The following is a 115343-nucleotide window of genomic DNA, read 5'->3' as shown; positions in this document are numbered from 1 at the left end:
TTCCTGAAAGTGCCCACGGTGACGGCGCTTGTGCTTTCATCGATCGCGATGGCGACGTCGCCCGCGATGGTGATCCAGCTGAAAACCGAGCTGCGCGCGGAAGGCCAGGTCACGCAGCGGCTGATGACGCTCACCGCGCTGAACAGCATGTATGCCGTGATCGTCGAAAAGCTCGCGTCGGGCTGGCTGCATCAGGAGGCCTACGGCAATCTGCTCGCGACGATTCTTCAGCCGCTTTATCTGCTGATCGGTTCGCTGATCCTCGCGTACCTGGTCGCGCGGACCATCACGTTCTTTTACAAGCGTGTGAATCTTCAGGACGAGCACTCGTTCGTCGCGCTGTTCGGTCTCGTTCTGCTGGCGATCGCGGTTGCGCATGTCTTCAAGCTGTCGACGATATTGAGCCTGCTTGCCGCTGGCATCATCGTGAAGAATCTGGAAGCGCGTCCGCAGCTTTGGCCGCAGCATTTCGGCACGGCCGGCTGGCTGTTGACGGTGATTCTGTTCGTGCTCACCTTAACGACCTTCGAATGGAAAGACATCGTGATGGGCGGTATCGCCGCCGTCGGACTGATCGTCGCACGGCTGATCGCGAAGCTGGTCGGCGTGCTTGCGTTCGCCAGGCCGAGCGGTCTGAACATGAAGCAGGGCATGGCGCTCGGCCTGTCGTTGTCGCCGATGTCTGCGCTCGCCTATCTGCTCGTCGACGACACCTACCAGCTTTATCCGAATTTCGACCCGACGCTGCGCGCGATCATCATGTGCACGATCGTCGTATTGCAGCTCGTCGGGCCCTGGCTCGTGTACCGCTCGCTCGCGCTCGTCGGCGAGCGACGCGAGTGAATACTCACCAGTGCGGATGAGCGCGGCAAAATGAGGGCAGCACGAAGGGCTGCAAAAAGCGCGGCACATTGTCCGCATGCCCGGTGCGCCTCGCCGCCGAATCCGACAAGTCAATCCGGCCGGACGCGTTCGACATCGTTCGCCGTCCGGCCGACATGAATCAGGAAACGCCATGTCACTCGAAGCCTTCGTCGATTCGAAACCGTTCACGTTCGGTGTCGAACTCGAGATGCAGGTCGTCAATACGCACGACTATGATCTGACCAAAGCGGGCACGGATCTCATGCGGCTCATCAAGGACGAAAAGATTCCAGGCAACATCACGCCGGAAATCACCGAAAGCATGATCGAGCTGTCGACGGGCATCTGCACGACGCACGAGCAAGCCGTCGCCGATTTGAGAGCGATTCGCGACGTGCTCGTCGCCGCAGCCGACCGTCTGAACGTCGGCCTGTGCGGCGGCGGCACGCACGCGTTCCAGCAATGGAGCGAACGGCAGATCGTCGATTCGCCGCGCTTTCAATACCTTTCGGAACTCTACGGTTATCTTGCGAAACAGTTCACGGTGTTCGGCCAGCACGTGCACATCGGCTGTCCGGATGCGGATAGCGCGTTGTTCCTGCTGCATTCGATGTCGCGCTACATCCCGCATTTCATCGCGCTGTCGGCGTCGTCGCCGTTCGTGCAGGGCGTCGATACGGGCTTTCACTCGGCACGCCTGAATTCCGTCTTCGCGTTTCCGATGTCGGGGCGCGCGCCGTTCGTGCTCACGTGGGACAGCTTCAAGGAATACTTTTCGAAGATGGTGCATACGGGCGTCGTCAACAGCATGAAGGACTTTTACTGGGACATCCGGCCCAAGCCCGGCTTCGGCACGATCGAAGTGCGGGTGATGGACACGCCGCTCTCCGTGGATCGCGCGGCCGCCATCGCGTGCTATATCCAGACGCTCGCGCGGCATCTGCTGCTCGACAAGCCGTTGACGCCAAAGGAAGACGACTACCTCGTCTACACGTTCAACCGCTTCGAGGCCTGCCGGTTCGGCCTCGCCGGCACCTGCATCGATCCGCAGACGGGCGAACGCCGCACCATTTCCGAAGACATCATCCACACGCTCGAGCGCATCGCGCCTCACGCGGATGCGCTGGCTTCGGGCAACGCGCTCGAGGAAATCGGCGCGATCGCGCGCGGTCAGATGAACGATGCGACGTGGCTGCGCGACGTCGTCAAGCAGGAAAAGTCGCTGCATGAGGCCGTGCGGCAACAGTGCCTGCAATGGCGCGCATGAGCCGGGCCGGACGATTCGCTCCCGTATGCGCTTCCGGCGCTATCGCTGCAGGCAAACAGGCGAAGGAGCATCACGCCGACGAAACCCGCTTTTTTTGCGGGATTTTTTATTTGTCGAACGTCGGTGACGTGTGCTTCAGGTATTTCCAATGTTTACGTATACAAACGTAGTAGTAGTTAACAAGCATTGCGTTTGCCTGTGGACAACCGAATAATTTCCTGAAAACTCAATGGGCTGTGGAAACGATAACCGCGCGGATCGGTCGTGCATCGCGACCGTGAACCCGGGACAACGATCTGCCGGACATTCGTCGACGCTCCTGTTATCAAGAATCGGCGCACAAGTCGTCCCGTTCTTATCCCGGGGTTATCCACAGATTGGATGGGATAACTTAGCTGTACGATTCGCCGCTCTCGAATAGAATGTCGTTTTTGTCGTTGCCGCCTGTCTTCGAGCAGGAAAGCGAAACAGTCGCAACGGAACACGGAGCGTTAGCAGCGCCTGTGCAAGCGGCCGAAAACAGGCCTGCGTCACAGGTATTTTTGAGATAGTAGATATCGGCGAGCCGGATTGACCGGCGAATCGTCGTCCCCAACAGACTGTCGGCGTGCCGGCATCGCAGATCGGATGTCGACGCGCAACGGCATGCAGTCAACAAACGAACGAAAGACTATGAGCGAAGGCGTATACGGAGAGCAGGCAACCGGGCGGGTGACCCACAGCCTGTTGCGACTCAGCACGGCGATGCGGAGCCAGGCATGGGAGTGGGCGGAAGGCGCGGGTTTGACGCCGACTCAAGGCGAAATCCTCGTGCTGCTGATGCAGCGCAAGGGGCCGATGCGTCTCGGCGAAATCGCCCGCGAAACGGCGCTGACGGCCGCGACCACGAGCGATGCTGTGAGCACGCTGGAAAGCAAGGGCCTGGTCGAAAAGCGCCGCGCTCTCGACGACGGACGCGCACTCGCCGTGCGTCTGACGGCTCGCGGCCGCACCGCGGCCAAGCGCGCCGCGCAATGGCCCGACTTCCTCGCGAAGGCGGTCGGCACGCTGCGCGATGAAGAACAATCGACGTTCTATCGCACGCTGCTGAAGACCGTGCGCCAGCTGGAAGTGCAAGGCCATATTCCGCCGCACCGGATGTGCGTGACCTGCACGCATTTCGATGCGAGCAAGAACCCGAAGAAAACGCCGCATCGCTGCATGCTGCTCGATCTGTCGATGGCGGACACCGATCTGCGTCTGGACTGCTCGGTGCACGAGACGGCCGACGCTGCCACGCAGAAAAAGACCTGGAAGATCTTCGCGCAGCAAGCCTGAGTCGGCTAAACTGCGAAGCCGGCCGCCGATCGATCGGCGCCGGCTGAGCGCGCGTCGCCCATGCATCGGCAGGCGGCGTGTCTTTCGACGCGTCGTTCGGCGTGTTTAGTCAACCTGACGTTGGGATTTGCCGATGAATCACGAAGTTCTGGCCATCCGCCACGTGCACTTCGAGGATCTGGGCAGTCTCGAACGGGTGCTCGGCGACCGGGGCCGCCCCGTACGCTATCTCGACGTCGGCTTTGCGCGCATCGAGGCGCCGAACCCTGTGATGCCGTCGCTGATGGTCATTCTCGGTGGCCCGATCAGCGCATACGACGACGACCGTTATCCGACGCTCGGGCCGCTCGTCGCGATGATCGAAAAGCGCATCGCGGCCGGCTTGCCGACGCTCGGCATCTGTCTTGGCGCGCAACTGATCGCGCGCGTGCTCGGCTCGCGCGTCTATCCGTCGGGCAACACCGAAATCGGCTGGACGCCGCTGACGCTCACCGACGCGGGCAAGCATTCGCCGCTGCGCCATCTCGACGGAGCGCACACGTCGATGCTTCATTGGCACGGCGATACATTCGATCTTCCGCAAGGCGCGGTACACCTCGCCTCGACACCCGCCTGTCAGAACCAAGCGTTCTCATGGGGCAAACACGTGCTTGGCCTGCAATGTCATCCGGAAATCCGCACCGATCGATTCGAGCCCTGGCTGATCGGCAATGCCGGCGAGATCGCAGCGCATGGCCTCGACGTGCGCAAGCTGCGCGCCGATACGGCGATGCACGGCCCGACGCTTGAAGCCGCGGCCTGCACGATGTTCGGCGAATGGCTCGATCAGCTCGCAACGAAGTCCTGAATTTCCGATAGACCGCCGTGGATAACCGCGTTTTTACCGTCGATGCCGTGCTGACCGGCAAGATTGCGCCGCTCGGCGAGCATGGAAAGACGAGCGCAATCGGCAAGACGCCCGTCGAAGGGCGCGTATGGCTCGGTGAAACGGGACTCGAAGGCGATCAACAAGCCGAACTCAAGCATCACGGCGGCCCTGAACAGGCGCTGCATCACTATGCGTTCGATCACTATGCGGCGTGGCGCGCGCAATGGCTCGCCGGCGAGTTGGGTCTCGCACGGCTCGATGGCCCCGGCGCATTCGGCGAAAACATCAGCACGGCCGGCATGACGGAAAGGAACGTCTGCGTTGGCGACGTGTATCGGATCGGCGGCGCGATCGTGCAGGTGTCGCAGCCGCGACAGCCATGCTGGAAGCTGAACCTGCGCTTCGGCCGCACCGACATGTCGCGTGCAGTGCAGGACACGCGCCGCACCGGCTGGTACTACCGCGTGCTCGAAGCGGGTGAAGTCGGCGCAGGCGATACGATCGAACGGCTTGCGCGTCCTCATTCGGAGTGGACCGTCGATCGTCTGTTGCGCGTGCTGTACGTCGATCGCGACGATCTGCGCGCGCTCGAAAGCATGGCGAAGCTCGATACGCTCACGGCTTCGTGGCGGAAGATCGCGATCAGGCGCATCGAAAGCGGCAAGGTCGAATCGTGGACGAAACGCCTCGACACGCCCGCTGCCCAACACTGATTCATTTCATTCGCCGCGCGGTTCAGACGTGACTCCAGACGTGAGGGTAGCGAAGCAGCCGACCGTCTGCATCAAATCGGACCGGGTGCTATCCTCAATCGCTCTTGAGTTTGAACGGGCATCCCCAGGCCATGAGCGCTCTCTTCACCCCGCTCACGCTGCGTAGCGTGACGCTGCCAAACCGCATCGTCGTGTCACCCATGTGTCAGTATTCCGCCGAACGCGGCGAAGCGACGGCGTGGCACATGATTCATCTCGGTCATCTCGCGCTGTCGGGTGCGGGCATGCTGTGTATCGAAGCAACAGCCGTCGAGCCCGATGGCCGCATCACGCCCGCCGATCTCGGCCTGTGGGACGATGTGACGGAAGAAGCGCTGAAGCCCGTGCTCGCCGCGATTCGCAAGCATTCGAAGGTGCACGTCGCGATGCAGTTGTCGCACGCGGGCCGCAAGGCGTCGAGTCACGTGCCGTGGGATGGCGGGCAACTGATTCCCGTCGCCGAAGGTGGCTGGCTGCCGCACGCGCCGTCGGCGCTGCCGCACAAGGCTGGCGAAGAGCCGCCGCTTGCGCTCGACTTTCCGGGACTCAATCGCGTTCGCGAAGCGTTCGCGGCGACGGCGCGTCGTGCCGCGCGTCTCGGTATCGATGCACTGGAAGTGCACGCCGCGCACGGCTATCTGCTGCATCAGTTCCTCTCGCCGCTCGCCAACCAGCGCACCGACGAATACGGCGGCTCGCGCGAAAACCGCATGCGTTTTCCGCTCGAAATCTTCGACATCGTGCGTGCCGCGTTTCCCGCCGACAAGCCCGTCGGTGTGCGCGTATCGGCAATCGATTGGGTCGACGGGGGCATCGCGATCGAAGACACGATCGCGTTTGCGCAAGAGTTGAAGAAGCGCGGTTGCGACTGGATCGATGTATCGTCGGGTGGCGTGTCGCCGTTGCAAAAGATTCCGCTCGAGCCCGGTTATCAGGCGCCGTTCGCAAAAGCGGTGAAAGCGGCGACGGGCATGACGACGATCGCCGTCGGCCTCATCACGGACCCCGAGCACGCCGACGGCCTGATCGAAGAAGGCGACGCCGATCTCGTCGCGATGGCGCGCGCGATGCTCTACGATCCGCGCTGGCCGTGGCACGCGGCCGCGAAGCTCGGCGCAAGCGTCGATGCCCCGCCGCAATATTGGCGCTCGCAACCGCGCGATCAGAAGACGCTGTTCGGTGACATCTCGTTCGGTCAGCGCTGACATGTTTCTTTTCCCGCGCGCGGGATTTGCCGCGAACCGTTCGCCGCAATTGCGGATGGTCACGTTTGACGGTTGAACGAAGCCGCATCATCCGTGTACGATTTCGGTTGTGACGCTTCGTGCATCACATGTCGACGCGGCGCCAGCACGGCGCCGCGTTTGCTATCCGCGTCAGAAAACCAGCGTGACGGATGCGGCAGACACGGCGGCATCGCCGAACATGAGCTTGCTCACCCAACGTTCTACAAAGGATTGATTCAATGAGTTCACGCAGGATCGCTGTGCGTCAATCGGGCGTGCACGGCAAAGGCGTGTTTGCACTCGAACCGATCGCAGCCGGCGAGCGGCTGATCGAATACAAGGGCGAACGGATCTCGTGGAAGGAAGCGTTGCGGCGCCATCCTCACAATCCGGACGAGCCGAATCACACGTTCTACTTCGCGCTCGACAACGGGGACGTGATCGACGGCAAGGTGAAGGGCAATAGCGCTCGCTGGATCAACCACTCGTGCGCGCCGAACTGCGAGGCGGAAGAAATCGACGGCCACGTGTATATCGACGCATTGCGCGATATCGGCGCCGGCGAAGAGCTGTTCTACGACTACGGGCTCGTGATCGACGCGCGGCAGACGAAGAAGCTGAAGAAAGAATACGAGTGCCGCTGCGGCGCGCGCAAATGCCGGGGCACGATGCTCGCCGAGCCGGACAAGAAGAGCGAGAAGAAGTCGAAAAAGAAAAAGTGAGCGGCGCGCTGCCGTGACGAAGGCAGCGCGTTCACAATCCCGCTATCCAACAGTCGTCACGGATCGACCGGCGCATGCGCCGGTTTTTTTGTATCGCGCATGGGATCGCGCTCAACCAGCACGGCGCCCGTCGCAACGGGAAGGCGCACGATGAAGCGCGCGCCACCTTCAGGCGTGTCTTCGTAATGCACGCTGCCACGATGCAGCACCATGATGTCGTGCACGATCGCAAGGCCGAGACCCGCGCCGCCATCGACGCTCCCGTCGCTCTGCCCCTGGCCGTCGCCGCGGAAGAAGCGCTTGAAGAGATCCGGCTGCTGTTTCGGCGGCACGCCGGGGCCGTTGTCCTCGACGGTGACTTCCGCCATCGCGACGCCGTCCACCACGGTCTGCGAAACGGTCATCGTGATGCGCGCGCCGTCGAGCCGCGACGGCGGCACATACTTCAGCGCGTTGTCGAGCAGATTCGCGATCACTTCGCGCAGCAAAACGGGATTGCCGCGCGCAACCAGCGGATGATCGTTCGACGGATCGTCGAGCCGTTGAAAACCGAGATCGACATGCACGGCGAGCGCGCGCGGCACCCATTCGGCGCCCGTGTCGAAGGCGAGCGACGCGACATCGAGATTGACGAAGCGCGCAGCCTGTTCGCCAGGCTCGGCGCGCGCCAGCGACAGCAACTGGTTCGATAGACGCACCGCGCGATCGGCAGCCGCGCGCAATTCCCTGACGGCCGCGAGCGTCTGCTGCGGATCGCGTGCGACGGCCGCCTGCTCCGCATGCAGCTTGATTGCCGTGAGCGGCGTGCGCAACTGATGCGCGGCGTCTGCGATGAACTTGCGCTGCGCGTCGAGCGCGCTTTTCAGGCGGTCGAGCAGACCATTCAGCGCGCCCGTCAGTGGACGGATTTCGAGGGGAACAAAGGTTTCGTCGACGGGTTCGAGCGACGTGTGCGTCTGCCGGTTCAGCGAATCGGCGAGATCGGTGAGGGGATTGAGCTGCTGGTTCACGACGCGCCACACGATCACCCATCCCGCGAGCAGCAGAAGCAGCAGCGGCATCATGATCGCGATCAGAAACTCGGCGGCGATGCGAAAACGATGACGCACAGGCTGGCCGACTTCGATGACGACGGGATTGCCCGTCGGCTGATCGACGCGTACTTGTGCGACGCGCACAGCCGTACCCTCGTGCTGCGTTTCGAACACGTACGCGTAGTGCATGCGCCGCACGTTCGTGCCTTGCAGCGGCAGCTTCGGATCGCCCGCGATCTCGGCGTCGCCCGTGCTGATCCGGTACACCAGTTGTTCGACGGGATCGGAGAACATCGCTTGCGCGAGCGGCGGCACCGTGATCGGCGCCTCAGGGCCGGCGATCTGGATCTGCTTCGAAATGGCCGTCGCGAGATCGGCGAGCGAACGGTCGACGACGTGCTGCGTGTATTGCCACGCGAGCCAGTACGCGATGAGGCCGCTCATCAGCGCGAGCAGCGAAAGCGGAGCGGCGAGCCGGCGCAAAAGCTGGCGGCGCAGGCTATTCGCGGCGGGATAGGGCATGATCGAACCCGCGATAAAAGGCTGGCGCCGACGGACGACCGGCAGCATCAGCGCACGTTTGAACGGCGGGTTTCAGCGGCGCGCGCTCGACGGGTCGTACGAGATGCATCGCATGTGCAACGCGAGGCTCGCGCGATCCTGGCTGGCCGCTGCCGGGCTGAATGGCACAGGCGACCGCCGCGCATCAGGATGCGCTCGCGGTCGCCTGTCGGACAGCCGGGACGCCGTCAGACCAGACGGTCTGACGACAATTATGACGCCTGTCGGATTTCCTGGAGCAGATAGCCGAAGCCACGCACCGTGACGATCTCGACGCGGCAGTTCTCCAGTTTCTTGCGCACGCGGTGCACATAGACTTCGATGGCCGTATCGCCAAGGTCGCCGCCGAAATGCGTCAGGTGATCCTGTAGTTGCGCCTTGCTGACGACGCGGCCATGGCGCAGCAGCAGCATTTCGAGCACGGCGAATTCGCGCGGCGACAGTTCTAGCGGCTTGTCGTCGTTGAAGATGCGGCGATCGACGCCCGACAGACGCACGCCGCCCAGCGACACTTCGGGACGCGGCATGTCGCCGTGCGGGCCACTGCGGCGCATCACGGCGCGAATGCGTGCTTCGAGTTCGGCGGGTTCGAACGGCTTCAGCATGTAGTCGTCGGCGCCGGAGTTGAGGCCTTGCACCCTGTCGTTCAGCTCGTCGCGCGCGGTCAGCACGATCACGGGCGTATGACGGTTGCTCTGACGGAAGCGCGAGAGCAGCGTCATGCCGTCGATGCCGGGCAGGCCCAGATCGAGGATCACGAGTTCGTGGCGGTTTTGCGTGAGGGCCTGTTCGGCGAAGATGCCGTCGTGGACCATGTCGACCGTGAAGCCGGCTTGTTCGAGGCTGCTTTGGATGCCGCGTGCGATTGGGCGGTCATCTTCGATCAGAAGGAGTCGCATGGATTTCGCTCAAGTACAATGGGTTAGGCATGAGGCACGCGGTTCGCCGGGGCGCCTGCTGCACAGAATGCCGTGCGGCGTGCCGTTCGATACGGCCTTCGACAGATCAGCAAGCCATGTCCGATATTACGATCTACGAACTGGAAGCCGCGATCAATTTCTGGCGTACCCGCTCGCCTTCGAGCGGCGACGAACTCGTTCTGTGCAAGGAGGCAAGCGCGCTCTCCAAGCCGTATGCGCTGATGATTGTACAGCGTCAGACTGTGCTGAAGCAGGAAGGTTTGGACGAGAATGCCCGCGCCGCGTGGGATTCTTACGTGTCCATTAAAAATGGCCTAACGAAGTGAAGGTTTGGTCGCCTGATCACCTGCAAAAGGCTTTCACTTCGGGCTTTCATCTGTATTTTCGAGTGCGGTCCGCTTTCTTCGAATCGACCTGCTGCACATCACATCACATCCGCATTATTTCCCGCTGGCGATATCGTCGATAAAACGGGCAAGGCGAATGTCGCGCTCGGTGACGCCGTTGGCATCGTGTGTCGACAGCGTGATCTCGACGTTGCTGTAGACGTTGAACCACTCCGGATGATGGTCCATCTCCTGCGCCTTGATCGCGACGCGCGTCATGAAGCCGAATGCTTCGTTGAAGTCGGCGAACTTGAAGTGCCGCGTGATTGCGTCGCGGCCTTCGACGTTCTGCCAGCCGTTCAGTTGCGCGACCTGTGTCGCACGGTCATCGGAAGAAAGTTTCTGGATCGTCATCGTGTCACCTGTTGGGGCGTGCGCGTCGGGCGCAGCGCCCGCGTGCGGATTCGTTCTATTTTTTCACGGTTGAATGTGCGCTGCAGCGCGTCGCGTCAGACGTCGCCGTTCGTCGCCCAGCCTTCGCCCGTGCCGCGCGTGATGACGCGATCCGTCGCGCGTACTTCGCCCGCCGGAAGTGGTGTCGCGTCGACGAGTCTCGCCAGCAGCGGCGCGAAATCGGTGCGCGCGACGTCGAACAGCTGCGAGAAATCATCGATGACGAAGTAGGTCTTCTGGAACGTGTCGATCCTGTATTGCGTCTGCATCACGCGCTCGAGGTCGAACGCGATGCGATTCGGCGCGTCGCTCTGCTGGCTATGGAGCGTTTCGCCCTTGCTCGACACGATCCCCGCGCCATAGATCTTCACGCCGTTCGGACTCGCGGCATCGCGGATCAGGCCGAACTCGACCGTGTACCAGTAGAGGCGCGCGAGCAGCGGCAACGCGTTCGCATCGTGCGCGAAGAGGGCGGCGCGGCCGTACGCGTGCATGTAGTCGGCGAAAACGGGGTTGATCAGCAGCGGCACATGGCCGTACAGATCGTGAAAGCAATCGGGTTCCTGCAGATAGTCGAGCTGATCGGGGCGGCGCATCCACCAGGTGACGGGAAAGCGGCGGTTCGCCAGATGCTCGAAGAACACCTGATCCGGCACGAGGCCCGGCACGGCGACGATTCGCCAGCCGGTCGCGGGCAACAACTGCTCGTTGATTGCATCGAACGACGGCACGCTTTCCGGCGACAGATTCAGGCGCTCGACGCCTTCCAGAAACTCGTCGCAGACTCGCCCCTTGAGCAGCGCCGTCTGCCGCGTATAGAGCTGCTTCCATACCGCGTGATCGATCGCGCCGTAGCGATGCATCGGCTGGTCGATGGTGAAGTCTGCGCGGGTTTCGAGGCCGGCGTCGAATTGCGCCTTGAGTTTCGCGGTGTTCGGGACGGACATGGCTGCACCTGCTTAAGTCGCTTGAATTGGACCGCGCAAGTGTAGGGCGGGTCAGGCGCGAGAAGGGCGCAAGTTCGGCGTGATATCGGCGCTCGATGCGATAATCATGCATCGAACGACAAAAATATGCGGAGAATTAACATGGTAGAGCTCGATCACTTCGATCTTGCGCTTCTCGACGTGCTACAGCGCTTCGGGCGCGCGACGCACCAGCAACTCGGCGAACAGGTGCCGCTGTCGCCATCGCAGATCGGGCGGCGCTTGCAGCGGCTCGAGGCGATCGGCGTGGTCGACGGCTATCGCGTCGTGCTGCGGCCCGAAAAGCTCGGACTTGGCGTGACGGCATTCACGAGCCTGAAGCTGAAGCATCACGGCGATTCGATCATCGAGCAGTTCCAGCAACAGATCGACGTGTTGCCCGAGGTGCTGGAATGTCACGCCGTGGTCGGCGATGCGGATTATCTGCTGCGCATCGTGGCGCCGGATCTGAACGCGCTGTCGTCGTTCGTGATGAAAAAGCTGATGCGCGTGCCGGGCGTCGACAGCGTGCGCTCGAACATCGTGCTGACGACGTTCAAGCGCAACGGCCCGCTGCCGCTCGGTCATCTGGCGCCGGGTGCGCCCGCCGCCTGACGGGCGGGCCTTTCGGATCAGGCGGCCTTCAACGGCTCCTCATTCAGCATATCGACATACGCGACCGCGACGAGATCCGATTCCGGCACGCCGAGCTTCGCGAACATCGCGTGCGCTTCGGCCTCGCCGCCTTCTTCGTCGTCATCCTGCGCGAGCACGACTTCGAGCTCGACGAAATCGCCGAGACCATCCACCCGATCCAGATGAATCCGCGTGCGCCCGACGATATAGACGTGGCGCTCCTTCGTGACGATGCCGCGCGTCGTGAGCGCGGTGGCGAGCAGCGAGTGCATTGCCTCGGGGTTCGTCACCGGACTGCGCGTGTAGTACGACGCTTTCGGGCCGTCGCGGTCGTCGCGCTGATAGAAGATCAGCTCGGCGGGCGTGCCGTCGTCGAACTGGCGCAGCTTCAGACGGCCGCGCGGCACGTCATAGAAAAAGTCCTGCTGGCGGAAAATCAGCGGAGCGTCAGGCGAAAGGGCTGCGGCGCGCTCGCGAAGCTGCTCGAACTGCTGGGCGCGGGCTTTGATTTCGATGTTGCGTGCCATGTGAAGCTCCTGTCGGAAGGTGAGTGTGAACGGCTTCTGACGGCGGACCGCATGCCTCGATCAGCCGAGTGCCACCCGCCGATCGTCATAGGCCCGTCAGGGCCAAAAGGGATTTGAGGCCGGACTTGAAGCGCGATTTGAAGCGATTCCAGGAACAGCGGGAAAACGGCAAAGCGTCAATCTAGCAAAAAGCTCATGACGATGTAGTTAAAGGCCACGGTGCCTGAAGGGTGCTCAATGGGTGCACAAAGACGCTGAAAATGCCGCAGTGTCATGAGGTCGGCTGATATCGCGTGATGCGTCGTGTCACGTGCCTTCACTCGCTCGTGCTCTCAGGTCGACCACTGCTGTTCGATCAGCTTCAACGCGGCGGCGATCGCCGGCTCGTCCTTTTGCGCAGCGAGCGTGATGAACGTCAGTTCGGTGGGCACCGTCACGCCTTCGACGATCGTCAGCGCATGCGCATGCGCTTCGGCGAGCGCGGTCGAATCGCGCGCGAGCGTGAGCCCGACGCCCGATTTGACGAGATCGAGCATCGACGGTTCCTGGTCCACTTCGGCGACCTTGATCGGCTTGACGCCGGCCTCGGCGAAGCGGCGCGTGAGCAGCCGGTTGTGCGCGGACGCGGGCGGCGTCCAGATCCACGGCAGCGCGGCGAGCGCGCGCCAGTCGCGCGCGCCTTTCACGCGATCCTTCCAGCCGGCTGGCGCTAGCACGCGATACTGAAAGTGCGTCAGCGTGACGGCATGGAAGATCGCGGCGTCGCGCGCTTCATCGTCGGCGGGCTGGCCGATGTAATAGCCGACGTCCAGTTCGCCCGCCCGCACCTGATCACGCACCCAACCCGACATGCCGTGCCGCAACTGCGTTTCGATATGCGGCCACGTTTCGACGAGTTGCTTGAGGAAGCCGCCGAGCCGCAGAAACGCAGGGTCGAGTATCGTGCCGATGCGTAAGCGCCCGCGCACTTCCTGGCGCAGCGTGGCCGCTGCGCGTTCGACGTCGCCGGCGGCCGCGAGCGCGCGCTCCGCATGGGGCAGCAGCGCCTGTCCGTCGCGCGTGAGCGTGAGTCCATGAGACGTGCGCGTGAACAGCGCTACGCCGAGCGCAGCCTGCAGGTTCTTGATCTGCAGACTGACGGCCGGCTGAGTCAGATGCAGTTGCGCCGCGGCGCGCGTCAGATTTCCTTCCCGCGCGACCGTTGCGAATGCTCGCAGCAAGGTCAGGTCCATCCGCTGATATTAACGCGCCTTATATCGCAGTTGAGCATTACTCATTGGATTCACGGGGCGTTTGCCGATTAGGCTTGAATGATGACGTAAGGGGCCGCAAGCATTGCGCTGCAGCATCGACTATCTAAAGCACGACTTTCATGAGACCAGGAGACACCATGAGCGAGACCGATCAGACTAGGGCGCAAGCGCGCGCGCTGACGCATATGATCAACGGCCGTCCCATCGATGGCACGAGCCAGCGCTTCGGCGACGTGTTCAATCCGGCGACGGGCGACGTGACGTCGCGCGTGCCGCTCGCGAGCGTCGCCGAAGTGGACGCGGCCGTCGCCGCCGCTAAAGCCGCGTTTCCCGCATGGAGCGAAACGGCGCCGATCAAGCGTGCGCGCGTGCTCTTCAAGTTCAAGGAACTGCTCGACCGTCACCACGACGAGCTCGCCGAACTGATTACGCGCGAGCACGGCAAGGTGTTCTCCGATGCGAAGGGCGAAGTGATGCGCGGCATCGAGATCGTCGAGTTCGCGTGCGGCATTCCGAACCTGCTAAAGACCGACTTCACCGATCAGATCGGCGGTGGCATCGACAACTGGAATCTGCGTCAGCCGCTGGGCGTCGTTGCCGGCATCACGCCGTTCAATTTCCCGATGATGGTGCCGTGCTGGATGTTCCCCGTCGCGATCGCGTGCGGCAATACGTTCGTGCTGAAGCCGTCTGAACGCGATCCTTCTGCATCGAACCGCCTTGCCGAACTGCTGAAAGAAGCAGGCTTGCCGGACGGCGTATTCAACGTCGTGCATGGCGACAAGGTGGCCGTCGATGCGCTGCTTGCCCATCCCGACGTGAGCGCGCTGTCGTTTGTCGGCTCGACGCCGATTGCCGAATACATCTACACGGAAGGCACGAAACACGGCAAGCGTGTGCAGGCGCTGGGCGGCGCAAAGAATCATCTCGTCGTCATGCCGGATGCCGATCTCGATCAGGCGGTCGATGCGCTGATCGGCGCGGCCTATGGTTCGGCTGGCGAGCGGTGCATGGCGATTTCGGTGGCCGTCGCTGTCGGTCATATTGCCGATGAGCTGATCGGGAAGCTCACGCCGCGCGTGAAGTCGTTGAAGATCATGAACGGCATGGAAGCCGAAGCCGAGATGGGTCCGCTCGTCACGGCCGCGCATCGTCAGAAAGTGTCGGGTTATATCGATGCGGGTATAGAGGCAGGCGCGACACTCGTCGTCGATGGACGCGGTCATCAGGTGCTCGGTCACGAGAAGGGTTTCTTCCTCGGCGGCACGCTGTTCGACAACGTGAAGACCGACATGAAGATCTATCGCGAAGAGATCTTTGGTCCGGTGCTGTGCGTCGTGCGCGTGCCCGATTTCGCTTCCGCCGTCGAGCTGATCAACAAGAACGAGTTCGCGAACGGCGTGTCGTGCTTCACGTCGGATGGCGGCGTCGCGCGCGCGTTTTCGCGGCAGATTCAGATCGGCATGGTCGGCATCAATGTGCCGATTCCCGTGCCGATGGCGTGGCACTCGTTCGGCGGCTGGAAGAAGTCGCTGTTCGGCGATCACCATGCGTATGGCGAAGAAGGCGTGCGCTTCTATACGCGCTACAAGAGCGTGATGCAGCGCTGGCCGGACAGCATCGCGAAGGGCGCCGAGTTCACGATGCCCGTCGCGAAGTAAAGCGGCTTCAGTGCAATAGCAGAGCAAAGGCATTGTCCTCGTTCGAGGGCAATGCCACGCCGCACAGTAGAACAAGAAAGCAGCAGACACACCGAACGCCCAACCGCAATGAGACGCCATGCAACGTGGCCATGCGAAGGAGACAAGGGTGAGCACGACAGCAGAATCTCGCGCAACGAGCGCAACGAGTGCAAGAAAACTCGAAGGCGAGTTCGATTACATCATCATCGGCGCGGGCACGGCGGGCTGTGTGCTGGCCAATCGCCTGAGCGAAGATCCCGACGTCACAGTGCTGCTGCTCGAAGCAGGCGGCAAGGACGATTACCACTGGATTCATGTGCCCGTCGGCTACCTCTATTGCATCGGTAATCCGCGCACTGACTGGCTCTATAAGACGCGCGAGGAACCCGGACTCAACGGACGCGCGTTGTCGTATCCACGCGGCCGCGTATTGGGCGGCTGCTCGTCGATCAACGGCATGATCTACATGCGCGGCCAGCGCGAAGACTACGACGAATGGGCGCGTGTGACGAATGATGCGTCGTGGTCGTGGGATGCTGTGCTGCCTGTCTTCAAGCGCAGCGAAGATCATCACGGCGGTGCGAACGAATTTCACGGCGCGGGTGGTCAATGGCGCGTTGAAAAGCAGCGCCTCAAATGGAAGATCCTGGAGAAGTTCGCCGAAGCCGCGCAGGAAACGGGCATTCCCGCCACTGACGATTTCAATCGCGGTGACAACACGGGCGTCGGCTACTTCGATGTGAACCAGAAGCGCGGCATTCGCTGGAATGCGTCGAAGGCGTTTCTGCGCCCCGCGATGAAGCGGCCGAATCTCACCATCATCACGGGCGCGCACACGCAGCGCGTGGTGTTCGAAGGCAAGCGCTGCGTGGGTGTCGAATATCGCGGCGACAATGTCGAGTACTTCGCGAAGGCGCGCATCGAAGTCGTCATGAGTTCTGGCGCGGTGAACTCGCCGCAACTGCTCGAGCTGTCGGGCATCGGTGACGGCGCGCGTTTGCAGAACCTGGGCATCGAAGTCGTGAATGATCTGCGCGGCGTCGGCGAAAATCTTCAGGACCATTTGCAGTTGCGCATGTCCTACAAGGTGCACGGCGTGCGCACGTTGAACACGGCCTCGGCGCACTGGTGGGGCAAGATGATGATCGGCCTGCAATACCTGTTGATGCAGAGCGGGCCGATGTCAATGTCGCCATCGCAGCTCGGTGCGTTCGCGAAGTCCGATGTCGACGACAGATTGCTCACGCGCCCCGACCTCGAATATCACGTGCAGCCGCTTTCGCTCGACAAGTTCGGTGAGCCGCTGCATCGCTTCAATGCGTTCACGGCATCTGTGTGTCATTTGCGACCGACGTCGCGCGGCAGCATTCACATCGAGTCGCGCGATCCGCATGCGCCACCGTTGATCGCGCCGAATTATCTGTCGACGGATTACGACCGTCATGTGGCCGCCAATGCATTGCGCCTCACGCGCCGTATCGCGGCCGCGCCTGCGTTGAAGCGATACAGACCAGAAGAAATCTTGCCCGGCATCCAGTTTCAGACCGAGGAAGAATTGCAGATCGCCGCGGGCAATGTCGGCACGACCATCTTCCATCCTGTCGGCACCTGCCGCATGGGCACGGCCGATGACCCCGGTGCAGTAGTCGACAGCCGCTTGCGTGTGCTCGGTGTCGAAGGACTGCGCATCGTGGATGCATCCGTGATGCCGACCATCACATCGGGCAACACGAACTCACCGACATTGATGATCGCCGAGCGCGCGAGCGAGATGATTCGCGCCGACCGTCGCGCACGAAGAGACACTGTCACGACTGAAACGCATGCCGCGTCTACGATGTCCGTTGCATGACACGCAACGTTTAACGTTTCATTCGGCGAAGGTCGCATTAAACACTAAGTGCAAATCCCAATGATTGCGCTGCATCATTGGCGAGACAATGGCACCCATGCTGCGTGGTGCGGCATGGATGACCGTCCGCGTTGGTGCACCACGCCACGATTGGCACGGGGTGTCTTCGCCAATGAACAGTCGCGCCGAATCCTCGCGCGAAATAAAAAAGCGGTAGTGCTTCGCCTTACTTCGCATGGAAGGGAACATGATTCTCGGCGATACGATACTCGAAACGCGCGGGCTCACACGTGAGTTCAAGGGTTTTACCGCGGTCAACAGTGTGAACCTTCGCGTGAAGCGCGGTTCCATCCACGCGCTTATCGGGCCCAACGGTGCGGGCAAGACCACCTGCTTCAATCTGCTCACCAAATTTCTGGTGCCCACTGCGGGTCAGATCGTCTTTAACGGCGTCGACATCACGGGCGAGCGTCCGGCGCAAATCGCGCGCCGCGGCATCATCCGCTCATTCCAGATTTCTGCTGTATTTCCGCATCTGACGGCATTGCAGAATGTGCGCATCGGCTTGCAACGTCAGCTGGGCACGGCATTTCATTTCTGGAAGAGCGAGCGCACGTTGAGTCAACTCGATGACCGCGCAATCGATTTGCTGACGCAGGTCGGTCTGACCGATTTCGCCGATGTGCGCACCGTCGAACTGTCGTACGGCCGCAAGCGCGCGCTCGAAATCGCGACGACGCTTGCGATGGAACCTGAACTGATGCTGCTCGATGAACCGACGCAAGGCATGGGTCACGAAGACGTCGACCGCGTCACTGCGCTGATCAAAAAAGTATCGAGCGGTCGCACGATCCTGATGGTCGAACACAACATGAATGTGATTGCCGGCATCTCCGACACGATTACCGTCCTGCAACGCGGCGAGGTGCTCGCCGAAGGCACGTACGCGGAAGTCTCGAAGAATCCGCTCGTCATGCAAGCCTATATGGGCAGTGCGGACGCGGCGCTTGCCGGAGCGCATGCATGAGCACAGTGAGCGAACAGGAAAACTCGGCAGTCAGTGTGGTGAGCGGCGAACCGGCGCTGGAAATCGCCGGCTTGCAGGCGTGGTATGGCGAATCGCACATTTTGCACGGCGTCGATCTGACGGTGAGCCGCGGCGAAGTCGTCACGCTGCTCGGCCGCAACGGCGCGGGCCGCACCACGACGCTGCGCGCAATCATGGGCCTGACGGGGCGCCGCACGGGCTCGATCCGTGTCGGCGGACGCGAAACCATTTCGATGCCAACGCATCGAATTGCTCACTGCGGCGTCGGTTATTGCCCGGAAGAGCGCGGTATTTTTTCGAGCCTGTCGTGCGAAGAAAATCTGCTGCTGCCGCCACCCGTCGGCGACAAGTCGTTGATGATGTCGATCGACGAGATCTACCAGATGTTTCCCAATCTCCAGGAACGGAGGATGAGCCAGGGCACGCGTCTGTCGGGCGGCGAGCAACAGATGCTCGCTGTCGCGCGCATTCTGCGTACGGGCGCGAACCTGCTGTTGCTCGATGAAATCTCCGAGGGTCTTGCGCCTGTGATCGTGCAAGCCCTCGCCCGCATGATCGTGACGTTGAAAGCGCGCGGCTACACGATCGTCATGGTCGAACAGAACTTCCGCTTTGCGGCGCCGCTCGCCGATCGTTTCTATGTGATGGAGCATGGACGCATCGTCGAGCACTTCGAAGCCAAGGAGCTCGAAAGCAAAATGCCGGTGCTACACGATCTGCTCGGGGTGTAAGCACCTGATTGCCTCTGACAACCACAACGCAGAACGAAGGAGACAGTAATGAAAAGGAAGACACTCGCGCGACTCACGTCAATCTGTTTTGCGGCGGCAGCAAGCGTCGCATTGACGGCGGGCAGCGCGCGGGCTGCCGACGATGCAGTGAAGGTCGGCTTCATCACAGACATGTCGGGTCTTTATGCCGACATCGACGGGCAAGGCGGTCTGGAAGCGATTCGCATGGCAGTGGCGGATTTCGGCGGCAAGGTGAATGGCAAGCCGATCCAGGTCGTGTATGCGGACCACCAGAACAAGGCCGACATCGCTGCTTCGCGCGCGCGTGAATGGTTTGACCGCGATGGCGTCGATATGCTGGTCGGCGGCACGAACTCGGCGACGGGTCTGTCGATGAACCAGGTCGCGAGCGAGAAGCACAAGGTGTACATCAGCGTCGGCGCAGGCGCGGATACCCTCACGAACGAGCAGTGCACGCCGTACACGATTCACTATGCGTACGACACGACGGCGCTCGCGAAGGGCACCGGCTCGGCCGTGACGAAGCAGGGCGGCAAGACGTGGTACTTCCTGACGGCTGACTACGCGTTCGGCAAGGCGCTCGAAAAGGCGACCAGCGACGTCGTGAAGGCCAACGGCGGTCAGGTGGTCGGCGCGGTGCGTCACCCGCTGTCGGCATCGGACTTCTCATCGTTCCTGTTGCAGGCGCAATCATCCAAGGCGCAGATTCTCGGCCTCGCGAACGCGGGCGGCGATACGATCAACGCGATCAAGGCCGCGAAGGAATTCGGCATCACGAAGTCGATGAAGCTCGCCGCGCTGCTGATTTTCATCAACGATATCCACAGCCTCGGCCTCGAAACGACGCAGGGCCTCGTGCTGACGGACAGCTGGTACTGGAACAAGGACGCGACCACGCGCAAGTGGGCGCAACGCTACTTCGACAAGATGAAGAAGATGCCGTCGAGCCTGCAGGCCGCCGACTATTCGGCGACGATGACCTACCTGAAGGCGGTGCAGACGGTTGGTTCGACGGACGCCGACAAGGTGATGGCACAGCTGAAGAAGCAGAAGATCGACGACTTCTATGCAAAGGGCTACATCCGCCAGGACGGCAGCATGATCCACGACATGTACCTGATGCAGGTGAAGACTCCGGCCGAGTCGAAGGAGCCGTGGGATTACTACAAGATCGCCGCCACGATTCCGGGGGAACAGGCCTTTACGACGAAGCAGGAAACGCGCTGCGCACTGTGGAAATAAGCGGCGCCGAGGAGCGCCTGCCCGTCTCGTTCATGTAGACGAAGCAGGCGTCGATGTTTTGCGTGCTGGACGTGTCGGGCCGTATGTGCCTGACGCGTGCATGCCGCTTTCACTTTGACGACGGCTTCAATGGATATCTTTGGCATTCCGCTACCGGCGATGCTCAGCCAGCTGCTGCTCGGTCTCGTGAACGGTTCGTTCTACGCGATCCTGAGTCTGGGACTGGCCGTGATCTTCGGTCTTCTCAACGTGATCAATTTCGCGCACGGCGCGTTGTTCATGCTGGGTGCGATGCTCACGTGGATGGGCCTGTCGTATTTCAGTCTGCCGTACTGGGTGATGCTCGTCCTTGCGCCGCTGATCGTCGGGCTGTTCGGCGTGTTGATCGAACGCTCGATGCTGCGCTGGCTGTACAAGCTCGATCACCTCTACGGCCTTCTGCTCACGTTCGGTCTCACGCTGGTCGTCGAAGGCGTGTTCCGGTCGATCTACGGTTCATCGGGGCAGCCGTACGACGTGCCGTCGCTGCTTTCGGGCGCGACCAACCTCGGCTTCATGTTCCTGCCGAACTATCGCGCGTGGGTCGTGTTCGCATCGCTGGTCGTGTGTTTCGCAACATGGTTCGTGATCGAGAAGACGAGCCTCGGCGCGTACCTTCGCGCGGGCACGGAGAACCCGAAGCTCGTCGAGGCATTCGGCGTGAACGTGCCGGTGATGGTCACGCTGACGTATGGCTTCGGTGTCGCGCTGGCCGCGTTTGCGGGCGTGCTTGCCGCGCCCGTGATCCAGGTCTCGCCGCTGATGGGCCAGCCGATGATCATCACCGTGTTCGCCGTCGTCGTGATCGGCGGAATGGGCTCGATCATGGGTTCGATCCTCACGGGCCTGCTGCTCGGTGTGATCGAAGGGTTGACGCGTGTGTTCTATCCGGAAGCGTCCGCGACCGTGGTCTTCGTGATCATGGCGCTCGTGTTGCTCGTGCGTCCGGCGGGTCTCTTCGGCAAGGAAAAATGATGCAGAGAAAAGCGCTCTACAGTTTGCTGCTGATCGCGCTCATCGTTGCGCCGTTCGCCGGCGCATACCCCGTGTTCGTGATGAAGGTGCTGTGCTTTGCGCTGTTCGCGGCCGCATTCAATCTTCTGATTGGCTATACGGGCCTGCTGTCGTTCGGCCATGCGATGTTCCTGGCGACGGCCGGCTATATCACCGGTTACGCAATCCAGACGGTCGGCCTGTCGCCCGAGCTTGGCGTGATCGCGGGCACGGCGGCCGCGACGCTGCTGGGTTTGGTCGTCGGCCTGTTCGCGATTCGTCGTCAGGGCATTTACTTCGCGATGGTGACGCTCGCGCTCGCGCAGATGGTGTACTTCGTGTTCCTGCAAGCGCCGTTCACGCACGGCGAAGACGGCCTGCAAGGCGTGCCGCGCGGAAAGCTGTTCGGCGTGCTGAGCCTTTCGTCGGATCTGACGCTGTACTTCATCGTGCTCGTCGTGATGGTGCTGGCGTTTCTGCTGATCGTGCGCATCGTGCATTCGCCGTTCGGGCAGGTGCTGATCGCAATCAAGGAGAACGAGCCGCGTGCGATCTCGCTGGGCTACGACACCAATCGCTTCAAGCTGCTCGCGTTCGTTCTGTCGGCGGGTCTCGCGGGTCTTGCGGGGGCGCTGAAGGTGCTCGTGCTCGGCTTCGAAACGCTCGGCGACGCATACTGGACGATGTCAGGCCTCGTCGTGCTGATGACGCTGGTAGGCGGCATGGGCACGCTATTCGGGCCGCTGTTGGGCGCCGCGCTGATCGTCGCGCTCGAGGACCGGCTCGGCGATATCGGCGGCGCAATTGCGTCGGTGACGGGCGTCGACTGGTTTCATTCGCTCGGCGAGTCCGCGACGATCGTGATGGGCATCATCTTCATCCTCTGCGTGCTGGCGTTCAGGCGCGGCATCGTCGGCGAGATCGTTCAGCGCTTCAAACCGCTGCGGGCATGAGCGGTAGGTGAGGTTGATTCGGGATCCAGATCAATTGCATAAAGCGGCTGATCTGGGCTGAAACGAAGCGAAACCACAAGTACCCGCCCCAATTTTGTGCGGCAGTGCACCACTAGGGTAAATGCTAGTTGTCCGTGTAACGGTCCCCGTTTAATCTTCACACAGTTCTGGTGCACCGAATTTTGCAGGTGGAGAACGAGGAGACAATGAGGCACTCAGTGCCCATACAAAAGCGCTGTTGGATCTAGTCCAACAGCGCTTTTTACTTTCCCCATCCCAAATCGATCGCTTTAATAGCGCATGCGCGGCCCTCGCGCCGCATTGTAATTCCGGCGCTTTCACAGGCGTTCTCCGCAGCGTTTCTCCCAAAGATTCAAAGCCTTCAAACTGCTTGCCGCGCGTAGTATGCGTCCGCTACACTCGCCATTCGCTGACCATCGGGTCGGCATTTCAAAGTATTCGAATCAGCTCGAACATCGGGGCATAGAGGAGCGGAATGAAGTCGGCATTGCGTTGGATCGGCGCGGCACTGGTCGCGGCAGGCGTGTGCGCAACGTACAGCGGCGCGGCATGGGCGGACGTGAAAATCGGCATGACAGTGTCGGCAACGGGGCCGGCGGCCTCGCTCGGTATTCCGGAGAAGAACACCAGCGCGTTGCTGCCGAAAGAAATCGCGGGCCAGAAGATCGACTACATCGTGCTCGACGATGCAACCGATTCGACGCAGGCCGTCAAGAACGCCCGCAAGCTCACCAGTGAAGATCACGTCGACGCGCTGATCGGCTCGACCGTCGTGCCGAATTCGCTGGCGATGATCGACATCGTGAATGAAACGCAAACGCCGATGATCTCGATGGCTGCGGCCGCATCGATCGTCGAACCGATGGACGCAAAGCGCTCGTGGGTCTTCAAGACGCCGCAGAACGACATCCTGATGGCGACGGCCATTGCGCAGCACATGGCGAATCACGGCGTTAAGACGGTGGCCTTCATCGGCTTCGCGGATGCGTATGGCGAGAGCTGGTTCAAGGAATTCGGCAAGGCCGCCGACCTCGCGAAGATCAAGGTCGTCGCGAACGAACGTTTCGCGCGCAACGATGCATCGGTGACGGGCCAGGTGCTCAAGATGATGTCGCAGAACCCGGACGCCGTGCTGATCGCCGGCGCGGGCACACCGGCCGCTCTGCCGGAGAAGACGCTGCGCGAGCGCGGCTACAAGGGCAAGTACTATCAGACGCATGGCGTCGCGAACAACGATTTCCTGCGCGTATGCGGCAAGGACTGTGAAGGCACGTATCTGCCTTCGGGTCCGCTGCTCGTCGCCGATCAATTGCCCGATTCGAATCCTGTGAAAAAGGCATCGCTCGCGTACAAGCACGCTTATGAAAGCGCGAATGGCACTGGTTCGATTTCGACTTTCGGTGGCCATGCGTGGGACGCCGGTCTGCTGCTGCAACGTGCGATTCCCGTCGCGTTAAAAAAGGGCCAGCCGGGCACGCCGCAATTCCGTGAAGCACTTCGTGCCGCGCTCGAAAGCACAAAGGACATGCCGGGCTCGCACGGCATCTTCAACATGAGCGCGAGCGATCACGCGGGTCTCGATCAGCGGGCGCGCGTGATGGTGCAAATCGTCGACGGCAAATGGAAGCTTGCTTCCGATTGAGCGAGGCGAATTAACGAATTCGAATTCATTCAAAAAGACGCGGGCAGTTGACGCGTCTTTTTTATTGCACGTGAGGTGAATCGAATAGGGCAACGCAGCTTCACGCTGATCGACAGGGGAGACAACTAAAGCGGTAAAGCCTGGATTTGACGCAATTGCAACGAGCAGGGAAAACCATGCTTGGCAGGCTTATACCCGATAACTAGATTCAGTTACCCGGTTCTCGAACTAGATTACGACACGCATTTAAAGCGTTTGGAGACATGCAATGAAAACGACAAAGAAGTGGGTCCGTTCCGCGATTGCAATGGCGCTGGTTTGCGGCGCGACGGGAGCGATGGCGCAGGTGAAGATCGGCGTTACGCTATCGACGACGGGGCCGGCCGCATCGCTTGGCATCCCGGAGAAGAACACGATTGCGTTGCTGCCGAAGGAGATCGCAGGCAAGAGCGTGCAATACATCGTGCTCGACGACGCATCGGATACGAGCCGCGCAGTGCAGAACACGCGCAAGCTGATCGACGAGGACCACGTGGATGCGATCATCGGCTCGACGGTGACGCCGAATTCGCTTGCGATGCTCGACCCGATCTCCGAAGGCAAGACACCGATGATTTCGCTCGCGGCATCGGCTGCCATCATTTCGCCGATGGACGGCAAGCGCACATGGGCATTCAAGACGCCGCAAAACGATGGCTTGATGGCCGATGCAATCGCCGAGTACATGGAGAAGCGCGGTGTGAAGACGGTGGCGTTCATCGGCTTCGCGGACGCGTATGGCGAGAACTGGTACACGGTGTTCAGCCAGGCGGCGAATGCACGTCATCTGAAGCTCGTAGCTAACGAGCGCTATAACCGCACCGATGCATCGGTGACAGGGCAGGTGCTGAAGATCGTCGCATCGAATGCGGATGCCGTGCTGATCGCGGGTTCGGGCACGCCTTCGGCACTCCCGGCGAAGGCGCTGAAAGAGCGTGGCTACAAGGGCAAGATCTATCAGACGCACGGCGTCGCGAACAACGACTTCCTGCGCGTGTGCGGCAAGGACTGCGAAGGCGAATTGCTGCCCGCAGGCCCGATTCTCGTCGCGGATCAGCTGCCCGATTCGAATCCGGTGAAGAAGTCGTCGGAAGCGTACAAGAACGCCTACGAGAAGGCGTATGGCGCGGGCTCCGTCGCGACGTTCGGCGGCCATGCGTGGGACGCAGGCCAGATGCTCCAGCGCGCGATTCCCGAAGCGCTGAAGAAGGGCCAGCCGGGTACGGAAGCATTCCGTGTCGCGCTGCGCGACGCGCTCGAGAACGTCAAGGATCTGCCACTCGCACACGGCATCATGAACACGACCGCCACCGACCACAACGGTCTCGACAAGCGCGCACGCGTGATCGTCGAAATCTCCGATGGCAAGTGGAAACTTCAGAACGACTAAGAAGGCGCGCAACTCTTGCGACGCGTGGCAATGAGTCAGTAGGGCGTCTCTTAAGTCACGCGGCCATTTCTGGTCGATAACAATGGCAAGCTCTGCCGCGTCGTTTTCTCAGGCGCGGCAGTTGTTTTATGAAGTGCGGCTTTGCTTTGCGGCTGGTGGTCGTTCGGCCGGTTCTGACTGCAGTTCTCTCTGTTTCTCAGTTTCGATTTCGACGTTCCAGGACGAGGAAGTATGGATCTATCAATTGCGGCGATCCTCGCGCAGGACGGCATCACGACGGGGGCGATCTACGCATTGCTCGCGCTCGCGTTGGTGCTGGTGTTCTCCGTGACGCGCGCCATTTTCATCCCGCAAGGGGAGTTCGTTTCGTACGGTGCGCTGACGCTTGCCGCGTTGCAGACGCAGAAGTTTCCGGCGACCTGCTGGCTGCTGATGGCGATGGGGCTTGCATGTTTCGTCATCGAAGTGATCGGCATGGCTCGGCATGCGGAGCGGCGGCGTCACGCTGCACGTACGCTAGTGACGCTGGCCGGCAAGTATTTGCTGTTCCCTGTCGCTGTGTATGCGGTCACGCGCGGCGTGTTCATGCAGCCGCTGCCAATGATCGCGCAGATCGCATTGACGCTGCTGATCGTCGTGCCGATGGGGCCGTTCGTCTATCGCCTCGCATACGAGCCTGTCGCCGAAGCGACGACGCTCTTGCTGCTGATCGTGTCGGTGGCCGTGCATTTCGCGATGGTCGGCCTCGGGCTCGTGATGTTCGGCGCGGAAGGCTCCCGCACCAACGCGTTCACGGATGCGACGTTCAACATCGGCAGCATGTCGATCTCGGGGCAGAGCGTGTGGGTGGTCGGCGTGGCTGTCGTGCTGATCGGCGTGCTGTATGTGTACTTTGACCGCTCGATTTCGGGCAAGGCATTGCGCGCGACGTCGGTGAACCGGCTCGGCGCGCGGCTCGTCGGTATCGGCACGACGCAGGCCGGGCGGCTCGCGTTCACCCTTGCGGCGGGACTCGGCGTGCTGTGCGGAATTCTCGTCGCGCCGCTCACTACGATTTACTACGACTCGGGCTTCCTGATCGGTCTGAAGGGCTTTGTCGGGGCGATTATCGGCGGGCTGGTCAGTTATCCGCTGGCTGCGGCAGGTTCGATACTCGTCGGGTTGCTGGAGTCGTATTCGTCGTTCTGGGCAAGCTCGTACAAGGAAGTGATCGTGTTCACGCTGATCATTCCGGTGCTGCTCTGGCGGAGTCTCGCCAGCCCGCATGCGGAAGAAGAGGAGGAGTGACGCGATGAAACGCATCATGCAAAACAGGTTCTTCTGGCTGTTTCTGGTGGTGATGTTCGCATTGCCCGTGTTGCCGCAGCCGATCCGCGTGCCCGAGTACTGGGTGACGCTGCTCAACTACATCGGCCTTTACTCGATCGTCGCGATCGGTCTCGTGCTGCTGACGGGCATCGGCGGGATGACGAGCTTTGGGCAGGCGGCGTTCGTCGGTGTCGGCGCTTACACGACCGCGTATCTGACGACGCAATTCGGCGTCTCGCCGTGGCTTGCGCTGATCGTCGGCGTCGTTCTGACAGCTTTGATCGCGTTGCTGCTCGGGGCAGTGACGATGCGGCTGTCGGGGCATTTTCTGCCGCTCGGGACGATCGCGTGGGGCCTCGCGCTGTTCTTCCTGTTCGGCAACATGGAGATGCTCGGCAAATATGACGGGATCAACGGGATTCCGGTGCTGAACGTGCTCGGCATCAACCTCGAATCCGGCCGGCATATCTATTACCTGATCTGGATCGTCGTGCTCGGCGCGGTGGTGTCCGTTCAGAATCTGCTTAATAGCCGTCCGGGGCGGGCGATCCGTGCGCTACGCGGCGGCGGGCTGATGGCGGAGGCGATGGGCGTCAATACCGCATGGATGCGCGTCGTGATCTTCGTCTATGCGGCGGTGCTGGCGGCGGTTTCAGGCTTTCTGTACGCGCATTTGCAGCGCGCGGTGAACCCGACACCCTTCGGTCTCAACCACGGCATCGAGTTCCTGTTCATGGCGGTGGTAGGCGGCGTCGCGCACGTCTGGGGAGCGGTGCTGGGCGCGGCCATTCTGACCGTCCTGCAGGATTATCTGCAGACGCTGCTGCCCAAACTGCTCGGCGAGAACGGCAATTTCGAAATCATTGTCTTCGGCATTTTGATGGTCTTGCTGCTTCAGTACGCTCGCCGGGGCGTGTGGCCGTTCGTCGCGCGGATCTTTCCTCGCGGCCCGCACGCGCACGTACCCGATCACGCGGATGCGTTGCCGCAGCGCAGCAAGCCGGTGGCGGGCGAAGCGCTGCTCGTGGTCGAAAAGGCACGCAAGCAGTTCGGTGGTCTGGTCGCCGTGAACGACGTCAGCTTTGATGTGAAGGCGGGGCAGATCATCGGTCTGATCGGCCCGAATGGCGCGGGCAAGTCGACGACGTTCAATCTGGTCACGGGCGTGCTGCAAGCGACGAGCGGTGCGATCACGTTCCGCGGCGAACGTATCGACAAGCTGAATTCACGCGAAATCGTCAAACGTGGCATCGGACGGACGTTTCAGCACGTGAAGCTGCTGCCGGGCATGACCGTGTTGGAAAACGTCGCGATAGGTGCGCATCTGCGCGGGCATGCCGGCGTCTGGCGCAGCGTCGCCCGCCTGAACGCTGCGGAGGAAGCGCGTCTGATGGCGGAAGCCGCCCGGCAGATCCGGCGCGTCGGTCTGGAAGAGCATATGTACGACGAAGCGGGCAGTCTCGCCCTCGGCAAACAGCGGATCCTCGAAATTGCGAGGGCGCTCTGCTGCGACCCGACGCTTTTATTGCTCGATGAACCTGCGGCGGGCCTGCGTTACCAGGAAAAGCAACAACTGACGACGTTGCTGCGCAAGCTGCGCGAGGAGGGTATGAGCGTGCTGCTTGTCGAGCACGATATGGACTTCGTGATGAATCTCACTGATCGTTTGGTCGTGATGGAGTTTGGGACGCGGATCGCGGAAGGGCTTCCGCAAGATGTGCAGAACGATCCGGCTGTGCTGGAAGCCTATCTGGGCGGGGTGGAGTGATGAGGAACGAAACGACGAACCAAGCCTCGGCACAGCCGATTCTCGAAGTGAACAGCCTGTCCGTCCGCTATGGGAAGGTCGAAGCGCTGCACAACGCGAGGATTGCCGTGCGTCCCGGTCAGATCGTTACGGTAATCGGTCCGAACGGCGCGGGAAAGTCGACGCTGCTCAACGCGATCATGGGTGCGCTGCCGCAGACAGGACACGCAAAGGGCGCAATCACGTATCTTGGCGAAGACGTGAGCGCCGTACCCGTCGAGAAGCGGGTGGCGCGCGGCATGTGTCTCGTGCCGGAAAAGCGCGAGTTATTCGCGACGATGACAGTCGAGGACAATCTGGTGCTTGGCGCGTATCGTCGCAAGCGCGCAGGCGATCGAAGCTATCTGGATCAGCTTGAACCGGTGTTCGAACTTTTCCCACGCTTGAAAGAACGCCGCAAGCAGGCGGCGGGAACGCTGTCCGGCGGCGAGCGGCAGATGCTGGCTGTCGGCCGCGCGCTGATGGGTAAGCCGGACTTGTTGATGCTCGACGAGCCGAGCCTCGGTTTGGCGCCGCTGATCGTGAAGGAGATTTTCCACATTATCAGCGCGTTGCGGCAAACGGGCGTTGCGACGCTTCTGATCGAGCAAAACGCACGCGCCGCACTGCAAATTTCGGACTATGGCTACGTGCTGGAAACCGGCGAACTGGCTCTGGAAGGCGAGGCCGAGGCGCTGGCGCAAAATCCACGCGTGATCGAAACGTATCTGGGGCTTACGAAAAAGGTAGCGTAGCCAAAGGAATTTTTGGCGGTTTGGCTGTCAAACGAGCGGCGTGTTTCACGTGAAACACGCCGTTTTTTATTCCTATGCCCACCGGACGAAATTCGTGTCAAAAGCGAAACCGCTATAATTTCGCCCATATATTTTTTTCTTGAAGGCTCACGGCGGGTCCGGCGTGAGATCTGCGATGCTTTATCCCACAGAGTTTGACGTAATCGTCGTTGGCGGCGGTCATGCCGGCACGGAAGCCGCTTTGGCGTCCGCACGCATGGGCAATAAGACGCTCCTGCTGACGCACAACATCGAGACCCTCGGTCAAATGAGCTGCAATCCGTCGATCGGCGGTATTGGCAAGGGCCATTTGGTGAAAGAGGTCGACGCACTCGGCGGCGCGATGGCGGCTGCAACCGACGAAGGCGGCATTCAGTTCCGCATTCTTAACTCATCGAAAGGTCCGGCAGTCCGGGCGACTCGTGCACAGGCTGATCGCGTGCTTTATAAGGCGGCGATCCGTCGGCGGCTCGAAAATCAGCCGAATCTTTGGCTTTTCCAGCAATCGGTCGACGATCTGATGGTCGAAGGCGATCGCGTCGTGGGAGCGGTAACTCAGGTTGGCGTCCGCTTCCGCTCGCGTGCAGTGGTGTTGACGGCCGGCACCTTCCTCGATGGGAAGATTCACGTCGGACTCAATAACTATACGGGTGGACGGGCAGGCGATCCTGCCGCGGTGTCGCTGTCGGCGCGCCTGAAAGAGCTGAAACTGCCGCAAGGCCGCCTCAAGACTGGCACGCCGCCGCGCATCGACGGGCGCACGATCGATTTTTCGAAGCTTGAAGAGCAGCCCGGCGATCTCGATCCGATTCCCGTTTTCTCTTTCCTCGGGCGCGTCGAGCAGCACCCGCGCCAAGTGCCCTGCTGGGTCACGCATACGAACGCGCAGACCCACGACATCATCCGCAGCGGTTTAGACCGCTCGCCGATGTACACCGGCGTGATCGAAGGCGTCGGGCCGCGCTACTGTCCGTCGATTGAGGACAAGATTCATCGGTTTGCATCGAAGGAATCGCATCAGATCTTCCTGGAACCGGAAGGGCTGACTACCAACGAGTTCTATCCGAATGGCATCTCGACGAGCCTCCCGTTCGATGTCCAACTCGAGCTGGTTCGCTCGATGGTCGGCTTGGAGCACGCACACATTCTTCGTCCCGGCTATGCGATCGAATACGACTACTTTGATCCGCGTGGACTGAAGGCGTCGCTGGAAACGAAGGTAATCAACGGCCTGTTCTTCGCCGGCCAGATCAACGGAACGACGGGCTACGAGGAAGCGGCTGCGCAAGGGCTGCTGGCGGGCATCAACGCCGGGTTGTACGTCCAAGGCAGAGAAGCGTGGACGCCGCGCCGCGATCAGGCTTATCTGGGCGTGTTGGTCGACGATCTCGTAACGCGCGGTGTGTCCGAGCCGTATCGAATGTTCACAAGCCGTGCGGAGTACCGCTTGAGCCTGCGTGAAGACAACGCGGACATGCGCCTGACGGAGATCGGGCGCGAGTTGGGCGTCGTGGATGACGTCCGCTGGGACGCTTTCCGCCGCAAGCGCGACGCTGTTTCACGTGAAACAGAGCGTCTGCGGACAACCTGGGTCAACCCGAAGACGCTTTCGTCTGAGGAAGCGACCGCGCTGCTCGGCAAGCCGATCGATCATGAATACAGCCTCGCCGACCTGTTGCGTCGCCCGGGTGTCTCGTACGACGGCGTTTGCGGTCTGCGGGAAGGCAACTGCGGCCCGGCCGAGCCACTCGCCGACGACGAGGTGCTGCTCGCGCAGATCAAGGAACAGATCGAGATCGGCGTCAAATATCAGGGCTACATCGAGCGGCAGGCCGGTGAGATCGAGCGAAACGAAGCGCAGGAGAACACGAGACTGCCAGAGAACCTCGATTACGCCGAAGTTCGGGGGCTGTCGTTCGAAGTGCGTCAGAAGCTCATGCAGTTCCGCCCTGAAACCATTGGCCAGGCGTCGCGTATTTCGGGGGTTACGCCGGCCGCAATTTCGCTGCTGATGGTCCATCTTAAGCGTGGCCTCGGCCGCCGTTCGCAAAAACCCGCCGACGCTGGCACCGACAGCACGCCGGTGGCTCAATGACGGCGCGTCCCGATGCAGTGGCCGGCCGCGACGCGCTCGCCGGCCTGCTGGAAGAAGGTGCGCGTGAACTGGGCATCGACCTGAGCGCGGATCAGAAGAGCAAACTGCTCGATTACGTCGCGCTCCTTGGAAAGTGGAATGCCGTCTACAACCTGACGGCAATCCGCGATCCGCGGCAGATGCTGATTCAGCACATCCTTGATTCCCTCTCGATCGTCCCGCATCTCGCCAGCCTTGGGCCGTCGTCGGTACTGGATGTCGGCTCGGGTGGCGGCTTGCCCGGCATTGTGCTGGCTATCGTCTTTCCCGGTTGGTCGATCACCGTCAACGATATCGTCCAGAAGAAGTCGGCCTTCCAGTCACAGGCAAAGGCCGAGTTGGGCCTCGCGAACCTGTCGGTTGTGACGGGGCGGGTCGAAAGCCTGAGGCCCGGCGTCGAAGTTCCGGGAAAATTTGATGTGATCGTCTCGCGCGCGTTCGCAGACCTCGCGGATTTCGTTACACTGGCCCGTCACCTCGTCGCCGACAAGGGAGCCATCTGGGCGATGAAGGGCGTGCGACCCGACGGAGAAATCGAGGGTTTGCCTGAGGGCGCGCACGTCAAGCAGGTGATCCGTCTCAAAGTGCCATCGCTGGATGCCGAACGGCATCTGGTCGAAGTCGCCGTAGGCTGATGATCAATTCGAAATCTCACTAAACAGGCTGCAAAGGGACACTAAAAAGATGGCAAAAATCTTCTGCGTTGCGAACCAGAAGGGTGGAGTCGGCAAAACGACGACCGCGGTCAATCTCGCCGCGAGCCTCGCATCGCAGGGACAGCGGGTCCTGCTCATCGATCTCGATCCGCAAGGCAACGCCACCATGGGTAGCGGCGTCGACAAGGCCGCGTGCGAGAACACGGTTTATGAAGTGCTCGTCGACGGCGTGTCGGTCGCCGATGCGCGCGTGAAGTCGGAAGCCGTTTCGTACGATGTACTGCCTGCCAATCGCGAACTGGCGGGCGCCGAAGTCGAACTCGTCGGCATGGAGCATCGCGAGCACCAGCTCAGAGAGGCGCTGGCGCACGTGGTGGCGGAGTACGACTTCGTCCTGATCGATTGCCCTCCCGCGCTGTCGCTGTTGACGCTGAACGGCCTGTGCGCCGCGCACGGCGTCGTGATTCCGATGCAATGCGAATATTTTGCGCTCGAGGGCCTGTCGGATCTCGTCAATACCATCAAGCAGGTTCACGCGAACCTGAACCGTGACCTGAAGGTAATCGGCTTGTTGCGCGTGATGTTCGATCCGCGTATCACGCTGCAGCAGCAGGTATCGGAACAACTGAAAGAGCACTTTGGCGACAAGGTGTTCGACGCCGTCATTCCGCGGAACGTACGACTTGCCGAGGCGCCGAGTTACGGCTTGCCGGGCGTCGTGTTCGACCGTGCGTCGCGCGGCGCGCAGGCTTATGTGCAGTTCGGCGCGGAAATGATCGAACGGGTGCGTGCGCTATGACGCAGCGCCATCCATCCAAAGCGGATCGAGGAACCACGATGAACGCAGTAGCACGGAAGAAAGGTTTGGGCAGAGGGCTGGAGGCGTTGCTCGGCGGCAGCGCGGACTTCACGGAAGCCGTCAAGATCAACGGCGCGCCACACACATTGCCGCTCGAAAAGATGCAGGCCGGCAAGTACCAGCCGCGCACACGAATGGACGAGGGCGCGTTGCAGGAACTCGCGGCCAGCATTCGCGCGCAGGGCTTGATGCAGCCGATTCTGGTACGTCCGATCTCGCCGGAAAAATTCGAAATCATCGCGGGTGAGCGACGTTTTCGCGCCGCGCGCCTGGCCGGACTGGACGAGGTGCCTGTGCTGGTCCGCGATGTGCCCGATCAGGCTGCGGCCGCGATGGCGCTCATCGAGAACATCCAGCGCGAAGACCTGAATCCGCTGGAAGAGGCGCAAGGCATCCAGCGTCTGCTCGACGAATTTAACTTCACACACGAGCAGGCGGCCGAATCGGTGGGGCGTTCGCGTAGCGCAGTGTCGAACCTGCTGCGCCTGCTGAATCTCGCGTCGCCCGTTCAGACGATGCTGCTAGCCGGCGATCTCGACATGGGTCATGCGCGCGCATTGCTTGCCGTCGACGCCGCCACGCAGATCACGCTCGCGAATCAGGTGATTAACAAGCGGATGTCGGTGCGCGAAACCGAAAAATTGGTCACGACGACGACGAAGGCTGCACCCGCAGTCAAGGCCAAGGTGAATAACGACGGCGGCCGCGATACGCGCCGGCTCGAAGAGGAGTTGTCGGATCTGCTCGCCGCGACGGTTAAGATCAAGCTCGGCCGGCGCGGACGAGGGCAGGTGCTCGTCGACTTTGGCGACCTCGACGCACTCGAAGGCATTCTTGCCCGCTTGAGGGGCAGCGCAGCCGCTGCATAAAGACTAACCCGATGCGTGCTGCCGACCGAGCGCTGAAGCCTCGTCAAAATTTGTTTCGCGTGGTCATTCGCTATGTGGCGAAGGAGCCGGTGCTGACCGTGCTCGTCGTGGCATTGTTCGCGCTGCAGATACTCCATCCGCGTCCATTGGCGTCGCTCCCTGCGCTCGTCGACTGGCAAACGGTGATGACGCTCGCGGGGCTTCTGGTTTTGACGAAGGCGGTCGAATATTCAGGATTCCTGATGTGGCTCGCGCATCGCGTCGTTCATCGCATCCGTTCGCAGCGAGGGCTGGCGTATCTGCTGATCGCGCTCGCCGCCGCGCTGTCGACGTTGCTCACGAACGACGTCGCATTGTTCGTCGTCGTGCCGCTCGCGTTGTCGCTGAACGAGTTGACGCCGTTGCCGTTGAAGCGGCTCGTGATCTTCATTGCGATTGCGGTGAACGCCGGCTCGGTTCTCACGCCACTGGGCAATCCGCAGAATCTGTTTCTTTGGCAGACGAGCGGCGTCTCGTTCGCTGGATTTGTGCTGGCTTTGGCACCGCTGTGCGCGGCGCTGATGGTGATGCTGTATGCGCTGACGGCGATCGCGTTCAAGCATGTTGACCTGGATCTGTCGAAAGACACGGAACCGCATCCCGTCGATCGTCCGCTGCTCGGCGTTGCCGTGCTTCTGTTCGCCGCGTTTGTATTGCTCGCTGATGCGCATCGCGCTGGCATCGGACTGATCGGCGTGGGCGTTGGATTTATCTTCTGGCGGCCCCGAATCGTCATGAAGATCGACTGGCTTTTGCTGCTGATCTTCGTGTTCATGTTCATTGTCTTGAGAAGCGTCGCGGCATTGCCTTGGGTACATGCAGCCGTCGGACAAATGCATCTGACGACACCGCTGCGCGCCTATACCGCAAGCGCGGTGCTGTCGCAGTTCATCAGCAATGTCCCAGCCGCGATCATGTTGGCTGAGTTCTCGAAAGATTGGCGCGCATTGGCGTTCGGAGTCAGTGTCGGTGGCTTCGGATTTGCGATCGGTTCGTTGGCGAATCTGATTGCAATGAGGCTTTCAGGACAGCGCGGAATGTGGCTGCAATTCCACCTGTTTTCGGTCCCGTTTTGGGTCGTGGGCGGGGTGGTCGGCGGGTGGCTTCTGTTGCATTTTTGACACTTGTGCGAGCGACGAAAGTGCGCTCGCGACCTTGTGCTCGTAACACAATTCCGGCGGTATTTCCCCGTCTGTCGCGACCGCCTTACATTTGCAGTCCGACTGCATGAAAAGGGGCGTTTTCCCGCATCATGAAGCGCCATTTCATGCCGTTATTGGTCGGGCTAAAGTCTTGAATTGCCTGCAACTATCGCTTACAATCGCCCGGATTTATTTGCTAGGCAACCCCGTAAGCGGCGCGAAAGCTCGCTGGGCTGAACAGGACTTTGCGGAACACTGCGATGGCGGTCAAAGCGTCGAACCAAGCGCCGCAACAACGGCACGACGAACACCGCGAAGATCGCATCGGTTCGCAAACGTCCGGCGGTCAGAGCACAACGCATGACGACGCGTGGGATGCCGAGCAGCAAGATAACAATATCGTTCCGCTCACGCGGGCCGAGGCCGAAAAACTGTTCGGTCCGAACGTGAGTCGTCCATCGCGCGTCACACCGTTCAAGGTCGTGATTGCGCAAATGGTTTTGTCCCTGGGTGCGACGCTGTTGTGGTGGCTGTTCTACAAGCCGCCGGGCGATGCTGCGCTGTCAGCCTTCCTGGGAGGAGCGATTTGCTGGGTGCCGAGCGCATTGTTCGCGGCACGTCTTAAGAAGTTGAGTGGCGCCGAAACGGTGATGAGCTGGATGATCGGTGAAGCACTCAAGATGGGGACAACGATTGCGATGTTTATTGCCATCGCATTCTGGTATCACGATGTGCGGTGGATTCCGCTGCTCGTGACCTACCTCATTGCTCTCAAGACGTACTGGATCGCGCTGGCCTGGCGCTGAAGCAAGCAAGACACTGGCTGATGCACGGCGTCAGCAACGAGGCGCGCGGGTTCGACAAAGGCCCGCGCTGGCGTGTTCCCGCAAGACAGAATTGCGGCGGGAGCGGCCCGGAAAGATTTTCGACAATTTGGGTGCATTAACGATATGGCAGCTAGCGAAGGAACGCGCGCTCTGGATCCGTCCGAGTACATTGCGCACCACTTGCAGAATTTTTCCACCGCTCATCAGACGTCGATCTTCGATATCCACGTCTGGAATCTCGATACGCTTTTCTGGTCGATCGTATGCGGTGCCATCACTGTCCTGGTCCTGCGTCTGGCCGCGCGTAAGGCGACGTCTGGCGTTCCCGGCCGCTTCCAGTGCGCGATCGAAATGCTGGTTGAAATGGTGGAGGATCAATCGAAGTCGATGATCCACGGCAACCGCGCTTTCATCGCCCCCCTCGCGCTGACCGTGTTCGTCTGGGTCGCGCTGATGAACTCCCTCGACTTTCTTCCCGTCGACTTGCCGGGCCGCGTGATCGACCTGCTCGGTCTGTCGGGCGTCATCTCGCACCACCGCATCGTTCCGACGGCCGACCTCAACGGCACGATCGGCATTGCGCTCGGCGTGTTCGTGCTGATGATTTACTACAACTTCAAGATCAAGGGCGCCGGCGGCTTCGTGCACGAGTTGCTGTCCGCTCCGTTCGGCGCGCATCCGCTGCTGTGGATCCCGAACCTTGCACTCAACATCATCGAGTTCGTCGCGAAGACGGTTTCTCTCGGCATGCGGCTCTTCGGCAACATGTACGCGGGCGAGCTGTTGTTCCTGCTGATTGCCCTGCTTGGCAGCATCTGGAACTTCGGTGCGGACACGACGGTGCTTGGCTTCATCGGCCACGTGATCGCAGGCAGCGTATGGGCGATCTTCCACATCCTGATCGTTTTGCTGCAGGCGTTCATTTTCATGATGCTGACGCTGGTGTATATCGGCCAGGCACACGACACTCACTAACCGGCGCGTCGTAGAAAGAATCTAGCTTTAAGAATCGTAGTTTTTTAAATCCCAGTTCCAAAAAGACTTTTCACAAGGAGTGATCATGCAAGCTTTCATCGCCAACATCCAGGGTCTGACCGCCATCGGTATCGGCATCATCATCGGCCTGGGTGCAATCGGCGCCTGTATCGGTATCGGCCTGATGGGTGGCAAGTACATCGAGGCATGCGCTCGCCAGCCGGAACTGATGAACCCGCTGCAAACCAAGATGTTCCTGCTTGCTGGTCTGATCGATGCGGCGTTCCTGATTGGCGTTGGTGTGGCAATGCTGTTTGCGTTCGCGAACCCGCTGCTGTCGAAGCTGGCAGGCTGAGGTTCCTCGGAAGTGTGCGCCTGATCTATAACTGATAAGGCGCAAAGCGGAACGGGCACTAAGGCGCTGATCGAGCACTGAATCGATGAGCGCCTTGCCGTTTCCCCCTCCGATCAAGCAACGTTTAAGGAAACACCGTGAATCTCAACGCAACCCTGTTTGCGCAAATGGTCGTGTTCCTGATCCTCGCGTGGTTCACGATGAAGTTCGTGTGGCCGCCGCTGATCAACGCCCTCGACGAGCGCTCCAAAAAGATCGCCGATGGCCTGTCGGCCGCTGAAAAGGGCAAGTTGGAACTCGAAGCCGCGCACAAGCGCGTCGACCAGGAACTCGCTCAGGCTCGCAATGACGGCCAGCAACGTATCGCTGACGCCGAAAAGCGTGCAGTCGCGGTCGCCGACGAAATCAAGGCACAGGCGCAAGCTGAAGCAGCGCGCATCATCGCTCAGGCGAAAGCCGATGCGGAACAGCAGGTCGTAAAGGCGCGTGAAGCGCTGCGTGGTGAAGTCGCCGCGCTCGCCGTGAAGGGTGCCGAACAGATCCTGAAGCGCGAAGTCAACCAGGCGGCCCACGCCGACCTGCTGAATCAACTCAAAGCCGAGCTCTGATCATGGCCGAACTTGCAACCATCGCCCGTCCGTACGCAGAAGCGCTGTTTGGCGTGGCCGAAGCTGGTGACATCGCCGCCTGGTCCACGCTCGTGCAGGAGCTGGCACAGGTTGCGCGTCTGCCCGATGTGCTGTCGATTGCCTCGAGCCCGAAAATCAGCCGTGCGCAGATCAGCGATCTGCTGCTCGCCGCGCTGAAATCGCCGCTCAAGGACAATGCGCAGGCGAAGAATCTGGTCCAGATGCTGGTCGACAATCATCGTCTGCCGCTCTTGCCAGAAATCGCCACGCAGTTCGAAGAGTTGAAGAACGCCCGCGAAGGTGCGGCCGATGTGCTGATCGTCAGCGCATTCCCCCTCGAAGGTGCGCAGCTGGACGACGTCGTCGCGAGCCTCGAACGCAAATTCAAACGCAAGCTGAAGCCGACGGTTCAAGTGGACCCGTCGCTGATCGGCGGCGTTCGCGTGACGGTCGGCGACGAAGTGCTCGATACCTCGGTCCGCGCGCGGCTCGCCAGCATGCAGACGGCTCTGACCGCCTGAAGCCCTCACGTGGTTGTGGCGGCTGGCACGCAACAGAATTGACTATCAGGAGCGAATAATGCAACTCAATCCCTCTGAGATCAGCGAGCTGATCAAGAGCCGGATCCAGGGCCTTGAAGCGAGCGCAGACGTTCGCAACCAGGGCACCGTGATCTCCGTGACCGACGGTATCGTGCGTATCCACGGCCTGTCGGAAGTGATGCAGGGCGAAATGCTCGAATTCCCGGGCAACACGTTCGGTCTCGCGCTGAACCTCGAGCGCGACTCGGTCGGCGCGGTGATTCTGGGTGAATACGAACACATCTCGGAAGGCGACATCGTCAAGACGACGGGCCGCATTCTCGAAGTGCCGGTGGGTCCGGAGCTGATCGGCCGCGTGGTCGACGCACTGGGCAACCCGATCGACGGCAAGGGCCCGATCAACGCGAAGATGACCGACGCAATCGAAAAGATCGCTCCGGGCGTGATCTGGCGTAAGTCGGTGTCGCAGCCTGTGCAAACCGGTCTGAAGTCGATCGACTCGATGGTGCCGATCGGCCGTGGCCAGCGTGAGCTGATCATTGGCGACCGCCAGTGCGGCAAGACGGCTGTCGCTGTCGACTCGATCATCAACCAGAAGGGCAAGGACCTCATCTGTATCTACGTCGCGATCGGCCAGAAGGCTTCGTCGATCATGAACGTGGTTCGCAAGCTCGAAGAAACGGGCGCGATGGAATACACGATCGTCGTCGCCGCTTCGGCTTCGGAATCGGCCGCGATGCAATACCTGGCGCCGTACGCCGGTTGCACGATGGGCGAATATTTCCGCGACCGCGGCCAGGACGCACTGATCGTCTACGACGACTTGACCAAGCAGGCTTGGGCATACCGTCAGATCTCGCTGCTGCTGCGCCGTCCGCCGGGCCGTGAAGCTTACCCGGGCGACGTGTTCTATCTGCACTCGCGTCTGCTGGAGCGTGCTGCTCGCGTCTCGGAAGAGTACGTCGAGAAGTTCACGAACGGCGAAGTGAAGGGCAAGAGCGGCTCGCTGACGGCGCTGCCCGTCATCGAAACGCAAGCAGGCGACGTGACGGCATTCGTTCCGACGAACGTGATCTCGATTACCGACGGCCAGATCTTCCTGGAAACCGACCTCTTCAACGCAGGTATCCGTCCGGCTATTAACGCTGGCGTGTCGGTGTCGCGCGTCGGTGGTGCGGCTCAGACGAAGGTTGTGAAGAAGCTGTCGGGCGGTATCCGTACCGACCTCGCACAGTACCGTGAACTGGCTGCGTTCGCGCAGTTCGCATCAGACCTCGACGAAGCAACCCGCAAGCAGCTGGAGCGCGGCCGCCGCGTGACGGAACTGCTGAAGCAGCCGCAATACCAGCCGCTGCAAGTGTGGGAACTGTCGGTGTCGCTGTTCGCAGCGAACAACGGCTACCTCGACGATCTGGAAGTTTCGCAAGTGCTGCCTTTCGAAAAGGGCCTGCGCGAATTCCTGAAGTCGAAGCATGCTGACCTGGTCAAGCGCATCGAAGACAACAAGGACTTGTCGAAGGACGACGAGGGCGCGCTGCACGCGGCACTCAAGGACTTCAAGAAGTCAGGCGCTTATTGATCCGCGAGTGATCCGCAAGGCATAAACGGACCTTGAAGCAGCGCGCGGTGCATGTAAATGCGTCCGCGCTGCTTCGATCAAGGAGCAAGCAATGGCTGGAATGAAGGAAATTCGCGGCAAGATCAAGAGCGTGCAAAACACGCGCAAGATCACGAAAGCGATGGAGATGGTGGCCGCATCCAAGATGCGCCGCGCTCAGGAGCGCATGCGCTCTGCTCGCCCGTACGCCGACAAGGTCCGCGATATCGCTGCGCACATGAGCAGTGCGAGCCCGGAATATCGTCATCCGTTCATGACGACGAACGACGGTGCGAAATCGGTAGGCTTCATCCTTGTCACGACTGACAAGGGTCTGTGCGGCGGTATGAACACGAACGTGCTGCGCGCTTCGCTCCAGAAGTTCAAGGAGTTGGAAGGTCAGGGCAAGACGCTCGAAGCGACGGCAATCGGCGGCAAGGGTCTGGGTTTTCTGAACCGCCTGCGCGCAAAGGTCGTGTCGAACGTCGTGCAGCTGGGCGATACGCCGCACCTCGAAAAGCTGATCGGCGCTGTGAAGGTTCAGCTCGACATGTACTCGGAAGGCAAGCTCTCGGCCGTGTATCTCGCGTACACGCGCTTCGTCAACACGATGAAGCAGGAGCCCGTGATCGAGCAACTGCTGCCGCTGTCGGCGGAACAGTTCGAGCGCAAGGACGAGAAGGGTAGCCCGACGCCGAGTACGTCGTGGGACTACATCTACGAGCCGGACGCGCAAACCGTCGTCGACGAACTGCTGGTGCGTTATGTCGAAGCGCTGGTCTATCAGGCCGTCGCGGAAAATATGGCGTCGGAACAGTCGGCACGGATGGTCGCGATGAAGGCCGCTTCGGACAACGCGAAGACGGTCATCAACGAACTGCAGCTCTCGTACAACAAGAGCCGTCAGGCAGCGATCACGAAGGAACTGTCGGAAATCGTCGGTGGCGCCGCGGCAGTCTGACGCTGACGTCGACACGCGGGAGCGCCATCTGGCGAGTCCACCGAAACTGCGCCGTTGCGCGAGTGAAGAATTGAGTATCTAAAGGAAAAGCGATGAGTACTACTGCTTTGGTAGAAGGCAAGATCGTACAGTGCATCGGCGCGGTGATCGACGTGGAATTCCCGCGTGAACACATGCCGAAGGTTTACGACGCGCTCATTCTCGAAGGTTCGGAACTGACGCTCGAAGTCCAGCAGCAGCTGGGCGACGGCGTTGTCCGCACCATCTGTCTGGGTTCGTCGGATGGCCTGCGCCGCGGCGTCATGGTGAAGAACACCGCAAAGCCGATCAGCGTGCCCGTTGGCAAGCCGACGCTGGGCCGCATCATGGACGTGCTTGGCCGTCCGATCGACGAAGCGGGCCCGATCTCGAGCGAGACGACGCGTTCGATTCACCAGAAGGCGCCGGCGTTCGACGAACTGTCGCCGTCGACGGAACTGCTCGAAACGGGTATCAAGGTTATCGACCTGATCTGCCCGTTCGCGAAGGGCGGCAAGGTGGGCCTGTTCGGCGGTGCTGGCGTGGGCAAGACCGTCAACATGATGGAGCTCATCAACAACATCGCGAAGGAGCACGGCGGTTACTCCGTGTTCGCGGGCGTGGGCGAGCGTACCCGTGAAGGGAACGACTTCTATCACGAAATGAAGGACTCGAACGTTCTCGACAAGGTCGCGCTGGTGTACGGCCAGATGAACGAGCCGCCGGGCAACCGTCTGCGCGTTGCGCTGACGGGCCTGACGATGGCCGAGCACTTCCGTGACGAAGGTCTCGACGTGCTGTTCTTCGTCGACAACATCTACCGTTTCACGCTGGCCGGTACGGAAGTGTCGGCACTGTTGGGCCGTATGCCGTCGGCAGTGGGCTATCAGCCGACGCTGGCTGAAGAAATGGGCAAGCTGCAAGAGCGTATTACGTCGACCAAGACGGGCTCGATCACGTCGGTTCAGGCCGTGTACGTCCCTGCTGACGACTTGACGGACCCGTCGCCGGCAACGACCTTCGGCCACCTGGACGCAACCGTCGTTCTGTCGCGTGACATCGCTTCGCTGGGTATCTACCCGGCCGTGGACCCGCTCGATTCGACCTCGCGTCAGATCGACCCGCACGTGATCGGCGAAGAGCACTACAACATCACGCGTGGTGTTCAGCAGACGCTGCAGCGCTACAAGGAACTGCGCGACATTATCGCGATTCTGGGCATGGACGAACTGTCGCCGGAAGACAAGCTGTCGGTCGCGCGCGCTCGTAAGATCCAGCGTTTCCTGTCGCAGCCGTTCCACGTGGCCGAAGTGTTCACGGGCTCGCCGGGCAAGTACGTGCCGCTGAAGGAAACGATCCGTGGCTTCAAGATGATCGTCGACGGCGAGTGCGATCACCTGCCGGAGCAGGCGTTCTACATGGTCGGCACGATCGACGAAGCCTTCGAAAAGGCCAAGAAGATCCAGTAAAGGCTGGGTGTATCGAAGCGGGCGCCGGCTCGCGCGCGGTGGCCGTCGCAAGACGGCCGGCGCAAGCCAGGCGCCTCGTCCTACGCTCAACCAGCGTTGCATGGGACGAGAGTAAGCGCTGAAGCGCTAACACTCGTCGACAGGAGTCGACATAAATGGCAACCATCAAGGTAGACGTCGTCAGCGCGGAAGAGGAAATCTTCTCGGGCCAGGCGAAGTTCGTTGCGCTCCCGGGCGAAGCGGGCGAGCTCGGAATTCTGCCGGGCCACACGCCGCTCATCACGCGGATTCGTCCGGGTGCGGTGCGTATCGAAGCTGAAAACGGCGAAGAAGAGTTTGTATTCGTCGCTGGCGGTATTCTCGAAGTCCAACCGGGCGCAGTGACGGTTCTGGCCGACACGGCGATCCGCGGCAAGGATCTCGACGAGGCGAAGGCCGAGCAGGCACGCAAGCGCGCGGAAGAAGCGCTGCAGAACACCGGCTCGAACCTCGAATACGCGACTGCGCAAGCAGAACTCGCGTACGCGACAGCACAGCTGGCCGCGATCCAGCGTCTGCGCAAGCTGCGCGGGCAGCACTAAGCAGCATCGTTCGAAAGGCAGCCCTCGTGGCTGCTTTTTTTGTCTTCTACTTGACGTTTACGGAAAGGTCAGCAAAATCATACCGGCACGCCCAAGCAGTTAGAAAGTTGCGGGTAAGACTTGATGCCGGTCGCCTCATGACCGGGGCACAATCGGTCGCAAACTCATCTCAATACAGCGATTCACCTCTGGAGACATCACCATGGCAACGCAAGCTGCAGGAGAGGGCGCAATCATCGAGCCGAAGGACGGGCTGTCATACGTGCGCGGTTCGACGGACGTGCCGCTCAGCGAATCGACGGTCGGTCAGTTTCTCGTCGATACCGCCCGACGCTTCCCCGAACGTCCCGCCGTGGTGTTTCGCGAGCAGCAGATTCGCTGGAATTGGACCGAGTTTCTACAGGAAGTCGACACGTTGGCGGCGGGCTTACTGGACCTCGGCATCGAGAAGGGCGATCGCGTCGGCATCTGGTCGCCGAACCGCATCGAGTGGCTGATGACGCAGTTCGCAACGGCGCGGATCGGTGCCGTTCTCGTCAACATCAACCCGGCTTATCGTCTTGCAGAGCTGGAATATGCGCTGAACAAGGTCGGCTGCAAAGCCATTATTTCGGCCGAAAAGTTCAAGTCGTCGATGTACCTGCAGATGCTTCAGGAACTGGCGCCCGAACTGGCGACTGCTACCCCCGGAGACCTCCACGCCGCGCGCCTTCCGGACCTGCGCATCGTGATCCGCATGTGCGATGCGGAGACCCCGGGAATGCTGACATTTTCGGATCTGATCGAGCGTGGCCGAATCGCGTACGATCCCGCGAAACTCGACGCGATCGGCACAACGCTCGACGCCAACGACCCGATCAACATTCAGTTCACGAGCGGAACGACGGGAAATCCGAAGGGCGCGACGTTGACGCACCGGAACGTCGTAAACAATGCGCGCTATATCGCAATGGCAATGCGGCTGACCGAGCAGGACTCGCTGTGCATTCCGGTGCCGCTTTATCACTGCTTCGGCATGGTGCTGGCGGTGTTGGCCTGCGTGTCGGTGGGGGCCGCGATGGTCTTCCCTGGCGAGGCGTTCGAGCCAGGAGCGACGCTGGCCGCCGTCGCCGAGGAAAAATGCACGGCGCTCCATGGCGTGCCGACGATGTTTATCGCCGAACTCGACCACCCCGACTTCGCGACCTTCGATCTGTCGCGGCTGCGTACCGGCATCATGGCCGGCTCGCCGTGCCCGATCGAGACGATGAAACGTGTCGTGTCGCAAATGCACCTCGCTGAGATCACGATCGCTTATGGGATGACTGAGACGAGTCCGGTGTCATTCCAAAGCTCGACGACCGATCCGCTGGACAAACGGACTACGACGGTCGGTCGCATTCAGCCGCACCTCGAAGTGAAAGTAGTCGATGCGCTCGGCAACATCGTGCCTGTTGGCGAAACGGGAGAACTGTGTACCCGCGGCTATTCAGTGATGAAAGGCTACTGGGGCGATGAAGCGAAAACGCGCGAAAGCGTCGTCGACGGCTGGATGCACACCGGCGACCTCGCGACGATCGATGCAGAGGGATACTGCAATATCGTCGGCCGTCTGAAGGACATGCTGATTCGTGGCGGCGAGAACATCTATCCGCGAGAGATCGAGGAATTTCTTTTCAGGCACCCGAAGATTCAGAGCGCCCAGGTGTTTGGCGTGCCCGATGCGAAGTACGGCGAAGAGGTGTGCGCATGGATTGTCCTGCGCGCCGGCGAGCATCTCACGGCAGAGGAAGTGCAGGAATTCTGCCGCGGTCAGATCGCTCACTACAAGATTCCGAAATACATCCGTTTCGTCGATGAACTGCCGATGACCGTCACGGGCAAGGTCCAGAAGTTCGTGATGCGCGAGCGGATGATCAGCGAACTTCATCTGAAGGAAGACAAGACAGCCTGACGGCGCATCGCGCCATTGGGGACGAACATTCGACGCCGTGTGCAAACCACGCGGCGTTTTGCTTTTGAGGGGAGATGCCGGTTCGCACTCAGACGGACGGGCGCAAACGTTTGGCGAGATAAAAAAAAAGCGGGCCTGGAGCCCGCTAAAAACCACACGCTACGGGGTTAGCGCGAGGAGACCATAGGAGGAACCGACCACCGGCGCAATCCGCGCCGATTACGACTCCAGCAGAGATGCCCCTGGTGAGAGAGCTTCGGCGCTTACGCCGACCAGCCGTCGAGTTGTCCGAAGACACTACTCGGCCGCATCCGTGCTGAACCCGTGAAAGGCATTGTGGGCGAATTACCTGGCTCGCGCGGTAACAAAGTGTTTCAGGTTGTAACGCCCGTCAGATAAGGCGCAGCGGGATTTATTGCGATAGCAAAGCAATTTTTCCGCAATTATTACCGATATCTTTGAGTCCACTTTGCGCCGCTTTGGCTGTCGTTCGGATGTATATGTTGCATTGCGTCATCGCTGCGAGCCCGCCGATGCGCTGCGTGACATGCGAGTACGGAAGTGCGGACCCGTTTCTTCATACCGATCCGCACCGCACTTGTTTGAAACTGATGTTCGTCTGCGTCACCGCATATTGCCGCATCGCGGAATTAACCGACTGTCCGCTCGGACTTGTCGTAGCCAGCCGAACTGCAAACACTGCGCATAACGGACAGAGGCCGCCTCTCGCCTCGACAGGTAAGTACGACTACCCCGGCCGTCATAAACTCGGCGTGCTTTGGCTTACTTCAGCCACTTATCCGAAATGGCCTGATACTCGCCACTGGCACGCGCGAGATGCAGCCACTGATCGACGTATTGCTGGAACACAACGTCGCCGCGGGGCACCATCCAGGCCTTTTCCCCATACTGGAACGGCTTGTCCGGATGCACGGAACACAGCCCGGGGTTGAGCTTCTGTTGCAGGAGCGTTTCGGACGCATCCGTTACCATCACGTCGGCCTTGCCCGCGAGGATCTGCTTGAAGATCGTCACGTTATCCGGATACACGGTCAGATTCGCGTGCTGGAAGAACTGACGCGCGAAGCGCTCGTTCGTGCCGCCCGGATTGAAGATCACCCGCGTGGACTGTTGATCGATCTGCGCGACCGTCTGGTACTTGCTGACGTCGTCGCAGCGCACGATAGGCGTCTTGCCGTCTACCTGGTAAGCCTCCGTAAAGAACGCGCGCTTCTGCCGGTCCAGCGTGGTCGATACGCCGCCCACGGCCACGTCGCACTTCGCGACGAAGTCGTTCATCAGATTCGACCACGACGTCTTCACGAATTCCGCCTTTACGCCGAGCGATTTGGCGAGCGATTCGGTCATGTCGATGTCGATGCCTTCGAACTGCCCGTCCTGCTTGTAGAACGAGTACGGCTTGTAATCGCCCGTGGTGCAGGCCCGCAGCGTGCCCCGTGCCGTGATTTCGTCGAGGCGCGACGTTGAAGTTGCGGGAGCGGATGCGGCACTTTGCGCATGGGCCGCGCCGGCGCAGCACAGTGCAGCGGCGAGAAGCAGGGTGACTTTCTTCATTGAATCTCCTCTATCGTTGTTTATTGTGGATCAACGGAACGGATAATAGCCCGCGTAACTATCTGTGACCATCGGCACGAAGGCATAGGACAAACAGCAATTGCGGGGATTACGCAGGTCGCCGCCGACGCTCAACGGTTAAAATGCCGCTTTGCCTTCAGTTGCAAGCGACGTGGCCCACAATCTCCTCAACGACACCTTCCTGCGCGCGCTGCTCCGTCAGCCGACCGACTACACGCCGATCTGGTTGATGCGCCAGGCAGGGCGGTATTTGCCGGAATACAACGCGACGCGCAGCCGCGCAGGCAGTTTCCTCGGCCTCGCGAAGAATCCCGACTACGCGACGGAAGTCACGTTGCAGCCGCTCGACCGCTATCCGCTGGACGCGGCGATTCTTTTCTCCGATATCCTCACCATCCCCGACGCGATGGGCCTCGGTCTCGATTTTCAGGTCGGCGAGGGGCCGAAATTCGCACGCCCCGTGCGCACCGAGGACGACGTCGCGCGCCTCGCGGTGCCGGATATCGACAGCACGCTGCGCTACGTCACCGATGCCGTGCGTCAGATCCGCACCGCGCTCACCGACGCGCAAGGCCGTCAGCGCGTGCCGTTGATCGGCTTTTCGGGCAGTCCGTGGACACTCGCGTGCTACATGGTCGAAGGCGGTGGCTCGGACGACTTCAGAACCGTCAAGTCGATGCTCTATGCCCGCCCGGATCTGATGCACCGCATCCTGGACATCAACGCGAAGGCAGTGGCCGCCTATCTGAACGCGCAGATCGAAGCGGGCGCGCAAGCCGTGATGATCTTCGATACGTGGGGCGGCGCGCTCGCCGACGGCGTTTATCAGCGCTTCTCGCTGCACTATATTCAGCAGGCGGTGAGTCAGTTGAAGCGCGAGCACGGCGGCAACCGCGTGCCCGTGATCACGTTCACCAAAGGCGGCGGCCTGTGGCTCGAAGAAATCGCTGCGACGGGTGTCGATGCCGTTGGACTCGACTGGACGGTCAATCTGGGCAAGGCGCGAGAGCGTGTCGGTGGCAAGGTCGCGCTACAGGGCAACATCGATCCCTCCGTGCTCTTCGCCCCGCCATCGACGATTCGCATCGAGGCGCGCGCAGTCCTCGACAGTTTCGGCAACCACCCCGGTCACGTCTTCAATCTGGGACACGGCATTTCGCAGTTCACGCCGCCGGAAAACGTCGCTGAACTGGTCGACGAAGTGCATCGGCACAGCCGCGCGATTCGTGCCGCGGGTGGCAACCAGCCGGCATAAGGCCGGTTCATCGCAATGTGACCGTTTTGTTGCGACGCAGCGACGCCGGCTCTCGGCCGAAGGGGAAATTAGCGTTCCATAGACCGCCCAATGGCGCTCTCGACGTTGTCAAGACTTGACTTATGCACATTTGTCACGTTGCGCCGCAGTAGAGGGATTGATTGTCGCGCCGGGCTCGAAATAACCAGGGTTTTTTGGCCAATCCCTTGAGTGATAAGGCTTTGCGAATCTTAAGACAAATGTGCGGTATCCCACAGAGAGGCCCGCGTGGCGCGGTCTTCGGCGCATTCGGACCGAGTTCTCAACAAAGTTATCCACAGGCGGGGCGGCCGGGGCGCAATTGTCGATGCAAATTCAAAGCTTAGCGCCGAAATTGAAGTTTTACTTTAAGTATGGCCTTAGTACCTGTCAGCCTGTGAATAACATTTCCAGCGCCCGGTGGCCATGCGGATCGACGATCTGACGCGCACCTATGTCCGCGTCGCGCTCGATCACCCGCTACCGACGCTCTTCGACTACCGCTGCGACGCCGCGCTATTGCCGGCGCCGGGGATGCTCGTCAGCGTGCCGTTCGGAAAGCGCCACGTGGTGGGGCTCATCGCCGAAGTGACCGCTCACAGCGAAGTGCCGCCCGATCGTCTGAAGTCCGTGGCCGGCGTGTGCGCCGCGTGTCCCCCGCTTTCCGGACACTGGCTGCAACTCGCGCAGTTCGCCGCCGATTACTACCAGCGCGGTATCGGCGAAGTCGCGTTGCCGGCGCTGCCTCAGGCATTGCGTGACGCGGCGCGCTGGGCGCGGCTGCTGGCGCCCGAAGAGCACTACCGTTTGCTGCCCGCTGGCCGCGCCGCGTTGCCGGACGCGCTGCCCGCCCGCGCGAGCGCGCTGCGCCGTCTTGCGGCTGCGTTGGCGGCAGTGGAGTCGCTGCCTGCCGCCGATGCCCGCGCGCTGCATCCAAAGGCCATCGCGACGCTCGAAGCGTGGCAAGCCGAAGGCTGGGTCGCGCTCGACGTAATCGATTCCGCCGCACCGCTTCGTTCACAGCATCACGCTGCGCAGAACTCAACGCTGCCGACGCTCACCGACGAACAAACGGCCGCCTTCGAAGCCATCCGCGACGCGCAAGGCTTCGCGCCATTTCTGCTGCACGGCGTGACGGGTAGCGGCAAGACGGAGGTGTACTTGCGCGCGCTGGCGGCGCTGCTGGCGGCGAATCCGCAGGCACAGGCGCTCGTGCTCGTGCCGGAGATCAACCTCACGCCGCAGTTCGAAGCAGCGTTCCGCGCGCGCTTTGCGTCGATGGACGATACCGCGATCATCACCTTGCACAGCGGCCTGGCCGAAGGCGAGCGCGCCCGCAACTGGTTCGCCGCGCACACAGGGCGCGCGCGCATCGTGCTCGGCACGCGGCTCGCGGTGCTGGCATCGCTGCCGCATCTGTCGATCATCGTCGTCGACGAGGAGCACGACCCCGCGTACAAGCAGCAGGAAGGCTTGCGCTATTCGGCGCGCGATCTCGCCGTCTGGCGCGCGAAACAGCTTGGCGTGCCCGTCGTGCTGGGATCGGCGACGCCGTCGCTGGAAAGCTGGTGGCAGGTCGAGCAGGGGCGCTACAAGCGACTGACCTTATCGCGCCGCGCTGTCGCCGATGCAGCCTTGCCGAGCGTCCGGCTCATCGACCTCGAGGACGAACGGCGGCGCGGACGCGCATCCGTCGAAGGGCTATCCGGCCCGCTGATCGCGGCGCTGAAAACGCGGCTCGAACGCGGCGAGCAAAGCCTCGTGTTCCTGAACCGTCGCGGCTACGCGCCGCAGCTCGCGTGCGACGCTTGCGGCTGGGTCGCGGGCTGTCCGCGCTGCAGCGCCTACGTCGTGCTGCACAAGCCCGAACGCGCGCTGCGCTGTCACCACTGCGGCTGGGAATCGCGTATTCCTCGCTCGTGCCCGGAATGCGGGAACGTCGATATCGCGCCGCTCGGGCGCGGCACGCAGCGCGTCGAGGAAGCGCTGGCGAGCGCCGTTCCGGGCGCGCGCGTGCTGCGCATCGACGCCGACAGCACGCGTCGCAAAGGCAGCGCCCAGGCGCTTTTCTCCGATGTTCATGCCGGCGAGATCGATATCCTGGTTGGCACGCAGATGATCGCGAAAGGGCACGATTTCCGGCGCGTGTCGCTGGTCGGCGTGCTGAACGCCGACACCGCGCTCTTCTCGCACGATTTCCGCGCGAGCGAACGGCTTTTCGCGCAGCTGATGCAGGTGAGCGGCCGCGCGGGCCGCGCCGGCCTGCCGGGCGAAGTGCTCGTGCAGACGCGCTATGCGCGGCACGCGCTGTATCACGCGCTGGCTTGCCACGATTACATCGGCTTCGCCAATTCGACGCTTGCCGAGCGCCGCGACGCGCATCTGCCGCCATTCGTCTATCAGGCGATGCTGCGCGCCGAGGGCCGCACGCTGGACGCCTCGCTCACCTTCCTGCAACAGGCTGCGGGGGCGCTCGCCGACATTCCCGCCGCCGCCCGCGTGACCGTCTACGACGCCGTGCCGCTCACCATTGTCAAGGTGATGCATGTGCATCGCGCGCAACTGCTGGTCGAAAGCGCATCGCGCGCGGCGCTGCAGGCGACGTTGCGTGCATGGCAGCCTGCGCTGCGCACGATCAAGGGCGTGCTGCGCTGGAGCATCGAAGTCGATCCTCTCGACATCTAGTCGCGCACTCGCCGCACGCTTCTTGCACGCATCTGCCTGCAAATCCCTTCAAGTCATATCGATAGAGCAAAAGGTCGTTTCGTTTCGCGTTTTCGCTCGACTATATTTCGCCGGATCGGCGCATGTTTCATAACAATCGATAACGCCTTCGCGCCACAACCTCTTCTACCGGGGCAATGCAATGAGCGATACGAAACGCACCTTGCCGGCAGGCGCGCAGCCATCGCAACCCGCACGCACAGTGCGCGGCGGCGGACTCTTCTCGACGGAGGACTGGTGGGCCGTGTGGGTCGGCCTGCTGGTGATCGTCGTCGCGTGGGCGCTGTTCGCGTCGGGCAGCAGCATCAAATGGCTTGCGACGGCGCCCGCGAAATGGTCCGACGTCGGCGCGGCCGGGAAAGACTTCGCGAAGCATCTGCCGAACTATGTCGCGCTGTTCATCGTGTTTGCCGCGCTGTTCGGCGTGAGCCTCTCCGCGCTCAAGCAACGGGTCGCACACTTTTTGCCGTCGTTCGCGATTCTGTTTATCGCGTCGATCCTGATTTTTGAAGTGGGCGCGTGGGCCCATGCATCGAAGTACAACCTCGAGCCGCCGCTCGTCGCGCTCGCGTTGGGACTGCTGATTTCGAACGTATTCCGGCTCCCTGAATGGTTCTCAGCGGGATTGCGCGTCGAGTTTTACATCAAGGTGGGCATCGTGCTGCTCGGCGCGACGCTGCCGTTCACGCTGCTCGTCTGGGCGGGCCCCGTCGCCGTCGGACAGGCGACGATCGTCTCGCTCGTCACGTTCTTCGTGATTTTCTTCGCCGCCAAGGCGTTCGGATTGGACAAGCGCTTCGCCGCAGTGCTTGGCGTCGGCGGCGCGGTGTGCGGCGTATCCGCGTCGATCGCGATTGCGGGCGCAGTGCGCGCGAAGCGCGAACATGCGTCGGTAGCGATCACACTCGTGATCCTGTGGGCGATCGTGATGATCTTCGTGTTGCCGTTCGTGTCGCGCTCGCTCGGTCTATCGACGGCCGTTGCGGGCGCATGGATCGGCACCTCCGAATTTGCGGACGCTGCGGGCATCGCCGCCGCGCAAGCCTACGGCGACTTCGCGAAGCACACGGGCAGCGCGATTGCGGGCGCACCGGAGGCGTCGCTTCAGGCGTTCACGTTGATGAAGGTGGTGGGCCGCGACATCTGGATCGGCATCTGGGCCTTCCTGCTGGCGATCGTCGCGACGACGCGCTGGGAATCCGATGAAAACGGCGTTGCGACGAAAGCCGATGCGCGCGAGATCTGGGCGCGCTTTCCGAAGTTCGTGATCGGCTTCGTGATTGCGTCGGCACTCGTCACGTGGATCGCGAGCCATTACTCGCTCGCCGACTATCGCAAGGTGGTCACGCCGGAGTTCGTCGCGCCGATTACCGCGTTGCGCACATGGGCGTTTATCTTCTGCTTCTTCAGCATCGGGCTGGCGACACGCATCCGGTCGCTGGCGGCGACGGGCGTGAAGCCGTTTATCGCGTTCACCGTCGGCGTGGCTGTCAATATCGCCATCGGCTACGCGCTGTCCGCGCACGTGTTCGCACCGTATTGGAATAGCTTGGGACAGGGCTCGTGAGCGCACCCGCGGTTCTCGACGACAACATCGGCGCGCAGCCCGACGCGCGTCGGTCTTGCTGCGCGGACTGCCGGTTCCGCGCCGACGATCGGCATTCACTTGAGCAGAGCATTCCGGGCCTCGCTGTATTCAGTTCGGGATTCAGCGCGAGCGTTGCCGACAGCCGGTTGTGCGTCGTGCACGATCGGCTCGTCGCGCCTCGCGACAGTTGCTGCCGGTTCTCGCCCCGGCACTGCTGACCCATCGGGCGCGACAACGCACCGTCAGTCAAAGGCGCGCCCGCGTCGTACGTGCATCAACGCTTGAAAGACGCGCTCGGCCCTCAGACCCGAAAAGACTCCGGCTGCTTCGCATCGCGCTCGTCGTCTTTCACTTCGACGGGCTGCAATTCGTTACGCGAAGAGCCCGTGGCGCCACGGATGAACAGCACCATGCACGACGCGAACATCATCCAGATTCCCGTTACCACGATCCACTTTTCCATTCCGGCCACCCCGTTTTAGCGAGACTGCGAACCCCGTACCGTGCATCGCTGCGCATTTCATGACCGGTATAACGGCGCGATTCCGCTTTCGATAAGGGGGCGTCGAGATAAAACCCATCCAGGGAAAACACCGAGCGCAACCGCGTGCATCGGAACGGTGCACTTAGACTGCAAACCCTTGTGCAGCAAGGCTTGCCGAAGGGTGCAACCGATTCATCGAACTGGTTGCACCTTTTTATTGAGAGGGGTACGATTCGCCCAACTTTTTAGTCTTTGGCCGGCGTCCGTCCGGCAATGAAGAAGGAAACATGGCGAGCACCACCCTTGGCGTCAAGGTCGACGACCTTTTGCGTACCCGGCTGAAAGATGCCGCCGCGCGTCTCGAACGCACTCCGCACTGGCTGATCAAGCAGGCGATCTTCGCTTACCTCGAGAAGATCGAGCACGGTCAACTGCCTGCCGAACTGTCGGGCCATCACGGCGCAACCGAGCTGGCCGACGGCGCCGCCGTCGATTCCGACGAGAGCGACGCAACGCATCCGTTCCTCGAATTCGCGCAGAGCGTGCAGCCGCAATCTGTGTTGCGCGCGGCGATCACGGCGGCTTACCGTCGTCCCGAGCCGGAGTGCGTGCCGTTCCTGATCGGCCAGGCGCGTCTGCCCGCGAACATCGCGAGCGACGTGCAGGCGATGGCGAGCAAGCTCGTCGAAGCGCTGCGAGGCAAGCGTTCGGGCGGCGGCGTCGAAGGGCTGATTCACGAGTTTTCGCTGTCGAGCCAGGAAGGCGTCGCGCTGATGTGTCTCGCCGAAGCGCTGCTGCGCATTCCCGACCGCGCGACCCGTGACGCGCTGATCCGCGACAAGATCAGCAAGGGCGACTGGCGCTCGCACGTCGGCCATGCGCCGTCGCTGTTCGTGAACGCCGCGACGTGGGGCCTGATGATCACCGGCAAGCTGGTGACGACGAATAGCGAAACGGGTCTGTCGTCGGCGTTGACGCGCATGATCGGCAAGGGCGGCGAGCCGCTGATCCGCAAGGGCGTCGACATGGCGATGCGCCTGATGGGCGAGCAGTTCGTCACGGGCGAGAACATCTCCGAAGCGCTCGCGAACAGCCGCAAGTTCGAGGCGCGCGGCTTCCGCTACTCGTACGACATGCTCGGCGAAGCCGCGACGACGGAAGCCGACGCGCAGCGCTACTACGCGTCATACGAGCAGGCGATCCATGCGATCGGCAAGGCTGCGGGCGGCCGTGGCATCTACGAAGGCCCGGGCATTTCGATCAAGCTGTCGGCGCTGCATGCGCGCTACTCGCGTTCGCAGCAGGAACGCACGATGAGCGAGTTGCTGCCGCGCGTGCGCGCGCTCGCGATCCTCGCGCGCCGCTACGACATCGGCCTGAACATCGACGCGGAAGAAGCAGACCGTCTGGAGATTTCGCTCGATCTGCTCGAAGCGCTGTGCTTCGATCCCGAACTGCAAGGCTGGAACGGTATCGGCTTCGTCGTGCAGGCGTATCAGAAGCGCTGCCCGTTCGTGATCGACTACATCGTCGATCTGGCGCGCCGCAGCCGTCACCGCATCATGGTGCGCCTCGTGAAGGGCGCGTACTGGGATACGGAAATCAAGCGCGCACAAGTGGATGGACTCGAAGGCTATCCCGTGTACACGCGCAAGATCTACACGGACGTGTCGTACCTCGCGTGCGCAAAGAAGCTGCTCGGCGCACCCGATGCCGTCTATCCGCAGTTCGCGACGCACAATGCGCACACGCTGTCGGCGATCTATCACCTCGCGGGCGGCAACTACTATCCCGGCCAGTACGAGTTCCAGTGTCTGCACGGCATGGGCGAGCCGCTTTACGAAGAAGTCACGGGCCGCGACAAGCTGAACCGTCCGTGCCGTGTGTATGCACCCGTCGGCACGCACGAAACGCTGCTCGCGTATCTCGTGCGCCGTCTGCTGGAGAACGGCGCGAACACGTCGTTCGTGAACCGTATCGCTGACGAAAGCGTGCCCATCAAGGACCTCGTCGCCGATCCTATTGAAGAAGCATCGAAGATCATGCCGCTCGGCGCACCGCACGCGAAGATTCCGCTGCCGCGCAATCTGTATGGCGCCGAGCGCAGCAATTCGATGGGCCTCGACCTGTCGAACGAGCATCGTCTCGCGTCGCTGTCGTCGGCGTTGCTGGCAAGCGCGAATCATCCGTGGCGCGCTGCGCCGATGCTCGAAGACAACGAGATTGCCGTCGGCAATGCACGCGACGTGCGCAATCCGTCGGATCATCGCGACATCGTCGGCACCGTCGTCGAAGCGACGCCGGAACATGTGGGCGCCGCGCTCGCGCATGCAGTCGCCGCTGCGCCGATCTGGCAGGCGACGCCCGTCGAAGCGCGCGCCGATTGTCTCGCGCGTGCCGCCGATCTGCTCGAAGCGCAGATGCACACGCTGATGGGCCTCGTCGTGCGCGAAGCGGGCAAGTCGCTGCCGAACGCCGTCGCTGAAATCCGCGAAGCAATCGACTTCCTGCGCTACTACTCGGCGCAGATTCGCGACGAGTTCTCGAACGACACGCATCGTCCGCTCGGTCCCGTCGTGTGTATCAGCCCGTGGAACTTCCCGCTGGCGATCTTCATGGGCCAGGTGGCTGCCGCGCTCGCAGCGGGCAACACGGTGCTCGCGAAGCCCGCTGAGCAGACGCCGCTGATCGCCGCGCAAGCCGTGCGCATTCTGCGCGAAGCGGGCGTGCCCGCAGGCGCGGTGCAACTGCTGCCGGGCGATGGCGAAACGGTCGGCGCTGCGCTGGTCGCCGATGCCCGTACGCGTGCCGTGATGTTCACGGGTTCGACGGAAGTCGCACGCCTCATCAACAAGACGCTGTCGAACCGGCTCGACCCCGAAGGCAAGCCGATTCCGCTGATCGCCGAAACGGGCGGCCAGAACGCGATGATCGTCGATTCGTCGGCGCTCGCGGAACAGGTCGTCGCGGACGTGCTGCAATCGTCGTTCGATTCGGCCGGTCAACGTTGTTCGGCGCTGCGCGTTCTCTGCCTGCAGGACGACGTCGCGGACCGCACGCTCGAAATGCTGACGGGCGCGATGAAGGAACTCGCCGTCGGCAATCCGGACCGTCTGTCGATCGACGTCGGTCCCGTGATCGACGCGGAAGCGAAGCGCGGTATCGACGCGCACATCGCGGCGATGCGCGAGAAGGGCCGCAAGGTCACGCAGCTGCCGACACCGGACGCCTGCGCAGCCGGTACGTTCGTGCCGCCGACGCTGATCGAACTCGACAGCATCGACGAACTGAAGCGCGAAGTGTTCGGTCCGGTGCTGCATGTCGTGCGTTATCGCCGCAGCGCGCTCGACAAGCTGCTCGAACAGATCCGCACGACGGGTTACGGACTGACCCTCGGCATCCACACGCGTATCGACGAAACGATCGCGCATGTGATCAGCCGCGCGCACGTGGGCAACATCTACGTGAACCGCAACGTGATCGGCGCGGTCGTCGGCGTGCAGCCGTTCGGCGGCGAAGGGTTGTCGGGCACGGGGCCGAAAGCGGGCGGCGCGCTCTATCTGCAACGTCTGCTCGCGACGCGTCCGGCGGGCTTGCCGAAGTCGCTTGCGCAGACGCTGATGGTCGATGCCTCGCAAGGCGCGCTGAATGGTGCATCGAGCGGCGCATCGAATGGTGCAGCCGGCGGCGCGACAAGCGATAATCCTGCCGCTGCGCTGACGGCGCTGCGCGACTGGCTGATCGCGGAACGCGAGCCGGTGCTGGCCGCGCGCTGCGACGGCTACCTCGCGCACATCCCGGCGGGCGCGACGGCCGTGCTGTCCGGTCCGACGGGCGAGCGCAACACGTACACGCTCGGCGCGCGCGGCACGGTGCTGTGCGTTGCGTCGACGGCAAGCGGTGCACGCGTGCAGTTCGCGGCCGCACTCGCGACGGGCAACAAGGCGCTGTTCGAAGGCGCGGCGGGCGAGCAGCTGTATGCCGCGCTGCCCGCCACGCTGAAGCAGTATGCGAGCGTGAAGAAGAGCGCGGAAGCATCGTTCGATGCCGTGCTCTTCGAAGGCGACAGCGACGAACTGCTGACGCTCGTGAAGGATGTCGCGAAGCGCGCGGGGCCGATCGTTTCGGTGCAGGGCGTTGCGGCGCGCGCGCTGGAGAGCGGCGATGAGGATTACGCACTCGAACGTCTGTTGACGGAACGTTCGGTCAGCGTGAATACGGCAGCAGCAGGCGGTAATGCGAATTTGATGACGATCGGCTGAGCGAACCTCGCTTGATTGATTCAAAAAAATGGCGCGAGACGGCGACCCCGATCACCGCGCCGTCCACACCTGGTACCAAGGAGAAGATATGCAAAACACGATGAAAAAGCTGGCAGGCGCGACGCTGTTCGCGACCATGTCGCTGGCGGGGACTGCGCACGCTCAGCAAGTCGAAGACGTGAAAATCGGCTTCGCCGGCCCGATGACGGGCGCACAGGCGCACTACGGCAAGGACTTCCAGAACGGCATCACGCTCGCAGTCGAAGACATGAACGCGACGAAGCCGACGATCGGCGGCAAGCAGGTTCGCTTCGTGCTGGACACAGCCGACGACCAGGCTGACCCGCGCACGGGCACGACGGTCGCGCAGAAGCTGGTCGACGACGGCATCAAGGGCATGCTCGGCCACTTCAACTCGGGCACGACGATCCCGGCATCGCGCATCTACGCGAACGCGGGCATTCCGCAGATCGCAATGGCGACGGCTCCGGAATACACGCAGCAAGGCTTCAAGACGACGTTCCGCATGATGACCTCGGACACGCAGCAAGGCTCCGTCGCCGGCACGTTCGCTGTGAAGAACCTGGGCATGAAGAAGATTGCGATCGTCGATGACCGCACGGCATACGGCCAGGGTCTCGCCGACCAGTTCGAGAAGGCAGCGAAGGCAGCGGGCGGAACGATCGTCGATCGTGAGTTCACGAACGACAAGGCCGTCGACTTTAAGTCGATCCTGACGAAGCTGAAGTCGGTCCAGCCGGATCTGATCTACTACGGCGGCGCCGATTCGCAGGCCGCGCCGATGGTCAAGCAGATGAAGACGCTGGGCATCAAGGCTCCGCTGATGGGCGGCGAGATGGTGCACACGCCGACGTTCCTGCAAATCGCAGGCGATGCGGCTAACGGTACGGTGGCTTCACTGGCGGGTCTGCCGCTGGAAGAAATGCCGGGCGGCAAGGACTATGTCGCGAAGTACAAGAAGCGCTTCGGTGAAGACGTTCAGACGTACTCGCCGTACGCGTACGACGGCGCAATGGCGATGTTCGACGCGATGAAGAAGGCGAACTCGACCGATCCGGCCAAGTACCTGCCCATCCTCGCAAAGACGAGCATGCCTGCTGTGACGACGAAAGATCTGGCCTACGACCCGAAGGGCGATCTGAAGAACGGCGGCATCACGCTGTACAAGGTCGTCGATGGCAAGTGGACGACGCTGCAAAGCGTGGGCGGCAAGTAATTGCCGTTAGGGCGTGTGGCGCTCGGCGGTTGTTGCTGGCTGAGCGTCGCCGCCTGATCGATTGACGAAAAAAAGCCTCGCAGAGTTTTTGCTCTGCGAGGCTTTTTGTTTTTTATGCGGCATACGCCCCGTATGTCGCGTATTCCGCCGGCAGTGCGCGCTTGTGCGCGCCTGCATCACTCCCCGCGCAGCTTCCTACCCTGCGTGCGAATCTGCTCGAGCGTCGCGCCCGGCGTGCTCGCCTCCTGCGGCAGACGGATTTCGATGACGGCCGGCTTCTTCAATTCTTGCGCGCGCTTGAACGCGGGCATGAAGTCTTCCGTTCGCTCCACCGTTTCGCCGTGCGCGCCGAACGACTTCGCGAATGCGGCGAAGTCCGGGTTCGTCAGGCCCGTTCCGTGAACGCGGTTCGGATAGTGCCGCTCCTGATGCATCCGGATCGTGCCGTAGTGGCTGTTGTTCACCACGATGAAGATCACGGGCAGTTCGTACTGCATTGCCGTCGCAAGCTCGGACGACGACATCATGAAGCAGCCGTCGCCCGCGAACGCAACGACCGTTCTGTCCGGATACATCGACTTCGCTGCGATCGCAGCAGGAACGCCGTAGCCCATCGCGCCGCTCGTCGGCGCAAGCTGCGAACGGAAATGACGATACGCGAAGTGCCGGTGCAGCCAGGTCGCGTAGTTGCCCGCGCCGTTGGTCAGGATCGCGTCCTTCGGCAGATGCTCGCGCAGTTGCTGCATGATCTCGCCAAGCTGAACGTCGCCGGGAATCGCGCGCGGCTTGCGCCATTCGAGGTACGCGTCGTGTGCCTCTTTTGCCGTGCCTTCCCAGGCCAGCTTTGCCGATGGCTTGAGCGCCGCGAGCATCGATGCGATTTCCGGCATGCCGGAGACGATCGGGAGATCGGCGGCATAGACGCGGCCCAGTTCTTCCGCGCCTTGATGAACGTGGATCAGCGTCTGCTTCGTCTTCGGAATGTCGAGCAGCGTGTAGCCGCCCGTCGTCGCTTCGCCGAGGCGCGGTCCGAGTGCGAGCAGCACGTCCGCATCTTCAATTCGCTTCGCGAGTGCCGGATTGATGCCGAGGCCGACATCGCCCGCATAGTTCGCGTGCTCGTTGTCGAGCGTGTCCTGAAAGCGGAATGCGAGGCCGATGGGCAACTGCCAGTTTTCGACGAACGTTCGCAAGTCCTCGCACGCTTGCGGCGTCCAGCCACTGCCGCCCGCGATGACCATCGGCTTCTTCGCGCCTTCCAGCAGGACACGCAGACGTTCGATCTGCTGCGGCGCCGGCGCCGCGGCCACGCGCTGATAGGCGGGCGCGCCAGGCATCACAGCGCATGCTTCGCTGAGCACGTCTTCGGGCAGCGACAGCACGACGGGACCAGGCCGGCCCGATGTCGCCGTATGGAACGCGTGGCTCATGTACTCGGGAATGCGGCGCGGATCGTCGATTTGCGCGACCCACTTCGCCATCTGCCCGAACATGCGTCGATAGTCGATTTCCTGGAACGCCTCGCGATCGAGATGCTCGCGTGCGCATTGGCCGATCAGCAGGATCATCGGCGTGGAGTCCTGAAACGCCGTATGCACGCCGATCGATGCATGCGTCGCGCCGGGGCCGCGCGTGACGATCGCCACGCCGGGACGGCCCGTCAATTTGCCGACGGCTTCGGCCATGTTGGCCGCTGCCGCCTCGTGACGGCACACGACCGTCTGAATTCGCGACGTCTCGTCGTGCAGCGAATCGAGCACCGCCAGAAAACTTTCGCCGGGCACGCAAAACACGCGCTCGACGCCATGCGTCAACAGCGCGTCGACCATGAGCCGCGCGCCGGTCGTCATAGATGAAGCATCGGAAGACAGCGACATTGCGAAGACACCTCCAGTCAGAAGAGCTTCGACAGCTTACGCCGAGACCCTCGCCGATGTCATTCGTAAAAGCGGCATCAACATGCGATCAACATTCGATGATGTTCACCGCGAGCCCGCCGCGCGACGTCTCCTTGTACTTGGTCTTCATGTCGGCGCCCGTTTCGCGCATCGTCTTGATCACGGAATCGAGCGACACGTAGTGGCTGCCGTCGCCGCGCAGCGCCATGCGTGCCGCGTTCACGGCCTTCACGGAAGCCATTGCGTTGCGCTCGATGCACGGAATCTGCACCATGCCGCCGACGGGATCGCACGTGAGGCCCAGATTGTGCTCCATGCCGATTTCGGCGGCATTCTCGACTTGCAGCGGTGTGCCGCCCATCACGGCCGCGAGCGCGCCCGCCGCCATCGAGCACGCAACGCCCACTTCGCCCTGGCAGCCCACTTCCGCGCCCGAGATCGACGCGTTCAGCTTGTACAGAATGCCGATGGCGGCCGCCGTCATCAGGAAGTCGAGCACGCCTTGCTGGTTCGCGTTCGGCATGAAGCGCGTGTAGTAGTGCAGCACGGCGGGGATGATGCCCGCCGCGCCGTTGGTCGGCGCCGTGACCACGCGCCCGCCCGCTGCGTTCTCTTCGTTCACGGCGATCGCGTACAGGTTGATCCAGTCGACCATCGAAAGCGGGTCCTGCAACGCGCGCTCCGGATTGCCCGTCAGCGCGCGATACAGTTGCGGCGCACGACGCTTCACCTGGAACGGACCAGGCAAATTGCCGTTGGCGTCCGGATTGTTGATGCCGCAGCCGCGCGCGACACACGATTGCATCACGTCCCAGATTTTCAGCAGGCCCGCGCGCGTCTCTTCTTCCGTGTGCCATGCGCACTCGTTTTCCCACATCAGCTGCGCGATGCTCTTGCCCGTCGCCTTGCACATCTCGAGCAGTTCCGCGCCCGTGCGAAACGGATGCGGCAACTGATCGACTGCCGACAGCACCTTTGTGTTCGCCGCGCCCGCCGTCACGACGAAGCCGCCGCCCACTGACAGATACGTCGCTTCGCGCAGCGTCTCGCCGTTCGCATCGAAGGCGCGCAGCTTGAGGCCGTTCGGATGCTCCGGCAACGCCTGCCGGTAGAACGAAATGTGCTCCTTCTGCACGAACGGAATGTCATGCTTGCCGAGCAGCGCGAGCGTGCGCGACGTGCGGACCTGTTCGAGACGCGCGGCGATCGTATCGGGATCGACGGTATCGGGCGCATCGCCGAGCAGGCCGAGCATCACGCCGCGATCGGTGCCGTGGCCCTTGCCCGTGGCGCCGAGCGAGCCGTACAAATCCACTTTCACCGATGCCGTGTTGTCGAGCAGCCCATCGCGCTCGAGCCCTTGCGCGAACATCAGCGCTGCACGCATGGGACCGACCGTGTGCGAACTCGACGGACCGATGCCGATTTTGAAGAGATCGAAAACGCTGACTGCCATGACTGCTCCTGCTAACAAGAATTTCGTTTGTGCTGCGCTGCGTGGGTAACGCGGCAGCAGAATGTGCCGGATACGGCGACCAATGTGCGACGCGTGATCAACGCGCCGGCAAAGGCAGACACACGGCGAGCCACGCGGGCGGCGTCGGTGCCAGTTTCAGCGCGACGGGCGTATAGCGTCCGTCGAGCCGCGCGGCGAGGTGATACAGCTCGGCCGCATTCTTCGGGTCCCACTGCCCGCTGTAGCCGGGCATGCCGGCTTCGCGGCGCTTTGCATCGAACGGCACGCTCGAATGCACGAATTCGTCGTGTGTCTTCGAGCCGCTTGCATATGGCGCGAGCCAGTTCAACGCGGCGGCAAGCGTCGCGCCGTTCGGTGCGCGCTCGTTGAGCCAGTTGCGGTTGTGGCGGCGCGCCGCGAGCGCGGCCGTCACGAGCGGCTGAAGATCGTAGGTCACGTAATGCAGCGCATCGCGTTCGCCGAAATCGACGGTCGTGCCGTCGGGCGCGATGTTGTCGTTGACGTGCTCGACGTACAGACGCTGCGCCGCGTCGATCATCTTGCGGTTGTCGAGCGTGAACGCCGCCATCGCTATCAGTTTGACCCGATGACTCTGCCAGTTGTTTCGGAATGTGCCCGTCAGCGGCCGCTTTTGTGCGTCGATCTGCGCGATGTAGCCGTTGGCGAGTTTCGTGAGGAAAGCCATCGTCGCGTTGCGCGTCTTGACGGGCAGCGCGCTCGCCGTCATGTCGTACGCGAGGATCAGTCCTTCGAACGGCGTTTCGTCGATGGGATTGAACGACGGCTCATAGGTTGTCACCCATGCATACAGCAGACGGTCGACGAGCTTCAGATAGCGGTCGTCGCTGGTTGCGCGCCACGCGAGCGCGGCGTCGCGCAGCAGATCGAGGTCTTTCTCCGCGTCCTTGCTCTGATCGTAGATGTCTTCATGCGGCAGCGTGCCTTCCGTATGCAATTGACGCACCGCGTGCGCAGGCTCGGTCAGATGCGCCTGAACATTGCTTACCAGCGCCTTGACGCCCGGATCGGCGTTGGTGCGCTCGCTGGTTTGCAGCGCAGGCGCGGCACAGAGGTTCATCGCGGCGTGTGCGCTTTGCGCGCAGAACGCGGCGGCCATCATCAATAGCGCCGCAAGCGGCGAGGCGGAAATGCGTTGTTGCGGCGCACGCGTACGATGTGTCCGGAATTGCATCATTCGCACCTGTCGCACCATGCAAAACTCCTTCGTTGGGCTGAGTCGGTGTGTGATGGTAACGGTTTGACGCGCCAAGCAACAGAACAATGGACAGAACCGCGCGACACGCTTCGACGCGCCGCGCGGTTCACATTACTTCAACATATCGATGGGCTGAATGCGGCCTTATTCGTAGTCCGCCATCGGCACGCACGAGCAGAACAGATTGCGGTCGCCATACGCGTTGTCCGCACGGCCGACGGGCGGCCAGTACTTCTTCGCGACGAGCGAAGGCAGCGGATACGCCGCCGTCTCGCGTGCATAGCCATGTGCCCATTCATTCGCGACGACGACAGCCGCCGTGTGCGGCGCATGCTTCAGCGGATTGTCTTCGCGATCGCTGAGGCCTTCTTCGACAGCACGGATTTCGTTGCGAATTGCAATCATCGCCTCGATGAAGCGGTCCAGCTCTTCCTTCGACTCCGATTCGGTCGGCTCGACCATCAGCGTGCCCGGCACCGGGAAGCTCATCGTCGGCGCGTGGAAGCCGTAGTCCATCAGACGCTTCGCGACGTCGTCGACGCTGATGCCGCTCGTTTCCTTGATGGGACGCAGATCGAGAATGCACTCGTGCGCGACCAGTCCGCCCGGGCCCGAGTAGAGCACCGGGTAATGCGGCGCGAGCTTCTTCGCGACGTAGTTCGCGTTGAGGATCGCGGCTTCCGTCGCGACCGTCAGATTCTTCGCGCCCATCATCGCGATGTACATCCAGGAGATCGGCAGGATCGACGCCGAGCCATACGGCGCAGCGGAGACAGCGCCGATGCCGTTCGCGTCGCGCTCGTAGCCCGTCGACGTCTGGTTCGGCAGGAACTTCGCCAGATGCGCGCCGACCGCAACGGGACCGACACCCGGTCCGCCGCCGCCGTGCGGAATGCAGAACGTCTTGTGCAGGTTCAGGTGCGAGACGTCGCCGCCGAACTGGCCCGGCGCGGTGAGGCCGACCATCGCGTTCATGTTCGCGCCATCGACGTACACCTGGCCGCCGTGCGCATGCACGATCTCGCAGATTTCGCGGACGTTCTGCTCGAACACGCCATGCGTCGACGGATACGTGATCATGATCGCCGCGAGCTTGTCGGCGTGCTGTCCGGCCTTCTTCTTCAGGTCCTCGATATCGACGTTGCCTTGCGCATCGCACGCGACGACGACGACCTGCATGCCCGCCATATGCGCAGACGCCGGGTTCGTGCCGTGCGCCGACGCGGGAATCAGACACACGTTGCGATGACCTTCGCCGCGCGACTCGTGATAAGCGTGAATGATCAGCAGGCCCGCGTACTCGCCTTGCGAGCCGGCGTTCGGTTGCAGCGACACGGCCGCGTAGCCGGTGGCCGCGACCAGCATCTGTTCGAGCTGATCGATCATTTCGCGGTAGCCGACCGTTTGCTGGGCGGGCGCGAACGGATGGATCTGACCGAACTCGGGCCACGTGACGGGCAGCATCTCCGACGTGGCGTTGAGCTTCATCGTGCACGAGCCGAGCGGAATCATCGAGCGGTCGAGCGCGAGGTCCTTGTCCGCGAGGCTGCGCAGATAGCGCAGCATTTCCGTTTCCGAATGATGACGGTTGAACACGTGATGCGTGAGATACGCGCTTTCGCGTTCGAGCGTTGCGGGGAATGTGTTCGATTGAGCGAGCTTCGCGTCGAGTTCATCGATTTGCGGCACGTCGCTGACGAACGCCGCTTGCGCGAATGCGGCGAGCAGATCGGCAAGATCGGCGCGCGTCGTGGTTTCGTCGATCGACAGACCGACACGCGTGTCGCTCACGTGGCGCAGATTGATGCGCTTGGCCGTCGCCGCGTCGTGCAGCGCCTGCGTGCGCGCGCCCGTTTCGAACGTGAGCGTGTCGAAGAACGTCTCGTTGACGAGCGTGTAGCCGAGCTGCTTCGCGCCTTCAGCGAGCAGCGCGGCGATGCGGTTCACGCGCTGCGCGATCATCTTCAGGCCGCGCGGGCCGTGATAGACCGCGTACATGCTCGCCATGATCGCGAGCAGCGCCTGCGCGGTACACACATTCGACGTCGCCTTTTCGCGGCGGATGTGCTGTTCGCGCGTTTGCAGTGCGAGACGCAGCGCGGGATTGCCCTGCGCGTCGACGGTGACACCGACCAGACGGCCCGGCATCTGGCGCTTGAACTCGTCGCGCACGGCGAGGTACGCAGCGTGCGGGCCGCCGAAGCCGACGGGCACGCCGAAGCGCTGCGAATTGCCCACTGCAACGTCCGCGCCCCACTCGCCCGGCGGCGTGAGGATCGTCAACGCGAGCAGATCAGCGGCGGCGACAACGTGGCCGCCTGCTGCGTGGATCGCGTCGGCGAGCGCGCGATAGTCGAGCACGTCGCCGTTGACGCCCGGATATTGCAGCAGCACGCCGAACGCATTCGCGCTAGCGGCATCGGCGGCCGGGCCGACTTTCACTTCGATGTCGACCGGCTTCGCGCGCGTCTTGATGACTTCGATGGTTTGCGGCAGCACGTCGTCTGCCACGTAGAAAATGTTCGACTTCGGCTTGCCGACGCGTTGCAGCAGCGTCATCGCTTCGGCGGCGGCCGTCGCTTCATCGAGCAGCGAAGCGTTCGAGATCGCGAGACCCGTCAGGTCGACGATCATCTGCTGGAAGTTCAGCAGCGCTTCGAGACGGCCCTGCGAGATTTCCGGCTGATACGGCGTATAGGCCGTGTACCACGCCGGATTTTCGAGCACGTTGCGCAGGATGACAGTCGGCGTGTGCGCGTTGTAATAGCCCTGGCCGATGTACGAGCGGAACACCTGATTCTTGTCCGCGAGTTCGCGCAGCGCGGCGAGCGCTTCGGCTTCGCTCTTCGGCTGGGCGAAGGGGCCGAGCGGCAGCGCGTCCTGGCGGCGGATCGTCTTCGGAATCACCGCGTCCATCAACGCGGCGCGCGATGCGAAGCCGAGGGCTTCGAGCATCGACTGCTGATCGGCCGCATCGGGGCCGATATGCCGCTCAGCGAAGGCGTCGTGCACTTCGAGCGCGGCGAGCGAGAGGGGAGTGCGGTTCATCAGATGATCCGGGTGTTCGAGCTTCATTGATTGTTCCTGCCGGCGCGGCGTTCGCCAGTCGCGAACGCCGCGCCTGTCGTGGGTAGATGACTTATTCGCCGATCGATTTGCCGTATGCCGCAGCGTCCATCAGCTTGTCCTGCGATGCGCCCGCAGCCGGCTTGATCTTGAACAGCCAGTTGTCGTACGGCGCGCCGTTCACGGCATCGGGTGTATCGGCGACGTTCGGGTTCGCTTCGATGATCTCGCCCGAGACGGGCGCGTAGATATCGGAAGCCGCCTTCACCGATTCGATGACGGCGACGGTATCGCCTGCCGAGACGGTTTGGCCCAGTTGCTGCACTTCGAAGAAGACGATGTCGCCGAGCGCTTCTTGCGCGTGGTCGGTGATGCCGACCGTCAGCGTGCCGTCCGCTTCGGTGCGGACCCATTCGTGCGATTCGGTGTATTTCAGATCGGCCGGGATGCTCATCGGATGCTCCTAAAACGGTTTGATTCGGTTGACTTGATGGATGGGACGCACGCGACGCTTTAGTGTCTGTCTGGTGACTGTCTCGTGACGCTCATCGCGAGCTCGGGTATCGATCAGCTCACGAGCACTTTGCCGTTGCGCACGAATGGCAGTTTAACCACGCTGGCGGGAAGTGCCTTGTCACGTATCTGCACGTGCACGACGTCGCCCGGCTGCACGCCTGTCGGCACGCGCGCAAAGGCGATCGATTCCTGCATGGTCGGCGAGAACGTGCCGCTCGTGATTTCGCCAACGCCCTGCGGCGTGACGACCTTTTGATGCGCGCGCAGCACGCCCGCTGCCTTGCCGTTGTCCTTGTGCAGAATCAGGCCGACGAACGACGACTTCGAGCCGTCCGCTTCGAGCTTCGCGCGGCCGATGAAATCGCGCGGCGCGGACAGATCGACGGTCCATGCGAGACCGGCATCGAGCGGCGACACGTTGTCGTCCATGTCCTGGCCGTACAGATTCATGCCTGCTTCGAGGCGCAGCGTGTCGCGCGCGCCGAGGCCAGCAGGACGCACGCCTTGTGCCTGAAGCGCGTTCCACAGCGCTTCGACGTGAGTGGCGGGAACGATGATTTCGAAGCCGTCTTCGCCCGTATAGCCGGTGCGCGCGACAGTCAGCTCGCCGAACGGTGTATCGGCGACGCGCGCCGCGTTGAACGGCTTGAGGACTTCGCTGGCAGCGCGGGTGGCGGGCACCGTCGACCAGACTTTTTCGCGCGCGTTTGGACCTTGCACGGCAACGATCGCGTAGTCGCGGCGCGGCTCGATCGTGAGGCCGAAGCCTTCCGAGTCGTTGAGCTTGTTGAACCACGCGACGTCTTTCTCGGCCGTGCCGGCATTCACGACGACGCGGAAATGGTCTTCGGAAAAGTAGTAGACGATCAGATCGTCGATCACGCCGCCTTGCGGATTCAGAAGACAGGAATAGAGCGCCTTGCCGGGCGTTTGCAGCTTGCCGACGTTATTGGCCAGCGCGCGCTCGAAGAACGCGCGGACGCGCTCGCCGGTGAAATCGACGACGCACATGTGGGACACGTCGAACATGCCGGCGTCGGTGCGCACGGCGCGATGCTCTTCGATCTGCGAGCCGTAGTTTACCGGCATGTCCCAGCCGCCGAAGTCGACCATGCGGGCATTCAGCGCGCGGTGCGTGGCGTGGAGCGGGGTGTGTTTGAGTTCGGTCATCGGGGCCTCGGGCGTCGCTAACAGGAAAGGCCATGCGGCGAAACCCCTCGCGGCCTGATCCCACTGTGGGCCAACGAGCGATTACTGCATGCCCCCTCTGTCCTCGATACCTGAGAGATTGCGCCGCCGTCAGCGAGTGGCTGGCTGGCGTTGCGCGCGCCCCTTCGGTGGGCAGCTTGCGCGTGCAGCATGTGTGCATCGGCGCTACTGCCGCTCTCCAGAGTGCGAAAAACGCGCGCTCATTCGACTAAGTCGTTAGGACGAGATGACGAGCGGTTTTTTCGACGCGTTCGGTCCTTTTGCCTGAGAGTTTGCGGGTGTGCCCCTTCGGCGGCGCTGGCTGCTGTGTGCTCAAGACGACAGCAGGTGGCGCGCTCTCCCGACGCGTGCGGCGAATGTACGCGACGGTGGGAGGCTTGTCAAATAAAGGTTTCGACTCTATGTGCGACGCGCGTCGCGGGATGGCGGCGGCGCGTCGCGCATCAAAAATCGGCTGGAGAAACCGCGCTTCCAGCGGTCGATTTGCCTGAACAATGGGCGAATAAACCGCGGCCGCCGGTAAGGTGCCGCGTTTTCCGATGACCAGCTGCAGATCAGCGATTGATGCCCGCGGCCGCCGTATCGAGCTCCTGATTCAGCACGCGTTGCTCGTCGCCCGTGAGGCCGCCGCCGTGCGGGCCGGCGGCAAGCGTTCCGCGCGACGCGGAACCCTGAATGGTGCTACAGGCCCGACGAACGCCTGGGCGAAATCGTCGGGACCAAGGCAAAACGCAGGCGTAGCGTTATCCCAAGCTCACACGCCGCGCCGGAATGGCAACCGCACGCCTTCCTTGTCGCTGCGAGACGCGAGGTCGATGATCGTCATCACGTCGACGGCATCCTGCGCGCTGACCGGGAACGGCGCGCCGTCGCGAATCGAAGCCGCCAGCGCGCGATAGAACTCGACATAGACGCCGTCGCGCGTCGGCAGTTCGCGCTGCACTTCCTGTTCGCCTTCGAGCACGCGCAGCGTGCCCGCCTCGTTGCTGCCGCCGAAGCCGGCGTCGCCGGGGCGCAGGCCCGCTTTCAACTGATCTTCCTGCGTATCGAGACCGTTCTTCACGTAACTGCCGCGTGTGCCGTGGATTGTGAAGCGCGGCGCGACAATCGCCGTCAGCGCGCTCGCGTGGAGCACGACTTCATGGGTCGCGTAGCCGAGCAGCAGGTGCACGTAGTCCGGCGCGCTCGCATTGTCGCGATACGCCTTCACCGACGCATAGACCGTCTCGGGCGTGCCGAAGAGCGTCAGCGTCTGGTCGATCAGATGCGGGCCGAGGTCGAGCAGCAAACCGCCGCCGCGCGATGCCTCCTCGCGCCAACGCTGCCGGATGCCCGGACGGAAGCGATCGAAATGCGATTCGAAATGCGTGATGCGGCCCAACTCTCCGCTTGCGATCAGTTCGCGCACGGTCAGGAAATCGCCGTCCCAACGGCGGTTGTGGAACGGCGCGAACAGCAGGCCCTCGCTGCGCGCGAGATCGGCGAGCGTGCGCGCGTCGGCGGCCGTGAGCGTGACGGGCTTGTCGACGACAACGTGCTTGCCCGCTTCGAGCGCGCGGCGCGCGAGATCGAAGTGCGTGTCGTTCGGCGTCGCGATCACGACGCATTCGATGTCCGCCAGCGCGAGCAGCGCGTCGATGTCGGCGACGATGCGCGCGTTCGGATAGTCGGCGCGAGCCTTGTCGGGTTGTCCCGTGGCGATTGCGGCGACACTCGCGCGTCCGCAGTGCTCGATCACCGGCGCGTGAAAGGTGGCGCCGGCAAAACCGTAGCCCATCAAGCCAATTTTCAGCGATGAAGACATGCGTGTTCCCTGCAAAAGCGGCGCGCCGCGGGGGCCGGCGCGCAACGGCGCAATTGTGGCACGGACGCGCTTGCGCTCGCGGCGTACGGCTTCAGCGCACGCTGCGTCGCTGCTGTCGTGAAGGCATGAGCCGAGGCATTCGCGAGAGCATTCGTGTTAACATCGCGGTTCTCACGCGAACGGCAAAAAGCGCATGGAATCAAGTGCGTGGCGCAAGAGATAGATGCAAGACGGAAGCGCGGCGGATCGTTCGGCAAGCGCCATGCACCCGCCTCTGTGCACCCGCAACACGATGCGCCATTCAAGCCGTCTCGCCGCATATTCCCGCGCCGCTCGTTCGTCGGGCAGCGCCCTCAATTCATTTCTGATCCACACACGATGTCCGCAGGCCTGAATGCCGCTCAAAGCGAAGCGGTGCGCTATCTCGACGGTCCTTGCCTCGTGCTCGCGGGCGCGGGCAGCGGCAAGACGCGCGTGATCACGCAGAAGATCGCCCACCTGATCGAAAACAAAGGCTTCGAGCCGCGTCATATCGCTGCCGTGACCTTCACGAACAAGGCCGCCGCGGAAATGCGCGAGCGCGTCGGCAAGCTGCTCGAAGGCAAGACACTGACGGCGCCCGGCAAGGAAGGCCGCAAGGTGCCCGTCAACCAGCTGACGGTGTGCACGTTCCACTCGCTCGGCGTGCAGATCCTGCGCCAGGAGGCGGAGCACGTCGGCCTGAAGCCGCAGTTCTCGATCATGGATTCCGATGACTGCTTCGGCATGATCCAGGAACAGGTCGGCTCGACGGACAAGGGCTTCATCCGCAAGATCCAGACGATTATTTCGCTGTGGAAAAACGGGCTCATCATGCCGGAAGAGGCGATGGCGATTGCGTCGAACGAGGACGAGCATCAGGCGGCCATCGTCTATCGCAACTATGTCGCGACGCTGCACGCATACCAGGCCGTCGATTTCGACGATCTGATCCGCCTGCCCGCCGAGCTCTTCAAGAAGAACGAGCAGGTGCGCGACCGCTGGCAGAATAAGCTGCGCTATCTGCTGATCGACGAGTATCAGGACACCAACGCGTGCCAGTACGAACTGGTGAAGTTGCTCGCCGGCCCGCGCGCCGCGTTCACGGCCGTCGGCGACGACGATCAGGCGATCTACGGCTGGCGCGGCGCGACGCTCGAAAACCTCGCGCAGCTCGGCAAGGATTTCCCGAAGCTGCACGTGATCAAGCTGGAGCAGAACTACCGCTCGACGGTGCGCATCCTGACGGCGGCGAACAACGTGATCGCGAACAATCCGAAGCTCTTCGAGAAGAAGCTGTGGTCCGAGCACGGCATGGGCGACACGATCACCGTCACGGGGTGCAACGACGAAGAGCACGAAGCCGAGTCCGTCGTGTTCCGGCTGTCGGCGCATAAGTTCGAGCGCCGCACGCAGTTTCGCGATTACGCGATCCTGTATCGCGGCAATTTCCAGGCGCGCATCTTCGAACAGGTGCTGCGCCGCGAGCGCATTCCGTATGTGCTGTCGGGCGGCCAGTCGTTCTTCGACAAGGCCGAGATCAAGGATATTTGCGCGTATCTGCGGCTGATCGCTAACGCCGACGACGATCCCGCGTTCATTCGCGCGATCACGACGCCGCGCCGAGGCGTCGGCAACACGACGCTCGAAGCGCTGGGCGCGTTCGCGGGGCAGGCGAAGGTGTCGCTGTTCGAGGCGGTGTACATGGGCGGCATCGAGGCGCGGCTGTCGGCGCGGCAGGTCGAACCGCTGCGCGTGTTCTGCGATTTCATGCGGCGTCTGCGAGACCGCGCCGAGAAAGATGCAGCAACGTCCGTGCTCGACGACATGATGGAAGCGATCCACTACGAAGCGTACCTGTACGACGCATTCGACGAACGCCAGGCCCAGGCGAAGTGGCAGAACGTGCTGGAGTTTCTCGAGTGGCTCAAGCGGAAGGGCACGAAGCCTGAACCGGAAGCAGGTGCGGAGCAGACCGGCTATGACACCGCCGACGGGCTCTCTGACACCGGCAAGAATCTGCTCGGTCTGATTCAGACGGTCGCATTGATGTCGATGCTCGAAGGCAAGGACGAAGACCCGGATGCGGTGCGTCTGTCGACGGTGCATGCGTCGAAGGGGCTCGAGTATCCGCACGTGTTTCTGGTGGGCGTCGAGGAAGGGATCATGCCGCATCGCGGCGGCACCGAGGACGATGGCCCCATCGACGATGCGCGCATCGAGGAAGAGCGTCGGCTGATGTACGTTGCGATCACGCGCGCGCAGCGCAGCCTGCATCTGAACTGGTGCAAGAAGCGCAAGCGGGCGCGTGAAACGGTGGTGTGCGAGCCGTCGCGCTTCATCCCCGAAATGGGCCTCGACGAAGCGCCGCCGCCGACGCCGGAAGAAGCGCCGATGACGCCGAAAGACCGGCTCGCGAGTCTGAAGGCGCTGTTGCAGAAGGCGTGATGCGCGGGCCGCGCATGCCGCATGAATGAGAAATCCCCGCACGAGGCGGGGATTTTTCGTTGCGGCTGGGGCTTAAGATGCGCGCTGCTTATTTCGCCGCGCTGATCATGTAATCGACGGCGGCTTTCACGTCCGCGTCCGATGCGTTCGAGCCGCCCTTCGGCGGCATCGCGCCCTTGCCGTGCAGCGCGTAGTTGTAGATGGTGTCGATCGGGTCTTTCAGGCGCGGCGCCCAGGCTTCCTTGTCGCCGAATTTCGGCGCATTCAGCACGCCCGCCGCGTGACAGGCCTGGCAGACCTGCTGATACAGCGCCTTTCCCGCCTGCGATGCGTCCGCGCTTTGCGCGCCCGATGCGGGTGCGGCGGTTTGCGGCACATTCTTCATCGCGGCCATCGCGGCGGCGGCCTGTGCGCTGGCGGTGTCGGACGCGCCTGCTGCTGCGCCCGATGCGGCTTCGGCGCCCGAAGCGGCTGCCGCGCCGGATGCGCCCGCGGGGCCTGCGGCCGGCTGGCCCGGCACGGGCTTCGGCGGATCGGCGAATTTCGCCCCCGCGTTGTTCGCCATGTAAGCGACGGCGAGGCCGATTTCATAGTCGCTGTAGTCGTCCGGGCTCGTGCCGCCGCGCGGGGGCATCGCGCCCTTGCCGGTCAGCGCGGTGTGCCAGAGCGTGTCGAAGCCCTGAGCGATGCGCGGCGCCCAGTCGCCCGTGTTGGTGAATTTCGGCGCGCCCGCCGCGCCCGCCGCGTGACAGGCCGAGCAGACGGCCTTGTACACTTCCTCGCCCGTCTTGTAGACGCGCGGCGCGTTGGCGTCGCGAATGTCGACTTTGGCGATGGGGGCGGTGCGCGAGTCGACGACGGCGTCGGACAGACCATCGGTGCCAGCGCCTGTGCGAGTCGAGTTGTCGACGTAGTAGGCGAGCAGAACGATGATGGCGATGGGGACAGCAAAGCCGGCGATGACTGCGGCGATCAGCTGTCCGGGGGTCTTGATCGGGGCTCCGTGTGGTGCTTCGCTCATGCTTGTCTCGTCTCCCATGGGTGTTGTGAGCGGTACAGCGCGACGGCAACGACTTTGTTCTTGATAAGCCACGGACGATTATAGACGGAAGGTTTCGGCGCCGGTGCGCAGGCCGGAAGCGTGTTCAGTAGGCGTTTACGCGGACTTTTTTCGGTTCTGGCGCTTTTTTGCGACTGACTGGACATCGCCTTCGACGGCTCGGCGGACCGCACCGGTCGGGACCGCGGTGGACGGGTCGCCTGAAAACAGGTATCCTCTCGGTCTCGCTCTGGCGCCGCATGTCGCATCAACCCTGTGATTTTGCAGCGCTTTTCGCCGAGCATTTCCGCCGAATGCGCCCGTAGCTCAATGGATAGAGTACTGCCCTCCGAAGGCAGGGGTTGCTGGTTCGATCCCAGCCGGGCGCGCCATCTCCGACTTACCTCCCCGCGGTTTTGCATTCATTCTCTCGTTCCGGTTCTCTCTCTGGAAACGGCGATGTGCTTACGGCGACTTCGGGCTTTTCTGCCTCAGCGTGCTCCATTTGCATCCATCGAACCGACGGGGTGGCTCACGGCTGCAGTCACCATTTCTGTCGTCACGAAAAAAACGGGCATGATTCGGGCCTCGCCTGACCTCCAGCATTCAGACGGGCCGCGTAGCGCTCGAGAATGGCAAAGTCGACGTATGGGTCTAGCTCGACCCGCTCTTGGCCGTTGCGCAGATCGACGACGGCAATCACTTGCTGTATCGCAAACGTCGAATTCGATAACTACGGGTTTCTAAACATTAACAAGGCGTTCGTCCAGCAATATCCGCAGATGGTCGCGCGCGTGCTGAAGATTCACGAGAAGCGGCACGCGTGGGTCGCCGCGCATCCGGACAGCGCGTGCGAGTGCGCCGTATCAGCGCATGCCACGCCCACGAGGAATCTCACGCGGGCATGCGCCTCAACGCCGGCCATCACTCGCCATATTTTTCCAGATACTTTCTGTAGCCGGCATGCCACCGCGGGGTCGCGAATGCGCCCGCGCTTTCATGCACGACGCTGATCGGCCAGGTGCCCATTTTCATGTTGCGCAGTTCGGCCTGGCGGCAAAAATCCAGGTCGTAAAAATGGAAGTCGAAGCGCTCGTCGAAGCGCAGGTCGTGCGCAGCGAGTTTTTCGCTATCGGCAATCAGCAACAGGCCATCAAGTAATTTGCATTCGACACCCGAAGGACCATAGCGGGAGACTTCGCACGGAAACATCTTGCCGTGCCCCACCGCTCCGCTCAGGTATTGCGGCTGATCCCAATTGAAATGCGAGGGCTGCGATCCGTCCACATCGGGATTCGCTTTCACGAAAGCCCACGCCGCTTGCTGTGCGACGCGACGCCGGTTGCCCGCGACACCTGCAATATCGAAATGCTGCGCGGCTTCGCGAATGCGTTCCACCCAGTAGAAATCGTTGAGCAGGATATCGTCGTGTGCGAATACGAGAATCGCCGGATCTTTCTTCGCCGCATCGATCGCGACGTTATAAACAACCGGTAGTCCACGCGTATTGTTATCGAAGAGCAGCAACTCCGGGGCCTGAGGAAAGCGATACAGACTGAGCGAGAGTCCGAGCGCGGTGTGCGTCAAAAACGTTTCTCGTGGCGAACGGGTCGCACAAACAAGCCTGATGGGTTTCACTGTTGTTGTTTCCGCCTGAATCGGACTAGCGCATATCAATCCGGCGATGATGCGATACCTCATCGGCCACGGCAAGGGGTGTGGATCGGCGAAGGACTGGGCGAAAAAACGGAGAGCACCGGTGAGGCGGCGCGCAGGCCGTCGGTCAAACGAAAAAGGTGCAATAGTCCGCTTTGATTGGCGGATTGAACGCGACGGTCGCTGCCTATACTCGGGCCACCCGTCTCCATCTACTTTCCCTTCGCCATGAAACAGACTCCGGTCCATCACATTCACAACGACGAACTGCTGAAACTGATGCCGAACCACGTCCGCAGGATTGTCGAGGTGGGATGCAGCTCGGGAGCGCTGGCGAGGGAGTACCGCAAGCTCAACCCCAGCGTGCATTACATCGGAATCGAGGTGGTGCCCGAATATGCAGAACTGGCCCGCGCGCATTGCGACGAGGTGACCGTTCTGGATATCGAGTCGGTCGACGAGGCGCGCTTCAGGTCCGATCTGGCCGCGGACTGCTACGTATTTGCCGATGTGCTGGAGCATCTGCGCGATCCCTGGAATGTCCTGCGAAAGATTCATGCCGCGCTGACCGCGAACAACGGTGGCTACGTGGTGGCCTGCATCCCGAACATGCAGCACTGGAGCATTCAGGCGCGCCTGAGCTACGGCGATCTGCGTTACGCCGATATGGGACTCCTCGATCGCACGCATCTGCGCTGGTTCACGCTGCAAACGATGCTCGAGATGTTCGCGCAGACCGGCTACCGGATCGAGGACGGCGCGCGCCGCATCTTCCACGAGCCGCAGCGCGAAACGTTCCTTCCCGTCATCAAGGCGATGGCCGCGGCGGCGGGCGGCGATGGCGAGGCGGCCGTACGCGATGCGTTGCCGCTGCAATACGTGATCAAGGCAGTGCCGGCGCAGGCGTGATGTGCGGTGAGCGCTGGTGCCGGAAATCGGTCTCGCCGGGTAGCAGGTTGCGGCGCGTAAATGAGTGATCGAATGAAAGCGAACGTCTATCAGATTTTCTATTCCAGCGAGACGCGCGCGTCTCTCGATGCAGGATTCATTCCGCTCGACAACACAGGCGGGCGCCCGGACTGGTACGAATACTGGCCCATCCGCCAGTTCCTGTTGAATAACCCGTTGAACCCGAACGAGGGATACGGGTTCCTTTCGCCTAAGTTCGGCGCGAAGAGCAGGCTGTCGTCCGAAACGGTATTTCGGTTTCTGGCGGAAACGCCAGACGACGTCGATGTCGTCACGTTTCCGATGTTCTACGACGTGGGCGCGTTCTACCTCAATGTGTTCGAGCACGCCTGCCATGCGCATCCGGGTATCGCGCCGACGCTGGTTGGCGCGCTGAAGCAGATCATGCCTTCACTCGACATCAACACGCTGGTGATGACGTCGAAGGAGATCGTGTTCTGCAATTACCTGGTCGCCAAACCGGCTTTCTGGGCCGAATGGATCGGCCTGTGCGACCAGTTGTTCGCGATTGCGGAATCCGGTGTGGGCGAACTGGCTGAAGGGCTGAATGAGTCCGTGACCTACGTAAAGGACGCCGCGCCGGCAAAGGTGTTCCTGATCGAGCGGATGGCGTCGCTGCTCCTGTGCACCCAGCCACAGTGGCGGGTCAGAAACTATAACGCGCTGACCATGCCGACCTCGGCGAGCCCGATCCGACATCTCGGGGCCGAATTGCTGATGCTCGACGGCCTGAAGTTCGCGGTCCGCGAGACGGGCTTCTCTGAATATCTCGCCGTATTCCGTCAACGCCAGAGCGAGCTGTTTCAGCGGACGATGGCCGGCACGCAGTGAGCGGGCATCGGCCGCGCGCGTCGTCATAAGCCCGCGAATTGCGGTCATTTGCGGGGTTTAATCGAGAGATCGCCGTAGGTCGACTGTTGCCAGAATCGAAGTATGGCGTGCTGCGTGCACGATTTGGCAGCAGGGTTTTTTCAGTCCGGTCATTTTCCGATTAAACCCGCTGTTTCCCGCATTGTTTTTCGACGGAAACATCTATTCATGAGCGAATTCAAGTTTGCCGACCTGAGCGGCGAGACGACGGACGAGTTGTTGTCGCGCGCCGATGCACTGTGCCGTAGCGACCGGCTCGACGAAGCGGACGAGCTGTGCCGTGAAGTGCTCGCCATCGATCCGGCGCATGCCGGCGCGCTGAATCTGCGCGGCATGGTCGCGTATCGCAGCGGCGAGCATGCGCGGGCGGCGGACCTGATCATGGAGGCGATCAGTCGCGATCCCAAGCCGGACTACTACTTCGCGCTCGGCAACGTGATGGCGGCGCATCGCCGGGTGGCTGCCGCTGCCGAATGTTTCCGGCTGGTCACGCAGATGCAGCCGGAGCACGCCGACGCCTACAACAACCTCGGCATCGCGCAGCGTGGGCTGAAGCAGTATCACGATGCGGTGCAGTCGTTCTGCAAGGTGCTGGAATTGCAGCCCGGCAATGGACGCGCGTACAACAATCTCGCCAATGTGCTGCTCTCGCTGGACGAGCTGCCGGCGGCGCTGGAGGCATGGCAGATCGCCACCGAGCGGGCCCCGGCTGAGCTCGAGCCGCGCAGCAACCGGCTGACTGCGTTGAACTACGCCACGGGCACGACGCCCGAACAGTATCTGGACGAGGCGCGCAAGTTTGCACAGGTTGTGGAAGAGGCGGCCCAGCCGTTCCGGAGTTGGCTCGTCGGCATGGCGCCGCGCACCGAACGGCCGTTGCGCGTCGGGATCGTGTCGTCGGATCTGCGGTGTCATCCCGTCGGGTATTTTCTCGAGAACGTGGTCAAGAGTCTCGATCCCGCCCGCGTTGAACTGGTGGCTTACCAGACATCACGGGAGGAAGACGAATTGACCGTCCGCCTCAAGCCGCATTTCAACAGCTGGCAGTCGATCGCGGGCATCCGCGACTTCGCCGCTGCCCAGCAGATCCGCAACGACAAGATCGATGTACTAATTGATGCGTCCGGGCATACGACGCACAACCGCCTTGCGCTGTTCGCGTGGAAGCCCGCGCCCGTTCAGGTCAGCTGGCCCGGTTATTTCGCGAGCACGGGGCTCAAGGCGATTGACTACCTGCTCGGCGACCGTCACGTGCTGCCGCAGGGCGAAGAACATCACTTCGTCGAAAAGCCGTGGCGGCTGCCGGACAGCTACCTGTGCTTCACGCCGCCGGACCGCGCGCCGGCAGTCGGCCCGTTGCCCGCGCTGAAAAACGGCGTCGTCACATTCGGCTATTTCGGCCGGCTCACCAAAATGACCGATGTCGTCGTTGCGACGTGGGCGGCGATCCTGCGCCGCGTGCCGGGCTCTCGCCTGCTGCTGAAGGCCGCACAGCTCGACTTCGACGATATCCGCGAGACGACGCTCAAGCGCTTCTCGATGCATGGGATCGGCGCGGAGCAACTGCTGCTCGAAGGGTTCTCGGCGCGCGGCGATTATCTGGATGCGTACAACCGCGTCGATATCGCGCTGAGCCCGTTCCCGTACTCGTCGGGCACGACAGCGGCCGAGAGCCTGTGGATGGGCGTACCCGTGCTCGGCATGCACGGCGATCGCTTCGTCTCGCACATCGTCGAGAGCATCGTGCATGCGGCGGGACTCGGTGATACGTGGATCGCGCAATCCCGCGACGACTACATCGGGCGAGCCGTTGCGTTCGCCGCCAATCTGCAGGCAGTGGGCGATCTGCGCGCCGGGCTGCGTGCGCAGGTGCTCGCGTCGCCGCTGTGCGATGCACCGCGCTTCGCGCGCCACCTGGAGGACGCCCTGCATGCAATGTGGGATGAAAACCTCGCGCAGCGGCTGCAGACGAAAAACGAGGCGTCGTGAACATGAGCGAGGTTGAACGCATTGCCGATATTCCGGCGTCGATCGAACAGGCGCTCGGCCATCATCGCGCTGGCCGGTTCGATGCCGCACGTTCGCTGTACGAGGACGTGCTGCGGGCAGACCCGCAGCAGCCGGATGCGCTGCATTTTCTCGGACTGCTCGCGTGCCAGCTGCACAGGACCGACGTCGGCGTGAAGCTGATCGAGCAGTCGCTCGCGGTACGGCCCGACGCGATCTACTACAACAATTTCGGCAACGTGCTGGCGGATCTCGGCCGCTTCGACGAGGCGATCGTCAGCTACAAGAGTGCGCTGGGCCTGAGATTCAACTATCCGGAAGCGCATAACAATCTCGGTAATGCGCTGCGTCAGGCGAAGCAGCCGGATGCGTCGATGCGCGCCTGCGCGGAAGCCATTCGCCTGCAACCGGGATATGCGGAGGCGTACAACAACCTCGGCAACGCGCTGCATGACATGGGTGAACTCGACGAAGCGCTGGCCAGCTATTGCAAGGCGATCGAGCTGAATCCGGAATATGCGGTTGCGTACAACAACGTCGGCAACGTCTTGCGCGAGCAGGACAAGCCGGAACTGGCGATCGACCTTTTCCGCAAGGCCGTGGCGTTGCAGCCGAATCTTTGGGCCGCGCATCACAGCCTCTGTTTGCTGCTGCGCGAGCGCGGCGAGCTGGCCGACGCGCTCGCGAGCCTTCGGCAGGCGCTCAGTCCCGAGGATGTCGAGGCGCGCAACACGCTCGCCTGCGTGCTGCGCGACACGGGCGACCTGGACGGAGCGGAGAGCGAGTGCCGCGAAGTGCTCCTGATCAGTCCGGAGTTCGCAGACGCGCACTGCACATTGGCCAGCGTGCTGTGCGGTCTTGGACGCCACGAGGATGCGCTGAAGTCCTGCGGGCGGGCGATCGAACTCGATCCGGAGCATCAGCCGTCCTACCGTGGCCTGGGCCTGATCTATTACCACCTCGAGAGACAGCCGGCCGCGATTCTCAGTCTTCGTCACGCGCTCGAACTATCACCCCGGGACGATCACGCATGGCTGATGCTCGCGAATGCGCTGCGCGAGGACCGTCAGCTCGATGAAGCGCTGGAGGCGGTCAACAAGTCACTGTCGATCGGCGAGAAAAGCGCTGCGAAGTATCTGTCGCTCGGCGACATTCTGCAGGCTCGCGGGGCGATCGAAGAAGGCCTCGAGATGCACGTGAAGGCGCTGGAACTCGGATGCGATCCGATCGAGACCTATGCGCGCCTGCTGTTCACGATGCCGGGCTCGCCGCGTTATTCCGCGCTCGACATGCGCGAGCATGCCGTGCGCTATGGCCAGTTGGCGGCCGCCGGGGCTAAACCGTTCACGCACGCGCCTTCTTCGTACGACGGCAAGCGGCCGCTGCGGATCGGTTTCGTATCAGGCGACCTGCGCGGCCATCCTGTCGGCATCTTCCTCGAAAGCATCATGGGGCATCTGGACCGCACGCGTATCGATCCGATCGCGTATGTGACGTTCAACAAGAAGAACGACGCGATCACGGCGCGCCTGAAGCCGCATTTCTCCGCGTGGCATTCGATCGAGAAGCTGTCGACCCTGGAGGCTGCCGAGAAGATTCGCGACGACAACCTCGATATCCTCATCGATCTGTCCGGCCATACGGCGTTCACCGCGCTGCCGGTTTTCGCGTGGCGTCCGGCGCCGCTGCAGGTCAGCTGGCTGGGATTCTTCGCAACGACCGGCTGCGAGTTCATCGATTACTTCATCGGCGATCCGCATACGTTGCCGCAAAGCGAAGAACATCACTTCGTCGAGAAGGCGTGGCGGTTGCCCGACAGTTACCTGTGCTTCACCCCGCCCGACAATGCGCCGGATGTCGGGCCGCTGCCGATGGAACGGAACGGATTTGTCACCTTCGGGTATTTCGGCAAGCTCATCAAGGTGACGGACGATGTCGTGGCGCTGTGGGCTCGCGTGCTGCATCGGGTGCCGGACTCGAAGCTGTTCCTGAAGGCGATCGGCCTGGGCAGCGACTATCTGCAGATCAAGACGATCGAGCGTTTCGCGCGCCATGGCATCGACGCGAGCCGGCTGATTCTCGAAGGCGAGTCGTCGCGCGTCGAATATCTGGAGGCATACAATCGCCTCGATATCGCGTTGAGTCCGTTTCCGTATGGGGGCGGCACGACGACGGCCGAGGGACTATGGATGGGCGCGCCGGTGCTGGGCTTGAAGGGCGATCGCTTTCTCACGCATATCTGCGAAAGCCTGCTTCATGCGGCCGGGCTCGGCGAATGGGTGGCGGCAGACAAGGACGCGTACGTCGAGAAGGCGGTTGCGTTCGCGTCCGACCCGGACCGGCTGGCAGCGTTGCGTGCGGGGCTGCGCGAGCAGACGAGGCTATCGCCGATGTGCGATGCGCCGCGCTTTGCGAACAACCTCGTCGACGCATTCCATCGGATGTGGGAACTGCATCTGAATACTCGGTCCGCTGTCTGAAGCGTGACGCTACGTACTGCGGCCAGCCGGTTTGACCGGCTGGCCGCAGCTTTTTGCGGCGTCATGCCTGCGCTGCTGCGCGGCCGTCCGATTACTTGTTGGTCGCGAGCGCGCCGGCGCTGTCCTTGCCACCGAACAGCTGCGTCAGATAGTTCGTGTTGTTCTGCATCTGCGCCATCAGGGTGTTCAGCGCGCTGAACTGCGCGGTGTATTGCGCGGTCAGTTCGTTCGAGTAATCGGTCAGTTGCGTCGCCTGGTCCTTCAGGTTGCTCAGGTCCTGGTTCAACGCCTGCGTGCGCTGATCGATGATGCCGCTCGTCTGAATGTACGACGACATGAACGTATCCAGCTTCGCACCGATCCCGGTGCCGCTGTTGAAGATCGCGTTCACGGCTGTGGGGTTCGACGTCAGCGCGGTTTGCAGCGCGGTGCTGTCCACCGTCAGCGTGCCGTCCGGCTGGAGGTTCAGGCCGATCGACGCCAGGCTGTAGGTGGTGGTGCCGCTTTTGACACCCGCACTGATCAGCGAGGCCAGGCCGTTCGTGATGCCGTTCGTCATCGAGTCGCCGAGCAGCGGACCGGCAGTCGACGTGCTCGAATCGTACGACGAGAGCTTGCTGGCCGTCGTCACATAGTTGTTGTACGCGGTGACGAAGCTTTGGATCGCGTCGGTCGATGCCGACGTATTGGCCGATACGGTGAGCGTTTGCGTGCTATTCGCCGCTGCGCCCGAAATATCCAGCGTGACGCCGCTCAGTACATTAGTGAGAGTATTGCTGGCGCTGGTCGTCGGAATGCCGTTGACGCTGACGTTCGCGTCCACGCCGGCCGTGCTCGACTGGACGGACGCGAGTGCTGCATTGGCGCCGCCCGAATCGGAAATGGAAATCGCCGTGTTCGAGCCGGTCTGCGTCGAGGTGAGCGTGAGGTACTGATTGACGTTGCCCGACGAGTCGGTGGACGTGATGACGGCTGCGGACACGCCGGCGTTGGCTTTGTTGATCGCGCTCGCCACGTCGGTAAGCGACGCGCCGGCCTTGATCGTGACGCTGGTTGCAGCGCCCGAGCCGACCTGAATGCTGAGCGTGTCGGCGTTGAACGTGGTTCCCGTTGCGATCGGGTTCAGGCGCGCGGTGCTGGCCGTCGCCACGTTCGTGATGGCGACCGAATAGGTGCCCGCCACGGCGCCCGTGCCGGTGGTTGCCGTCACGCCCGTGCCGGTGACGGCCGCCTGCATCTGCGCGAGCGCAGTGCCGTTCAGGAAACCCGCCAGCGCGGTATCGAGAGAAGAGAGCGCCGACTTGATCTGACCGACTGCCGAAAGCTCGGTGTTGTCCGAGGTCTGCTTGTTGGTGATGATTGCGCTTTGACCAGCCGTCTTCGCCGCCACGAGAGTCTGAACGAGCGAATTGACGTCCATCGTCGAGTTGGTCGCGCCGCTGATGATCGACTGTGCCGCTGCCGCCAGTTGGGAAGACAGATCGGTTGTCGTCGTGGAAGTCGTGCTCGTCGTGGTGGTCGTCATGTTGGTAGCTCCGCTCGGCTGTGTCGGGCAGGACGGTATCGGCTGAAACACCGACAGGAAGGCGAGCCTTCCTGTCGGTGTCGATGCATTGAATCAGGCTGCGCGGTGCGATGCTGCACGCGCGCAGCTCAAGCGATTACTGCAGGAGCTTCAGGATCTGCTGCGGCAGCGAGTTCGCTTGCGACAGCACCGAGATACCAGCTTGCTGCAGCACTTGCGCCTTGCTCAGGTTCGCCGTTTCTTGCGCGAAGTCAGCGTCGGTGATCTGCGAGCGTGCGGCGCTCATGTTGGTCGATTCCGTTTGCGTGCTCGTCACCGTAGCCGACAGCGTGTTCTGCTGTGCGCCGAGCGCTGCCTGATACGTGTTGATCGCTGCGAGTGCCGCGTCGATCTGCGACAGTGCCGATTGCGCGCCTGCGCTCGTGCTGATGTCGACGCCGCTGACGCTCAGGCCCGAGCTGTCGAACACCGAAGCGCCGAAGTTGATGCCAACGGTCTGGCCCGAGAACGCACCGACCTGGAAGTTGACCGTGCCGGCGCTCGACAGGATCTGCAGGCCGTTGAACGTCGTCTGACCGGCGATGCGGTTGATTTCCTGCAGACGCGTCGAAACTTCCGCTTGCAGGTCGCTCAGTGCGTTCGAGTCGAGCGAGCCGTCGCCTGCTTCAACTGCCAGCTGGCGGATACGTTGCAGGTTGTCGATCGTCGAGCTCAGCGCGCCGTTGGCGGTCTGCACCATCGAGATCGCGTCGTTCGCGTTTGCAACGCCCTGGTTCAGCGCGTTGATCGACGCCGTTTGCGACGTAGCGATTGCATTGCCTGCGGCATCGTCAGCTGCCGTGTTGATGCGCTTGCCCGACGACAGGCGATTGATGGCTTGCGACAGCGCGCTTTGCGAACCCGACAGGTTCTGCTGCGCGGTCAGCGACATGATGTTGGTGTTGATGTTCAGCATTTTTGCGTCCTCGTATGCTAAGCGCCAGGAGATGACTGGTTTTGGCTACCGGCGTCGCGCTGCTTTTTGCGAATGGCGCCGCCTGTCCTGGTTGACGGCGGTGCAGAAAAAAACTTTAGGGAGCCATCGATGCGTATGTGTGAACAAGCGCTGGTCGAATGGCCGATCGGACCGACCGGAGAGGTGTGGCGGGCGTGAAGAGGTCGGCGCTGAGAATGAGCGTTCTGTGCTGGCTTCGTCGAGCGCGGCGGGGAAGAGGCAAGGCGAATTGAGCTGGCTGGTGAGTCGGCGACCGGTCGTTTCGCGGTTGCTGTTGCGTGGCTTTGGGTGCCATTTGCGGAGCGGATTGCGTACTGCGGATTTCGAGTGTCGGACAGCTGCCTCGGCTTCACGCGCCGCAGGGGCGCCAGACATCGGGCCGCTCCCGATGCCGGCACACCGCTTCGTCACATTGCTATTTCGCCAGTGCGTGAAGCCGGAATGACCAGATTGCCGCGCTATGGCGCAGGCTTCTGCGACAGGTGGTGGGCTCGACGGTCGCCCGACGGACGGGCGGTGGTGCGCGGAGTATTCGCGTTCCATGCGATTACGCAATTCGTCGCGCGCGATGTTGATGCCGGCTGGCTAGTTTTTGCGACGGCCGACGTTTTGTTGACGAGCGCATCCCGCACTGCGTCTCAAGGCGATCGGTCCTCGTGAACCTGCGCCTATAGCATGCCGATGGTGTGATATTGGCGGACCGACTGAATTCGTTGCCGCGCCTTCGCGTTTTCCTGCGTCAGCGTATCGAGGCCGACGCGAGCGGCTTCGCTGATTTGCTCGTCCAGAGTCTGGATTTCACGAATGAGCGCGAGCGCATGTGGAGGCTGTTCCTGCTTCAGCGACATCAGCAGGGGTGAGCGTTCCGAGACGAGCGTCTCTGCGCGCAGCCAGTCGCGCTGGCTAACTGCGGCGTGAATTTCGTGTGTCAACTGCACGACACGGGTGAGCACTTCGATCGTCATGTCGGTTCCGGTTGGAGGCTGGACTCCTTCAGCGTCGCGCTGTCGCGAAGTTTCGCCGCATTCGGGCCGCGTCGACCGCCTTCCCATGGTTGACGGCGCGACGCTGGCAAACTTTAGGCGTCGTCGTCGTAGGTGTGCTGCGCGGTCGTAGCGCCTCAACTTTGAGATAATCGGTTTGATCGCCGGCTCGATCTGCGGCGTAGACGAATGTGCAATGGACAGCCGGACGGCAGAGGTTTTTCTGCGACGCTCAAGTGGGGCAACCCGCAAGTCTGGCGCTTTTTTCTTAAAGGCGATCAATCAACGGACGTCACGGGCGCTTCAGTCGTCTGGGCGTCCGGGCGCGCCAAGTGCCTGACCACGATCAACAAACGCTGGCCGGCAGTATCATTTCCTGATATCATCGGGAGTGAATTGAGATCTTTGCTCGTTTCGTCATGGGTTGCTGGTGGCGAAACGCTAGCTAGGCGCGGCGCTGCAACGTGCGCTGCCCGCGTTTCGCGGTGAACTCCCACCTCTCTTTTCCGGCCTCCGTGGCCGCTTTGCCTCTCGTTTCAGTTGTGCTTCGCCAGAGTCTGGAACGACCGGAGGGCCGGCGCGTGAGTGGGCTAACCGCCACGCCATTAACCGTATCAAGCGTATTTAGGAATTACATGACGACGATTCTTCTGAAGGAAAACGAGCCGTTCGAAGTGGCAATCCGCCGCTTCCGCCGCGCAATCGAAAAAAATGGCCTGATCGCAGAACTGCGTGAGCGCCAGTCGTACGAAAAGCCGACGACGGCACGTAAGCGCAAGAAGGCAGCTGCAGTAAAGCGCCTGCACAAGCGCCTGCGCAGCCAGATGCTGCCGAAGAAGCTGCACTAAGCACGCTTCCGGCACGCGAAAGCACGCCAAACGGCGGTGTAGCTTCGAAAGAAGCCACACCGCCGTTTTCACTTTGGGGTCATCGTTCGAGGAATAGGACCCGGATATGGTGGTCTGCCGCGACACGCAGAAATCGCGAACGCGTTTTGTGTTGCAACGGCGCGACATGAGCGCGCACTACAACCTTCACGAGATCGGCGCCGAACGCATCACTTCGACATTTTCGTGCGCCCTTTCTTGCCGAGCGTCGCGCATCGCATACGGCAGGCGCAGTCCGTCTGATGGTCGTTGACCATGCCCACCGCCTGCATGAACGCATAACAGATGGTTGTGCCGACAAATTTGCAGCCGTAGCGTTTCAGCGCCTTGCTGAGCGCATCCGATACTTCCGTCGACGCCGGCGCGTGCTTGTATGTCGTCCACGTATTCTGAATCGGCGTGTTGTCGACGAACGACCACACGAAATCCGCGAATGAACCATGCTCCACCTGGATCTGCTGGACGGCCTTTGCATTCGTCACCGCCGACTCGATCTTGCCGCGATGTCGCACGATGCTTTCATCCAGTACAAGTGCGTCGAGCTTTTGCTGGGAGAAGCGGGCGACTTTGTCGATCTCGAAGTGAGAGAAGGCACGCCGGTATCCGTCGCGCTTGTTCAGTATCGTCGACCACGATAGTCCGGCCTGCGCGCCTTCGAGCACCAGCATTTCGAACAGATGCCGGTCATCCCGCGAGGGGACGCCCCACTCGGTGTCGTGATAGTGTGCGAGCGCTTCGCTCGTCGCCCAGTTGCATCGCTGCTCAGCCACGTTCAGGCTCCTGCATGGTTGGTTGATCGTCCGTCGATCAGGCCACGCCAGCATAGCGGAACGGAATGCGGCCGCAACCTGGCCATTCGGCTAATTGTCGCGAGCGGGCGGACCTGCCACGCTATGCCATAAGACATCACTGAGCACATCGATGAACCAAAACCTCTATCTGATCGGCGTCGACGGTGGCGGCACCGGCACGCGCGTCGTGCTGGCGAACGCCGCAGGTCACGAACTCGCGCAAGGCACGGCCGGGCCATCGGGACTCGGTCTGGGTGTCGAGCGCGCCTGGGAAGCCATCCTCGCCGCGAGCGCGCAGGCGTTCGAGCGTGCCGGCCTTGCCGCAGACTGGTCGCGCTGCGTAATTGGCTGTGGACTTGCGGGCGTCAACAACCGGGACTGGTTGGCTGCGTTTCGCGCAGAGGCGCCCGCGCTGGCCGGACTCGCAATCGAAAGCGATGCCTATACCACGCTGCTCGGCGCGCACGGTGGCGAGCCGGGCGTGATCGTCGCGCTGGGGACGGGCAGTGTGGCGGCCGGGCTCGACCGCGGCGGCGCAAGCCGCATGGTCAGCGGCTATGGCTATCCGTCCGCCGACGAAGCTAGCGGCGCGTGGCTCGGCTTGCGCGCGATCGTGCACGCGCAGCAGGCGCTCGACGGTCGCGTTCCCGCCGACGAGTTCTCGAAAGCGCTTGTCGAGCATGTCGGCGCAACTGATCGCGACGGACTCGTCGTATGGTTGTGCGACGCGAATCAGACGGCGTATGCGAGCCTTGCGCCTGTCGTCGTCGCGCATCGCGAGCACCCGTTTGCGGCGCGGCTGCTCCGGCAAGCCGGCGAGGAGATCGGCAAGATGATTGCCGCGCTTGACCCGTCGGGAGAGTTGCCTGTCGCGCTATGCGGCGGGCTCGGAAAGCCATTGAGCGAGTATGTGCCACCGCCGTTTCGCGCGCGTCTGCGCGCGCCGATTGCGGACTCGGCGCACGGTGCGCTGCAACTCGCGCAGCGCGAGGCCGCGCGAATCGGCGCCGGGTAAGCGCTTCGGCGCCGGATAAGCGCTTCGACGCCGGAGGAGCGCGTCGATCGCGAGCCGTGAACGGTGAACGGTGAACGGTGAACGGTGAACGGAAAGGCGCGCGCCCGGAGGCGATAAAATAGATGCTCTCAGACGCCGCCTGCCCGCCTTCCCATGTACAAAGTCATCGCCAGTGATCTCGATGGAACGCTACTGAACAGCAACCATCAGGTCGATCCTTTTACGATCAGCACAATGCGTGCGCTCGAATCGCAGGGCGTGCCCATCGTCATCGCGACCGGGCGCCACTATTGCGACGTCGCTGGCATTCGTGATGTGCTGGGCATCCGGCCGTATCTGATCACATCGAACGGCGCGCGCGTTCATGCGCCCGACGATGAAATGATCTTCGCCGACGACCTTCGTCCGAACGTCGTTCAGCAACTGATCAAACCGGACATCGCGGGTGAGCACGGGCGCGTGATCGTCAACCTGTTCGCCGACCGCGAATGGCTGATCGACCGCGATGCGCCGCACCTGCTGCGCTATCACCAGGACTCGGGCTTTACTTACAACGTAATCGATCTTCAGCAGCACGACGGCGCCGACATCGCGAAGGCGCTCTACATCGGCGACCCGGCCGATCTCGCCGTGGTGGCGGCCAATCTTCAGCGGGCATTCGGCGAGGCGCTGTACGTCACTTACTCGCTGCCGGATTGTCTTGAGGTGATGACAGCGAATGTGTCGAAGGGGCGCGCGTTGCAGTTCGTGCTTGACCGGCTGAGCATATCGGTGGCCAGGTGTGTCGCGTTCGGCGACAACATGAACGACATCGATATGCTCGAAACGGTCGGCCATCCGTTCATGATGAACAACGCGAATCCCGATCTGATCGCGCGCCTGCCGAACGTGCCGCGCATCGGCAATAACTTCGAAGCGGCCGTCGCGCACCATCTGCGTAAGCTCTTCGAACTCGATGACGAGCTGACTGCGTAAAACCCACAACGCATCCGATTCACACGGCGCGCGGCCCATTACGAGAACGGGACGCGCGCCATGCAAGGCGTCGAGAAATCGGCGTTGGAGTGCGCCCGAGGTCTCATCGCGAGGCGCTACCTGACGAGGGCTTCCTCACTTGCCCCGATCCCTCGATTACGGCCTCGTCGAGACCTTAGTCGTGGTACCCCCAACCACGGCCGTTCTCGTTCCAGTGGTTGCCGTGGTTGTCATTCCAACGGTTGTCGTGATCCCAGCCGCGGCCGCGGTTCCAGTCGCGGTCGTGTCGGTAGCGATAGCCGTCATAGCGATGGTCGCCCCAGTACCGGTTGCCGTAATAGACAGGTTGCGGAGCCGCGTACACCGGCGCCGGTGCGACGTACGCCGGAGCGGGCGCGCCGAGCGACAAGCCGATGCTCAGATTCGTATGCGCCTGTGCGACACCGCATGCGCCAGCGGCGAGTCCAGCTGCGACGAGCACGTGAGTGACGATGCGCTTCATGTTGCTTCTCCTGTGAATGCGGCGTGTTTGCCGTACAGGTTCAATCTACGCATCGTCGGCGGATTGGGCTGCGACAGGTTGTTACGAAGTGAAAGCGGGCAATGCGCACCGCGAAAGCTTTTCCAACGTCGGACTCGCCGATGCCGACAAGCGAGCGGCAGCGCCACGCGCCGGCCCAGTCGTGGCGGGCCAAAGCGAGCTGGATCTTCCGTCGGCCAGATTGCTCATACGGACGCAGTAAATGCGACCGTAAACCTGCCTTACATTTGAACCATCTATTAATGCGGAACGCCTGCTCGCAAACAAACAAAAACGGGGCGCTGCAGCGCCCCGTTTTCTATTAGACGGATCAACGAACTTCAGGCTGTGACCCGCGTACCTTGCGGGTCTTCGGATTGCCGGGTGTCGCCTGCAACGAGCGGATATACGATGCCCGCGATCACGGCGCCGACAATGGGCGCGACCCAGAAGAGCCACAACTGGTCGACAGCAGCGCCGCCGACGAAGAGCGCGGGACCCGTCGAGCGCGCCGGATTCACCGACGTATTGGTGACGGGAATCGAAACAAGGTGAATCAGTGTCAGGCACAAGCCGATCGCAATAGGCGCGAAGCCGGCGGGCGCGCGTTTGTCGGTGGCGCCGAGAATGATGAAAAGGAAGAATGCCGTCATCACCGTTTCGCAGACGAATGCAGCCGGCATCGCATAGTGGCCGGGCGAGCGCTCGCCATAACCGTTGGTCGCGAAACCGCTGGAGACCAGATGGAAGTCCGCGTTGCCCGAAGCGATGACCGACAGCACGTAGGCGCCGAGTACGGCGCCGATCACTTGCGCGACGACGTACGGCACGAGGTCGCGTGCCGGGAAGCGGCCGGCGACGGTCAGCCCGACGCTCACCGCCGGATTCAGATGACAACCGGAAATATGGCCAATGGCATAGGCCATTGTGAGAACAGTTAGGCCGAACGCAAGCGACACGCCGACGAAACCGATGCCGAGGCCGTGAACAGGACCTGCGAAGTTTGCGGCGAGGACGGCGCTGCCGCAGCCACCGAGAACGAGCCAAAAGGTGCCGAACAGCTCCGCCGCTAGGCGCTTGAAGAGATTCATCGTATGTAATCCTAATAAGTGCGTGGGAATTGAAGGATAGGAAGCGCGCGCTACGGCGCTTGCGAGCGGAAATTTTAAGCACCGTTGAGGAAACGGAGTGTCAAGAATTGTCATTCACGAACGCGGAATTATTTCGTGATAAAAGCCGGCTCTTTGAACGATTCAATCGGATTTAATAAATTACTCAGACGAAAACTTTTGATAGGCGTATTCATCTCCATTGCGAATTTCGTTTGCACCGGCTAATCTCCGTGCTAACCACTTTAGAAAAAAGAGGGGAGCCCAAATGTCGCAATACGCAGATCTCAAGGCGCAAATTGCTCGCTTGCAGGCAGAAGCGGACGAAGCGCGCCGTCATGAAGTCGGCAATGTGATTGCCGAAATCCGCCAGAAAATCGCGGAGTACGGACTGAGCGCCAATGACCTCGGTTTTGTAGAGGCGGCCCGCCGTGGGCGCCCGCCCAAGAAGGCGCCGCTGCCCGCCAAGTATCAGGACCCGAAGTCGGGAAGCACATGGAGCGGCCGGGGAAAGCCGCCCAAGTGGATTGCCGGCAAAAATCGCGAGCGCTTTCTGATCGGCGAGGCGTAATCAGGTCAGACGATGAAAGCCATTTGAAGGTGATCAGGCTGTATGCGCCGCATGCGGATTCCTTAATTGCGGCCAAAGGCGTTCGAGATACGAGGAAGCACTGATGGCGTTAAAGTGCATTTAAGAAAGCGTTTCCACTACTGGTCCGGTTTGATCGATCGGAATAAAAAAAGCCGCCCGAGGGGGCGGCTTTTTCTTGAAGCGATTTGAACGGAAGGCTTGAACGGTCGCGCAAACGATTGACGTGAATAATTTACGCGTCTATTACGCCTTCCGGCAGAGTTGACCGGTAACGATCAGCCCACTGCCACGCGGCGCAGCATCGGGCGGCGCGTTGCTTCGAGGAGCGCCGTGTAGCTGTCGACGTAGTTCTGCGCCATGATCTTTGAACTGAAGCGGCGCTCGAATTGCGAGCGGATTTCAGTGCGCGACAGTTCGTCGATCCGCTGCAGTGCTGCCACGGCACCCTGCACGTCCTCGCAGATGAAGCCCGTCACGCCGTGGTCGATCACTTCGGGCACCGAGCCGCGATTGAACGCGATGACAGGCGTGCCGCATGCCATCGACTCGATCATCACGAGGCCGAACGGCTCCGACCAGTCGATCGGGAACAGCAGCGCCTTCGCACCCGACAGGAACTCCGGCTTCTGCGCCTCGTTGATTTCGCCGATGAATTCGACGTGCGCCTGCGACAGCAGGGGTTCGATTTCCGACTTGAAGTATTCCTGGTCGACCTTGTCCACCTTGGCGGCGATCTTCAGCGGCAAACCGCTTTGTGCAGCGATCTTGATGGCCGTATCGACGCGCTTTTCCGGACAGATGCGGCCAAGGAACGCCAGGTATTCCGGCTTCTTGTCGCTTTGCGGCGTGAGCAGCTGGTCCGGCAGGCCGTGGTAGATAGTGTTGAGCCAGTTCGCCTGCTGTAGCGGCAGACGCTGCGAATCCGAAATCGAGACCACGGGCGCGTCCGTGAACGTGTCGAACACCGGCTGCAGTTCCGGCAGATCCAGACGGCCGTGCAGCGTCGTCACGAACGGCGTGTCCAGCGTCGAAAAGAGCGGGAACGGCAGATAGTCGAGGTGAAAGTGCAGCACGTCGAATTCGTGCGCGATCTTGCGCACACGCTCGAGCAGCAGCATGTGCGGAGCGAGCGCGTCGCGGATCGTCGGATCCAGACGCAGCGCGCGCGGCCACGCGGCTTCAAGCTTGGCGGACGTCACCGAATCGCCGCTCGCGAAGAGCGTCACATCGTGACCCAGATCGACCAGCGCTTCGGTCAGATACGACACGACGCGTTCTGTGCCGCCATAGAGTTTCGGTGGGACAGCTTCATACAACGGCGCGATTTGTGCGATTCGCATGCGTGATCTCCTTTTGCAAAACGGCTTCGCGCTGCGCTGCCCTGGCGTGTGGCAAAAAGCGGAAGCCTGTCGGACGGTTGGGCGCGGTGTGCCGCCGCCCGTCGCAGGAAACCCAATCGGGTTATCCCTAGGTCCCATTATCGGGATCGGGCGCGCCAATTCGAGCTATTTTTCAAACACTTAACGTTGTTACAGCGCGAAACATGATGCGTAATAAGTGTACGGATGCTGCTGGAATGCTCGCCGCGACTGGCATATAGACAATATCCCCCGCTCTTTGCGCCAGATGGCGCAGCATGTTGCGCCACGCTTTCGTCCGATCTTATTGTGCATTGCCGCAGCTATCGGCGCAAAATTGCTTGGTCGGGTTTCAGATATGAGCGCATAATCCGCTTCCCAATCCTTTCGCACCTACTCGCATGCAGTCGGCTTGCGCTTTCAATGCGCCTTAATGCCGTTTCAGATCCCGCATCGAAAATTTGTAGGAAAAAGACCTACAGAAATCCTGGATTTTTCCGTCAACCAATTGAGGCGGATGTCCGATTCCCGTCGGCTAGCCCTTTCGAGAAAATGCATGCTGACCATAAGCGTGCCGTTCGCTGCTTTTTTAACGCGAGCGAGCAAACGTTTTACATAGGCCTGACCAGCCAGATCGAATCGGGGGATTCATGAGCGCTCAAAGCGACATGCTCAATGAAATTAGGGAAGTGAACTTGTCGTATCTGCTGCTTGCCCAGCGCCTGCTGCGCGAAGACAAGCCAATGGGCATGTTCCGCATGGGCATCTCCGAGCAGCTTGCCGACGTGCTCTCCAATCTGTCGCTCGCGCAGACCGTCAAACTGGCCGCGTCGAACCAGTTGCTGTGCCGCTTCCGCTTCGACGATCACCAGATCCTCTCGTCGCTCGCCGACAAGGGCAAAGCGAGCGTCGTCGCCCAAGCGCATTCCGCAATCCTGATGGCTGGACAGCCTGTCGAGCAGATCGGCTGACGCCGGCCGGCGCGCGTGCGCCGCAGACACGCAGACAGACGCAATCCTACGCGCGCCGGCGACGGCGCTCTTTCACCGTTCCCGCCGGGGCGCGCCGCACCGCGCGCCGAAAAGGCGAAACGGGCAACGGACGCGGGAAGCGAGGCGGATGGCACAAAAAAGCGTGATGCTCGAAGTCAGGGAAATCACCCTGGCGATTGAACTGATCGAACTCGGCGCGCGTCTGCAGTTGCTCGAAGCGGAAACGACGCTGTCGCGCGACCGGCTCACGAGGCTGTACAAGGAAGTGAAGGGCGAGTCGCCGCCCAAGGGCATGCTGCCGTTCTCGACGGACTGGTTCACGACGTGGCAGCCGAACATTCACGCTTCGCTGTTCTACAACATCTACCGGTTCATGTCGCAGCGTGGCGGCTGCGCGACGATCCACTCGATCGTCAAAGCGTACCGGCTGTATCTCGAACACGTGCGGCTGCACCTCGACGAGCCGGTACTCAGTCTCACCCGTGCGTGGACGCTGGTGCGCTTCTTCGACTCCGGCATGCTCCAGACGACGCCCTGCACCCGCTGCCGCGGGCATTTTGTCGCCCATGCACATGACCCACATCAAGGCTTCGTATGCGGGCTGTGCGCACCGCCGTCGCGCGCCGGCAAGACCCGCAAAGCCGCTGACGCCCACGGCGGCGGAACGCAAGCGGCCGTCGGCAAGCTGTCCGCCGCGGCCGCGGAAGCGCTGCCGGGCGGCGCGGAGGCGTCCGCGTGAGCGTGCGCCACACGGCCGATCTGCACGTGCGGCGGCTCTTTGCATGCGCGTGCGCGTCCTCTGGTTAACACCGCCCCGCTCCAGAATCCAATCCGCCAAAGTTTTCCAATCGTTTGCCGTAAACCTGAATAACGACGGTCTCCGTCGACTTTCGTGAGGGCTCGGCAGTGCTGATTTTCGTGGGAACACTCGTTACGCTGTTGTCCGTCTTCGGCGGGTATGCGCTGGAGGGCGGCCACCTGGGCGCGCTCATGCAGCCCGTCGAAGTGCTGATGATCGCTGGAGCGGGTCTCGGCGCGTTCATCCTCGGCAATGGGATGAAGACGATCAAGGCTACGTTGCGCGTGATTCCGACGCTGTTCAAGGGCGCCAAGTACAACAAGGACGTCTACATGGAGCTGATGGCGCTCCTCTACGTCCTGCTTGCGAAGGCGCGCAAGGAGGGCACGCTCACGCTCGAAGCGGATATCGACGATCCGCAGAAGAGTCCGATTTTCACGCAGTACCCGAAGATCCTGGCGGACCATCACATCGTCGAATTCCTGACGGACTATCTGCGCCTGATGGTCGGCGGCAACATGAACGCTTTCGAGATCGAAAGCCTGATGGACGAAGAGATCGAAACGCATCACGCCGAGGGCGAAGGACCCGCGCACGCGCTGATGAAGGTCGGCGACGCGATGCCCGCATTCGGTATCGTCGCGGCCGTGATGGGCGTCGTGCACACGATGGCCTCCGCCGACAAGCCGCCCGCCGTGCTCGGCGAAATGATCGCGCAGGCGCTGGTCGGCACGTTCCTCGGCATTCTGCTTTCGTATGGCCTCATCAGTCCGCTCGCGAGCGTCGCGGAGCAGCGCGTCAAGGAGTCGACCAAGATGTTCCAGTGCATCAAGGTCACGATCCTCGCGAGCCTGAACGGCTACGCGCCTGCCATCGCCGTCGAATTCGGCCGCAAGGTGCTGTTCTCGACCGAACGCCCGTCGTTCGCCGAGCTGGAAGAGCACGTGCGCCGCGTGAAGGCGAAGTAACGGCGGACACAGGCGAGGAATCGGGCAATGAGCAAGGACAAGGACCGCGCAATCGTCGTCAAGCGCGCCGCGCCGAAGAAGGACGGCCATCACGGCGGCGCGTGGAAGCTCGCGTACGCGGACTTCATGACGGCGATGATGGCCTTCTTCCTGCTGATGTGGCTGCTGAGTTCGGCATCGTCGGCGCAGTTGAAGGGCATCGCCGACTACTTCAATCAGCCGCTGAAGCTCACGCTGTGGGGCGGCGACCGCAGCGCCGTCGATTCGAGCATGATGAAGGCGAGCGGCCGCGACATCTCGACCGACCGGGACGGCATCACGCGTCAGAGCGAAGGCTCGACGAACCGCGCCGAGCACACGGCGATGCGCGCCGACGACCAGGCGATGCAGCAGTTGCAGGGCGCCGTCGAGCGCCACGAACAGGTGCGTCTGCACGACCTGCAGGTGAAGCTGATGGCCGCGATCGAAGCGAACCCCGTGCTGCGTCAGTTCAAGCAGCAGATTCGCATCGACTCGACGCTGCAAGGCTTGCGCATCGAAATCGTCGATACGCAGAAGCGCCCGATGTTCGCGACCGCGCAGGCCGTCGTCCAGCCGTACATGCGCGACATTCTGCGGGCGATCGGCAACACGCTGAACGACGTGCCGAACCGCATCGTCGTGCAGGGCCACACCGACGCCGTGCCGTACGCGGGCGGCGACAAGGGCTATAGCAACTGGGAGCTGTCCGCGGACCGTGCGAACGCATCGCGCCGCGAGCTGATCGCGGGCGGCATGGACGAGACCAAGGTGTTGCGCGTGCTGGGCCTCGCGTCGACACAAAACCTGAACAAGGCCGACCCGCTCGATCCGGAGAACCGGCGCATCAGCATCATCGTGCTGAACAAGCGCTCGGAAGAAGCCATGATGCACGACGACACGTCGTCGACCACCTTGTCGAACGACGCAGCCGGAGCCGGCAAGCCGCTGCTGCAAAAGATCACGCAACCCGCTCCGCAACAAGGGCAACAACCCGGGCCGCAACCCGCCTTGCGATCCGGTGTGAATGGAGCGAAGGCCGGCCCGCAACCGGCTTCGCCGCAGCCGTCGCCGCAGGCCGCAGCGCCTGACGCGAAGGAGAACGGCGCGGCCGAAACGGCCGTGGTCGAGCAAAGCGTGGCTGGCAAGGGCGCGGCGCCTGCAACGGCGACGCAATGACAGACAGCGGATCGCGAACGCGCGCCGGAAGGCGCAGCCGCGATCCATCGTGAGCGCAGTGAGGATGGAATGATCAGGCACATTCTGGCAATCGACGATTCGGCGGCGATGCGGCAAATCCTTGCCGCGACGCTGACGGGTGCCGGCTATCAGGTGACGCTCGCGGCCGACGGCGACGAAGGGCTCGAAAACGCGCTGGCGATGCCGTTCGATCTCGTGCTGACCGATCAGCACATGCCGGGCAGAACGGGCCTCGATCTGATCGCCGCGCTGCGCGGCAACCCGGCCTATCGCACGACGCCGATCCTCGTCCTTACGACGGAATCCGGCGAACCGTTCAAGGCGGCGGCACGCGACGCGGGCGCGACGGGCTGGATCGAAAAGCCGCTCGACCCCGACATGCTGACCGAGCTGGTCGCAGCGCTCGCGTGAGCGCGGCGACGGGCGGCGGCAAACGACAAATGGAAGTGGCATAGCAAGCCAGACAGGACTTTCGCGGTGACACAGGCATGACACTCGACATCACTCAGTTCTATCAGACGTTCTTCGACGAAGCGGACGAACTGCTCGCGCAGATGGAGCAGCTGCTCCTGAATCTGAACGTCGGCCAGCCCGACCCCGAGGATCTGGCGGCCATCTTTCGCGCGGCCCACTCGATCAAGGGCGGCGCGGCGACGTTCGGCTTCACTGCGCTGACCGAGACGACGCACATTCTCGAATCGCTGCTGGACCGCGCGCGCAACAACGAACTCGTGCTGCGCAAGGACATGATCGACACGTTCCTCGAAACGAAGGACGTGCTCTCGGGCCAGCTCGCCGATTACCGCGCGAGCGCCGAGCCGGATGCGGCCGTCGCGGCCGCGATCTGCGCGAAGCTCGAACGGCTGCACGCGGAAAGCCGCGGCGAGGCGCCCGCGCAAGCCGCCGCTCCAGCATCGGCGGCACCGGCGGCACCGGCCGTCTCGCAACCGGCCGCGAACGGACATGCACCCGAACACGTGGTCGAACAGGCAGTAGAAGCCGCAGGCGAATGGGCAGGTAACGAACCGGCAAAGACCGGCGCTGCGTCATCCGATGCGGTCGCAGGACCCCATCTGAAAATTACGCTACGGGGCGTTGGGGAAAAGGACCAGGCACTCCTGACCGAAGAGTTGGGCAACCTGGGCCGAATCGTCGGGCAGGTGAAGACAGGCGGCGACATCACGCTGTGGCTGGAATCCGATGTGTCGTCCGACGATATTGTCGCCGTGTGCTGTTTCGTGATCGACGAAAGTCAGATCGAGATCGGCCGCGGCGCGGCGCCGGCCAACGGCGCGGAACAGGACGCGCCTCGCGCGCCCGAAGCCGCGCCCGTTGCGCAGGCGTCTGCGGGGGGCATGGCGAGCGGCGGCGCGGGGGCGCCTGCCGCAGTCGTGCAGCCGGCCGTTGCTGTTGCGACGGCTTCTGCAGCGGCGGCTTCTGCAGCGGCGGCTTCTGCAGCGGCGGCGCCTGCCGTGGCTGCGCAGCCCGTCGCTCAACCCGCTGTCGAGCAGGCCGTTCAGCCTGCCACCGCCGCAATCGTTGCACCCGCTGCGGAGGCACCACAGCCGGCAGCGACCGCATCGAAGGCCGCGCACGCATCCGCCGAAGGCGATCGCAAGGCGCGTCCGGCGGCTGCCGCGAATGCGGGCGAAGGCAGCTCGATCCGCGTCGGCGTCGAGAAGGTTGACCAGCTGATCAATCTCGTCGGCGAACTGGTGATCACGCAGGCGATGCTCGCGGAAACCACCAGCACGTTCGACCCGGCGCTGCACGACCGCTTGTTCAACGGCATGGCGCAACTGGAGCGCAACGCGCGCGACCTCCAGGAAGCCGTGATGTCGATCCGCATGATGCCGATGGATTACGTCTTCAGCCGCTTCCCGCGCCTCGTGCGCGATCTGGCGGCAAAGCTCGGCAAGCAGGTCGAACTCGTCACCTTCGGTCAGGCGACCGAACTCGACAAGAGCCTCATCGAGCGCATCATCGATCCGCTCACGCACCTCGTGCGCAACAGCCTCGATCACGGCATCGAAACCGTGGAAGCGCGCAAGGCGGCGGGCAAGGATTCGACGGGCCAGCTCGTGCTGTCGGCGGCGCATCACGGCGGCAACATCGTGATCGAAGTGAGCGACGACGGCGCGGGCCTGCGCCGCGACAAGATTCTCGCGAAGGCCGCGAAGCAGGGCATGGCCGTTAGCGACACGATGACTGACGAAGAAGTCTGGAACCTGATCTTCCTGCCTGGCTTCTCGACGGCCGAGCAAGTGACGGACGTGTCGGGCCGCGGCGTCGGCATGGACGTGGTGAAGCGCAACATCCAGGCGATGGGCGGCCACGTCGAAATCACGTCGCACGCGGGCAAGGGCAGCACGACGCGCATCGTGTTGCCGCTCACGCTGGCGATTCTCGACGGCATGTCGGTGAAGGTGGGCAGCGAGATTTTCATCCTGCCGCTGAACTTCGTGATGGAGTCGCTGCAACCGCGCGCCGATGACATCTATACCGTCGCGAACGGCGAGCGCGTCGTGCGCGTGCGCGGCGAATATCTGCCGCTCGTCGCGTTGCACGAAGTGTTCTCGGTCGACGACGCTCGCACCGATCCGACTCAGGGCATCGTCACCATCATGCAGACGGAAGGACGCCGGTTCGCGATGCTGATCGACGAACTGGTCGGCCAGCAGCAGGTGGTGGTGAAGAACCTCGAAACGAATTACCGCAAGGTGCACGGCATTTCCGCAGCGACCATTCTCGGCGACGGCAGCGTCGCGCTGATCGTGGACGTGGCGGCACTCAATCGCGAATCGCGGGCATCGCACGGCGCGTCGCTCGCCTTCGCCTGATATTCAACTCATCCCAACTGTTTGGGGGCTAACGTGGCAGAAGTCCAATCCATCAATTCGAGCGGCGTGGCCGGCTCGAACGGCCGCCGCGACGCGCAGGCCGACGCGGGCGGTCAGGAGTTCCTGATCTTCACGCTCGGCGCCGAAGAGTACGGCATCGACATCCTGAAGGTGCAGGAAATCCGCGGCTACGAGAGCGTGACGCGCATCGCGAACGCGCCGGATTTCATCAAGGGCGTGATCAATCTGCGCGGCATCATCGTGCCGATCGTCGACATGCGCATCAAGTTTCACCTCGGCCGCGTCGAGTACGACCATCAGACCGTCGTGATCATTCTGAACGTCGCGGGCCGCGTGGTCGGCATGGTCGTGGACGGCGTGTCCGACGTGCTGACGCTGGCCAACGACCAGATCATGCCCGCGCCGGAATTCGGCGCGACGCTGACGGCGGAATATCTGACGGGCCTCGGCACCGTCGATGGCCGCATGCTGATCCTGATGGACATCGAAAAGCTGATGACCAGCCGGGAAATGGCGTTGATCGAAACGCTCGGCTAGTCGCGCGGGCCGCAGGAACGTTGCAAGAACGACAGCCATGCGTGGGGCGAGAGCAAGCGCTACAGCGCCGGCTCTGATCGACAACCATGCATGGGACGGGGGCAAGCGCCAAAGCGCTGCCTCCGGTACAGCAAAATCAGGGAGCAGAAAATGCTGAGCAGATGGTCGATCCGGACGACGTTGACGGTCGTGGGGATCATTCTCGTTGCACTGACCGTGATCGTCGGGGCGCTTGGGCTTACGGCACTGAGCCACTCGGGCGACGCGCTGGACGGCATGGCGCACGGCGACATCGTGGCGATCCGTACGCTGAACGATTCGTCGTCGTATCTGCTGCGCGCGCGCGTCACGTTCGACCGCGTCAATGGGCTGACCGCACAGGGCGAGATCGAGCAATCGAAGCAGGCCATCGACCGCGCGGCCTTCCTGCTCAGCAAATCGAACGAAAACTGGCAGGCGTTCCTGAACACCCCGAAGAAGGGTGTCGATCAGTCGCTGATCGACGCCGTGGTCGCGAAGCGCGCATCGCTGATGAACGACGGCGTGACGCCCGAACTGGCCGCGTTGCGTGCAAGCGATCTGTCCGGCTATCACGCGATCGCCGACACGAAGATCAGCCCGATGTTCGTCGCGTATGACGACGCCGTCACCCCGATGATCAAGGCATTGCAGGCGCATGCCGAGCAGCAGCAGGCGAGTGCCGCCGAGCAGATCGCGACGATGCGCGCGCTGATCATCGGCGTCGTGGTGCTTGCTTTGGTGCTGGTGATCGGCATCCGCTTCGCGCTGCGCGGCATGATCGTGCAGCCGCTGAACGACGCGATCGCGTGCTTCGAGCGCATCTCGAAGGGCGATCTCACGCAGCAGGTGAACACGTCGGGCACGAATGAAATCGGCCGACTCTTCCGGGCAGTCGGCCAGATGCAGGAAAGCCTGTCGGCGATGCTCAAGTCGATGCACGCGAGCGTCGAGTCGATCGACACGGGCGCGCGCGAAATCTCGATGGGCAACACCGACCTGTCGCAGCGCACGGAGCAGCAGGCGGCGTCGCTGCAGGAAACGGCATCGAGCATGGAGCAGCTGACGGGCACCGTGCGCCAGAACGCCGAAAACGCGCGCCAGGCGAGCCAGCTTGCCGTGAACGCGTCGGACATCGCGACGCGCGGCGGCGAAGTGGTGAGCCAGGTGGTCAGCACGATGCAGGACATCGCGACCAGCTCGAACAAGGTCGTCGACATCATCAGCGTGATCGAAGGCATCGCGTTCCAGACGAACATTCTCGCGCTGAACGCGGCCGTCGAAGCGGCGCGCGCGGGCGAGCAGGGCCGCGGCTTCGCGGTCGTCGCGGGCGAAGTGCGCAGCCTCGCGCAACGCAGCGCGAGCGCGGCGAAGGAAATCAAGGAGCTGATCGGCGACTCGGCCGACAAGGTGCAGAGCGGCTCAGCGCTCGTCGGGCGCGCGGGCACGACGATGGACGAAATCGTGCAGGCCGTGCGCCGCGTGACGGACATCATGGGCGAGATCAGCGCGGCGTCGGAAGAGCAATCGGGCGGCATCGAGCAGGTCAATCGCGCCGTCGTGCAGATGGACGCAGTGACGCAGCAGAACGCGGCGCTCGTCGAGCAGGCGGCGGCAGCGGCGGCGTCGCTCGAAGAGCAGACGCGCTCGTTGCAGACGGCAATCGGGCATTGGCGCGTGAACGGCGCGCAAGCGGCACAAGCGGCACAAGCAGCGCGCGCGGCGGCCACACCGTCCGCGAATGCGGCGAAGAGCCGTGTGAAGGCAGCCGTCGCGCAGGCGGCGAAGCCCGCGCAGGCTGCCGTCGCGAAGCCGGAAGCGGCAGCGCACGCGCCGTCGCGCGTCGAACCGGCCGTCAGAAAGACACCCTTGACGTCGGCTGAACCCGCCGCGCGTCAGACGGCGAGCGCAGCGTCCACGTCCGACGCCGACTGGGAGACGTTCTGACGAACGGCACATGGATAGATCAGACTGCCGGCACGTCACGCAGTGCCGGCGACAACGCAGGCAACATTGAACGCAACAGCGGCAAGAGCAGGATCGACGGGCGGTGCGGCGCTCGCTGTGGCAGACGGAAAACATCATGATGGCAACGCGCGCGCAACCGCGCCCTGAACGGGCAGAGCCGGCGAAACCCGGCGAACAGGCTCGCGATTTCGAATTCACGTCGGCGGACTTTGCCCGCATTCGCGAGCTGATTCACCGCAGCGCGGGCATTTCACTGTCGGATCACAAGCGCGATATGGCGTACAGCCGGCTCGCGCGGCGTCTGCGTGCGCGCGGGATCGATTCGTTTCGCCAATACCTCGATCTCCTCGAATCGGACAACGATCCCGCCGAGTGGGAAGCGTTCACGAACGCGCTCACGACGAACCTCACTGCGTTCTTTCGCGAAGCCCATCACTTTCCGATTCTCGCCGACTTCGTCGCGCGCCGGCCGGGGCCCGTGTCGGTCTGGTGCTCGGCGGCATCGACGGGCGAGGAGCCGTATTCGATCGCGATGACGCTGATCGAAGCGCTCGGCGATCAGGCCGCGCGCCAGGCGAGCGTGCTCGCGACCGACATCGACACGCAGGTGCTCGCCAAAGGCGAGGCGGGCATGTACCAGTTCGACCAGGTCAAGCATCTGTCGCAGGAGCGGCTCAAGCGTTTTTTCCTGAAGGGCACGGGCGCGCATGCGGGCATGGTGAAGGTGCGTCCCGAGCTGCGCGCGATGATCCGCTTCGAGCAACTGAATCTGACCGAGCGCGACTACAGGCTCAACACGCAGTTCGACGCGATCTTCTGCCGCAACGTGATGATCTATTTCGACAAGCCGACGCAAGGGCAGGTGCTCTCGCGCTTCGAACCGCTCGTGAAGCCGGGCGGCCTGCTGTTCGCCGGCCACTCGGAGAACTTCACCTATGTCACGCAGGCGTTCCGTCTGCGCGGACAAACCGTCTACGAATTGACCCGCGATGCAGGCGCTACGCGCACGGCTCATCGTGCGGCGAGCCACGGTGCGACGAGTGGGGTGCCCGCATGAGCAGCACCCTGCCGATCGCAACGAATCTCTATTTCGACAATCACTTCAAGCGCCCCGGCGTCAAGCTGCTGCCGAACGAGTTCTATACGACGAACGAGGACATGGTGCTCGTCACGGTGCTCGGCTCGTGCGTGGCGGCGTGTATCCAGGATCGTACGGCGGGGATCGGCGGGATGAATCACTTCATGCTGCCCGACGATGGCGCCGACGTCGCTCAGGCCGCTTCCGACTCGATGCGCTACGGCGCCTACGCGATGGAAGTGCTGATCAACGAGCTGATCAAGGCGGGCGGCCGCCGCGAGCGTTTCGAGGCGAAAGTGTTCGGCGGCGCGGCCGTGCTCGCGGGCATGACGACGATGAACATCGGCGACCGCAACTCCGCGTTCGTGCGCCGCTATCTCGCGCTCGAAAAGATTCGCATCGTCGCCGAAGACCTGGAAGGCAACCATCCGCGCAAAGTCGCGTTCATGCCGCGCACGGGCCAGGTGATGGTCAAGAAGCTGCGTCTGCAACAGGAAGCCGGCGTCGCGGAACGCGAGCAGGCGCTCGCGCGGCAAACGGCCGAAGCGCGCGCCGAGCGGCTCGCAAGGGCGCGTGCGCGCGTCGAGCTGTTCGCGGCGCCCGCTGCGGGCAAGCCGCGCATCGAGCTGTTCGGCGCGAGTGCATCGGCTGGGGCAAATCCGGCGGCAGGCCCGAATGCGGGCACGGCACGTCCGGCCGGCGCGAAGCCGCGCATCGAATTATTCGGCGCGTCCGCGCGCCCGACCCAATCAAACAACGCCAGGACAGTTGAGGAGGCGTGAGCGCTGTGCAAAAGATCAAGGTACTGTGCGTCGACGATTCGGCGCTGATTCGCAGTCTGATGACTGAAATCATCAACAGCCAGCCCGACATGACGGTCGTCGCCACCGCGCCCGATCCGCTCGTCGCGCGCGAGCTCATCAAGCAGCACAACCCGGACGTGCTGACGCTCGACGTCGAAATGCCGCGCATGGACGGTCTCGACTTCCTCGAAAAGCTGATGCGCCTGCGCCCGATGCCTGTCGTGATGGTGTCGTCGCTGACGGAGCGCGGTTCGGAAATCACGCTGCGTGCGCTCGAACTGGGTGCCGTCGATTTCGTCACGAAGCCGCGCGTCGGCATTCGCGACGGCATGCTCGAATACGCGGAAAAGCTCGCCGACAAGGTGCGCGCCGCTGCCCGCGCGCGCGTGCGCCAGGCGGCGCCCGCGCATCAGGCGCCCGCAGCCGGTCAGGCCGCTGCGGCCGCCGCGACGCACGCGCCGCTCTTCAACAACCCGCTCGTGTCGACGGAAAAGCTGATCATCGTCGGCGCATCGACGGGCGGCACGGAAGCGATCCGCGAAGTGCTGATGCCGCTGCCGCCCGATGCGCCCGCCGTGCTGATCGCGCAGCACATGCCGCCCGGATTTACAAAATCTTTCGCGCAACGCCTTAATGGTTTGTGCCGGATTACCGTTAAAGAGGCTGAGCACGGCGAACGCGTGCTGCCGGGGCATGCGTATATCGCGCCCGGCCACGCTCACCTGCTGCTGGCCCGCAGCGGCGCGAACTATATCGCGCATCTGTCAGACGACCCGCCCGTCAACCGGCATCGTCCGTCTGTCGATGTGCTGTTCCGCTCGGCCGCGCTGCATGCCGGGAAGAACGCCGTCGGCGTGATTCTCACGGGCATGGGGCGCGACGGCGCGGCGGGCATGCTCGACATGCGCAAGGCGGGCGCGTACACGCTCGCGCAGGACGAAGCGAGCTGCATCGTGTTCGGCATGCCGCGCGAGGCCATCGCGATGGGCGCCGCGGACGAGATCGCGCCGCTGTCGGAAATGAGCCGGCGCGTGATGGCACGTCTTGCTGCAATGGGTGATCGCGTTCAGCGCGTATGATGCGGCCTCGGCCAAATGATTGAGATGGGCCAGTGACCGCACCATCTGGATTGGAAAAAGGAACAGGACATGGATAAGGGAATGAAGATTCTGGTTGTGGACGACTTTCCGACGATGCGCCGGATCGTCCGCAATCTGTTGAAGGAACTGGGCTACTCGAACGTCGACGAAGCGGAAGACGGTGCAGCGGGCCTCGCGCGTCTGCGCAGCGGCAGCTACGAGTTCGTGATCTCCGACTGGAACATGCCGAACCTCGACGGCCTCGCGATGCTCAAGGAAATTCGCGCCGATGCGTCGCTCGCGCATCTGCCCGTGCTGATGGTCACGGCCGAATCGAAGAAGGAAAACATCATCGCTGCCGCGCAGGCGGGCGCGAGCGGCTATGTCGTGAAGCCGTTCACGGCCGCGACGCTCGACGAGAAGCTCAACAAGATCCTCGAGAAGATGGCGAAAGCCGGGAGCTGATGTGAACCCATCGATCAACGAGCAAGGCGCCAGGGAAGACGGCACCGACCTCGCGACCGACCGCATCCTCGCACGCATCGGACATCTCACGCGCACGCTGCGCGATTCGATGCGCGAGCTTGGGATCGACAAGCACGTCGAGCGCGCGGCCGAAGCGGTGCCGGACGCTCGCGACCGTCTGAAATACATCGCGACGATGACCGAGCAGGCGGCCGAGCGCGTGCTGTCGTCGATCGAAGTCGCGAAGCCGATGCAGGAGCAGTTGCAGCAGGACGCGGCCGCTCTCGACGCGCGCTGGGAGCAGTGGTACTCGGCACCCATCGAGCGCGAGGAAGTGCGCGCGCTGATGAACGACACGCGCGCGTTCCTGCGCGGCGTGCCCGAAATCACGTCGGCGACCAACGCTCAGCTGCTAGAGATCATGCTGGCGCAGGACTTCCAGGATCTGACGGGGCAGGTCATCAAGAAGATCACGGACGTCGTGTACCTGATCGAGCAACAGCTTCTCGGTGTGCTGATCGACAACATCGCGGCCGAGCGGCGCGAGCAGTTCGCAGCGACGGCGGCGCAACTCGCGGCGGAATCCCAACACGACCCGATCTCGCCGACAGGCAGCCCGCAAAGCCTGTTGAACGGTCCGCAGATCAACCCGGAAGGAAAAGCCGACGTGTTGCAGGATCAGAGCCAGGTCGACGATCTGCTTGCCAGCCTCGGCTTCTGAGGCACTCGTTTTCCAAGGCGCCCGGCTTCTTCCGAGGCCGGCCCGGACACGGCCGGCCTGCCCGCTGCGGCGGCGCGCGCGTCTTGCCGCGCCGCTCAAAGCGTTTCTCCGTGTCCTTTGTGGCCCAATACGAGCCTGGTCTTTCTCTGGATCTTGTCCGCGAACACCCATCCGCGCGTCCGCTTCGGGCCTCGCGCGAGACCGTGAGCGTCTTCTCGATATCTTCCGCGTGGATGCTCATTGCATCGGCGCGCGCCCGTTCGTGCGGCCATACACCGCTGCGCTTTATCAACCGCTGGCATACTTACGGCCGGGGAGGATGGTGTGGGACGGCGCCCGATGCCGTCTGACGCACGGCGCTCGCGTATGCAGACGCGCCGTTTCGTCCTGAATGAACAGACCGGGTCCGTGAACTGCTGGCACTGTCCGGTGTCGATTGGGAGGAATAGAACCATGTCGATTAGCTTTAGCCGTGCCGCTGTCTTTTCAGCGTTTGGATTGTGTTGTGCGCTGCCGTGCCTGCTCGTCTCGCAGCCTGCCAGCGCCGCCTTGGGCGGCAGCCCGATGACGCCGCCCGCCGGCGCGACGACCCAGACGGTGCCCGCGCCGTCAGGCGTCGCCGTGATGCGCAGCGCGTCGGCCGGCTCCGCCGCGTCTGCTTCGTCTTCTTCCGCCAGCACCTCCGCGTCGTACACGGTACGCGAGACCACGCTCGGCAACGGCACCGTCGTGCGCGAGTACATCTCGACGGCGGGCAGCGTCTTCGGACTCGCATGGCGCGGGCCGCAAATGCCCGACCTCTCCGACCTGCTCGGCAGTTATTTCCCGCAGTACGTGGCGGGCGTGACGAATGCACGCCAGTTGCGCGGCGGCGGACACGGCCCCGGCGTCGTGCAGGAGAGCGGGCTCGTCGTGCATTCGGGCGGCCATATGGGCGCTTTCTCCGGCCAGGCTTACCTGCCGCAGGCACTGCCGGCCGGCGTGAGCGGCACCGATATCAAGTAACGACGGGAGACGAACCATGCGATTTGCGAAGATCGAGAAGTCCATTCACGTCGTAAAGGCCGTGCTCGCCATCTGCGTCGTCTCGATGACGGCATTCGTCGCGGGATGCGGCGGAGGTGGAGGGGGCGGCGATGGCGGTGGCGGAAGCTCGTCGTCCTCGTCGGGCGCCAACAACGGACCCAGCCAGCAGCCGATTGCCGCCAACGCGCCTAACACGGTGGCCGTGACGGTGGACCGAGGTGTCGCGAACCTGATCAACATACCGACGGTCAGCGTGACCATCTGCCAGCCGGGCACCACCAACTGCACGGTCGTCGACCATGTGCTGCTCGACACGGGCTCGTTCGGCGTGCGCATCGTCAATTCCGCGCTCGGCTCGCTCGCGAGCTCCCTGCCCATCCAGCAGGCGACGGCAGGCGGCCAGCTCGCCGAATGCACGCACTTCGCCGACGGCTTCACATGGGGCACGACGCGCACGGCGACGGTGCAGATCAGCGGCGAGGTGGCGAGCAACATTCCCATCCAGGTGATCGGCGACCTGGACGCTTCGACGATCCCCTCGGGCGGCTGCGTGAACGGCGCGGCGGAGAACACCGCTCAGGCGCTGGGCGCAAACGGCATCGTCGGCATCGGCGTGGCGCCCATCGATTGCGGACAGGCCTGCTCGGTCCAGGCGAACGTCGCGCAGTTCAGTAACTACTACGCGTGCAACGGCACGAACTGCGTACGCACGCTCGCGGAACGGGAAAAGCAGGTGGCTAACCCGGTGCCGAACTTCCCCGTCGACAACAACGGCGTGATCGTGCAGATGGCGCCCATCTCGGCGAGCGGCCAGGCGTCGGCGACAGGGACGGTCGTGTTCGGCATCGGCACGCAGTCGAACAATGGCCAGGAGCAGGGGATAACGATCTTTACGACCGATGCGTCCGGCGACCTGGTCAACAGCAAGTTCAACAACGCGACGACCAATACGTTCCTGGACAGCGGCTCAAACGGCTACTTCTTCCAGGACGGTTCAATACCGTTGTGCACCGGCAATCTCGCGTCGTTCTATTGTCCGGGCACGACGCTGCAACGCACGGTCACGCTCGTCGGCGCGAACGGAGCGAACGGCAACGTGCTGCTCAACGTCGCGAATACGCAGAACCTGTTGAGCGCCGGGAGCAACTTCGCGTTCAACGACCTGGGCGGGCAGATCGGCTCGTTGAGCGCGTTCGATCTGGGCCTGCCGTTCTTCTTCGGCCGCCACGTCTACTACGGGATGGACAAGCGCCCGTCGGGGCAGGCGCCGTTCGTCGCGTTCTCGTTGTGATCGCGTGCCGGCCCGCGCCTCGCGGGCCGGCGCATCGAACGGAAGCGGACGTTCCTCCGCTTCCCGTTCCCAGGCCGGGCGCACGTTCGTGCCGCCCCATCGTTTGAAATACCCCCCTTTCCCCGCCTTTATCCGCCAATCGCCGCTCGACTTCTGCGGGAATAATCGCTCTGACTGAAAAAGGGCATGGTGCCCTCGCAGCCGGAGAGCACGTTGGCAGAGGATAGCGACCTCGAAAAAACCGAATCAGCCACCCCCCGGCGCCTCGACAAGGCGCGGGAGGAAGGGCAGGTCGCGCGTTCGCGGGAGCTGGCGACGTTCGCGCTCGTCGCGGCCGGCTTTCTCGGCGCATGGGCCATGTCGGGCATGATCGGCGACCATGTGCAGACGATGCTGCGCGCGGCCTTCACGTTCAATCACGAAACCGTCTTCGATACGAAGCGCACGCTGTCCGACGCGGGCGTGGTCGCGCGCGAAGGCTTTTACGTGCTGCTGCCGATGCTCGTGCTGACTGGCCTCGCCGCGCTGCTAGCGCCGATGGCGCTCGGCGGCTGGCTGCTGTCGACCAAATCGCTATCGCCGAATTTCGAGCGCCTGAATCCCGTGACGGGCCTTGGCCGCATCTTTTCGATCAACGGCTCGATCCAGCTCGGGATGTCGCTCGCGAAGATCATCGTCGTCGGGCTGATCGGCGGACTGGCGATCTGGCACAAGCGCGACGACATGCTCGCGCTCGCGACACAGCCGCTGCACATCGCACTGTCGAACGCGGGCCACCTGGTCGCCGTGTGCTGCGCGATGACGGTCGCGGGGATGTTCGTGATCGCAGCGCTCGACGTGCCGTATCAGCTGTGGAACTTCCACAAGAAGCTGCGCATGACGAAGGAAGAGGTGAAGCGCGAGCATCGTGAGAGCGAAGGTGATCCGCATGTGAAGGCGCGCCTGCGTTCGCAGCAGCGCGCGATGGCGCGGCGCCGGATGATGGCCAACGTGCCGAAGGCCGACGTCGTCGTGACGAACCCGACGCACTTCGCGGTCGCGCTGCAATACACGGACGGCGAGATGGGCGCGCCGAAGGTCGTCGCGAAGGGCGTGAACCTCGTGGCCGCGCGCATCCGCGAGCTGGCGACGGAGCACAACATTCCGCTGCTCGAAGCGCCGCCGCTCGCGCGCGCGCTCTATCACAACGTCGAACTGAATCGCGAGATTCCGGGTGCGCTGTACGGCGCCGTCGCGGAAGTGCTCGCATGGGTCTATCAACTGCGCCGCTTCAAGGAAGACGGCGGCGTCGCGCCCGTCGCGCCGACGGAACTCGACGTTCCGCCGGAACTGGACAAGGGCGGCGTGCCGGACGACGAAGCGCACCAGGAAGCTGCCGACGCGCTCGGCGGCGACAATCAAGGTAACGGAGCATCAGCATGAACGCCCGCGCGGGTTTCCTTTCACGACGGCCGGAAGCGCTGAACGGCACCAACCTGCGGGCACTGGCGGGCCCGCTTCTGATCTGCATGATCCTCGGCATGATGATCCTGCCGTTGCCGCCGTTTCTGCTGGATCTGCTGTTCACGTTCAACATCGCGCTTTCCGTGATGGTGCTGCTCGTCAGCATGTACACGATGAAGCCGCTCGACTTCGCGGCGTTCCCGAGCGTGCTGCTTTTCTCGACGCTGCTGCGGCTGTCGCTGAACGTCGCGTCGACGCGTATCGTGCTGCTCGAAGGCCACACCGGGCCGGGCGCGGCGGGCGCGGTGATCGAGGCGTTCGGCCACTTTCTCGTCGGCGGCAACTTCGCGGTCGGCATCGTCGTGTTCGTCATCCTGATGGTCATCAACTTCATGGTGATCACGAAGGGCGCGGGACGTATCGCGGAAGTGTCCGCGCGCTTCACGCTCGACGCGATGCCCGGCAAGCAGATGTCGATCGACGCCGACCTGAACGCAGGCATGATCAACGAGGAACAGGCGCGCAAGCGCCGGATGGAAGTCGCGCAGGAAGCCGAGTTCTACGGCTCGATGGACGGCGCGAGCAAGTTCGTGCGCGGCGATGCGATCGCCGGCCTGCTGATCATGGTGATCAACATCATCGGCGGGCTGATCGTCGGCATCGTCCAGCACGGCATGGATTTCGGCGATGCAGGCAAGACCTACACGCTGCTCACGATCGGCGACGGCCTCGTCGCGCAGATTCCGTCGCTCGTCATTTCGACGGCGGCGGGCGTGATCGTGTCGCGCGTCGCCACCGACGAAGACATCGGCACCCAGCTGACGGGCCAGCTCTTCACGAACCCGCGCGTGCTGACGATCACGGGCTCGATCCTCGTGCTGATGGGCCTGATCCCGAACATGCCGCACTTCGCGTTTCTGCTGCTGGGCGGCGGCGCGATCCAGCTCGGCCGCACGATGAAGAAGCGCGCCGCGCAGAGCAAGTCGGCTGCCGCGCTCGTCGATGTCGTGCCGCAGGCGCTCGCGCCGACGGAAGCGGCGGAAGCCAGCTGGGACGACGTGACGATGATCGACGCGCTCGGACTCGAGGTCGGCTACCGGCTGATCCCGCTCGTCGACAAGAACTCGGACGGCGAACTGCTCAAGCGCATCAAGAACATCCGCAAGAAGTTCGCGCAGGAAATCGGCTTCCTGCCGCCCGTCATTCATATCCGCGACAACCTGGAGCTGCGCCCGAACGGCTACCGGATCGCGCTCAAGGGCGTCGAAGTGGGTGTCGGCGAGGCGTATCCGGGCCAATGGCTCGCGATCAATCCCGGCCAGGTCACGGCCGCGCTGCCCGGCACGCCCACCCAGGACCCGGCGTTCGGCCTGCCCGCGACCTGGATCGACACGAACCTGCGTGAACAGGCGCAGGTGTACGGCTACACGGTGGTCGATTCGAGCACGGTCGTCGCGACTCACCTGAATCACCTCGTCGTCACGCACGCGGCGGAACTGCTCGGCCGCCAGGAAGTGCAGGCGCTGATCGAGCGGATGCAGAAGGACGCGGCGCCCCTCGTCGACGATGTCGTGCCGAAGGTGATTCCCGTCGCGACGCTGCAAAAGGTGCTGCAGAACCTGCTGGAAGAAGGCGTGCCGATCCGCGACATGCGCACGATCCTCGAAGCGCTGTCGGAGCACGCGCCGAAGCTCACCGATCCGCACGATCTCACGGCGGCCGTACGCCTTGCGCTGGGCCGCGCGATCACGCAGCAGTGGTTCCCCGGCAATGGCGACATCCAGGTGATGGGACTCGACGCGCATCTGGAGCGGCTCCTGAGCCAGGCGCTCAACACGGGCGCGAACCCCGGCCTCGAACCGGGTCTCGCGAATACGCTGCTGATGGAGACGCAAAAGGCGATGACGCGTCAGCAGAACATCGGTCTCGCGCCTGTGATGCTCGTCCAGCATTCGCTGCGCGCGATGCTCGCGCGTTTCCTGCGACGCAGCCTCCCGCAGTTGAAGGTGCTGTCGTACGCAGAAGTGCCCGATACGCGGCATGTGCGGGTCGTCAACGTGATCGGCATGCAAGGGTGAGTCTGGGCGCGTTCGCGTGCCGTTCTCACGGCGCGCACGCGGCTCCTCGCGATGATCGCCATGGCAATGCCCGCCGCTGTCTCGCGGAGAGTGCGTCCGATTAAGGCCGGTCCGCTTCGCGCAGCATGCCTTTTTGACTGGCCCGCACGGCGCCTTGATGCGCAAGGCTTCGCGCCCGTTGGCGCCGGTGAGTTGTGCGCGTTGCCGATTGGATCGGCCGGCTTCAATGATTATTCCCGGCGTTCAGAGCGGGCGCCGAATGCGTGAATTGCCAGCGTTTCACCGTCTTTATTGCCCGATGGGCGGTGGACGTCTTTCGCAATAATTCATCTCATCGGGAAACGGTATATCGCCAGTCCGCGCTGCTCATCGGAGAACCAGCTTGAACATTCGTAAATTTGTCGGTGCAACGAGTCGTGACGCGCTGCGTCTCGTCCGCGAGGCATTGGGCTCCGATGCAGTCGTATTGTCGAATCGCACGAATGAAGATGGAACCGTCGAAATCGTCGCGGTCGCCGACCGGGACCTGAACGCAATCGCGCCGCGCGCGCAGGAAAGCGCCGCGATGACCATGACGGGCGCAAGCGCGTCGGCAGGCACGGCGCTGATCGCCGGTCCCGCGATGAACGCAGGCGCCGCCACGCGCGCGCCGATGCCGTCGATGCCCGTCAACCCATACGCGAGCGCGATGCCCGACGTGTTCTCGTCGGTGTTCGGCGCGAGCCCGGAAGCGGGCACCGAGCGCATGCCGGCCGCGAGCGAAGAGAAGGCCGGCCCGCAAGGCACGACGATCGCCGCCGGCGAAAACCCGGCAAGCGACAGCAAGCCGATGGGCGCATCGAACGCTGCGCGCGCAACCGATGACGTACGCGTCGAACTGCGCGCGGATGCATCGGCTGCGCCTTCCGTGGCAAGCAAGCCTGCGATGCCGGAAGTGCCCGTCCGTCCGCGCACGATGGCCGAAACGAATCCGTGGCTGATCGATCACGCGCGCCGCATCGCGGCCAAGGACGTGGTCCCCGCCGCCAATCCGACGATGACGCCCGCTGCCGCGATCGCACGCGGCCTGGGCACGCCCGTCGATCCGCGCGAGCCGGCCGTCAACGAAGGTGCGACGCCCGAGTGGGCGCGCGAAGCCGCGCAACTTGCCGCGCGCCGCGCATCGCAGAAGAACACGCCCGCCGCGTACGACGTCGCAGGCGACATCACCCATTCGGCGGATGCACGCCGGAACGCAGCCGCCGAAATGACGCCGAAGTCGGCCGCCGAGCTGATGGAATCGGTGAAATCGCGTATCGAGCAGATGGTCAACGAGACCGTGATGAACGAGCTCACGTCGATGCGCGGCATGATGGAAGAGCAGTTCGCGGGCCTGCAATGGGCCGATCGCCAGCGCCGCAGCCCGACGCATGCGGCATTGACGAAGCATTTGTTCGCAGCCGGCTTCTCGGCCCAGCTTGTGAAGATGGTGATCGACAATCTGCCCGACGTCGAAAGCATGGACGAGGGCCTCGATTGGGTGAAGACGGTGCTCGAATCGAACGTGCCCGTGATGGAGAACGAAGACGCGCTGATGGAGCGCGGCGGCGTGTTCGCGCTGATGGGTCCGACGGGCGTCGGCAAGACCACGACGACCGCGAAGCTCGCGGCGCGTTGCGTAATGCGATTCGGCGCAAGCAAGGTCGCGCTGCTCACGACCGACAGCTACCGGATCGGCGGCCACGAGCAGCTGCGCATCTTCGGCAAGATCCTGGGCGTGTCGGTGCATGCGGTGAAGGACAGCGCCGACCTTCAGCTCGCGCTCTCCGAGCTGCGCAACAAACATATCGTGCTGATCGACACGATCGGCATGAGCCAGCGCGACCGGCTCGTCTCCGACCAGATCGCGATGCTGTGCCGCGCAGGCCAGCCCGTGCAGCGCCTGCTGCTGCTGAACGCGACGAGCCACGGCGACACGCTGAACGAAGTCGTGCAGGCCTATCAGAACGCGCCGGACCAGCAGCCGCTCGCCGGCTGCATCCTGACCAAGCTCGACGAAGCGACGAATCTCGGTGCGGTGCTCGATACGGTGATCCGCTACAAGCTGTCCGTGCATTACGTGTCGACGGGACAGAAGGTGCCCGAGAACCTGTACGTCGCGACGAAGAAATTCCTCATTAAGAGCGCTTTCTGCATTCCGCGTGACAACTCGCCGTTCGTCCCGCAGGACGAGGACGTGCCGGCGCTGCTGTCGGCGCTGTCGGCCCGTTCGACCGCCGATCTGCATGAGGTTCGCTTTGGATAAGTTTGTGCAGGATCAGGCAGAAGGACTGCGGCGGCTGCTCGCGCGCGCCGGCTCGCGGGTCGTTGCGGTAGCGGGCGGCACACGCGGAGTGGGCGCGACGACGACGGTGGTGAATCTCGCGGCGGCGCTCGCGGAGCAAGGCAAGGACGTGCTGGTGATCGACGAATGCCTGGGCGATCGCTCGGTGAGCGCGACCCTCGGCGGCGTGCGGGGCGCGGGCAATTTCTCCGCGGTGATGCGCGGCGAGATGACGCTCGAAGACGCGGCGGGACGGCATCCGCTCGGCTTTGCAGTGCTGGCCGCGTCGCGGGGCAATTGCGAGAGTTGCACGAAGGAGCAGCTGGGCGTGGTGCTGAGCGGATCGGCCGATGTCGTGCTGATCGATGCGCAGGTGGACCGCGAGGGCGCGTTGTCGGCGCTCGCGAGGCAGTCGCATGACGTGATGGTCGTCACGCGCGTCGCGGCGCAGGCGATCACCGATGCGTATGCGTGCATGAAGCGTCTGCATTTTTCGCATGCGATTGCGCAGTTTCGCGTGCTGATGAATCACGTGCAGAGCATGACCGATGCGCATGTCGCGTTTGAAAACCTGGCGGGCGTGGCGGGGCGCTACCTCGCCGTATCGCTGGAGGAGGCGGGCTGCGTCTCATCCGAGCCTTTGATGGCGAGAGCCATGGAGTTGTCGCGCTGCGTCGTCGATGCGTTCCCATCGGCACCTGCTGCGCGCGACTTTCGGCATATCGCAGCCGAACTGCAGTACTGGCCGATGCGGCCAGCGATTTCGTCACGGGCGCACAGTGTGCCGCCGGCGGCGGTGACAGCGGCGCAATTCGCCGATCAACCGTCCGCGCAGCACGCCTGAAGGCGGCAAGAACAAGGGGAGCACGATGTACAACGCTCAAGGAAAGATTTCGCAGGCCGACGTTTTGACGAAATACGCGCCGCTGGTGCGCCGTCTCGGCTTGCAGCTCGTCGCGAAGATGCCGGCGAGCGTGGACCTCGACGATCTGATCCAGGCGGGCATGATTGGCCTGCTGGATGCAGCGAGCCGCTACAAGGAAGACCAGGGCGCGCAGTTCGAGACGTACGCGAGCCAGCGGATTCGCGGCGCGATGCTCGACGAGCTGCGCAGCAACGACTGGCTGCCGCGCAGCTTGCGCCGCACGTCGCGCGAGGTCGAGACGGCCGTGCACAAGGTCGAGCAGTCGCTGGGCCGATCGGCGAGCGAGGCGGAGATTGCCGAGCATCTGAAGATGCCGCTCGAAGAGTATCAGTCGATGCTGCAGGATCTGCACGGCAGCCAGCTGATCTACTACGAGGACTTCGATCGTTCCGCGGACGATGAACCGTTTCTGGACCGCTATTGCGTCGATCACTCCGATCCGCTGTCGGCGCTGCTCGACGAGAGCTTGCGCGGCGCGCTGGTCGAGGCGATCGACAGGCTGCCGGAGCGCGAGAAGCTGCTGATGTCGCTTTACTACGAGCGTGGGTTGAATCTGCGCGAGATCGGGGCGGTGATGGAGGTCAGCGAGTCGCGGGTGTGTCAGTTGCATTCGCAGGCCGTCGCACGGTTGAGGACTCGCTTGCGCGAGCAGGCTTGGGCTTCGGCGGAGACTAATTGATTTTTTGTTTTTGCCCTTGCGGGTGGTTTTTTCTTTCTGTCAGAGCCGATCTTTTTTAAGGTCGGCTTTTGTTTTTTGTGTCTGCGACGCTAGTTTTTTTAGGCTGCCGCTGGCATCCGCTTATGCGCCTCGCGGCGCGGGCGTTGCCCCTGTGCGGGGCGGCACTCACTTTCTTTGCCGCCGCAAAGAAAGTAAGCAAAGAAAGCGGGCTCACACCGCCAGTGCTTGACGATTACCCACGGGCTCTCAACGTCCCCATCCTTCATACGGCAAAGTACTGGTCAATGTGTGTTGCCATCGCGTTGATCAAACGCCTCACCCGCTTCATGCACCCTTGGCATCGCCAAGTGTATCGGACGTTTCAGCGCCGCATGTCGGTAGTGAATGAGGTCGCTGCGTCGTACAGGGCAACGCCCGCACTTGAGCCGCATCGCGTAGCGAGGGTGTCCTGTGCGGTGCGAATGCCTACACACAGTTTGCCGCAAAGGGGCCGAGAATATTCGATGTCGCGGGCCGCGATGCACGCGCACGAAGCGGGTGAGGCGTTTGATCAACGCGATGGCAACGCACATTGACCAGTACTTTGCCGTGTGAAGCGTGGGGACGTTGAGAGCCCGTGGGTAAAGGTCAAGCACTGGCGGTGTGAGCCCGCTTTCTTTGCTTACTTTCTTTGCGGCGGCAAAGAAAG

General features: G+C 62.7%; 95 protein-coding genes, 1 tRNA gene and 2 riboswitches (1 of these 98 running past the window's edge). Of the genes, 71 read left to right on the top strand and 25 right to left on the bottom strand.

The genetic code is table 11. The annotated features are described in order from the left end of the window. From BMW76_RS26690 to BMW76_RS26660, 7 genes are all read left to right on the top strand, one after another. A protein-coding gene (locus BMW76_RS26690) for a cation:proton antiporter (protein WP_090870678.1) crosses the window boundary here: on the top strand, positions 1-843 show its 3' portion. The gene continues 360 nt to the left of window position 1, outside the view; the window shows 843 of its 1203 coding nt (coding positions 361-1203); the start codon falls outside the window, past its left edge; it ends in the stop codon at positions 841-843. Positions 844-1015: 172 nt separating this feature from the next. Then, complete coding sequence (locus BMW76_RS26685; RefSeq protein ID WP_090870675.1) at positions 1016-2131, top strand: YbdK family carboxylate-amine ligase; 1116 nt, start codon at positions 1016-1018, stop codon at positions 2129-2131. Between the two features lie 672 nt (positions 2132-2803). Then, entirely contained in the window at positions 2804-3448 is a 645-nt protein-coding gene (locus tag BMW76_RS26680; protein WP_090870692.1) for a MarR family winged helix-turn-helix transcriptional regulator, read from the top strand. 133 nt (positions 3449-3581) lie between these two features. After that, entirely contained in the window at positions 3582-4295 is a 714-nt protein-coding gene (locus tag BMW76_RS26675) for a glutamine amidotransferase (RefSeq protein ID WP_090870673.1), read from the top strand. Between the two features lie 17 nt (positions 4296-4312). Further along, positions 4313-5029: an MOSC domain-containing protein gene (locus BMW76_RS26670; RefSeq protein WP_090870670.1), complete on the top strand. Its 717-nt coding sequence runs from the start codon at positions 4313-4315 to the stop codon at positions 5027-5029. Between the two features lie 131 nt (positions 5030-5160). After that, positions 5161-6273 (top strand): NADH:flavin oxidoreductase/NADH oxidase, encoded by a 1113-nt coding sequence (locus tag BMW76_RS26665; RefSeq protein WP_090870668.1) that lies wholly within the window; start codon positions 5161-5163, stop codon positions 6271-6273. 260 nt (positions 6274-6533) lie between these two features. Beyond that, a complete protein-coding gene (locus BMW76_RS26660) occupies positions 6534-7016 on the top strand; it encodes an SET domain-containing protein (protein ID WP_090870666.1) in 483 nt (160 codons plus the stop codon). A 56-nt stretch (positions 7017-7072) separates the two neighbouring features. Here the strand turns inward: BMW76_RS26660 and BMW76_RS26655 are convergent, their stop codons facing one another. Both BMW76_RS26655 and BMW76_RS26650 read right to left on the bottom strand, forming a co-directional pair. Next, a complete protein-coding gene (locus tag BMW76_RS26655; RefSeq protein ID WP_090870690.1) occupies positions 7073-8572 on the bottom strand; it encodes a sensor histidine kinase in 1500 nt (499 codons plus the stop codon). 251 nt (positions 8573-8823) lie between these two features. After that, entirely contained in the window at positions 8824-9510 is a 687-nt protein-coding gene (locus BMW76_RS26650) for a response regulator transcription factor (RefSeq protein ID WP_007581727.1), read from the bottom strand. A 116-nt stretch (positions 9511-9626) separates the two neighbouring features. Between BMW76_RS26650 and BMW76_RS26645 the strand changes: the two genes are divergently transcribed. Then, the gene (locus BMW76_RS26645; RefSeq protein WP_090870664.1) at positions 9627-9857 is read left to right on the top strand and encodes a DUF3717 domain-containing protein; all 231 of its coding nucleotides are present in this window, start codon (positions 9627-9629) and stop codon (positions 9855-9857) included. Positions 9858-9971: 114 nt separating this feature from the next. Here BMW76_RS26645 and BMW76_RS26640 read toward each other — a convergent pair whose 3' ends face one another. Next, positions 9972-10271, bottom strand: a complete 300-nt coding sequence (locus BMW76_RS26640; protein ID WP_090870662.1) for a 4a-hydroxytetrahydrobiopterin dehydratase — start codon at positions 10269-10271, stop codon at positions 9972-9974. A gap of 95 nt (positions 10272-10366) precedes the next feature. Then, positions 10367-11257 (bottom strand): phenylalanine 4-monooxygenase, encoded by an 891-nt coding sequence (gene phhA, locus BMW76_RS26635; RefSeq protein ID WP_090870660.1) that lies wholly within the window; start codon positions 11255-11257, stop codon positions 10367-10369. 141 nt (positions 11258-11398) lie between these two features. On the opposite strand from phhA, the gene BMW76_RS26630 reads away from it, so the two are divergent. Continuing rightward, positions 11399-11890, top strand: a complete 492-nt coding sequence (locus BMW76_RS26630) for an Lrp/AsnC family transcriptional regulator (RefSeq protein WP_087738562.1) — start codon at positions 11399-11401, stop codon at positions 11888-11890. A 17-nt stretch (positions 11891-11907) separates the two neighbouring features. Here the strand turns inward: BMW76_RS26630 and BMW76_RS26625 are convergent, their stop codons facing one another. Continuing rightward, positions 11908-12438: a class IV adenylate cyclase gene (locus tag BMW76_RS26625; RefSeq protein ID WP_090870657.1), complete on the bottom strand. Its 531-nt coding sequence runs from the start codon at positions 12436-12438 to the stop codon at positions 11908-11910. A gap of 332 nt (positions 12439-12770) precedes the next feature. Continuing rightward, entirely contained in the window at positions 12771-13670 is a 900-nt protein-coding gene (locus tag BMW76_RS26620) for a LysR family transcriptional regulator (RefSeq protein WP_090870655.1), read from the bottom strand. A 158-nt stretch (positions 13671-13828) separates the two neighbouring features. On the opposite strand from BMW76_RS26620, the gene BMW76_RS26615 reads away from it, so the two are divergent. Together BMW76_RS26615 and BMW76_RS26610 are read left to right on the top strand one after the other, a co-directional pair. Beyond that, complete coding sequence (locus tag BMW76_RS26615; protein ID WP_090870653.1) at positions 13829-15352, top strand: CoA-acylating methylmalonate-semialdehyde dehydrogenase; 1524 nt, start codon at positions 13829-13831, stop codon at positions 15350-15352. Positions 15353-15500: 148 nt separating this feature from the next. Then, positions 15501-17225 (top strand): GMC family oxidoreductase, encoded by a 1725-nt coding sequence (locus BMW76_RS26610; protein ID WP_090870651.1) that lies wholly within the window; start codon positions 15501-15503, stop codon positions 17223-17225. 18 nt (positions 17226-17243) lie between these two features. Here BMW76_RS26610 and BMW76_RS40525 read toward each other — a convergent pair whose 3' ends face one another. Further along, entirely contained in the window at positions 17244-17474 is a 231-nt protein-coding gene (locus BMW76_RS40525) for a hypothetical protein (RefSeq protein WP_143062332.1), read from the bottom strand. On the opposite strand from BMW76_RS40525, the gene BMW76_RS26605 reads away from it, so the two are divergent. The 25 genes from BMW76_RS26605 (at position 17473) to BMW76_RS26485 (ending at position 44818) form a co-directional block, all read left to right on the top strand. Continuing rightward, positions 17473-18252: an ABC transporter ATP-binding protein gene (locus tag BMW76_RS26605; RefSeq protein WP_090870649.1), complete on the top strand. Its 780-nt coding sequence runs from the start codon at positions 17473-17475 to the stop codon at positions 18250-18252. The genes BMW76_RS40525 and BMW76_RS26605 overlap by 2 nt on opposite strands. Then, entirely contained in the window at positions 18249-19004 is a 756-nt protein-coding gene (locus BMW76_RS26600) for an ABC transporter ATP-binding protein (protein ID WP_090870647.1), read from the top strand. Before BMW76_RS26605 ends, BMW76_RS26600 begins: the two co-directional genes overlap by 4 nt. A 48-nt stretch (positions 19005-19052) precedes the next feature. Next, on the top strand, positions 19053-20267 hold the full coding sequence (locus BMW76_RS26595; protein WP_090870646.1) for an ABC transporter substrate-binding protein: 1215 nt from the start codon (positions 19053-19055) through the stop codon (positions 20265-20267). 129 nt (positions 20268-20396) lie between these two features. Beyond that, complete coding sequence (locus BMW76_RS26590) at positions 20397-21281, top strand: branched-chain amino acid ABC transporter permease (protein ID WP_090870644.1); 885 nt, start codon at positions 20397-20399, stop codon at positions 21279-21281. Then, complete coding sequence (locus tag BMW76_RS26585; protein WP_177200509.1) at positions 21281-22252, top strand: branched-chain amino acid ABC transporter permease; 972 nt, start codon at positions 21281-21283, stop codon at positions 22250-22252. Before BMW76_RS26590 ends, BMW76_RS26585 begins: the two co-directional genes overlap by 1 nt. Positions 22253-22748: 496 nt before the next feature. Then, the gene (locus tag BMW76_RS26580; RefSeq protein WP_090870640.1) at positions 22749-23915 is read left to right on the top strand and encodes an ABC transporter substrate-binding protein; all 1167 of its coding nucleotides are present in this window, start codon (positions 22749-22751) and stop codon (positions 23913-23915) included. A 268-nt stretch (positions 23916-24183) separates the two neighbouring features. Next, positions 24184-25344: an ABC transporter substrate-binding protein gene (locus BMW76_RS26575; protein ID WP_090870639.1), complete on the top strand. Its 1161-nt coding sequence runs from the start codon at positions 24184-24186 to the stop codon at positions 25342-25344. Positions 25345-25575: 231 nt separating this feature from the next. Further along, positions 25576-26631, top strand: a complete 1056-nt coding sequence (locus BMW76_RS26570; RefSeq protein WP_090870637.1) for a branched-chain amino acid ABC transporter permease — start codon at positions 25576-25578, stop codon at positions 26629-26631. A gap of 4 nt (positions 26632-26635) precedes the next feature. Continuing rightward, a complete protein-coding gene (locus BMW76_RS26565) occupies positions 26636-28420 on the top strand; it encodes a branched-chain amino acid ABC transporter ATP-binding protein/permease (protein ID WP_090870635.1) in 1785 nt (594 codons plus the stop codon). Continuing rightward, positions 28420-29193: an ABC transporter ATP-binding protein gene (locus BMW76_RS26560; RefSeq protein ID WP_090870633.1), complete on the top strand. Its 774-nt coding sequence runs from the start codon at positions 28420-28422 to the stop codon at positions 29191-29193. The genes BMW76_RS26565 and BMW76_RS26560 overlap by 1 nt, the downstream gene beginning before the upstream one ends. 175 nt (positions 29194-29368) lie before the next feature. After that, positions 29369-31327: a tRNA uridine-5-carboxymethylaminomethyl(34) synthesis enzyme MnmG gene (mnmG, locus tag BMW76_RS26555; protein ID WP_090870631.1), complete on the top strand. Its 1959-nt coding sequence runs from the start codon at positions 29369-29371 to the stop codon at positions 31325-31327. Further along, on the top strand, positions 31324-32001 hold the full coding sequence (rsmG, locus tag BMW76_RS26550; RefSeq protein WP_090870629.1) for a 16S rRNA (guanine(527)-N(7))-methyltransferase RsmG: 678 nt from the start codon (positions 31324-31326) through the stop codon (positions 31999-32001). The genes mnmG and rsmG overlap by 4 nt, the downstream gene beginning before the upstream one ends. 49 nt (positions 32002-32050) lie before the next feature. After that, the gene (locus BMW76_RS26545; RefSeq protein ID WP_090870627.1) at positions 32051-32821 is read left to right on the top strand and encodes a ParA family protein; all 771 of its coding nucleotides are present in this window, start codon (positions 32051-32053) and stop codon (positions 32819-32821) included. Between the two features lie 38 nt (positions 32822-32859). Then, entirely contained in the window at positions 32860-33750 is an 891-nt protein-coding gene (locus BMW76_RS26540) for a ParB/RepB/Spo0J family partition protein (RefSeq protein ID WP_090870625.1), read from the top strand. 11 nt (positions 33751-33761) lie between these two features. Continuing rightward, positions 33762-34910 carry an SLC13 family permease gene (locus tag BMW76_RS26535; protein WP_090870623.1) on the top strand — a complete coding sequence of 383 codons (1149 nt, stop codon included), beginning with the start codon at positions 33762-33764 and terminating at the stop codon, positions 34908-34910. Between the two features lie 281 nt (positions 34911-35191). Next, positions 35192-35737 carry an ATP synthase subunit I gene (locus BMW76_RS26530; RefSeq protein WP_090870621.1) on the top strand — a complete coding sequence of 182 codons (546 nt, stop codon included), beginning with the start codon at positions 35192-35194 and terminating at the stop codon, positions 35735-35737. Positions 35738-35881: 144 nt separating this feature from the next. Then, positions 35882-36733 carry a F0F1 ATP synthase subunit A gene (gene atpB, locus BMW76_RS26525; protein ID WP_090870619.1) on the top strand — a complete coding sequence of 284 codons (852 nt, stop codon included), beginning with the start codon at positions 35882-35884 and terminating at the stop codon, positions 36731-36733. 85 nt (positions 36734-36818) lie between these two features. Continuing rightward, the gene (gene atpE, locus BMW76_RS26520) at positions 36819-37088 is read left to right on the top strand and encodes a F0F1 ATP synthase subunit C (protein WP_007180033.1); all 270 of its coding nucleotides are present in this window, start codon (positions 36819-36821) and stop codon (positions 37086-37088) included. A 137-nt stretch (positions 37089-37225) separates the two neighbouring features. Then, positions 37226-37696, top strand: coding sequence for a F0F1 ATP synthase subunit B (locus tag BMW76_RS26515; protein ID WP_087738543.1), 471 nt, complete (start codon positions 37226-37228; stop codon positions 37694-37696). 2 nt (positions 37697-37698) lie between these two features. Beyond that, entirely contained in the window at positions 37699-38238 is a 540-nt protein-coding gene (locus BMW76_RS26510) for a F0F1 ATP synthase subunit delta (protein WP_090870616.1), read from the top strand. 58 nt (positions 38239-38296) lie between these two features. After that, a complete protein-coding gene (gene atpA, locus BMW76_RS26505) occupies positions 38297-39838 on the top strand; it encodes a F0F1 ATP synthase subunit alpha (protein ID WP_090870614.1) in 1542 nt (513 codons plus the stop codon). A gap of 91 nt (positions 39839-39929) precedes the next feature. Next, entirely contained in the window at positions 39930-40817 is an 888-nt protein-coding gene (atpG, locus tag BMW76_RS26500; protein WP_090870612.1) for a F0F1 ATP synthase subunit gamma, read from the top strand. A 92-nt stretch (positions 40818-40909) separates the two neighbouring features. Then, on the top strand, positions 40910-42304 hold the full coding sequence (gene atpD / locus BMW76_RS26495; protein ID WP_090870610.1) for a F0F1 ATP synthase subunit beta: 1395 nt from the start codon (positions 40910-40912) through the stop codon (positions 42302-42304). A 155-nt stretch (positions 42305-42459) separates the two neighbouring features. Then, positions 42460-42885 (top strand): F0F1 ATP synthase subunit epsilon, encoded by a 426-nt coding sequence (locus BMW76_RS26490; RefSeq protein ID WP_075155344.1) that lies wholly within the window; start codon positions 42460-42462, stop codon positions 42883-42885. Positions 42886-43087: 202 nt separating this feature from the next. Continuing rightward, a complete protein-coding gene (locus BMW76_RS26485; protein ID WP_090870608.1) occupies positions 43088-44818 on the top strand; it encodes an AMP-binding protein in 1731 nt (576 codons plus the stop codon). Between the two features lie 783 nt (positions 44819-45601). Here BMW76_RS26485 and BMW76_RS26480 read toward each other — a convergent pair. Then, positions 45602-46393, bottom strand: coding sequence for a transporter substrate-binding domain-containing protein (locus BMW76_RS26480; protein WP_090870606.1), 792 nt, complete (start codon positions 46391-46393; stop codon positions 45602-45604). Positions 46394-46565: 172 nt separating this feature from the next. Here BMW76_RS26480 and hemE point away from each other — a divergent pair, with 172 nt between their 5' ends. The 3 genes from hemE (at position 46566) to BMW76_RS26465 (ending at position 51978) form a co-directional block, all read left to right on the top strand. Next, the gene (gene hemE, locus BMW76_RS26475; protein ID WP_090870604.1) at positions 46566-47669 is read left to right on the top strand and encodes a uroporphyrinogen decarboxylase; all 1104 of its coding nucleotides are present in this window, start codon (positions 46566-46568) and stop codon (positions 47667-47669) included. A 444-nt stretch (positions 47670-48113) separates the two neighbouring features. Next, on the top strand, positions 48114-50372 hold the full coding sequence (locus BMW76_RS26470; RefSeq protein WP_090870602.1) for a primosomal protein N': 2259 nt from the start codon (positions 48114-48116) through the stop codon (positions 50370-50372). Between the two features lie 181 nt (positions 50373-50553). Beyond that, a complete protein-coding gene (locus BMW76_RS26465) occupies positions 50554-51978 on the top strand; it encodes a YeiH family protein (RefSeq protein ID WP_090870601.1) in 1425 nt (474 codons plus the stop codon). A gap of 322 nt (positions 51979-52300) precedes the next feature. Here BMW76_RS26465 and BMW76_RS41305 read toward each other — a convergent pair whose 3' ends face one another. Then, positions 52301-52462 carry a hypothetical protein gene (locus BMW76_RS41305; protein WP_177200504.1) on the bottom strand — a complete coding sequence of 54 codons (162 nt, stop codon included), beginning with the start codon at positions 52460-52462 and terminating at the stop codon, positions 52301-52303. Between the two features lie 308 nt (positions 52463-52770). Between BMW76_RS41305 and putA the strand changes: the two genes are divergently transcribed. Continuing rightward, entirely contained in the window at positions 52771-56745 is a 3975-nt protein-coding gene (putA, locus tag BMW76_RS26455) for a trifunctional transcriptional regulator/proline dehydrogenase/L-glutamate gamma-semialdehyde dehydrogenase (protein WP_090870598.1), read from the top strand. 88 nt (positions 56746-56833) lie between these two features. Continuing rightward, a complete protein-coding gene (locus tag BMW76_RS26450; RefSeq protein WP_090870597.1) occupies positions 56834-57982 on the top strand; it encodes a branched-chain amino acid ABC transporter substrate-binding protein in 1149 nt (382 codons plus the stop codon). A 176-nt stretch (positions 57983-58158) separates the two neighbouring features. Here the strand turns inward: BMW76_RS26450 and BMW76_RS26445 are convergent, their stop codons facing one another. The 7 genes from BMW76_RS26445 to BMW76_RS26410 all read right to left on the bottom strand — a co-directional run bounded on the left by BMW76_RS26445 (position 58159) and on the right by BMW76_RS26410 (position 69168). Then, the gene (locus BMW76_RS26445; protein ID WP_090870594.1) at positions 58159-59859 is read right to left on the bottom strand and encodes a thiamine pyrophosphate-binding protein; all 1701 of its coding nucleotides are present in this window, start codon (positions 59857-59859) and stop codon (positions 58159-58161) included. 88 nt (positions 59860-59947) lie between these two features. Continuing rightward, positions 59948-61336 (bottom strand): L-serine ammonia-lyase, encoded by a 1389-nt coding sequence (locus BMW76_RS26440; protein WP_090870592.1) that lies wholly within the window; start codon positions 61334-61336, stop codon positions 59948-59950. A 97-nt stretch (positions 61337-61433) separates the two neighbouring features. Beyond that, complete coding sequence (locus BMW76_RS26435; protein WP_090870590.1) at positions 61434-62570, bottom strand: alginate lyase family protein; 1137 nt, start codon at positions 62568-62570, stop codon at positions 61434-61436. Between the two features lie 147 nt (positions 62571-62717). Continuing rightward, on the bottom strand, positions 62718-65648 hold the full coding sequence (gcvP, locus tag BMW76_RS26430; protein WP_090870588.1) for an aminomethyl-transferring glycine dehydrogenase: 2931 nt from the start codon (positions 65646-65648) through the stop codon (positions 62718-62720). A 64-nt stretch (positions 65649-65712) separates the two neighbouring features. Continuing rightward, the gene (gene gcvH / locus BMW76_RS26425; protein WP_090870586.1) at positions 65713-66093 is read right to left on the bottom strand and encodes a glycine cleavage system protein GcvH; all 381 of its coding nucleotides are present in this window, start codon (positions 66091-66093) and stop codon (positions 65713-65715) included. A gap of 113 nt (positions 66094-66206) precedes the next feature. Then, positions 66207-67325, bottom strand: a complete 1119-nt coding sequence (gene gcvT, locus BMW76_RS26420; protein WP_090870585.1) for a glycine cleavage system aminomethyltransferase GcvT — start codon at positions 67323-67325, stop codon at positions 66207-66209. A gap of 87 nt (positions 67326-67412) precedes the next feature. Further along, positions 67413-67556: riboswitch (glycine riboswitch) on the bottom strand. 50 nt (positions 67557-67606) lie between these two features. Then, positions 67607-67716: riboswitch (glycine riboswitch) on the bottom strand. A gap of 402 nt (positions 67717-68118) precedes the next feature. Beyond that, positions 68119-69168: an oxidoreductase gene (locus BMW76_RS26410; RefSeq protein ID WP_090870583.1), complete on the bottom strand. Its 1050-nt coding sequence runs from the start codon at positions 69166-69168 to the stop codon at positions 68119-68121. 378 nt (positions 69169-69546) lie between these two features. On the opposite strand from BMW76_RS26410, the gene BMW76_RS26405 reads away from it, so the two are divergent. Next, positions 69547-71634: a UvrD-helicase domain-containing protein gene (locus BMW76_RS26405; RefSeq protein WP_090870581.1), complete on the top strand. Its 2088-nt coding sequence runs from the start codon at positions 69547-69549 to the stop codon at positions 71632-71634. 88 nt (positions 71635-71722) lie between these two features. On the opposite strand, the gene BMW76_RS26400 is transcribed toward BMW76_RS26405, so the two are convergent. After that, on the bottom strand, positions 71723-72655 hold the full coding sequence (locus BMW76_RS26400; protein WP_090870579.1) for a c-type cytochrome: 933 nt from the start codon (positions 72653-72655) through the stop codon (positions 71723-71725). A 334-nt stretch (positions 72656-72989) separates the two neighbouring features. Between BMW76_RS26400 and BMW76_RS26395 the strand changes: the two genes are divergently transcribed. Beyond that, positions 72990-73065 (top strand) — tRNA-Arg (locus BMW76_RS26395). Positions 73066-73597: 532 nt separating this feature from the next. On the opposite strand, the gene BMW76_RS26390 is transcribed toward BMW76_RS26395, so the two are convergent. Further along, positions 73598-74374: a glycosyltransferase family protein gene (locus BMW76_RS26390; RefSeq protein WP_245763399.1), complete on the bottom strand. Its 777-nt coding sequence runs from the start codon at positions 74372-74374 to the stop codon at positions 73598-73600. A 183-nt stretch (positions 74375-74557) separates the two neighbouring features. On the opposite strand from BMW76_RS26390, the gene BMW76_RS26385 reads away from it, so the two are divergent. The 4 genes from BMW76_RS26385 (at position 74558) to BMW76_RS26370 (ending at position 80655) form a co-directional block, all read left to right on the top strand. Next, positions 74558-75238, top strand: coding sequence for a class I SAM-dependent methyltransferase (locus tag BMW76_RS26385; protein ID WP_090870575.1), 681 nt, complete (start codon positions 74558-74560; stop codon positions 75236-75238). Positions 75239-75310: 72 nt separating this feature from the next. Continuing rightward, positions 75311-76129, top strand: coding sequence for a hypothetical protein (locus tag BMW76_RS26380; RefSeq protein WP_090870573.1), 819 nt, complete (start codon positions 75311-75313; stop codon positions 76127-76129). Positions 76130-76336: 207 nt separating this feature from the next. Beyond that, the gene (locus BMW76_RS26375; protein WP_090870571.1) at positions 76337-78157 is read left to right on the top strand and encodes an O-linked N-acetylglucosamine transferase, SPINDLY family protein; all 1821 of its coding nucleotides are present in this window, start codon (positions 76337-76339) and stop codon (positions 78155-78157) included. Between the two features lie 2 nt (positions 78158-78159). Continuing rightward, on the top strand, positions 78160-80655 hold the full coding sequence (locus tag BMW76_RS26370; RefSeq protein ID WP_245763398.1) for a tetratricopeptide repeat protein: 2496 nt from the start codon (positions 78160-78162) through the stop codon (positions 80653-80655). Between the two features lie 91 nt (positions 80656-80746). Here BMW76_RS26370 and fliD read toward each other — a convergent pair whose 3' ends face one another. The 3 genes from fliD to BMW76_RS26355 all read right to left on the bottom strand — a co-directional run bounded on the left by fliD (position 80747) and on the right by BMW76_RS26355 (position 84139). Continuing rightward, on the bottom strand, positions 80747-82180 hold the full coding sequence (fliD, locus tag BMW76_RS26365; protein WP_090870569.1) for a flagellar filament capping protein FliD: 1434 nt from the start codon (positions 82178-82180) through the stop codon (positions 80747-80749). A 136-nt stretch (positions 82181-82316) separates the two neighbouring features. Beyond that, positions 82317-83135, bottom strand: coding sequence for a flagellin domain-containing protein (locus BMW76_RS26360; protein ID WP_090870567.1), 819 nt, complete (start codon positions 83133-83135; stop codon positions 82317-82319). Positions 83136-83842: 707 nt separating this feature from the next. Beyond that, the gene (locus BMW76_RS26355) at positions 83843-84139 is read right to left on the bottom strand and encodes a flagellar protein FliT (RefSeq protein ID WP_090870565.1); all 297 of its coding nucleotides are present in this window, start codon (positions 84137-84139) and stop codon (positions 83843-83845) included. A gap of 653 nt (positions 84140-84792) precedes the next feature. Here BMW76_RS26355 and rpsU point away from each other — a divergent pair. Continuing rightward, positions 84793-85005 carry a 30S ribosomal protein S21 gene (rpsU, locus tag BMW76_RS26350; protein ID WP_006050883.1) on the top strand — a complete coding sequence of 71 codons (213 nt, stop codon included), beginning with the start codon at positions 84793-84795 and terminating at the stop codon, positions 85003-85005. Positions 85006-85214: 209 nt separating this feature from the next. On the opposite strand, the gene BMW76_RS26345 is transcribed toward rpsU, so the two are convergent. Next, entirely contained in the window at positions 85215-85868 is a 654-nt protein-coding gene (locus BMW76_RS26345; RefSeq protein WP_177200503.1) for a DNA-3-methyladenine glycosylase I, read from the bottom strand. A gap of 97 nt (positions 85869-85965) precedes the next feature. Here BMW76_RS26345 and BMW76_RS26340 point away from each other — a divergent pair, with 97 nt between their 5' ends. Both BMW76_RS26340 and BMW76_RS26335 read left to right on the top strand, forming a co-directional pair. Beyond that, the gene (locus BMW76_RS26340; RefSeq protein ID WP_090870561.1) at positions 85966-86850 is read left to right on the top strand and encodes a BadF/BadG/BcrA/BcrD ATPase family protein; all 885 of its coding nucleotides are present in this window, start codon (positions 85966-85968) and stop codon (positions 86848-86850) included. Positions 86851-87003: 153 nt separating this feature from the next. Further along, positions 87004-87825 carry a Cof-type HAD-IIB family hydrolase gene (locus BMW76_RS26335; RefSeq protein WP_090870559.1) on the top strand — a complete coding sequence of 274 codons (822 nt, stop codon included), beginning with the start codon at positions 87004-87006 and terminating at the stop codon, positions 87823-87825. A 175-nt stretch (positions 87826-88000) separates the two neighbouring features. Here BMW76_RS26335 and BMW76_RS26330 read toward each other — a convergent pair whose 3' ends face one another. Both BMW76_RS26330 and aqpZ read right to left on the bottom strand, forming a co-directional pair. Then, entirely contained in the window at positions 88001-88327 is a 327-nt protein-coding gene (locus tag BMW76_RS26330; RefSeq protein ID WP_090870558.1) for a hypothetical protein, read from the bottom strand. 359 nt (positions 88328-88686) lie between these two features. After that, entirely contained in the window at positions 88687-89436 is a 750-nt protein-coding gene (aqpZ, locus tag BMW76_RS26325; RefSeq protein WP_090870556.1) for an aquaporin Z, read from the bottom strand. Between the two features lie 286 nt (positions 89437-89722). Between aqpZ and BMW76_RS26320 the strand changes: the two genes are divergently transcribed. Continuing rightward, positions 89723-90025, top strand: a complete 303-nt coding sequence (locus BMW76_RS26320) for an H-NS histone family protein (RefSeq protein ID WP_090870554.1) — start codon at positions 89723-89725, stop codon at positions 90023-90025. Between the two features lie 296 nt (positions 90026-90321). Here the strand turns inward: BMW76_RS26320 and BMW76_RS26315 are convergent, their stop codons facing one another. Beyond that, positions 90322-91386 carry a glycosyltransferase family 4 protein gene (locus BMW76_RS26315; protein WP_090870552.1) on the bottom strand — a complete coding sequence of 355 codons (1065 nt, stop codon included), beginning with the start codon at positions 91384-91386 and terminating at the stop codon, positions 90322-90324. Between the two features lie 668 nt (positions 91387-92054). On the opposite strand from BMW76_RS26315, the gene flhD reads away from it, so the two are divergent. From flhD to BMW76_RS26215, 20 genes are all read left to right on the top strand, one after another. Beyond that, the gene (gene flhD / locus BMW76_RS26310) at positions 92055-92375 is read left to right on the top strand and encodes a flagellar transcriptional regulator FlhD (RefSeq protein WP_090870550.1); all 321 of its coding nucleotides are present in this window, start codon (positions 92055-92057) and stop codon (positions 92373-92375) included. A 148-nt stretch (positions 92376-92523) separates the two neighbouring features. After that, a complete protein-coding gene (gene flhC, locus BMW76_RS26305) occupies positions 92524-93135 on the top strand; it encodes a flagellar transcriptional regulator FlhC (protein ID WP_090870548.1) in 612 nt (203 codons plus the stop codon). 167 nt (positions 93136-93302) lie between these two features. Then, entirely contained in the window at positions 93303-94163 is an 861-nt protein-coding gene (gene motA / locus BMW76_RS26300) for a flagellar motor stator protein MotA (protein ID WP_090870546.1), read from the top strand. Positions 94164-94190: 27 nt separating this feature from the next. Continuing rightward, complete coding sequence (gene motB, locus BMW76_RS26295; protein WP_090870544.1) at positions 94191-95360, top strand: flagellar motor protein MotB; 1170 nt, start codon at positions 94191-94193, stop codon at positions 95358-95360. Between the two features lie 69 nt (positions 95361-95429). Next, positions 95430-95792 carry a response regulator gene (locus tag BMW76_RS26290; protein ID WP_090870542.1) on the top strand — a complete coding sequence of 121 codons (363 nt, stop codon included), beginning with the start codon at positions 95430-95432 and terminating at the stop codon, positions 95790-95792. A gap of 77 nt (positions 95793-95869) precedes the next feature. Next, positions 95870-98221, top strand: a complete 2352-nt coding sequence (gene cheA / locus BMW76_RS26285) for a chemotaxis protein CheA (protein ID WP_090870540.1) — start codon at positions 95870-95872, stop codon at positions 98219-98221. A 33-nt stretch (positions 98222-98254) separates the two neighbouring features. After that, positions 98255-98779, top strand: coding sequence for a chemotaxis protein CheW (locus BMW76_RS26280; protein WP_090870538.1), 525 nt, complete (start codon positions 98255-98257; stop codon positions 98777-98779). A gap of 150 nt (positions 98780-98929) precedes the next feature. Continuing rightward, complete coding sequence (locus BMW76_RS26275; protein WP_090870536.1) at positions 98930-100744, top strand: methyl-accepting chemotaxis protein; 1815 nt, start codon at positions 98930-98932, stop codon at positions 100742-100744. Between the two features lie 136 nt (positions 100745-100880). After that, on the top strand, positions 100881-101822 hold the full coding sequence (locus tag BMW76_RS26270; RefSeq protein WP_090870686.1) for a CheR family methyltransferase: 942 nt from the start codon (positions 100881-100883) through the stop codon (positions 101820-101822). After that, a complete protein-coding gene (gene cheD / locus BMW76_RS26265) occupies positions 101819-102625 on the top strand; it encodes a chemoreceptor glutamine deamidase CheD (protein ID WP_090870534.1) in 807 nt (268 codons plus the stop codon). Before BMW76_RS26270 ends, cheD begins: the two co-directional genes overlap by 4 nt. A gap of 5 nt (positions 102626-102630) precedes the next feature. After that, positions 102631-103725: a protein-glutamate methylesterase/protein-glutamine glutaminase gene (locus BMW76_RS26260; RefSeq protein ID WP_177200507.1), complete on the top strand. Its 1095-nt coding sequence runs from the start codon at positions 102631-102633 to the stop codon at positions 103723-103725. A 69-nt stretch (positions 103726-103794) separates the two neighbouring features. Then, positions 103795-104190 carry a chemotaxis response regulator CheY gene (cheY, locus tag BMW76_RS26255; RefSeq protein WP_018418782.1) on the top strand — a complete coding sequence of 132 codons (396 nt, stop codon included), beginning with the start codon at positions 103795-103797 and terminating at the stop codon, positions 104188-104190. A gap of 1 nt (position 104191) precedes the next feature. Next, positions 104192-104911, top strand: coding sequence for a protein phosphatase CheZ (gene cheZ, locus BMW76_RS26250; RefSeq protein ID WP_090870530.1), 720 nt, complete (start codon positions 104192-104194; stop codon positions 104909-104911). A gap of 453 nt (positions 104912-105364) precedes the next feature. Further along, a complete protein-coding gene (locus BMW76_RS26245; RefSeq protein WP_090870528.1) occupies positions 105365-105916 on the top strand; it encodes a DUF2844 domain-containing protein in 552 nt (183 codons plus the stop codon). A gap of 16 nt (positions 105917-105932) precedes the next feature. Beyond that, a complete protein-coding gene (locus tag BMW76_RS26240; protein WP_090870526.1) occupies positions 105933-107228 on the top strand; it encodes a DUF3443 domain-containing protein in 1296 nt (431 codons plus the stop codon). Between the two features lie 213 nt (positions 107229-107441). Continuing rightward, positions 107442-108650 carry a flagellar biosynthesis protein FlhB gene (gene flhB, locus BMW76_RS26235; protein WP_090870684.1) on the top strand — a complete coding sequence of 403 codons (1209 nt, stop codon included), beginning with the start codon at positions 107442-107444 and terminating at the stop codon, positions 108648-108650. Continuing rightward, complete coding sequence (gene flhA, locus BMW76_RS26230; protein ID WP_090870523.1) at positions 108647-110749, top strand: flagellar biosynthesis protein FlhA; 2103 nt, start codon at positions 108647-108649, stop codon at positions 110747-110749. The genes flhB and flhA overlap by 4 nt, the downstream gene beginning before the upstream one ends. A gap of 382 nt (positions 110750-111131) precedes the next feature. Continuing rightward, complete coding sequence (flhF, locus tag BMW76_RS26225) at positions 111132-113033, top strand: flagellar biosynthesis protein FlhF (RefSeq protein WP_090870522.1); 1902 nt, start codon at positions 111132-111134, stop codon at positions 113031-113033. Further along, on the top strand, positions 113026-113895 hold the full coding sequence (locus tag BMW76_RS26220) for a MinD/ParA family ATP-binding protein (protein WP_090870521.1): 870 nt from the start codon (positions 113026-113028) through the stop codon (positions 113893-113895). The genes flhF and BMW76_RS26220 overlap by 8 nt, the downstream gene beginning before the upstream one ends. A 25-nt stretch (positions 113896-113920) precedes the next feature. Continuing rightward, the gene (locus BMW76_RS26215; RefSeq protein WP_090870519.1) at positions 113921-114655 is read left to right on the top strand and encodes an RNA polymerase sigma factor FliA; all 735 of its coding nucleotides are present in this window, start codon (positions 113921-113923) and stop codon (positions 114653-114655) included. The last annotated feature ends 688 nt before the right edge of the window (positions 114656-115343 follow it).

It is taken from the genome of Paraburkholderia diazotrophica (assembly GCF_900108945.1).
GTDB classification, from domain to species: domain Bacteria; phylum Pseudomonadota; class Gammaproteobacteria; order Burkholderiales; family Burkholderiaceae; genus Paraburkholderia; species Paraburkholderia diazotrophica.
This window is presented reverse-complemented; position numbering and strand designations above follow the sequence as displayed.

Excerpts from the sequence above, each read along its gene's own strand:
- BMW76_RS26685 (WP_090870675.1), top strand. The coding sequence starts at position 1,016 with ATGTCACTCGAAGCCTTCGTCGATTCGAAACCGTTCACGTTCGGTGTC.
- BMW76_RS26680 (WP_090870692.1), top strand. The coding sequence starts at position 2,804 with ATGAGCGAAGGCGTATACGGAGAGCAGGCAACCGGGCGGGTGACCCAC.
- BMW76_RS26675 (WP_090870673.1), top strand. The coding sequence starts at position 3,582 with ATGAATCACGAAGTTCTGGCCATCCGCCACGTGCACTTCGAGGATCTG.
- BMW76_RS26665 (WP_090870668.1), top strand. The coding sequence starts at position 5,161 with ATGAGCGCTCTCTTCACCCCGCTCACGCTGCGTAGCGTGACGCTGCCA.
- BMW76_RS26660 (WP_090870666.1), top strand. The coding sequence starts at position 6,534 with ATGAGTTCACGCAGGATCGCTGTGCGTCAATCGGGCGTGCACGGCAAA.
- BMW76_RS26655 (WP_090870690.1), bottom strand. The coding sequence starts at position 8,572 with ATGCCCTATCCCGCCGCGAATAGCCTGCGCCGCCAGCTTTTGCGCCGG.
- BMW76_RS26650 (WP_007581727.1), bottom strand. The coding sequence starts at position 9,510 with ATGCGACTCCTTCTGATCGAAGATGACCGCCCAATCGCACGCGGCATC.
- BMW76_RS26645 (WP_090870664.1), top strand. The coding sequence starts at position 9,627 with ATGTCCGATATTACGATCTACGAACTGGAAGCCGCGATCAATTTCTGG.
- BMW76_RS26640 (WP_090870662.1), bottom strand. The coding sequence starts at position 10,271 with ATGACGATCCAGAAACTTTCTTCCGATGACCGTGCGACACAGGTCGCG.
- phhA (WP_090870660.1), bottom strand. The coding sequence starts at position 11,257 with ATGTCCGTCCCGAACACCGCGAAACTCAAGGCGCAATTCGACGCCGGC.
- BMW76_RS26630 (WP_087738562.1), top strand. The coding sequence starts at position 11,399 with ATGGTAGAGCTCGATCACTTCGATCTTGCGCTTCTCGACGTGCTACAG.
- BMW76_RS26625 (WP_090870657.1), bottom strand. The coding sequence starts at position 12,438 with ATGGCACGCAACATCGAAATCAAAGCCCGCGCCCAGCAGTTCGAGCAG.
- BMW76_RS26620 (WP_090870655.1), bottom strand. The coding sequence starts at position 13,670 with ATGGACCTGACCTTGCTGCGAGCATTCGCAACGGTCGCGCGGGAAGGA.
- BMW76_RS26615 (WP_090870653.1), top strand. The coding sequence starts at position 13,829 with ATGAGCGAGACCGATCAGACTAGGGCGCAAGCGCGCGCGCTGACGCAT.
- BMW76_RS26605 (WP_090870649.1), top strand. The coding sequence starts at position 17,473 with ATGATTCTCGGCGATACGATACTCGAAACGCGCGGGCTCACACGTGAG.
- BMW76_RS40525 (WP_143062332.1), bottom strand. The coding sequence starts at position 17,474 with ATGTTCCCTTCCATGCGAAGTAAGGCGAAGCACTACCGCTTTTTTATT.
- BMW76_RS26600 (WP_090870647.1), top strand. The coding sequence starts at position 18,249 with ATGAGCACAGTGAGCGAACAGGAAAACTCGGCAGTCAGTGTGGTGAGC.
- BMW76_RS26595 (WP_090870646.1), top strand. The coding sequence starts at position 19,053 with ATGAAAAGGAAGACACTCGCGCGACTCACGTCAATCTGTTTTGCGGCG.
- BMW76_RS26590 (WP_090870644.1), top strand. The coding sequence starts at position 20,397 with ATGGATATCTTTGGCATTCCGCTACCGGCGATGCTCAGCCAGCTGCTG.
- BMW76_RS26585 (WP_177200509.1), top strand. The coding sequence starts at position 21,281 with ATGCAGAGAAAAGCGCTCTACAGTTTGCTGCTGATCGCGCTCATCGTT.
- BMW76_RS26580 (WP_090870640.1), top strand. The coding sequence starts at position 22,749 with ATGAAGTCGGCATTGCGTTGGATCGGCGCGGCACTGGTCGCGGCAGGC.
- BMW76_RS26575 (WP_090870639.1), top strand. The coding sequence starts at position 24,184 with ATGAAAACGACAAAGAAGTGGGTCCGTTCCGCGATTGCAATGGCGCTG.
- BMW76_RS26570 (WP_090870637.1), top strand. The coding sequence starts at position 25,576 with ATGGATCTATCAATTGCGGCGATCCTCGCGCAGGACGGCATCACGACG.
- BMW76_RS26565 (WP_090870635.1), top strand. The coding sequence starts at position 26,636 with ATGAAACGCATCATGCAAAACAGGTTCTTCTGGCTGTTTCTGGTGGTG.
- BMW76_RS26560 (WP_090870633.1), top strand. The coding sequence starts at position 28,420 with ATGAGGAACGAAACGACGAACCAAGCCTCGGCACAGCCGATTCTCGAA.
- mnmG (WP_090870631.1), top strand. The coding sequence starts at position 29,369 with ATGCTTTATCCCACAGAGTTTGACGTAATCGTCGTTGGCGGCGGTCAT.
- rsmG (WP_090870629.1), top strand. The coding sequence starts at position 31,324 with ATGACGGCGCGTCCCGATGCAGTGGCCGGCCGCGACGCGCTCGCCGGC.
- BMW76_RS26545 (WP_090870627.1), top strand. The coding sequence starts at position 32,051 with ATGGCAAAAATCTTCTGCGTTGCGAACCAGAAGGGTGGAGTCGGCAAA.
- BMW76_RS26540 (WP_090870625.1), top strand. The coding sequence starts at position 32,860 with ATGAACGCAGTAGCACGGAAGAAAGGTTTGGGCAGAGGGCTGGAGGCG.
- BMW76_RS26535 (WP_090870623.1), top strand. The coding sequence starts at position 33,762 with ATGCGTGCTGCCGACCGAGCGCTGAAGCCTCGTCAAAATTTGTTTCGC.
- BMW76_RS26530 (WP_090870621.1), top strand. The coding sequence starts at position 35,192 with ATGGCGGTCAAAGCGTCGAACCAAGCGCCGCAACAACGGCACGACGAA.
- atpB (WP_090870619.1), top strand. The coding sequence starts at position 35,882 with ATGGCAGCTAGCGAAGGAACGCGCGCTCTGGATCCGTCCGAGTACATT.
- atpE (WP_007180033.1), top strand. The coding sequence starts at position 36,819 with ATGCAAGCTTTCATCGCCAACATCCAGGGTCTGACCGCCATCGGTATC.
- BMW76_RS26510 (WP_090870616.1), top strand. The coding sequence starts at position 37,699 with ATGGCCGAACTTGCAACCATCGCCCGTCCGTACGCAGAAGCGCTGTTT.
- atpA (WP_090870614.1), top strand. The coding sequence starts at position 38,297 with ATGCAACTCAATCCCTCTGAGATCAGCGAGCTGATCAAGAGCCGGATC.
- atpG (WP_090870612.1), top strand. The coding sequence starts at position 39,930 with ATGGCTGGAATGAAGGAAATTCGCGGCAAGATCAAGAGCGTGCAAAAC.
- atpD (WP_090870610.1), top strand. The coding sequence starts at position 40,910 with ATGAGTACTACTGCTTTGGTAGAAGGCAAGATCGTACAGTGCATCGGC.
- BMW76_RS26490 (WP_075155344.1), top strand. The coding sequence starts at position 42,460 with ATGGCAACCATCAAGGTAGACGTCGTCAGCGCGGAAGAGGAAATCTTC.
- BMW76_RS26485 (WP_090870608.1), top strand. The coding sequence starts at position 43,088 with ATGGCAACGCAAGCTGCAGGAGAGGGCGCAATCATCGAGCCGAAGGAC.
- BMW76_RS26480 (WP_090870606.1), bottom strand. The coding sequence starts at position 46,393 with ATGAAGAAAGTCACCCTGCTTCTCGCCGCTGCACTGTGCTGCGCCGGC.
- BMW76_RS26470 (WP_090870602.1), top strand. The coding sequence starts at position 48,114 with ATGCGGATCGACGATCTGACGCGCACCTATGTCCGCGTCGCGCTCGAT.
- BMW76_RS26465 (WP_090870601.1), top strand. The coding sequence starts at position 50,554 with ATGAGCGATACGAAACGCACCTTGCCGGCAGGCGCGCAGCCATCGCAA.
- BMW76_RS41305 (WP_177200504.1), bottom strand. The coding sequence starts at position 52,462 with ATGGAAAAGTGGATCGTGGTAACGGGAATCTGGATGATGTTCGCGTCG.
- putA (WP_090870598.1), top strand. The coding sequence starts at position 52,771 with ATGGCGAGCACCACCCTTGGCGTCAAGGTCGACGACCTTTTGCGTACC.
- BMW76_RS26450 (WP_090870597.1), top strand. The coding sequence starts at position 56,834 with ATGCAAAACACGATGAAAAAGCTGGCAGGCGCGACGCTGTTCGCGACC.
- BMW76_RS26445 (WP_090870594.1), bottom strand. The coding sequence starts at position 59,859 with ATGTCGCTGTCTTCCGATGCTTCATCTATGACGACCGGCGCGCGGCTC.
- BMW76_RS26440 (WP_090870592.1), bottom strand. The coding sequence starts at position 61,336 with ATGGCAGTCAGCGTTTTCGATCTCTTCAAAATCGGCATCGGTCCGTCG.
- BMW76_RS26435 (WP_090870590.1), bottom strand. The coding sequence starts at position 62,570 with ATGGTGCGACAGGTGCGAATGATGCAATTCCGGACACATCGTACGCGT.
- gcvP (WP_090870588.1), bottom strand. The coding sequence starts at position 65,648 with ATGAAGCTCGAACACCCGGATCATCTGATGAACCGCACTCCCCTCTCG.
- gcvH (WP_090870586.1), bottom strand. The coding sequence starts at position 66,093 with ATGAGCATCCCGGCCGATCTGAAATACACCGAATCGCACGAATGGGTC.
- gcvT (WP_090870585.1), bottom strand. The coding sequence starts at position 67,325 with ATGACCGAACTCAAACACACCCCGCTCCACGCCACGCACCGCGCGCTG.
- BMW76_RS26410 (WP_090870583.1), bottom strand. The coding sequence starts at position 69,168 with ATGTCTTCATCGCTGAAAATTGGCTTGATGGGCTACGGTTTTGCCGGC.
- BMW76_RS26405 (WP_090870581.1), top strand. The coding sequence starts at position 69,547 with ATGTCCGCAGGCCTGAATGCCGCTCAAAGCGAAGCGGTGCGCTATCTC.
- BMW76_RS26400 (WP_090870579.1), bottom strand. The coding sequence starts at position 72,655 with ATGAGCGAAGCACCACACGGAGCCCCGATCAAGACCCCCGGACAGCTG.
- BMW76_RS26390 (WP_245763399.1), bottom strand. The coding sequence starts at position 74,374 with ATGAGGTATCGCATCATCGCCGGATTGATATGCGCTAGTCCGATTCAG.
- BMW76_RS26385 (WP_090870575.1), top strand. The coding sequence starts at position 74,558 with ATGAAACAGACTCCGGTCCATCACATTCACAACGACGAACTGCTGAAA.
- BMW76_RS26380 (WP_090870573.1), top strand. The coding sequence starts at position 75,311 with ATGAAAGCGAACGTCTATCAGATTTTCTATTCCAGCGAGACGCGCGCG.
- BMW76_RS26375 (WP_090870571.1), top strand. The coding sequence starts at position 76,337 with ATGAGCGAATTCAAGTTTGCCGACCTGAGCGGCGAGACGACGGACGAG.
- BMW76_RS26370 (WP_245763398.1), top strand. The coding sequence starts at position 78,160 with ATGAGCGAGGTTGAACGCATTGCCGATATTCCGGCGTCGATCGAACAG.
- fliD (WP_090870569.1), bottom strand. The coding sequence starts at position 82,180 with ATGACGACCACCACGACGAGCACGACTTCCACGACGACAACCGATCTG.
- BMW76_RS26360 (WP_090870567.1), bottom strand. The coding sequence starts at position 83,135 with ATGCTGAACATCAACACCAACATCATGTCGCTGACCGCGCAGCAGAAC.
- BMW76_RS26355 (WP_090870565.1), bottom strand. The coding sequence starts at position 84,139 with ATGACGATCGAAGTGCTCACCCGTGTCGTGCAGTTGACACACGAAATT.
- rpsU (WP_006050883.1), top strand. The coding sequence starts at position 84,793 with ATGACGACGATTCTTCTGAAGGAAAACGAGCCGTTCGAAGTGGCAATC.
- BMW76_RS26345 (WP_177200503.1), bottom strand. The coding sequence starts at position 85,868 with ATGCTGGCGTGGCCTGATCGACGGACGATCAACCAACCATGCAGGAGC.
- BMW76_RS26340 (WP_090870561.1), top strand. The coding sequence starts at position 85,966 with ATGAACCAAAACCTCTATCTGATCGGCGTCGACGGTGGCGGCACCGGC.
- BMW76_RS26335 (WP_090870559.1), top strand. The coding sequence starts at position 87,004 with ATGTACAAAGTCATCGCCAGTGATCTCGATGGAACGCTACTGAACAGC.
- BMW76_RS26330 (WP_090870558.1), bottom strand. The coding sequence starts at position 88,327 with ATGAAGCGCATCGTCACTCACGTGCTCGTCGCAGCTGGACTCGCCGCT.
- aqpZ (WP_090870556.1), bottom strand. The coding sequence starts at position 89,436 with ATGAATCTCTTCAAGCGCCTAGCGGCGGAGCTGTTCGGCACCTTTTGG.
- BMW76_RS26320 (WP_090870554.1), top strand. The coding sequence starts at position 89,723 with ATGTCGCAATACGCAGATCTCAAGGCGCAAATTGCTCGCTTGCAGGCA.
- BMW76_RS26315 (WP_090870552.1), bottom strand. The coding sequence starts at position 91,386 with ATGCGAATCGCACAAATCGCGCCGTTGTATGAAGCTGTCCCACCGAAA.
- flhD (WP_090870550.1), top strand. The coding sequence starts at position 92,055 with ATGAGCGCTCAAAGCGACATGCTCAATGAAATTAGGGAAGTGAACTTG.
- flhC (WP_090870548.1), top strand. The coding sequence starts at position 92,524 with ATGGCACAAAAAAGCGTGATGCTCGAAGTCAGGGAAATCACCCTGGCG.
- motB (WP_090870544.1), top strand. The coding sequence starts at position 94,191 with ATGAGCAAGGACAAGGACCGCGCAATCGTCGTCAAGCGCGCCGCGCCG.
- BMW76_RS26290 (WP_090870542.1), top strand. The coding sequence starts at position 95,430 with ATGATCAGGCACATTCTGGCAATCGACGATTCGGCGGCGATGCGGCAA.
- cheA (WP_090870540.1), top strand. The coding sequence starts at position 95,870 with ATGACACTCGACATCACTCAGTTCTATCAGACGTTCTTCGACGAAGCG.
- BMW76_RS26275 (WP_090870536.1), top strand. The coding sequence starts at position 98,930 with ATGCTGAGCAGATGGTCGATCCGGACGACGTTGACGGTCGTGGGGATC.
- BMW76_RS26270 (WP_090870686.1), top strand. The coding sequence starts at position 100,881 with ATGATGGCAACGCGCGCGCAACCGCGCCCTGAACGGGCAGAGCCGGCG.
- cheD (WP_090870534.1), top strand. The coding sequence starts at position 101,819 with ATGAGCAGCACCCTGCCGATCGCAACGAATCTCTATTTCGACAATCAC.
- cheY (WP_018418782.1), top strand. The coding sequence starts at position 103,795 with ATGGATAAGGGAATGAAGATTCTGGTTGTGGACGACTTTCCGACGATG.
- BMW76_RS26245 (WP_090870528.1), top strand. The coding sequence starts at position 105,365 with ATGTCGATTAGCTTTAGCCGTGCCGCTGTCTTTTCAGCGTTTGGATTG.
- BMW76_RS26240 (WP_090870526.1), top strand. The coding sequence starts at position 105,933 with ATGCGATTTGCGAAGATCGAGAAGTCCATTCACGTCGTAAAGGCCGTG.
- flhA (WP_090870523.1), top strand. The coding sequence starts at position 108,647 with ATGAACGCCCGCGCGGGTTTCCTTTCACGACGGCCGGAAGCGCTGAAC.
- BMW76_RS26215 (WP_090870519.1), top strand. The coding sequence starts at position 113,921 with ATGTACAACGCTCAAGGAAAGATTTCGCAGGCCGACGTTTTGACGAAA.